Raw genomic sequence first — 111,066 nt, 5'->3', positions numbered from 1 at the left:
CGCGCGGAGGGGGACAGGAAATGACAGGCGTTTTGCCCAGCCAAACCATTGAAATGATGCTGGAACGCGGGGAGATCACCGTCAGCACGCCGCTGGTGGAGGGCCAGGTGCAGCCCGCCAGCCTCGACCTGCGCCTCGGCAGCATCGCCTACCGGGTGCGGGCGTCGTTTCTGGCCGGCCAGGGCCGCAGCGTTTCCGACCGGCTGACCGAATTCGAGATGCACCGGATCGACCTGAGCAATGGCGCAGTGCTGGAGAAGGGCTGCGTCTACGTGGTGCCGCTGATGGAAGGGCTGGCGCTGCCCGGCGATGTATCCGCCGTCGCCAACGCCAAAAGCTCCACCGGGCGGCTGGACCTCCTGACCCGCACCATCACCGACGGCGGCGAGGAGTTTGACCGCATCAAGCCCGGTTACACCGGCCCGCTTTTTGCCGAGATCTGCCCGCGCTCCTTCTCGGTGCTGGTGCGCCCGGGCATGCGGCTCAACCAGATCCGCTTCCGCACCGGCCAGGCGGTTCTGTCGGACGCAGAGCTCAAGATGCTGCACGCCGGCACCCCGCTGGTGAATGGCGAGGCGGTGATCGAGGACGGGCTGGGCTTTTCCGTCGATCTGAAACTGCCCGGCACCGATCTGGTCGGCTACCGCGCCAAACCGCACACCGGCGTCATCGACCTGGACCGGATCGGCGAATACGACCCGCAGGAGTACTGGGAAGAGGTCCGCACCAAGGATGGCCGCATCATCCTGGACCCCGGCGCATTCTATATTCTGGTCAGCCGCGAGGCGGTGCATATCCCGCCCGCCTATGCGGCGGAGATGGCGCCCTATCTGGCGATGGTCGGCGAATTCCGGGTGCATTATGCGGGCTTTTTCGACCCCGGCTTCGGCCATGACGCGGCTGGCGGCACCGGCTCGCGCGGGGTGCTGGAGGTGCGCTGCCACGAGGCGCCCTTTGTGCTGGAGCACGGGCAGGTCGTGGGCCGCCTGGTCTATGAGAAGATGGCCGAGGTGCCGGAACAGCTTTACGGCGCGGGCATTGCCTCCAACTACCAGGGCCAGGGGCTGAAGCTGTCCAAGCATTTCAAGACGCCTGCTTGACCCTTTCGCCCGGCGGCACCGCCGGGCGGCGCCCGTCCGCGCCCTCAACGCTTGATATACAGATCCTCCTCCAGCTCTGCGCTGACGCCAGCCTGCACGGTGCGCTCCAGATGGGTGGAAAGCGTCATATAGGTGCGGGTGCCGCGCACCCCTTCGACGTCATAGATCCGGGCCAGCAGCCCCTCCAGCGCATGCGGCGAGGCCACCCGCACCTTGAGGATCAGGCAGGTGTCGCCGGTGGCGGTGTGGATCTCCTCCACCTCCGGCCAGGCTTCCAGCGACATGAGTTCCGCCGTTTTGCCCCAGCCGACCGTGTCCACATGGATGAAGGCCAGCATCGGCTTGCCCACCGCAGGCCCGTCCAGCTGCGCCACCGTTGCCCGGATCGCACCGGAGGCCCTGAGCCGCTTCACCCGCTCATGCACCGCCGGTGCCGAGAGGCCCGCCACGTGCCCGATGGCAGCATAGGACAGGGTCGCATCGACGCTCAGCGCGCCTAATATTTTTCGGTCCAACGCGTCCGGAACGCGGGCAGGCCCGCCGTTCCTCCGAACCTCATCTGTTTTTCCTCTGACCATATCCGCCCCACCTTCACAGAACTTTTTTCAGCATTTAGCAAATATACCTGAACATTCTTCAAGGTAAACCCATGCGAACCCCGATTCTGATCCTGATGAGCGCCATTGGCGTGATTGGTGCCAACTCCCTGCTGCTGTCGCCGGTGGTGACGGCTGTCAGCGAAACCCTGAATGCCACCACGGCAGAGGTGATGCGGGCCGCCAGTGCTTATGGGCTGGGGGTCGCCGCCGCAGCCTTGCTGCTGGCGCCGCTAGGGGACCGGATCGGCGCCGGGCGGCTGATGCGCGCGGCACTCCTGCTGCTGGGGGCCGGGCTGGGCGCCAGTGCCGCAGCGCCGGATGTCTGGACACTGATGGCCGCGCAGGCGCTCTGCGGGCTGGCGGCCGGAGCCGCCCTGCCCTCGATCTACACGCTGGCAATGGTGATTGCCCCCAAGGGACGCGAAGCGCGGGTGCTGGGCTACGTGCTGGCGGGCTGGACGGTGTCGATGGTGCTGGGTGTCAGCGTCAGCGCCTGGGCCACCGACCTCGCGGGCTGGCGCGTGGTCTATGGCGCGCTGGCGGGCGTGGCGCTGCTGCTGTGGGCCGCTTCCGCTTCGCTGCGCGCCGCGGGCAGCCCCAGCGGCCAGGCGACCTCGCCGCTGACGGCGCTGCGAGTGCCGGGGATTTTCCGCGGCCTGCTCGCAACCGCGCTGCTGATGATGGGGTTTTACAGCAGCTATTTCTTCACCGGCGCCCATATCACCCAAGCGCTTGGCCTCAGCACCACGCAGGCGGGTCTGTTGCCGCTGTTCTACGGTATCGGCTTTGGCCTTGCGGTGCTGCTGGATCCGCTCTTGGACCGCCTGGGGCTGGCCCGCGCCACCGCGCCGGTGCTGCTGGCGGTCGCAGCCAGCTACCTGCTGATGATGACCGTTGCGCCGGAATACCTGCTGTTGCTGGGGGCTGCCCTGATCTGGGGCGTGTTCCAGCATCTTGCCCTCAACCTGCTGGTGGCGCGACTCACGGCGCTGGAACCTGCGCAGCGCGGCGCGATCATGGGCCTTTACAGCACCGTCACTTACCTCTGTGTGTTTGCAGCACCCTTTGCGGGCGGGCTGCTGTTCGCAGCCTGGGGTTTGGCGGGCTGCCTGATGCTGTCCGCGCTGCTGGCGCTCAGCGGCGCGGCTGAGGCGCTTGGCCTCCGGCACAAGCCCGGCGCGCTGGCTGCCGGTTCCGCTACTTGACCTTGGGAATGCGCGACCTTGCATTGCGGAATTTGCGTTGCGGGCTGGGGCCAGGTCCGAATCCAGGCGCCGGCCCCTTGCTCTTGCCCAGGCGCTGCGCACCGTGCTGTGCGGCGCGGCGCAGCCCGGCATTGACCGCACGCCCGATCAGGCGGCGCAGCACCATGCGGATGATCCAGTTCGCATTCATGGCCTCAGTCCTCTGCCTAGCCTTGCGGGCATCTTAGAAAACCAATGCGGCAATTTCCGGGCGTTCCGAAGCGCCGGGGCATCACTCCTCGAACAGTTCGGCCTGTTCTTCCGCCTCGTCGTCCTCGTCGCCGCCCTGACCCAGCGGCAGGCTGCCCGGCGGCGGCCGGTTCTCCAAAAGGCCCGCGGCGCGCAGTTCCTTGAGGCCTGGCAGGTCGCGGGCGCTTTCGAGGCCGAAATGGTCCAGGAAATCCGGGGTCACCACAAATGTCACCGGGCGGCCCGGCGTCATCCGGCGGCGGCCCAGGCGGATCCAGTCCATCTCCATCAACTGGTCGATGGTGCCGCGCGACACTGAAACACCGCGGATTTCCTCGATCTCCGCCCGGGTCACCGGCTGGTGATAGGCAACAATGGCCAGGGTTTCGATGGCGGCGCGGCTCAGCTTGCGCAGCTCGGTGGTTTCCTTCTGCATCAGAAAGCCGAGATCCGGCGCGGTTCGGATCGCCCAGGCATCGCCCAGGCGCACGACACGCACGCCGCGCCCCTCATAGCGCTTGCGCAGATGCTCCAGCGCCTCGCGCGGGTTGCAGCCGGGCGGCATGCGGCCCTCAAGGTCGCGCAGGGTAACAGGCTCGGCGCTGGCGAACAGCACCGCCTCGACCATCCGCTCCTGCTCTGCCATCGGCGGCGCGTCAAACAAGGTGTCGTTTTCGGTCCGGCCAGAGCTGCCGGCCGCGTCCATGATCTGATCTTCCATCAGGTATCCTCGTCGAGGCTGCGCAGCTGAATGGGCGCAAATGTTTCGCTCTGGCGCAGCTCTGCCTTGCCTTCCTTGACCAGCTGCAGCGAGGCGGCAAAGGTCGCCGCGGTCGCTGAACGGCGCTTGACCGGATCGCTGTGCCAGCCGTCCGGCAGATAACTGATCAGGTCGGTCCAGTCGCCGGTAAAGCCCAGCAGATGCCGCATCCGGTCCAGCGCCTCCTCCATGGTGAAGACCGAGTCGCGGTCCATCACGAAGGGGCGGAAGTCCTCCTTGGTGCGGATGCGGGCATAGGCCTGCATCAGGTCCAGAAGGTTGGCGGTATAGGTCACGGTCTTGATGCGGGCGACGCTCTCTTCCTCGCCGCGGGCAAAGAAGTCGCGGCCCAGCCGGTCGCGCCCCATCAGCCGTGCGGCGGCGTCGCGCATCGCCTGGAGGCGTTCCAGCTGGAACGCCAGGTGGGCGGCCAGTTCTTCGCCCGACGGCCCCTCTTCTTCCGGGTCGGGGGGCAGCAGCAGGCGGGACTTCAGAAACGCCAGCCAGGCCGCCATCACCAGATAATCGGCCGCCAGCTCAATGCGCAGTTCCTTGGCCTTCTCGACAAAGGCCAGGTACTGCTTGGCCAGCTCCAGAACGGAGATCTTGCGCAGGTCGACTTTCTGCGTGCGCGACAGCGTCAGCAGCAGGTCGAGCGGGCCTTCGAACCCGTCCACATCCACGATCAGGGCCTCGGCCGCCAGCCGTTCCTCTACGCTCGTGTCCGCTTCTGAAAAAAGTGTCTGCTCAGCCATACACCTGCCCGCCCATGAGGGCGGCAAGTTCTCTTTCAGCGCTCATAATGTCAAGGGCAACAGGTGCGCGGCGGGCCTCCAGCGCGCGCTCTGCGCGGGTCTGTGCCGCTTCACTCATGGTGCCGGCAGCCTCAGCCACTGCCTTCCGTTCCTCCAGCGAGGCATTGCACAGCAGGACAACATCACAGCCCGCCGCCAGCGAGGCGCGGGCGTTGTCTGCCAGCGATCCCTGCAGCGCCTTCATCGAGATATCGTCGGTCATGATCAGCCCGTCAAAGCCGATGCGTTCCCGGATCAGCCGCATCATCACCGGCGAGGTGGTGGCGGGCTGGTCGTCATAGGCGTCATAGACCAAATGCGCGGTCATCCCCAGCGGCAGGTCGTTGAGCGCTGTAAAGGCGGCAAAATCGCTGTCCTCCAGCGTCTCCGGGTGGCTGGCCACATGCGGCAGGTCCAGGTGGCTGTCCGCGGTGGCGCGGCCATGGCCCGGGATATGTTTCAGCACCGGCAGCACGCCGCCGTCCAGATGCGCGGTTGCCACTGCGCGGGCAATCCGCGCCACAGTTGCGGCGCTGGTGCCATAGCAGCGGTTGCGCAGGAACTCATGGGTTTCGGCAAAAGCGATATCAGCAATCGGAGCGCAGTTGCTGTCGATGCCCAGCCCGTGCAGCTCATGCGCGATCAGACGGTAGCGCAGGTACATCGCCCGCACGGCATCCTCGCCGGCCAGCTGCACATGCTCCAGCGGGGGGCGCCAGTTGCGCGCAAGCGGTTTGCGCAGCCGCTGGACCCGTCCGCCCTCCTGATCGATGGTGATCGGGCAGTTGCGGCCCACCGCCTCGCGGAAGTCCCCGCAAAGGGCCTGGATCTGTTCGACATCTTCCAGGTTTCGGGCAAACAGGATGAAGCCGAACGGGTCGGCATCACGGAAGAACGCCTTTTCATCCGCTGTCAGCCGCAGGCCTTCGGCATCAAGGATCGTGGCTCCGTAGGTCATGAGTGCCCCCTGGTGGTCGCGCTCCCCCGGTCAGTGACAAAAAGGGCTGCGCCCGGCCCGGCGGGGAGGGTGCAAAGCGCCCGCCCCGTGGGGGGCGGGACGGGCGCTGCCCGGCCTTTCGGCCGGGCGGAACATAAGTCTGCCTCGGTACTGTTACCGGGTGGTTACCGGAATGCAATCGGCATTGCCCGCCACCAGCGCCGAGCAGAACCGGCGCGCATCCGACAGGCCGTCGAACCCCATCGCCCGCAAGCGGTAGAAGGTCCGCCCGCCGCTTTCGGCGCGCTGGATCACCCGCTGCTTGGTGTCCAGATACTCCGGGAAACGGGCGCTGATGCGGTTCCATTCCGCGCGCGCGACCTCCGGGCTTTCATAGGCGCCCAGTTGCGCCAGGCGGGTGCCGGCGGCCAGGGTTGCCGGGTCCACATCTACGGTTCCGGCACGCGCTGCCGGTGCGGCTGCGGCCGGAGCGGGGCTGAACCGTGCGGGACGGGCCGAGGGCCGCAGCGAGACCTTGACGCCGGGCGCATTCAGCAGTGCCGGAGACGCGGTAGTAGCGGCCAGTGTTGGCTGCAGGGGTTCCGGCTGCACAATCGCCGGGGCTGCTGCCGAGGCGGGAACCGCAGCAGAGACGTCTTCTGCTTCGCGTGCGAGCTCCGCCACCAGCGCATCGATATCGCCATTCTGGAACGAGGCCACCGCTTCATCGCTGACACTGGCTGAGACACCCGGGGCAGCGGGAAGTTCCGGTTCCGCCGGGACAGCAGGCAATTCCGCTGCCGGCGCGGCTTCGGCTGCCAGTTCCGGCAGCGGCTTGTCATCTTCTGTCAGTTCAATGGCGGCGGGCGCCAGGGTGAGCCGGTCCGCGGGCGCCTCGGCGCTGCCGCTGGCCGCCACCGCATTCACCGCCAGCCCCTGATGGTCTGCCTGGCTGCCGCCCGGATTTGCGGGCTGCTCGCGCATCGGGCCTTCAGCGGCGCGCACCACCGGCACCCCGCTCACGTCGCGCATCACCAGCTTGTAGCCCCAGAAACCGACGCCTGCGACCAGCGCAATGGAGGCCACCGCGCCCAGGATGCTCAGGCTCTTGGAGAACCGTGCCCGCAGGCCCGCAGGTGCCGCGGCATAGGCCGCATAGTCATCGGCGCCATAGCCGTGCCCTTCCGGCTGATAGCCATAGGCCGTATCCTCATAGCCATAGGCCGGCTCGGCACCGGGCCCGGTATACTGCTGGCTGCCGTAATGCTGCCCCGCGTAGGGCTGGTCGGAGTACTGCTGCCCGGAGGAGCTGCCAGCTGCGGTGTCCTGCTGCTGGCCACTGCCCTGTGAATAGGCGTGGCCGTGGCCCGCCTGCGCAAAATACGCCATTGTCCGCCTCACTGCCCGGGTGGCGGCGCTGTCTGTGGCACCGCATTCCCAGATCTCTTGAACTGCCTCGTTCCGGCGCAATGCGCGATTTACGTCCGCAGGGGCCTGCGCCCCTTTGGTTATCGCATCTCTTCTGCCGGTTTGACGCCAAGAATACCAAGACCTGCGGAAATGACAACGGAAACGGCCCGCGCCAGCGCCAAATTCGCATGTGTTGCCGATTGGCTGCTCTCGTTAACGAAGCGTAAACCTTCATTCGACTTACCCAGATGGTAGAGGCCGTGCAGCTCGGAGGCGAGGTCGTAGAGATAGAAGGCCACCCGGTGCGGCTCGTGGGTGCGGGCGGCGATTTCCACCTGGCGCGGCCATTCGGCCAGCTTCCTAGCTACCGCCAGCTGCGCCGGGTCGGCGATCAGGGTCAGGTCGGCAGCGTTCAAGGCGGCGTCATCCGCGGCAATCCCCTGTTCCTCTGCCTTGCGCAGGGTCGAGCAGATCCGCGCATTCGCATATTGCACGTAGAACACCGGGTTGTCCTTGGACTGCTCCAGCGCCTTGTCGAGGTCGAAGTCGAAGCCCTGGTCGTTCTTGCGCGTCAGCAGCATGAAGCGGGTGACATCCGCGCCCACCGCATCCACCACATCGCGCAGGGTGACAAAGGTCCCTGCCCGCTTGGACATCTTGAATTCCTGGCCGTCCTTGAACAGCTTCACCAGCTGGCACAGCTTGATGTCCAGCGGCACCCTGCCGTCGGACAGCGCCGAAACCGCCGCTTTCATCCGCTTGACATAGCCGCCGTGGTCAGCGCCGAAAATGTCGATCAGCTCGTCAAAGCCGCGCTCCACCTTGTCGTAGTGATAGGCGATATCCGGCGCGAAATAGGTCCAGGAGCCATCGGATTTCTTCACCGCCCGGTCCACGTCGTCGCCGTGATCGGTGGATTTGAACAGCGTCTGCTCGCGCGGCTCCCAGTCGTCGGGCTTCTTGCCTTTCGGCGGCTCCAGCACGCCCTGATAGATCAGCCCCTTGGCTTCCAGGCTGGCCAGCGCCGCCTCGATCTTGCCGGTGCCATAGAGCGATTTCTCGGAATAGAACTTGTCCATCTTGATGCCGAGCTGGGCCAGGTCCTCGCGGATCAGCCCCATCATCGCATCGGTGGAGAATTCACGCACCTCGGCCAGCCAGACGTCCTCGCCCTTGCCGACATAGGCATCGCCAACCTTGTCTTTCAGCGCCTGCCCGACCGGGACCAGATAGTCGCCCGGATAGGTGCCGTCGGCAAAGGCCACTTCCTGCCCGTGCGCCTCCAGGTAGCGCAGGTAGACAGAGCGCGCCAGCACATCGACCTGGCCGCCGCCGTCGTTGATGTAATACTCGCGGGTGACGTCATAGCCGGCATAGGCCAAGAGCGCCGCCAGCGCATCGCCGAACACCGCACCGCGGGTATGGCCCACGTGCAGGGGACCGGTCGGGTTGGCGGAGACATATTCGACGTTCACGCGCTTGCCTGCGCCCATGTCCGAGCGGCCGAAATCCGTGCCTGCGTCCAGGACCGATTTCAGAACACCCTGCCAGACGCCCGGCGCCAGCCGCAGGTTGAGGAAGCCGGGGCCTGCCACCTCAGCGCTGGTGATCCGCCCGTCCGCGGCCAGCTTGGCTGCCAGCGCCTCGGCAATGTCGCGCGGCTTCATCTTGGCGGGCTTGGCCAGCACCATCGCCGCATTGGTTGCCATGTCGCCATGGGCGGCATCGCGCGGCGGCTCCACCGCCACATTGGCAAAATCGAGCCCCTCGGGCAGCGCGCCTTCGCCGGTCATGGCGGTCAGGCTGTCAATCACAAGCGTGCGGATATCGGTAAAGAGGTTCATGTCTGGCGTCCCAACTGTTCAGCACTGCGGATACCGGGGGCCAGAGGCAGGGTCAACAGCATTGCAAAGGCTGCCCGGACCCTCAGACGGGCGGCACCGGAAAATTCGAATTTTCCGGCCAAATTTCTTCCTCAAGAAATTTGCGCCGCGGGTGCAGCGCCGGTCTCACAATACAGCAGTGCGGTCTTCCAGAATTTTGCCCCAGGTGAAAATCTCGTAGGAGCGGAAGGCGGGCACATAAAACGGGTCGCCATGGATCAGATGCTCCACCTCGATCCGGTCCTCGGCCTCGACGATCCACAAGGCGCCGCAGAAATCGCCATCCGTGTCCGGCTTCAGCCCGCCGCCGATGCGCAGTTCCGGGTGGTCCTCGACATAGGCCACATGGGCATCGCGCCGGGCCTTGTCGGCGCGGATATCCATCATCGCAGGCGCATCGCGAAACAGCACCGCCCAGCGGGTCAATGCGGGTGCGGATTTGCGGGCTTCACTGGCGGCGGTCATGAAAACATCCCCTGGATGGCGGAGGCGGTGCCCCATTCGGTGATTTTATACGTACGCAAGGAGGCCACGTAGTACGGGTCCTGCAGGATCAGCCGCTCCACATCCTGGCGGGTTTCGGCCTCCACGTTCCAGATCGCGCCGGGGAAGTCCTGCATCGGCCGCATCGCCAGCGCACCGCCGATCTGCAGCTCCGGACGCGCGCGCACAAAGGCTATATGCGCCTCGCGCCGCTTCCTGTCGCTGCGCACCCGGTCCATTTCGGGCTTGTCCGTGAATGTGACGGTCCAGCGTGCCATGGCTTTCCCCTCGTTATGCCTCCCCTCGCGGATAACGCCGATGCCCCGCGGCATCATAGGGCCAGATCATAACACGGCTTACGGCCAATTTGCACCGCGGGGCGAGGCCGGGCCAGAGGCTGCCCCCTGACGGCCCCGCCTCATGGGCTAGGCCGGATGCCCCTGCGACTGCTTTGCCCCGTCGCAGATGTCGTACCATCCGGGCTTTTCGCCCACGAACTCGTGAAAGCTGTTGCGCACCTCCAGCGCCCCGTCCAGCGCATTTGCCGCAATCGGGAAGCTCTCCTCCTCCGACAGGATCTCCCCCAGCGAGCTGCCGCAGATCCGGCAGAAGCAGCGGCCGTATTTATAGGGCGGCGCAGGCTGGTACAGCATCACTTCCTCCTTGCCCGCAATCCAGCGCAGATCGTCCTTCTTCACAAAAACGATGGTGCTGGCCCCGGCCTTGCGGCAGCGGGAGCAATGGCACGTGCCCATCAGGCCGGGTTGCGCCAGCAATTCAAACCTGACCGCGCCACAGCAGCAGCTTCCCTCAATCATTCCGGCAATCCTTCTGTTCAATTAAATTTAGCAAGAACATTACAGGAACATTGACCGCCAAACAAGCCGCCGAAAGGCGTTGCGCAAAGCCCCGCCGCAGCGCCCGCCCCGCTTGCGCGGCCTTAACCCGTTTCTGCGACAGTCACTTCCGCTGCAGCACAAGGCGCGGGTCTGGCACCCCGCGCGAACAGGAGACCAGGACCCCCAAGACCACCTCCGCAAAAGGTGCAGGGGCGTCACATGGTTAAAGCTTTTGACCGGACCCGGGGCGCGCTGGCGTTCCGGCCCTACCCTCCGCCCCCGTTGGCGGCGCCGCCATCTTTAACCGGCCCTTCAAAGGCACGCAGACAGGACAGACGCAGACAGAAGAACAGCAAAACGGCAGCAGACAGAGCCCTTACACCTCGACCTTCACCCCGATCAGCCGCTCATGCAGTTGCAGGGCAAAGCGGTCGGTCATACCGGCGATATAATCCGACACGATCCGCGCCAGCGCGGTGCGGTCCAGTGCGGCCGCAATCTCGGCGTGCCAGCGTTCCGGCATGTCCTGCGGATTATCCAGGAAATAGGGAAACAGAGCCTCCACCACCTTGGCAACCTTGGCGCGCTTCTCCATCACCGAGGGCGCCCGGTACATGCGGGTGAACAGGAAGGCGCGGATTTCCTTCAGGTCGCGCCACAGGGGATCAGAGAACTTCACCACCGGATGCCCCAGGCCGCGCACCTCCTCGACGCTCTGCACCCCGGTTTCCGCCAGAAGGTGCTGCGCAGTGGCGATCACATCCTCCACCATGAAGCCGAAGAACCGCCTCAGCGCCTCATGCCGGCGGCGGTTGGGATCAAGGCCGGGGTATTTCCGGTCCACCGCGCCATAGGCCCTGTCCAAGAGCGGCAGCCGCGCCAAGTCATCGTCAGTGAACAACCCGGCCCGCAGCGCGTCGTGCAGGTCGTGGTTATTATAGGCGATGTCATCGGACAGTGCCGCCACCTGCGCCTCGGCGCTGGCGTGGGTGTGCAGTTCCAGGTCGATGGCGGCATTGCATTCCGCCAAAGCCCAGGGCAGCTCCCCCACCACCGGGCCGTTGTGTTTGGCAATGGCTTCAAGGGTTTCCCAAGTCAGGTTCAGTCCGTCGAACTCGGCATAGTGGCGCTCCAGGCAAGTCACGATGCGGATTGCCTGGGCATTGTGGTCAAAGCCGCCGTAGGGCGCCATCAGCGCATGCAGCGCATCCTCGCCGGTGTGCCCGAACGGCGTGTGGCCGAGGTCATGCGCCAGCGCCACCGCCTCGGTCAGCTCCTGGTTCAGCCCCAGCGCGCCGGCAATGGTGCGGCCCACCTGCCCGACCTCGATCGAATGGGTGAGGCGGGTGCGGTAGTTGTCGCCCTCATGCTCCACAAAAACCTGTGTCTTGTGCTTCAGCCGCCGGAACGCGCTGGCATGGATGATCCGGTCGCGGTCGCGCTGGTAGGGGGAACGGAAGGAGCTTTCCTCCTCCGGCACCTGCCGCCCGCGGCTGCGGTCCGGCATCGTGGCATAAGGTGCGTGCAATTCAAATCTTTTAACCAAAGCTGGGGCTCCACATCTTGCCGCGTGAATTGCACCTTTCTATATAAAGCTTTGCGCTGCAACCTACGCCCGTGGAGAAAGCTGATGAACCTGCCCCCCAAAGTCACCGACCGCGCCTTTGCCCGGCTGGCCGAGATCGGCGCCGCGGACCAGGGCCAGGCGCTGCGGGTTGCGGTGGAAGGCGGCGGCTGCTCCGGCTTCCAGTACGAGATTGCGCTGGATGAGGCCAAGGAGGATGATCTGGTGCTTGAGGGCCAGGGCGAGAAAGTCGTGGTCGACAGTGTGTCCCTGCCGTTTCTGGAAAACGCGGTGATTGATTTCACCGAGGAGCTGATCGGCGCACGCTTCACCATCGAAAACCCCAACGCCACCTCCAGCTGCGGCTGCGGCACCTCGTTTTCCATGTAATCCCGCCGTTTTCCGGGCCGGAATTATCGCATAATTCCGGCGCCCCTCGCGGGGCGCAACGGTTTCCCGGTCAGATGTTACGGATCCGTCTGAAGGCGCCCGGCGCGACGCAACCGCGGCATCGCCGGGGCGAACTGGTCCCAGACCAGATAGAGGCCGGAGGCAATCACGATGGCTCCGCCCAAGTAAGTGGAGGCAGGCGGGAACTCCCCGAAGAACACCGCGCCAATCACGGCCATCCAGATGAACTGCAGGTTCATCAACGGCGTCACCGCATAGGACGCCAGCAGGCGCAGCGCCACCACCAGGAGCCAGCGCGCCCCGAACAGCAGGAACGCATAGGCCGCCGCCCAGGCAACATCCGCCAGTGGCATCGGCACCCAGACAAAGGGCAGCGCCAGCAGCATCGCACCGCACAGCGTGAGGTTCGGATAGAACACCTGCGCCAGCGCGTTGCTTTCATACCGGCCGATAAACCGTGCCATTGTCATGGAAAATGTGCCGGACACCACCGCCGCAAAGGCCACCAGATGGCCCGTTGCAGAGTGACTGCCGTCACCGCCGTGGGGCAGCAGAAACAGCACCCCGGCAAAGCCCGCCAGCAGTGCAATCCAGGCCGCCGGGCGCACAGGTTCCTTCAGCACTAGTCCGGACATCGCCCCCGCCAGCAGCGGCATCAGGCCGATGAAAACAAAGACCTCGGCAAAGGGCAGCAGCCGGAAGGCATAGAAAAAACAGACCGCGGCAATCAGGGTCGCCACCGAGCGCAGCGCCATCGCCCGCGGGCAGCGGGTCCGGAAGCCGCCGCGCTGCGCTGGTATCCTGTCGGCCAGCAGGCAGAAGCCCGCGACCATGGCACCGGACAGCGCATAAAGCTGAGCCGCCGCATACTGGCCCGCCAGCAGTTTCGTGATCCCGTCAGCAGAGGCAATCAGCCCGGTATAGGCCACCACCAGCAGGGCCCCGCCCAGGGCCTGGTTGCGGGAACAGGTCATCACGCGGCCCCAGCGCTGCCCGCCCGGGCAAATCCTTCAAAGAAACTTGCAAAGCCTGTGCAGCTGCGCTCTGCAGCGCTCAGCAGCCCGTGCTCTTCTTCATTCAGCATGGCTTCGGTCCGCGCCTTGACCGCGCCCCAGCCCGGCCGGCCGGTTCCGGCCTCAAAAACGGCTTCTGAAAGGCTTCTCAAAATACTTCCTCCCCGCACCGCTGACACATGCACCCCCGTTGCGGGGACTGCCTGCCGGAACGCCGGGCGCCCGGACAGGATCATGAGCCAGTTAACAACAAAATACTCGTGATAAGAATCCTGAAGTCCAGAAAATTCTCTCTCTGATAGAGTAAAGGCGGAAACCTGCCTGTCAAGCCAGCCTTCCCAGGCGGCAGGCGGCTGCTGGCCCGCATAACGCAGCGCAATGCAAATCTCGGCCAGCAGATCGGCGTTCTGGTCCAGGAAGGCCACCAGACCCGCATATTCCAGGCTGGTCAGCGCAGCCGCAGGCAATTGCGGGTCGCGGCGGCCGTATTCCGACAGATAGAAGACAATATGGGTCAGCTCATAGGCGGCTTTCTTGTTGGGAATGGCAAAGGTTTCCGGGCGCGAGATGAAGTCGCGCAGCCGGTCGTCCAGCCCATCGCCGGGCAAGGAGACACCGCGGCGCGCCAGCAGGCGCCGGGCCTCTGCCCGCTGCAGATCGGACAGCTCAGCCTGCGCCAGCCCCTCCCCCTGAACCCACGCGGCCAGCTGCGCGCCGGTTTCGCCCGGCAGGCCCAGATCCTCCAGGTCCAGACAGATCGACAGGATGAAGCGGTAGTACTGGCGGAAGAAACTGATATGCCGCGCCGCACCGTCATAGAACCCCTGCAACGGCACCAGGGCCTCGGCGGCAACGTCGGCCCCGGTGCATTCCAGGATGTTCAGCAGCTCGGCGTTTTCCTTGAGCCAGAACACGTCCTCCTGCGGGCGCCGCTGCGTGGCAAAGCTGCCAATCAGCGCGGCCTGCGCAGCCGCCCGGGACTGGCGGGCGGAAGGAGAGAAGAACGGGATGATCTGGGCCATGAAGACCTCCTGCAAAAGTGTGCGGCGCGGCCAGGGCGGCCCCGCATCCGGAGCCGCCAAAGGTCAGGGGCCGGGAGGCAGGCCGGCCCCCACCGGATCAGCTGCCCGAGGAAAACAGCCGGGTTGCATCGCCATCGCTGGTGCGGGCTTCTGCCGCCGGTGCAGAGCCGGAGGAAAACAGATGCGTCCCCTCACCTGCCCCGCGCTCAGCCGCAGCGGCCGGAGCCGAGCCTGAGGAGAACATTTCCGTCAGGTCACCGGAGGCCGTTTCACTTTCCGCCGCCGGAGCGGAACCGGAAGAAAACATCTCCGTCAAATCACCGCCAGCAACTTCTGATTGTGCGGAAGGTGCAGAGCCGGAAGAAAACATCTGCACCAGGTCGCCAGCACAGGTGTCTGCCCGGGATGCAGGCGCGGAGCCGGAGGAGAACAATTCCACCAGGTCGCCAGCCGCGGCTTCGCTGCAGGCCGACGGCGCCGAACCGCTGGAGAACAGCCCGGTTTCACCGCCTGCCCAGCTCTCCGCCATCTGCGGCATGGAACCCGAGGAGAACAGCGAAACGCCTTCCCCTGCTGACAGATCCGCACTGAGTTCGGGCGCGGAGCCGGAAGAGAACATCTCTGTTGCGCCGCCCTCGAACAGGCTGGCGCCTGCGGCCGGGCGGGTGGCGTGGATGGTCTGGATTTTACGCTGAGCAGTCATGTTGGAACCCCATTCGTTAAGGACAAAAGGCTCCTTGACGCTGGCACGGGCGCCGCGCAGCGCAAACAAAAAATGCAATTTCACATTGTATTTTGTAGTTTCAATTACTTTAACTTCAAGCCGCTATTTTTTGCGCAATTTCAATTATTTCAATTCATCCACAGGATATGCACCGCGTTATTCACACGCATATTATTGCAAAATAACGAAACTCAACCTGAGGGGTATTTTTCACCTGTGCAAAACGCCGCCGCCCGGCGGCGCCAAAGGTGATTCGCGATTCGCGCATCGGACTTGCCCCGGGGCGCTGATTCAGCGATAGATCGGCTCCGAATAAAGATTTCTGTGCCGGAGACAAGCCATGAAAATCGCCACATTTAATATCAATGGCATCAAGGCCCGGGCGCAGGCGCTGCCGGACTGGCTGGACGAAGCGCAGCCCGACGTGGTGGTGCTGCAGGAGATCAAGTCGGTGGATGAGGCCTTCCCGCGCGAGATCTTCGAGGAGCGCGGCTATAATGTCGAAACCCATGGGCAGAAAAGCTTTAACGGGGTGGCGATCCTGTCGAAACTGCCGCTGGAGGATGTGACCCGCGGGCTGCCCGGCGACGACAGCGACGAACAGGCGCGATGGATCGAGGCCACGGTTGTGGGCAAACAGGCGATCCGGATCTGCGGCCTCTATCTGCCCAACGGCAACCCGGTGGAGCTGGAGGCCGACGGCAGCCCGGTGGCGGGCGGCAAATACGCCTACAAGCTGGCCTGGATGGACCGGCTGAAGACCCGCGCTGAGGCGCTGATGGCCGCGGAGATGCCTGCGCTGATGGCCGGGGATTACAACATCATCCCGCAGGCCGAGGACGCCAAGCGCCCGGAGGCCTGGCGCGAGGACGCGCTGCACCGGCCGGAAAGCCGCGCGGCGTTTCAGCGGATCGTCAACCTGGGCTTTACCGAAGCCTTCCGCGCCCGCCACCAGGGGCCGGGGCACTATTCTTTCTGGGACTACCAGGCCGGCGCCTGGAACCGCGACGACGGCATCCGCATCGACCATTTCCTGCTGACACCGCAGGCCGCCGACCTGCTGCGGGACTGCCAGATCGACAAGGATGTGCGCGGCCGCGAGAAACCCTCCGACCACGTTCCGGTCTGGGTCGACCTCGACATCTGAACGCTGCCCGCGCCGCGCAGCCGCGCGGCGCTCCGCCCAACGGGAGCGGTTCATTTTCAATGAAACTGCGACGGGCGGGAGCCGCGCCTGCCCGCCTCAGGCGGTGACGTCGTGGCGGTAGATCCAGTCAAACTGGCTGACCATACGGCCGGGGGCAAAGCGGCCGCCCAGTTTCAGCACCTGATGCGCAGGCCAGCTGAGCGGCGCGCGCAGATGGTATTTCCAGGCGTTGCTGCTGGCCGCCTGCACTACCTTTTCGGCCCGTTCGCGGCGGCGCGCCTGGTACATGGCCAGGCCGGAAGCCATCCCAGCGGCCTCCTGCAAGGAGCGCGCCAGCACCCAGGCATCCTCCAGCGCCAGATTGGCGCCCTGCGCCATGAAGGGCAGGGTCGGATGCGCAGCGTCGCCCAGGATGGCTGTGTTTTCGCCATGCCAGCGGTCCGCCACCGGATGGCGGAACAGCCCCCACAGCAGCACCTCTTCCACCGCATCCAGCAGTGCCGCGGCGCTGCCGCCGAAACCGCGGAAGGCCGCGCGCAGGTTGGCCGGGTCATCCTTGAGGTTCCAGCCCTCCTCGGCCCAGGCGCGGCGCTCCTGCACTGCGACCAGGTTCATCAGGCTGCCATCGCGCAAGGGGTAGGCCACCAGGTGCCGCCCCGGCCCCATGAAGACCTGCGCCTCCGGCGGCAGGTTCAGATGGTTCGGCACCGTGGCGCGCCAGGCGACCTGGCCGGTGAAGAAAGGCTTGCGCTCTCCGTTCAGAGCCACCCGGGTTTTCGAATGCAACCCGTCGGCGCCCACCAGCAGATCACCGCCGCATTGGGCGCCATTGCCGAGGTGCACCACAGGCTGCGGGCCGGGTTCAATGCGCTCCGCCTTTTGCAACAGCCGCACCTGCACGCCCTCGCGGCGGGCGGCACCGGCCAGGATGCCAATGAGGTCGGAACGGTGCACGAAGTAATACGGCAGCCCGGCGGCGTATTCATCCAGGTCCAGCCGCAGCACCTGGTTGCCGCGGCGATGTCCGCGCAGCACCACGGCGCGCGCCCGCTGCGAGCACCAGGCCAGGTCGTCGGCCAGCCCCAGCGCCTTCAGCACCTGCACGCCGTTGGGAGAGATCTGCAGCCCCGCGCCGACCTCTGAGATCTTCTCGGCCTGCTCCAGCACGGTGACGGATGCCCCGAAGCGGCGCAGCGCCAGCGCTGCGGCAAGGCCGCCGATGCCGGCGCCGATGACGGTTGTTTTCAGGCCTTTGAGGTCCATGGGGTTCCCGCAGATTCTCCGCCTGCCCCACATGGAACAAAAAACGCCGGAGCAAAAGGCCCCGGCGTCACTGTTTCCTGCGATTTTGCCGCCAAAATCAGCGGTTAATCGTCGCGGTGGACCTTTTCGCGGCGCTCGTGGCGCTCCTGCGCTTCCAGGCTCATGGTGGCGATCGGACGCGCATCCAGGCGTTTCAGCGAGATCGGGTCGCCAGTCACTTCGCAATAGCCGTATTCGCCCTCGTCGATGCGGCGCAGCGCCGAGTCGATCTTGGCGACCAGCTTGCGCTGACGGTCGCGGGTGCGCAGCTCCAGCGCGCGGTCGGTCTCCTCGCTGGCACGGTCGGCGACATCGGGGATATTGCGGGTGCTGTCCTGCAGCCCCTCAATCGTGTCGCGGGTATCGGCCAGCAGGTCCTGCTTCCATTCCAATAGCTTACGTCGGAAATATTCGGTCTGCCGTTCATTCATGAACGGCTCATCTTCAGCCGGTCGGTAGTCGTCCGGCAGAAACACTTCTTGCTTCATTTCGGCTCCTTCGGTCTGGCCCATCATGCTGGTCATAAACTACACCTCAACACTTTGGATCCCCCTCTGCCGCAGCGTTTATCCCTATCGGACAGGAATGTCACTACACAATAGTGGCGCCGTTTGGTTAAAACCGTGATAACAAGACGGCAACCACGGCTGACACGGGAAAGATATGCGATTTCAGGGCACTAAGGAATATGTTGCAACCGAAGACCTTAAGGTTGCAGTGAATGCGGCGGTGACGCTGGAGCGGCCGCTGCTGGTCAAGGGCGAGCCCGGAACCGGCAAAACCGAGCTGGCCAAGCAGGTTGCAGAGGCGCTGGGGCTGCGGATGATCGAGTGGAACGTGAAATCCACCACCCGCGCCCAGCAGGGGCTTTATGAATACGATGCCGTCAGCCGCCTGCGCGACAGCCAGCTGGGCGAAGAGCGCGTGCACGACGTGAAGAACTACATCCGCAAGGGCAAGCTGTGGGAGGCTTTTGAGGCGGACGAGAAAGTCGTGTTGCTGATCGACGAGATCGACAAGGCCGACATCGAGTTCCCCAACGACCTCCTGCAGGAGCTCGATAAGATGGAATTCCACGTCTACGAGACCGGCGAGACAATCAAGGCGAGACACCGCCCGATCATGATCATTACCTCCAACAACGAAAAAGAGCTGCCGGACGCCTTCCTGCGCCGCTGTTTCTTCCACTACATCCGCTTTCCGGATGCGGAGACGATGAAGAAGATCGTCGCGGTGCATCACCCCGGCATCAAAGAGGCACTGCTGACCGCCGCGCTGACCCAGTTCTACGAGATCCGCGAGACGCAAGGCTTGAAGAAGAAGCCCTCCACCTCGGAGGTGATCGACTGGCTGAAGCTGTTGCTGGCCGAAGATCTGAGCCCGGAGGACATTGCGCGCAACGGCGCCGATGCGCTGCCGAAGCTGCACGGGGCGCTGCTGAAGAACGAGCAGGACGTGCATCTGTTTGAACGCCTGGCCTTCATGGCGCGCGGTCGGCGCTGAGCGCACGGGCCTGCGGCAGAGGCCGCCGGCACCCGGGGCGGGCGCATTTACCGGCGCCTGCCTGTTTCGCTTCAAATCGCTGCCGCATTCCCCTATCAGAGGTAGCAGGGCCAGGCTGCGTTAGCCGGGCCGCTAGGGAGACACTTGAGTGCCCGCGGACGCAGCAATTGAACCGGTCAAGACCCTCCGCCGCGGCGGACCCCGCCTGATGCAGGCCGCTGCCGGCATTCTGGCGGCACTGGCGCTGGCCGCCTGCACTGCCCCAACAGCCCGGGTCGAGGCGCCAACCCGCGCGGCCGCCGAGCCACTGGCGCTGCCGCCGGTCAAGGTCTTTTCCGCGCCGCGCCCGCAAGCCCCGCAGCGCGCCAATGCGGAGATTGCCCGCGACTTCCTGGATCTGCACTTCCAGCTGGAAGGCGGCAGCACCCTGCCCCATTTCACCCGCTTCGAAAACCCGATCACCCTGCGCGTCACCGGCGCACCGCCACCGGGGTTTAACCGCGACCTGTCGGCGCTGCTCAGCCGCTTGCAAGGCGAGGCCGGGATTAGCATCCGCCGGGTCGCATCCGGCGACGCCAGCATTACCATCCAGGCCGTCTCCCGCGCCGAGATCCGCCGCGCCCTTCCCAAGGCAGCCTGTTTCGTGGTGCCCAATGTCTCGTCCCTGGCGGAGTACCGCCGCAACCGGCGCAGCCCGCGCACCAACTGGGCGCTGCTGCGCGAGCGCAGCCGGCTGGCGGTGTTCATTCCCAATGACACCAGCCCGCAGGAGGTGCGCGACTGCCTGCATGAAGAGCTGGCCCAGGCCATCGGCCCGCTGAATGACCTGTACCGGCTGCCGGATTCGATCTTCAACGACGACAACATGCACGCGGTTCTCACCGGGTTCGATATGCTGATCCTGCGCGCCACCTATGCGCCGGAGCTGCAGACCGGCATGACCCGCGCGCAGGTGGCCGCCCGGCTGCCCGCGATCCTGTCCCGGCTGAACCCGCGCGGGAATGGCGTTGCGGCCTGGCCGCTGCCGGCAACGCCGCGGGCCTGGTCTGCCGCCTATGAACAGGCACTGGGGCCGCAGGCCGCCCTGCGGGAGCGGCTGCGCGCCGCCAACAGGGCCGCGGAAATCGCCCGCGACCTGGGCTGGAGCGATCACCGCCGCGCCATGAGCCACTATACGCTGGGACGGATGCTGCATATCCGGGAGCCGGAGCTGGCCCTGCAGCATTTCCTGACCGCTCAGACCTATCTGCAGGCGCAGCGCGGCACTGCCATCCATCAGGCCAAGCTGGCGGTGCAGCTGGCCGCCCATGACGTGGCCACCGGAGATGGCGCGGCAGCCCTGAACCGGCTGAAACCCGCCGCAGCAACGGCGGCGGCGCATGAAAATGCCGCGCTACTGTCCACGCTGCTGATGCTGCAGGCAGAAGCCCTGGACCTGCAGGGCAAGACGGTTGAGGCACGCCGGGTCAGACTGGACAGCCTGGGATGGGCGCGCTACGGCTTTGGCCCGGACTGGGTGGTGGAGGCCCGGCTTGAGGAGGTTGCAGCGCTGCGGCCCGCCGGCTCCTGATAAGGCCTTGAAAAACAGATCCTGAAAGACAACGGACGGAAAGAACCATGATCGTAATCCTCGGCGTTCTGCTGGGCGGCCTGATCGGCGCCCTGAAGGCAAAGAAACGGGGCGGCAACACCCTGGACATGCTGCAATACGGCGCTGTTTATGCCATCATCTTTGGCGTGCTCGGCCTGCTGGCCACCATCCTGACCCACCGGGTGCTGGCCTAGCACCCGCCCTCGCCCGACCGCGCCAGTTCACCCCTGCCGGAGACAGATCCGCGATGTTCCAGCCCTTCTTTGAAAACCTGCGCAAGGCGTCCATTCCTGTCAGCTTGCGCGAGTATCTCACCTTTCTGGAGGGCATGAAGGCAGGGCTGGCCACCTATGACATCGAGGCGTTCTACTTCCTCGCCCGCGCGGCGATGGTGAAGGATGAGCGCAACATCGACAAGTTCGACCGCGCCTTTGCCGCCACATTCGAAGGGCTCGAGACAATCCCGTCCGAGGCGGTGATGGAGGCCGTGGACATTCCCGAGGAGTGGCTGCGCAAGATGGCGGAGAAACATCTGAGCGCGGAGGAAAAGGCAGAGATCGATGCGCTTGGCGGGTTCGACAAGCTGATGGAGACGCTGAAGGAGCGCCTCAAGGAGCAGCAGGGCCGCCACCAGGGCGGCAACAAGTGGATTGGCACCGCCGGAACCTCGCCCTTTGGCGCCTATGGCTATAACCCGGAGGGCGTGCGGATCGGCCAGGACCAGAGCCGGCACCAGCGCGCGGTCAAGGTCTGGGACAAGCGCGAGTTCAAGAACCTGGACGGCGATGTCGAACTGGGCACCCGCAACATCAAGGTGGCCCTCAAGCGCCTGCGCCGCTGGGTCCGCGAAGGCGCGCAGGAAGAGCTGGATCTGGATGGCACAATCCGCTCCACCGCCGAGCACGGCTATCTGGATGTGAAGACCCGGCCGGAGCGGCACAATGCGGTGAAGGTGCTGCTGTTTCTGGACGTCGGCGGCTCGATGGATCCGCATATTCAGGTGGTGGAGGAGCTGTTCTCGGCTGCCCGCGCCGAATTCAAGCACCTGGAATACTACTACTTCCACAATTGCCTGTATGAAGGCGTGTGGCGCGACAACCGGCGGCGCTGGAACGAGAAGACCCCGACGCACGAGGTGCTGCGCACCTACGGGCCGGACTACAAATGCATCTTCGTGGGCGATGCTTCGATGTCGCCCTATGAGATCGCCTATCCCGGCGGCGCCAATGAGCACTGGAACGAGGAAGCAGGCCAGGTCTGGCTGCAGCGGGCGCGCGAGGCCTGGGCTTCGAACCTGTGGATCAACCCGGTGCCGGAGAAATACTGGGACTACACGCATTCGATCGGCATGATCCGCGAGATCTTCGAGAACCGGATGGTGCCGATGACGCTGGACGGGCTGGAACGCGGCATGCGGGAGCTGAGCCGCTAGGCGGCCGTTAACACGGGAAGACGTCATGACAGTGATCCATGTGATCGACGCCTTCACCCGGACGCCTGGTTAGGGCAACCGGGCCGGGGTTGTGCTGGAGGCCGCGGGTCTCAGCAGCAGCGAAATGCAGGCGATTGCGGGTTTTGCCGGGCTTTCCGAGACGGCCTTTGTGCTGCCTGCGCCAGGCCAGGACCACGATTTGCAGGTCCGCTATTTCACCCCCAGCGCCGAGGTGCCCATCTGCGGCCACGCCACCGTTGCCGCTCATTTCCTGCGGGCACGGATGCTGGGGCAGCCGGACTACCGCGTGCGGGTGCTGACGGGGGCCGGGGTGCTGCCGGCAGGGGCGCAGACCTGCAGGTGGAGATGACCCAGGGCGCGGTTGTTGACGAACCCGTTCTGGATGCCGCTGATCGCGGGGAGCTGCTGGCGGCGCTGGGGATCAGTGAGGCGGAACTGGCTCAGGGGCTGCCGGTTCAGGTGGTCTCCACCGGCCACTCCAAGGTGATGGTGCCGCTACAGCCCCGCGAGAGCGTGGACAGGCTGGAACCCGACTTGCCCTGGCTGGCAGCCTTGAGCACGCGGATCGGCTGCAACGGCTATTTTCTATTTGCCGCGGTGCAGATGGAGGGACGCCTGGAAACCCACGACCGCATGTTCGCTCCGGCCATTGGCATCGCAGAGGACCCGGTGACGGGTAACGCCAACGGCCCGGCCGACGCCTATCTGCTGGCCCAAGGGCTGCTGCCGGATGTGCCGCTGCAGACCTACGCCGGGCATCAGGGCCGCGCCATCGGGCGGCCGGGCACAGTCTTTGTGACGCTGGATCAGACCGGCAGCAGCCTAGTGGTCCGGGTTTCCGGCCACGCGGCGGAAGCCGGCACCTTAACGTACCCGGCGGACCGCCCCGACAGCCTCTAACCGCGGTCAAGGGATGGTTTGCCGGTGGCACAGCATCCCTCCCGCGCCTGCAGGTGCAGCGGCTGGCGCCGCCCCCCTTGGCAGCCTTGGGCCTGGCATCCTGCCCGCCGGGCAGGATGCGCGCCGGAGCTCTTGCTCCGGCGCCGGGCCCAACCGGCAGGCTGGCATTTACAATGCTGGCCGGACGGGCGGGAGGGCGCCTTTGCTGTCCTCAGCCGCCCCAAAGACCCCAGGCACCCAAGCCGGCAACCGGCACGAACAGCCAGCCCTGGGGCAGCAGGCGGTAACCTGCCCGGCGCAGCAGCGGCAGCAGCAGGCCCACCAGCGCTGCCACCGCCGCCATGGCCGTCCCCGCCAGCGCCATCCCGGCTGCCCCGCGGGCGCCGAGGAACAGGAACAGGGCCATCAGGCCAAGAAAGCCGGTGACCATGTGCCAGCAGAGCAGCATTGTTTCGCGCGCTGCGTCGGGCAGCTGCCGGTCCTGCGCCAGCGGCCGGGCGCATTCGCGCCCGCCCGCAAATGCATGCACCAGCATCCATAGGGCGGCCAGCACCGCAGCGGCAAGAAGGCTCCATTGCATATCGAAACTCCTTAAAAAATTCAGCCGCCGCGGCCGGACCGAAGGCGGCAGGGAAATCACGCGCGGCCACTCAGACCACGGCGGCCGCGGAAGGGCCACTGGCAATTCTGCCGCAGTCGCGGGCCATGACCCGGCTCAATGCGCCCGGCGGTTGAATGCTGTGCAAGGCGCACCTAGGTGCTGGGACGGTATGAGCAGCAGAACCCGGACAACAGGCCCCGCCGGCGGACCCGCCGTAAACGCAATCACCGGCCCCATCCTGATCCTCGATGATCTGCGTGATGGCCGGATGTTTCTGGCGGCCCTGTTCATTGCCCCGAAAGGCGCCACCCTGCCGCCGCTGCTGCTGGACGATGGCGCGGCGCAGCCCGAGCCGCTGGCGGACTACAGCGCGTGCACGGTGCTCAGGGCGCGGTTCAGCCTGCCTGCCGACCAGCCCTCTGCCTATCAGTGGAACGGCATGCGCTATGCGCTGGCAGGCGGTTTTGGCGGCGGCCTGCGGATCGCCTATGCCTCCTGCAACGGAGAGGAGCATGGCGACCTGGACCGCGACGGTGCCGAACGCAACGCGATGTGGGCGCGGATGGGTGCGGAACACGCGGAACAGCCCTTCTCGCTGCTGCTGCATGGCGGTGATCAGGTCTATGCGGATGAGGTGACACACGGCCACCCCCTGAGCGAAGACTGGCCGGACCGCCTCCCCCGCGATCCTGCACCCGAAGAGCTGGACGATCTGCGCCGCCACCTGCGGGAGGGGTTCCTGCAGCGTTATCTGGCGGTTTATGCCGCGCCGGAATTTGCCTGGATCGCCGCCCGGGTGCCGTCGCTGATGCAATGGGACGACCACGACATCTGCGACGGCTGGGGATCCCTGCGCCGTTCGCGCACCTATTCCCTGGTCGGACAGACACTGTTTGCCGCTGCGCGGGAGGCGGCGCTGCTGTTTCAGCACGGCTGCTGCGATGGGGACCTGCCTGGCCGTTTTGCCGATCCCGCAGGCAGCCACCTGGGCTGGCGCATCGAAGCGCCGGGTCTGCGGCTGCTGGCCCCCGACCTGCGCTCTGAACGCAGCCGGCGCCGGGTGATGGCGCGGGGCGGCTGGCGGATGATGAAGGCAGCGGCAAAACAGAGCTTTGCCGGGCGCAGCCTGATCCTGTCGAGCGTGCCGCTGCTGGGGCCGCGGCTGTCGCTGCTGGAGCTGCTGATGGTGCTGACCCCCCGGATGCAGAAATACGAGGACGACCTGCGCGATCAATGGCAGAGCCGGGCGCACCGGGCCTCCTGGCGGCGGATGCTGCGGCTGGTACGGGACATGGCGGCGCAGGACGGCCAGCAGGTGACAGCCCTTTCCGGCGAGATCCACCTGGCCACGCGCGGCGAGATGACGCTTGGCGGCGGCAAGCTGCTGCACCAGCTGGTGGCCTCGGGCATTTCCCACCGGGCGCCGCCGCGGGCCTGGGCCAGGGTGCTGGGGATGCTGTCGCGGCTGGGCGACGCGCCTCTGCCCGGCCACCCCATCCGCATCCGCAGGATCCCCGGCCAGACCGGGCGCTATGCCGCCGAGCGGAACTATCTGGTTCTGGAGCGCAACGGTGAAAGCTGGTCAGCCGCCTGGGAGCTGGAAACCTCCGGCCGGTCTGCGCCCCTGGCGCTCTAGGCGCCGCGCCACCGCCAGGACGGCAACCGTTTTCTGCGCAACCCCCGGCAGATCATCTGCGGAAATCCGCCACCAGGCACGGCGGCAGGCGCATGTCCGCCGACCCTGACCGGCTGCGGTTGAACGGCCTGCCCGCCTGACGCTACCCAAGAGAAAAAGCCGCGGCAAAACAAGGCCGCCATTTCCGAGCAGGAGCATCGCGTGAGCGTGCCGCATCAAGACATCAAACCGCGTGGCAGAGCGCCTGCCGCAAGCGTGAAGCCGTTCCAGATCCGCGGGCGGTATTTCACCGCTGTCGCCTTGCGCCCCGAAGACGGGCCGCTGGACCAGGCGTTCTATGCCGCGCTGGACGCGCAGCTGCGCTGGAGCCCGCATTTCTTTGACGGCGCGCCGCTGATCCTGGACCTGGCGCAGGCCCCGGGGCTGAGCCGCCCTGCCGAGATCCGGGCGCTGGCCGACAGCCTGCGCAGCCGCGATCTGGCGGTCTTCGGGGTGCAGAACGCCACCCCCGCGCAGGCCGCGGCAGCAGAGGACGCCGGGCTGATCACGCTGGCGAGCGGCAAGGACGCGCCGCTGAACACCGGCCCCGGTACCCGCCGGGAAATCCCCAAGAAATTGCGCCCGCCCCAGAACGTTGTGATCACCCGGCCGGTGCGCTCCGGCCAGACCGTGGTGGCGGAGGGCGGCGACCTGGTGGTGGTCGGGCCTGTCAGCTCCGGCGCGGAGCTGATCGCGCGCGGCAACATCCATGTCTACGGCCTGCTGCGCGGCCGTGCCATGGCCGGCGCCGAGGGCGACGAGAGCGCCCGCATCTTCTGCCAGCGGCTGGATGCGGAGCTGCTGGCGGTGGCGGGCTTATACCGGACAAACGAGAATTTGGAGCCGGAGCTTTTGAACCGCGCAGCACAGGTATTCCTGCGCGACGGCCGGCTGTGTGTGGAGGCACTTTAATGAGCAAGGACCTGACTTTGGAAGAACCGATGGGCCGGGTGATCGTTGTCACCTCGGGCAAGGGCGGCGTGGGCAAGACCACAACTTCGGCGGCGGTGGGCGCTGAGCTGGCGCGGCGCGGGCACAAGACGGTGGTGATCGATTTCGACGTCGGATTGCGCAACCTGGACATGATCATGGGATGCGAGCGCCGGGTGGTCTTTGACTTCATCAACGTGATTCAGGGCGATGCCAAGCTGAAGCAGGCGCTGATCCGCGACCGGCGGCTGGAGAACCTGGCGGTGCTGCCGACCTCGCAGACCCGCGACAAGGACGCACTGACCAAGGCGGGGGTCGAAAAGGTGCTGGATGAACTGCGCAAAGAGTTCGACTACATCATCTGCGACAGCCCGGCAGGGATCGAGCGCGGCGCCCAGATGGCGATGCATTTCGCCGATGAGGCCATCGTGGTCACCAACCCCGAGGTGTCCTCGGTGCGCGACAGCGACCGGGTGCTGGGGCTCTTGAACAGCATCACCGACCGGGCCGGCAAGACCGGCGCAGAGCCGGTGAAGGCGCAGGTGCTGATCACCCGCCATGACAAGGCCCGCGTCGACAGTGGCGAAATGATGACGGTGGAGGACGTGCTGGAGGTGCTGGCGGTGCCGCTCTTGGGGATCATCCCTGAGAGCAAGGCGGTACTGCGCGCCTCCAATCTCGGCGTGCCGGTGGTGCTGGATGACCCGTCCGCAGCTGCTGCCGCCTATGAGGACGCGGTGGGCCGTTTGATCGGTGAGCAGATCGAAATGCGGATTGCCGCCGACCCGCGCCGCGGCTTGCTGCAGCGGCTGTTCCGGCGGGCGGTGTAAGCGATGTTCGGATTTTCCCTCCGCCCCCGCAAGGCCTCGGCCAGCACCGCCAAGGAACGGCTGCAGATCCTGCTGGCGCATGAGCGCAGCGGCAGCGGCGGTGCCCGCCCGGACTGCCTGCCGCAGCTGCAGCGCGAGATCCTGGACGTGATCCGCCGCCACATGCAGATCGGCGACGAGGCGATCGACATCCGCATGGAGCGCGGCGACGAGCTGTCGAGCCTGGAGATCAATATCGAATTCCCAGGCAAGCTGGGTGTGAATTAGGGCCGGGGTGCCCCGGGGCGGCCTGCAGGCGGCCCCCACTGCTGAGCAAGGGGCTGCCATCCGGCGGCCCCGGACATTTTAAGAAAATCCGGCGCAGAGTCCCCACCCCTATCCTGCGCCGGGTAAGGGCAGGTTAATCCTGTCCGTGCTGTCATGGGCCTTCCGCATTTTCCCTGCCGAAGGCCCATGACACATTACGTATCCCCATTCAGTCCCGGTCAGGCCGCGGATGCCGCGCCGCAGGATACCTTGCGCCTTGGCGAGCTGCTGGGTGCGCTCAGCCATGCGCTGGATCTGACCGAAGGCCAGCCCGAAGGCCATTGTGTCCGCTGCTGCTGGATCGGCATGCAGGTGGCAGCCGAACTTGGACTGGCGCCGCAGGCGCGCTCGGACCTCTATTTCACGCTGCTGATGAAAGATCTGGGCTGCAGTTCCAACGCGGCGCGGATCTGCCAGCTGTACATGACCGATGACCTGGCCTTTAAACGCAGCTTCAAGACCGTCAGCGGCCTGCGCCAGGGGCTTGGCTTCCTGTGGCGCAACACCGCCGCCGCGGCTGCACCTTGGACCCGGCTGAAGACGCTGAGGCACGTGCTGGCCAGAAACGGCAAAATCTCCGGTGAGCTGATCGAAACCCGCTGCAACCGCGGTGCGGCGATTGCCCGGCAGATGCGGTTTTCGGACGATGTGGCAGAGGGCATTGCCTGCCTGGATGAGCATTGGGACGGCGGCGGCCAGCCGCTGGGGCTGACGGGCGATGCGATCCCGCTGTTTGCACGCATCGCTCTGATGGCGCAGGTGACGGATGTCTTTGCCACCGACCTGGGCGCTGAGGCCGCGGCGGAGGAGCTGGAGCGGCGCGCAGGAACCTGGTTCGATCCGAATCTGGTGCCGGTCTTCACCGCGGTCATCCGGCGGCCGCGGTTTCTGGCGGATCTGCAGGATCCCGGGCTGGAAGCAGAGGTCTTTGCCACTCCGCAGGCACAGCATATCCATGCCGTCGACGAGGAATATCTGGATGAGATCGCCCGGGCGTTCTCGCTGGTGATCGACGCCAAGAGCCCGTTTACCCACGGCCATTCGCAGCGGGTGGCGCGCTATACCGGGCTGATCTGCGACCAGCTGGGCTACGCCCCCGGGCGCCGCCGCTGGATGGTGCGCGGGGCGCTGTTGCATGACATTGGCAAGCTGGGGATCTCAAACACCATCCTGGACAAGCCCGGCAAGCTGACAGAGGAGGAGTTTGCCCTGATGAAACAGCACCCAATACTGGGCCATGAGGTGCTGAGCCGGATCCACGCCTTCCGGGACCTGGCGGATGTCAGCGCCGCGCATCATGAGCGGCTGGACGGCAAGGGCTATCCCTACGGGATGGATGCCAGCCAGCTGACCCAGGAGATGCGGGTGATGGCGGTGGCGGATATTTTTGACGCGCTGACCGCCGAACGCCCCTACCGCGCGGCGCTGCCGCTGGAGAAGACCTATGCCATCATGGATGATCTGGCTGGTTCCGGCATTGATCCCGCGTGTTATGCCGCGCTGCAGGATGCGGTGACGGCCAGCGGCTGGCCCGCCGCCTCGGACGCGGCCCTGACCGGCGGGGATTGGGACCTGCCCGCCGCAGAACGCAGCGCCTAACTGGCGAGGTTGCGGTTCTTCTGCGCATAAAGCGCCAGCGCCGTCACCTGCCCCGCCACGATGGCCGAGAACATCAAGAGCGCCGACAGGCCGATGCTGGCATCCGCCATCAGGGTCTCGTTGAACAGCGACTGGGTTGCGCTCATCAGCACCCGGCTGCCGGGGACCAGGATCAGAATGCCCTGCACGATATAGATGGCGCCGGTCAGGTTCAGCGTCTTGGCGAGCCAGGTGCCGTAAAGCGTGATGCACATCGCGGTGACCCAGGTGCCGACGATCCAGCCGCCGCCAAAGCCCAGGTACAGCGGCCCCCACATGCCCAGCACGGTGACCGGCAGCGCCCGCAGGATGTCGGCCAGCCGTGCGTTGAAGATCACCCCGATCGAGAACGACAGCGCCGGCAGTGCCAGGTAGGGCATCCACCACAGGACGCCGTTCACATTCTCCACATGCGGCGTTGCCCCCCACAGTGCCGCACCGATGCTGACGCCGATGTAGATTCCGATGAACAGTTTCATCAGCACAAAGATCGACTGGGCAAAAAGGCTGGAGCCGGAAATCACGTCATTGAAGGCAAGGCATTCCAAGGAGTTGGCAATCGACAGTCCCGGCACAAACAGCACGATAGCAGCGATGCAGGTGCCCCAGACCGGCACCTCCACCCCCATGCTGCTGACCAGCGATACAGTCAGCCCCGCGACCAGCGCAGACAGGAATTCGACCAGGATCACCCGGTCGCCGCGGCAGAACAGCTGGCAGAGCCAGACCAGGAAGCCCAGCACTGCCGAGAGCGCAATGGTGGTGAGCGCGCTGCCGATCAGGGTCAGGAAGGCGGGCGGGATGGCGATATTTGCCAGCATGATCAGCCAGCCGGGATAGCGCCCCGGCTCCTCGATCCCCGGATCCTCCACTGCGTTGATGCGGATGATGGTGCGCGCCAGCAGGCTGAGATTGATCTGCGCAGGCTCCAGCCGGCGGATGATGAACTGGTTGTCCTCATCCGGGAACTGGCAGGAGATCGAGGTGGGCGTGGCCTGCACGATCACATTGATGCCCTGCTTGCGGGCATAGAACTGCAGGTATTTCTCGATCTTGTAGGGCGCACAGCCGCTGCGGTGCAGGGTTTCGCCGGTGTCGGCGATGTTGCGGAGCTGTGAAAGCGGTGCCATGAGCCGGAAACCGTTGTTAACTGGAGCCTTTGGGAAGCCCCCCCTTACAGGATGCGATGTGCCGCGGCGAGTGCGGATTTTGCATGGCGGCCTGCGCAGAATGCAAGGCTTCCCGGTTGCGGGCCCTTGCTGCCGCCGGGGTTTCCGCCCATATCTGTGCCATGCTGCGCCTTCTGCCCATTCTGCTGGCCGTTGCCTATGGCCTCGTGATGTACCGGATTTCCGTCTGGCGCACCCACCGCGAGCTGGACCAGCGCTCAACCGAACTGGCGGACCCAAGGCTGAAGCAGCTGACGGACCGGCTGGCGGCAGCGCTGAACGTGGCCCGCATCCCGGTCCATATTTACGAGGTTGACCCGGTCAACGGGCTGGCGGCGCCGGACGGGCGGATCTTCATCACCCGCGGTTTCTACCGCAAGTACCAGAACGGCGAGGTGAGCGCCGAGGAGATGGCCACGGTGATCGCGCATGAGCTGGGCCATGTGGCGCTGGGGCATGCGCGCAAGCGGATGATCGACTTCTCCGGCCAAAACGCGCTGCGCACCGCGCTGATGATAATCCTGGGACGCTACATCCCCTTTGTCGGGCCGTGGATCGCCGGGGTGCTGACATCGCTGCTGGCAGCGCGGCTGTCGCGCGGCGATGAATATGAGGCCGATGAATACGCCGCCGCGCTGCTGACCAAGGCAGGCATCGGCCTGGCACCGCAGAAAAGCCTGTTCACCAAGCTGGAAGCGCTGACCCAGCAGCGGGCGGGCATGGCACCGGCCTGGCTGATGAGCCATCCCAAGACCGAAGAGCGCATCGCCGCACTGGAACGGCTGGAAGACAAATGGGCCAAGGGCTGAGCCAGCAGCAGAGTTGAGGGGCCGGCCCCTCAAACTTCCCGGAGTATTGCTACAAAGAAGACGAGAGAGCCTTGGCCAGCCGCGGCAGCCGGGCTTTCTTGAGCAGCGGGCGGATCTCCCAGCTGCCGCCGGAGAGGCGGTTGGCCTCGGCCAGAACCTCTGCCCCCAGCGCCTCCATGCCAGCATTGTCCTGCAGCCAGATGCCATAGAGCAGCTCATCCGGACCGAGGCGCTCCAGTCCTTCCTCAGCCAGCGTGTGGCGCGGAAAGTCCTTGTTGTTAACGGTGACGATGGCGTCGGCGTGGCCAGCAATGGCGGCGGCCAGCACATGGGTGTCGGCGCTGTCAGGCAGCCAGAGGCGGGATTCGATGCCCGGCGCCGGGGCGATCTCAGCCTTGGGCCAGCCCGCGCGGATCAGGGCAATCTCCGCCTTGGCCTGCGCCGCGCCCGCGGGGCCGAGTTTCACCGCCGCCCGTTCCCATTCGCCCAGGATCCGAGCGGACCAAAGCGGGGTGAAATGGCCAAGGCGCGCCGCGCCCAGCAGCATCTCCCGCATCACCGTCGGGTAGAGGACGCAAGTGTCGAGGAGCAGCTTCACCCCGTCAGCCCAGCCGGAAGAACACGGCCTTCAGATAACCGCTTTCGGCCAGTTGCGGCAGTTGCGGGTGGTCGGGGCCTGCGTATCCGGTATGAATGAGCGCCGCCCGGCGCCCGCCCTTGCCGATGCCGCGGGCCGATGAATTGCGGAAGCGGGTGAGGTCAGCGGCGTGGGAGCAGGAGCAGAGCCCAAGGTAGCCGCCTGGCTTCACCAGCGGGGCTGCCAGTTTTGCCACGCGCTCATAGGCGCGCAGCCCGGCCTCCAGCGCCTGTTTCGAGGGGGCGAATGCGGGCGGGTCGCAGATCACCACGTCGAAGGTCTCGCCCTCCTCCCCCAGCGCAGTCAGCACATCGAAGGCGTCACCCTGGCGGGCGGTGAATTTGTCTTTGAAACCAGCGGCCTCGGCGCCTTGCGCGGCCAGCTCCAGCGCGGCGGCGGAGCCGTCGACGCAAGTGGCCTGCCCTGCCCCGCCTGCCAGCATCGCCAGGCCAAAGCCGCCGACGTGGGAGAACACATCCAGCACCTTGGCACCCGGCGCAGTGAGGCGCGCGGCAAAGGCGTGGTTTTCGCGCTGATCAAAGAACAGCCCGGTTTTCTGGCCGCCGGTGAGGTCGGCCATATAGGTGGCACCGTTCATCTGCACCGGAAGCGGCGCGGCGGGGGCCTCGCCCAGCAGGGTCTGGTTCACGTCATCCAGGCCTTCCAGCCCGCGGGTGCGGCCCGACGCGTTTTTCAGGATCACCTCTGCGCCGGTTACCTCGGCCAGAGCGGCAGACAGCATATCCAGATGCGCCTCGGCCCAGGCGGCGTTGGGCTGCACCACGCAAGCTGCGCCGAAACGGTCGATCACCACGCCGGGCAGCCCGTCGGATTCCGCGTGGACCAGCCGGTAGAACGGCGCATCATACAGGCGCTCGCGCATTTCCAGCGCACGCGACAGGCGGGCCGCGAACCACGCCTGATCAATCACCGCCTCCGGATCGCGGTCCAGCATCCGGGCGATGATTTTGCTTTCGGGATTGACCGAGACCAGCCCCAGCGGGCGCTGCGTCTCATCCTCCAGCACTGCCAGGGTGCCGGGCGTCAGCTTGCGGGTGCGGCGGTCGGTCACCAGTTCATTCGCATAAACCCAGGGAAACCCGTGCCGGATGGCGCGGGCGTTGGACTTGGGCTTCATTTTCACGCGGGGGCGCTGGAGCGCATCAGGGGAGGCTGTCATGAGGCCCTCTTAGCCGCAAGTGCTGCGCAGGGGAAGAGGCAGCCACGCGGCGGCGCGGCTGCCCGGTGCTGTACTGCCAGGGCCGGAACCTTAAGCCGACAGCGGAGCGCGGGTGATCGCGCTCACCTCCTCCATGATGTCGAAGATGTGGTCCGACGCCACCGTTATGCCAATGGACGCCAGGCGTTTCAGGTGCATCTCCCGGTAGGTGTCGAGATCCTCCCGGCTGCGGAACAGATAGGTGGAGCCAAAGCGGGAGGTGCCCTCTTCAATGGTCCAGATTTTCCAGAGGATCCCAGGTTCTCCCGCGATGCTCCGGGCGAGTTCCTTGGTCCCTTCCAGGAACTCTTCGGTAACGGGGCCGTCATAGGTCATATGCAGGTCCCAGATTTTCTGTGTGCTCATGTTCGTTCTCCTGCGGGAAGGCGAGAGGGTTTCAAATGTCTTTGCGAAGTTGCGCAGCGCATAGACCCGCAAGCAGCGCAAAGAAGGCCGGGTCGGACCAGCCAAAGCCGGTAAAGAGGCCCACGATGCAGGCGTACAGCGTGACAGCGGCGCCCAGAACATTTGTCCACAGAAGGCCCGTCAGGATATTACGGGCGGCAGCGCTTCCCGGTTCCGCGGTGCGGAACAGGAAGCTGATGATCCCGATCCCGCCCAGAAAGATCGAATTGTGCTGGGAGAGAAACACCGCATAGCGGTCATTCACTTGCATCCCGTACTGCGGCCAGAGGACCTGCGGCACAAGGAAAAGCGCGAGGGCAAAAAACATGTAGATCGCACCATGGGCGGTAAGGAAGGTCCTGCTGGTCATGTTCGGTCTTTCTGCGACTGGGGCAGCTTCCTGCGAAGCTGGTTGAGTGTTGTGATTGCCTCTCGCTGCTGTTGCGGGCTGATGCCTGCGAACATCTGCTCCAGCGCCAGGTTGTGCACCGGCATGAACTCCGCCACCTTGGCGCGTCCCGCCCGGGTCAGGCGCAGCACCCGCGCCCGCCTGTCCTTGTCATCAATCGTCTTCTCGGCAAATCCGGCCTGGATCAGGTTCTTGACCACCACATCCAGATTGCCCGAAGTCGCCAGTGTGAGCTGCATCAGCTGATTGACCGAAAGCGCACCTTTTGTGCTGAGTGTTTCCAGCACGTCCCATTGCGGCGCAGTCAAGCCTGCCGAGCGGAACACCGGCCCCATCGAGCGCATAAACAGCTGGTGGCTGCGCAGCAGCGCCAGCACAAGTGCCTGGTTTTCCCGGTTGCGGTTTTTCTGTGTCATGCAGCCGTATATATCCCTAACTAGGGGTATTATCAAGATCCCGAACACAATGGATTCTGCGCGCGCCGTCCAGCTGCCGTACAGGGCCGCCACGCGACGCTGGCGACGCAAGGCGGCGAAAGAAGTTAAGCTTGTGGTTTCAGGGATCTAGCGTTCGCGTGAGCGCCAGCCGCCGCGGCGGCGCGGTTTTTCGGCGCCTTGCAGCCCGTCGCGCAGCACCGCCGTCATCGGATGTTCCGGCTGGCCATCGCCATAGATGTCCAGCAGCGCCTGAATGTCGGCGCGGCTGTCGCGCGCGGCGTCCATGCCCAGCGCCCAGTCAAAGAAGATGCTGCGGCACTGGGCATCGGTGATGCCCTCGATCCGGTAGGATTCGTAGATCAGCCCGCGCGGGTCCTGTTCAGTGCTGCCCGTCTTCATCCGCTGCTTCCCTTTCCAAGGTTTCGCCAATCAGCGCAGCACAGCGTCCGTAGCGGTCCTGCAGTTCCTGCTCCAGCATTTCCAGCCGGTCGAACCCGGTGGTGCGGCCGAGGAACTGCGCCCCGCCCTCTCCCATCTTTTCGGCGTCGAGCGCCTTGCCAGAGAGCAGCCGCGCTGCGCATTGCACGGACCAGAATAGACGGTATCCGGCCGTCAGGTATTCCGCATCCGCGTCATTCAGCCATCCGGCAGCGACAGCGCCGCGAAGACCGGAGGCCACATCGCGGGCGGCAGAGGCAGAGGTGAGCGTGCCTGCCTGCGACAGCAGCTCGATGTCCATCATCCGCCCGGGGCCGTTCTTGGCGTCCCAGACGCCTGCCGGTGTCTTGGCGGCAGCGAGGCGTTCCCGCATCTGCGCCACTTCGCGCAGCACCTTGCCGCTGTCACGAGGCTCTGACAGGAAGCCAGTGCGGAAGTCCTCGATTTCGCCGGTCAGGCTGCGGTCGCCCGCGATGGTTCGGGCGCGGGTGAGGGCCAGATGCTCCCACACCCAGGCCTCGTTCTGCTGATACAGGGTGAAACCTGCAAAGCTGACGGCGACGGGACCTTGTGTGCCAGACGGGCGCAGGCGCATGTCGACCTCATACAGCCGGCCCTGCGCCATCGGCGCTGACAAAGCTGTGACAAAGGCCTGGGTCAGGCGCGCGAAATAGGGGCGCGTGGCCAGCGGGCGCTTGCCATCGGACATTTCCACTCCCGCCGGGTCGTAGATCACGATCAGATCGAGGTCGGACTGCGCATTGATCTGCCCTGCCCCCATCGAGCCCATTGCCAGCACCGCGGCGCCGCGGCCCGGCGGGGGTCCGTGTTTTTTCGAAAACTGCGCAACCACTTCCGGCGCGATGCCTGCAATCACCACTTCGGCCAGCTCGGCATACTGGGTGCCCGCCTGATGGCCATCGATCAGCCCGCGCAGGTGATGCACGCCGATCCGGAAATGCCATTCCTTGCACCAGCGCCGGGTGGCGTCGAGGCGGGTTTCATAATCCTCTTCCTGCTCCAGACGCGTTTTCAGCTCCGCCCGCAGCCTGTCCGCCCCCGGCCAGGGGTCGAAGAAAGAGCCCCCGATCACCGCATCGAAAACGGCGGAGTTGCGCGACAGGAAGGCGGCCAGATCGCGTGAGGTGCCCGCGATATCGACCAGCAGGTCGATGAGCTGCGGATTGGCGCCCAGGAGCGAGAACAGCTGCACGCCGGCGGGCAGCCCGGCCAGGAAGCCGTCGAGCGCCAGCAGGGTTTCAGCCGGCTTTGCGGTCTTGGCCACGCGGGCCAGAAGCTCTGGCTTCAACCCTTCAAAGATCCGCGCGCCGCGTGATGAGCGCAGCGCCGGATAGGTGGGCCATCGGGCAATGATGGCGCCGTCCAGTTCCGCCGACTCCGCTGCCAAAGGCGCAGGCGCCGGAGCTGCACCGGGAGAAAAGAACCCCTCGGTCAGCTCATGCACCTCTTCCAGGCGGATCTTGATTTCGGCCTGCAGCTCTGCCGGGTCGCGGTCCATCAGGCAGGCAATGCGGGCAATGCCGTCCTCGGATTTCGGCATCCGGTGGGTCTGGGCGTCATGCACCATCTGGATACGGTGCTCGACCTCGCGGTGGGCACGGTAGTGGGCTGTCAGGGTCTCTGCCACCTCCGGCGGCACCCAGCCCTTGCCGGCCAGCGCTGCCAGCCCCTCCACCGTGCCGCGCAGGCGCAGGGACTCGTCACGCCCGCCGGCGATCAGCTGGCGGGTCTGGGTGAAAAACTCGATTTCGCGGATGCCGCCGCGGCCCAGCTTCATGTCGTGGCCCGGCACGTGGAGTGCGCCGCCGGTGCCCTTGTTCTCTCGGATGCGCAGGCGGATGTCATGGGCGTCCTGGATTGCGGCAAAGTCCAGATGCCGCCGCCAGACGAAGGGGCGCAAGGTGTTCAGGAACCGCTCCCCCGCCGCGATGTCGCCGGCGCAGGGGCGCGCCTTGATATAGGCGGCGCGTTCCCAGGTGCGGCCGAGGCTTTCATAATAGCGCTCCGCCGCTTCCATCGCCAGGCAGACAGGGGTGACGGCCGGGTCCGGGCGCAGCCGCAGGTCGGTGCGGAACACATAGCCGTCGCCGGTGCGGTCGCTGAGTGCCGCGCACATGTTCTTGGTCGCGCGCACCATGCCCTGGCGCGCCTCGTAGAAATCATCCGGGTCAAACCGGGTTTCGTCGAACAGGCAGATCAAGTCGATGTCGGAACTGTAGTTCAGCTCATGCGCGCCCATCTTGCCCATCGCCAGGATAGTGAGGCCGCCCGCGGTTTCCACGTCGTCTTCTGTCAGGCCGGGCAGTTTCTTGCGGCGGATCAGATTGGCGATCTCCGCCTTGATCGCAACGTCTGCACACAGCGCCCCGAAACCGGTGAGCGCCCCGGTCACCTGCTCCAGGCACCAGCCGCCCGAGAGGTCGCAAAGCGCAGTCAGCAGCGCCAGCCGCCGCTTGGCCTGGCGCAGGCCCGGTTTCAGCTGCGCCGCTTCCAGCGCGCGGCAGTCCGCAAAGACCTGCTGTACCGCGGCTTCCGGATCGTGCAGCGCCTGAGGCAGCCAGCCTGCCTCCCGGTCCGTCAGCTCCTTCAGATACGGGCTGGACCCGCAGGCCCCCGCCACCAGGTCTGCCAGACCGCCCGACAGCTCTGGCACCAGTGCCCGCGCCTCTGCGCCGAGATCCGGGTCAAACGGGCGGGGAATGCGGGAAATTGTCAGCTCAGTCGTCATGGAAACGACACTGTTCCGCAGGCAGGATGGCGTCAATGGGTGAATTGCCGCGCTGCCGCATAGGTTTACGCAGAGGTCTGGAATACCCGAATAGGTTAAGATTGAATTTTAAGGTAATGTTAACGTTACGGTTATGCTCCCGTTACGGAGCCTTTTCGAAGTAAAGAGTGTTTTGTTTTCAGGGGGCGCTTGGATCTGTCCGTGATTTCTGACTGGTTCTCGCAGCTGTTTTGCAGTGTTTCCCCGCATCCGGCCTTGTAACCGGAGCATAACCGCGCACCCTCTTCTCCCTGCCTTTCCGCAGCTTCCTGTATGCGTGGTTTTCGCGCCAGACCGCCGTTGCAGCGCTGTTCAGCATCAAAATGTGAAAAAGATTTACATCAGGCCTTGAAAGCCTGCTGGCGGCTTCCGATATGCAGTCATGTGAAAGGGATTTACATTCACCCGCAACCTGGAGGACCCCGATGACGAGTTTCACCCCGACCGCCCCTGCCGCCCCGGTACAGGGCTGGTTTTCCCGCAGCGAAGCCTGGCTGGACAGCAAGGGCAAAGGCGCATGGATCGCCGCCATGGTGCTGGGTTTCGTGTTTTTCTGGCCGGTTGGCCTGGCCCTTCTCTTCTACATGATCTGGAGCAAACGCATGTTCAGCAAATCCTCCTGCCGCCACCGCAAGTCCTGGGCCCGCCATGGCTACTCGGCGATGAAACCCTCGGGCAACAGCGCCTTTGACGCCTACAAGGCCGACACGCTGCACCGTCTGGAACAGGAACAGCATGACTTTGAGGCCTTCCTGCAGCGCCTGCGCGAAGCCAAGGACAAGGCGGAGTTCGATGAGTTCATGGACGAGCGCGCCCGCACCGCGTCCAGCGAAGACCTGGAGGACGACGGCGAAGACCAGGGCGAACCCAAGCGCCACTGATCCTGCCCCTCCGGCTGCCCCGCCCATCCGTCCGGGCGGGGTTTTCCCGTTGCACCTGCTGAAAAGGACATTGTTTCATGACCGCCCTGCCCGATCCCGACTACCAGGCAGAATTCTATGCGTCTGTGCCCGCCAAGCGGCTGATCGCCTGGATCGTCGACAGCATCCTGATCTTTGGACTCAGCGCCGGAGCGGTGGTTCTAACCGCCTTTACCGGCCTGTTCATCTGGCCGCTCCTGTACCTGGCGGTCGGCTTTGCCTACCGGACCGTGACCATCGCCAACGGGTCTGCCACATGGGGCATGCGCTTTGCGGGTATTGAGCTGCGCGACGGCGAAGGCCGCCGGATGGACAGCGGCATGGCTGCGCTGCATACGGCAGGCTACAGCCTGTCGCTGGCGCTGCCGGTTTTGCAGGTGATCTCGGTGATCCTGATGCTCACCTCATCGCGCAGCCAGGGGCTGACGGACCATTTCCTCGGTACCGTGATGCTGAACCGGCGTGTTTGAATGAAACCGGCAAGACAGCGTTAAACCATTTTCCATAACAGCGCTTGGCGCACTGGAACCGCGTTGCTATCATCTTTGGGACCGCAGGCGATCTGTTCCGCCTGTTCCGCGAAACTGCCGACGGGATCCGATGCGCCATACTCTTCCCATTGCGCCGCAATTCTATGTGACGGCTCCGCAGCCCTGCCCCTATCTGGAGGGACGGATGGAGCGCAAGCTGTTCACCGCGCTGCAAGGCGACGGGGTGGACCAGCTGAACAACAGCCTCAGCCAGCAGGGGTTCCGCCGCTCGCAGAATGTGCTGTACCGCCCGTCCTGCTCGGAATGTTCCGCCTGCCTGTCGGCACGGATCGACGTGGCGGCCTTCAGCCCCACCCGCAGCCAGAAGCGCACCCTGAAACGCAACGCGCATCTGGAGCGGCGGGCGACCTCGCCCTGGGCGACGGAGGATCAGTTTTCCCTGTTCCGCAATTACCTGGACAGCCGCCACGCCGATGGCGGCATGGCCGATATGGACGTCTTCGAATACGCCGCAATGATCGAGGAAACCCCGGTGCGCAGCCGGGTGGTGGAATATGCGGCACCGGGCAGCCGCGAACTGACCGCGGTGTCGCTGACCGATGTGCTGGAGGATGGCCTCAGCATGGTTTATTCCTTCTATGCCCCGGACCGGCCTCAGGACTCCCTCGGCACCTTCATGATCCTGGATCACATCAAGATCGCGCAGGAGGCGGGGCTGCCCTATGTCTACCTCGGCTACTGGGTGCCCGGCAGCCAGAAGATGGGATATAAGGCCAAGTTTTCCGGACTGGAAATCTATCACCAAAGCGAATGGAAGAAGATGGCGGATCCGGCCCAGTTCGAGACCGCCAGCCACCCGCTGTCGACCGACCCGATTGCCGAACAGGTCGCCAATATCCAGCTGCCCGAGCAGCCGATTCACCGCGAACGCTGATGCAATTTCTCCATGCCGTTTCGCTGGTAGTGCCGGACTACGACGCTGCGATTGCCTTTTACTGCGGCCATCTGGGCTGGCAGCTGGCGGAGGATATCGATCAGGGCCGCAAGCGCTGGGTGCGGATCCTGCCGCCCGGGGCCGAACAGGGCAGCCTGATCCTGGCCCGCGCCGAAGGACCCGTGCAGGAGGCCGCCATTGGCAACCAGTTCGGCGGCCGCGTCGGGCTGTTCCTGGCCACCGATGATTTTGCCCGCGACCATGCGGCAATGCTGGCCAAGGACGTGGTCTTTGAGGAAGAGCCGCGGCATGAACCCTATGGCACCGTTGCGGTCTGGCGCGACCCCTTTGGCAACCGCTGGGACCTGATCCAGTTCACCTGAGGCCCGCGCCGCCTCCTTTCATCTTTCCGCAAATACTCCGGGGTGAATGCGCCAGCGGCGCAGAGGGGCAGCGCCCCTGCCGGTTCCAGGCATGCAAAGGGGCCCGCATGGGGCCCCTTCTCCGTTTCTTGCCTGCCGCCCAGATCAGTTCGGGATCAGCGCCGGAACGATGGTGACGATCGACGGGAACATCCACAGAATGCCGATGCCGACGACCTGGATCAGCACAAACGGCACGATCCCGCGGTAGATATGGGCCGTCGTGACCTCCTTGGGTGCCACCCCGCGCAGGTAGAACAGCGCAAAGCCGAAGGGCGGGGTGAGGAACGACGTTTGCAGGTTCACCGCCACCATGATGGTCACCCATTTCGGGTCGAACGAGCCGCCATAGATCACCGGGCCGACGATGGGGATCACGATGTAGATGATCTCCAGGAAGTCGAGCACGAAGCCCAGGAAGAACAAGACCAGCATCACGATCAGGAAGACCGTCATCTCGTTGTCAAAGCTCTTGAGGAACTGCTGGATGTAGTGCTCACCGCCAAAGGAGATCACCACGAGATTGAGCAGCTGAGAGCCGATCAGGATGGTGAAGACCATCGAGGTCACCTTGGCGGTTTCCCGCACCACTGGGGTCAGCACGCCGGACTTGAACAGCACCCAGCAGCCATAAAGCAGCCCGAACAGCGCATAGAGGTACATCGCATAGGCCGCAATGAAGGCGATCCAGCTTTCGACGCTGACGCCGCCCTGGTTCACCCGCAGGTCGAAGTTCATGCCGATCAGGATGCAGAGCATGACGGCAAAGGTGGACCAGATGATGATCTTGCCCGATTTGCCCTCATCCTGCAGCTTGCGGTAGGCCGCCAGCATGATGGCACCACCTGCCCCCAGCGCCGCAGCCGGCGTCGGGTTGGTGATGCCGCCCAGGATCGAACCCAGCACCGCGACGATCAGCACCAGCGGCGGGAACACCACCCGGATCAGATCGTTTTTGGCACAGCGGGCAGCCGCCTCGCGGCAGCCATAAAGCGCCAGCAGCAGCGGCAGCGCGATCCACAGCACTGTCACCCCGGCAGAGGTCGTCGGCGCAATTGCCACCAGATCCACCAGCGCAATCAGCAGGATGCCGATAGACCCCAGGATCAGCGGCTTGGCATCGCGCGACGGCGCAACACCGCGGCCAAAGGCCAGCACCAAACCCAGAAGGACCATGATCACAGTGATACCGGTGCCGATGGGTGCAGCGCCGCCGATCTTGGCTTCGCGGGCAGCGGCGATTTCCTCTTCGCTCAGCCGCTCGGCGAGGGTCACACCGCCCGCCTCGTTGATCACCTTCTGCTCTTCCACCGCGGCATCCCAGGCGTCCTGCCCGTGCAGCTCAATCATGGACGCCTTGCATTCCGCGCCGACGCTGGTGCGCAGGGACGCGGTCTCACCAGCATCCGAGAAGGTGGAGACAGTGATGTTCTGGCTGCCGATCACGTTGAAGCTGGAGAGCAGGACCGCACCGCCGATCAGCGCCGCAGGCACGCCCAGGAACCAGATCAGCCCTTCGTTGCGGGTGATCACCTCGCCAGTGCCGCCTTCGATATTGACAGCCGGCGCCTTATGCGGGTTCAGCAGCGCGTAGCCGAAGGCGTAGGTGGCATAGAGGATCGCCAGCATGATACCCGGCAGCAGCGCCGCCTGGAACAACGTGCCGACCGAAACCACCGCCGGCTCCCCCAGATAGGTGAGCGCGTCGGAACAGCCTGCCTCCATCGCGCGGGTTTCCTGCGCGGTGGAGTAGAGGTCGCCCGCCAGCGTGCCAAGAAGAACGATCACGATGGACGGCGGAATGATCTGGCCAAGGGTGCCGGAGGCGGCGATCACGCCGGTCGCCAGCTCCGGCGAGTAGTTGTTGCGCAGCATGGTGGGCAGGGCCAAGAGGCCCATGGTCACCACGGTGGCGCCAACGATGCCGGTGGAGGCTGCGAGGAACGCGCCCACAACCACAATCGACACCGCCAGACCGCCAGGCAGCGGGCCAAAGACGCGCGCCATGGTGGTCAGCAGGTCGTTGGCGATCTTGGAGCGTTCCAGGGTGATACCCATCAGAACGAACATTAGAACCGCCAGCAGGGTTTCAATCGACGCGCCCGCCAGCACCCGCTCGTTCATCCGGTTGACGATGAAGGACACGTTGCGGTCCAGCGCCACTTCCCAGCCCTGAGCAAACACCGGCTCCGCCATGCGCGGCAGGTCCGGGTAGCGGAAGACGGATATCTTGTCGGGCCTGATGCCCGATCCCACCAGATCGCGGTAGGCCTGCGACGAGGTGTCGATGGCCTGGTGGATCAGGATGCCGGCGCTGTCCAGCGCGGCGATGATCCCGAAGGAGATGATCCCGGCGCCGCCGATGGCAAAGGCCACCGGAAAGCCGGAGAGAATGCCCCCGAAGAGGCAGAAGAATACGATGAGCAGGCCGATTTCGACGCCATCAAGTCCAAATAGCATGTTTCCGACGTCCCTTAATGCGTGCCTTCGTAGGCTTCTTCACCCTCTCCAAGGCTGTCCTTGTCGAGGTATTTGTTTTCACTGCCCTGGCCTTCGACGAACTCCAGGAAGGAGCGGTAGAAGAAGGCGATGGCGTGCAGGAACACCAGGCCTGCAAAGGCGATCAGCAGGATTTTGAACAGGAAGTAGGCGTTGAACCCGTTGGGGCTGAAGCCGATGGTCTCCACGTTCCAGCGCAGGGCGCGGGATTTCATCACCAGCCTGTCCAGCGTGTCAGAGGCCGAAGGTTTCGGCACGATCAGGTGGCGCCAGAGGAAGAACCATCCGTACATCCATGTGAGCACCGCGGCGGGCATCATGAACAGCAATGAGCCGAGCATGTCGACGACCTTTTTGGCGCGGAAGCTGATGCCTGAATAGATCAGATCCACCCGCACATGCCCGCCCTGCACGAAGGTGTAGGTCACACAAAGACAGACCACCAAGGCGTTGTAAAACTTCAACTCTTCGGCAAACCAGCTGATGTCCTGGCTGAATGGAATGCCAAAGCCAAAGCTGATGTCAGGCCGTGCGAACACCCGCTGCATGAAGACGATGATGATTTGCTGCAAAACCATCAGTAGGCCCGCCCAGGCAAAGAAGCGGCCCACGGTGTTGGCCATCCCCTCCAGCCCGCGGACCATGCCCCACATGAAGCCGCGGAAGTAAATTCCGATGGCGGTCAGCACCAGGAAGGCGGTGAAGACGACAAAGAAAAACTCGACAGAGCCGCCGTAGTAGACGAAGCGCATGATCGAGGCCTTGTCGGACCAGTCGAGCCAGAGCTGCGGATGGGTGATGGCATAGCCGAAATTGTAAAAGGCGCCGGCGATGTTCTGGACCAGCCAGAGCAATCCGCCCGCTATGGCGCCGAAGAAGGTGAGGCCACTCTCTTCCTGCATGTTTCCCCCGGGGGTCTTTGCTGCGGCGGGTCAGGCGCGCGGCCAGTCGGCCGGCCTTTTGGCCCCGCGTCACGCAACTGGAAAGGGATCCCCCGCGGCGTGCGCGGAGGATCCGGTTGATGCCGGTCAGGCAGATCAGCCGAGGACGCGGTCGCGCTGAACGCGGTAGGCGCCTTCGGATTTGGTGATCCAGCCGGAGGAGGCCTTCATCGACGCTTCGACGCTGCCGCGGATTTTCGCAAACAGCTCGTCGCCCATGAACTCGTCCAAGGTTTCCTTGGTCGCTGCACCGAAGGCATCCCAGACGCTGTCGGGGAATTCCAGGGTTTTCACGCCGCCGGACTGCAGGCGCTGAAGCGCTGCACCGTTGTTGTTCATGAACTGCGCCAGGCTCCACTGGTGGCCGGCAGCCGATGCCATCTCGATGATCTTCTGATGGGCAGGCGACAGGCCTTCGAACACGTCGCGGTTGGTGGCAACCGACAGCGCCGCGCCCGGCTCGTGGAAGCCGGCGGTGTAGTAGGTCTTGGTGATTTCCTGGAAACCCGCCTTTTCGTCCGCCCAGGGGCCGATCCACTCGGTGCCGTCGATGGCGCCGGAGGACAGGGCCTGATACACTTCGGAGCCCGGGATGTTCTGCACGGAGGCGCCAAGCTTGCCAAGCGCCTTGCCGCCCAGGCCCGGCATCCGGAACTTGAGGCCGTTGAAGTCCTCGGGGCCGTTGATTTCCTTGTTGAACCAGCCGCCGGCCTGCGGGCCGGTGTTGCCGCCGATGAAGGACTTCAGGCCGAAGATCTGGCCCAGCTCGTCATGCAGCGCATGGCCGTCGCCGTGGTAGTACCAGTTGACCAGTTCCTGCGGGGTCATGCCGAAGGGCACGGCGGTGAAGTAAGCATAGCCCGGATGCTGGCTGACGAAGTAATAGTCAGCGGCGTGGTACATGTCGGCCTGGCCTGCGGTCACGGCGTCGAACACTTCGAACGCGCCAACCAGCTCGCCTGCGGCTTTGACGTCAACGGTCAGGGTGCCGTCGGACATGGCGGTGATGGTGTCGGCCACAAACTGCGCCGAGTCATGCACGCCTGCCAGACCGCGGCCCCAGGTGGTGACCATGGTCAGGGTGCGGTTGCCCTGGGCATAGGCCGGTGCCGCCAGGGTGCTGGCTGCTGCTGCGGACCCGCCCAGCGCGGATGTTTTCAAGAAAGAACGGCGATCCATTAATTATTCCTCCCATTATCAATTCGGATTGCCCCAGGTCCCCCCAAGGCGGATCGGTTCGAGTGCGGTCAGCCTAGCGGCGATGAATTTTATGTGAATACCTAGTACTGCGTAGAACGGAACGTTTTTGCCGGTAATTGCAGCACATCGCATGCATTTCACACGCGATGAGAAAACCGAAATCTCCCGCATTAAGTGCAAACCGCCCCTGCCCCTTTGATTCCGCTGGGCGGCTGCGCAATGATTCGGTACACGATTCTGACCCATTCCCGCGGAGTGCTCATGCGCCTGTTCCGTTCCCTGCTGCGCCCCGATTACGCGCAGAAACTGTCGCTGCTGATGACCCTGCCGCTGATCGTGGCGGGCACTGCGATTGCGCTGGTGGTGGGCTATCAGTCCCGCGCTCTGGCCGAACGCGAGATCCAGGCGCTGGAAATGCAGCTGCTGGAAGCCAAGAAGGCGGAGCTGCGTAATTACGTGACCCAGGCGCGCAACGGCTTTGCGCATATCTATGGCTTGGCGGCACCCGATGATGCGGCCGCAAAGGAGCGGGTCACCCAAATCCTCAGCGCGATGATCTACGGCAAAGACGGGTTCTTCTTTGTCTACGACTATGACGGCACCAACCTGGTGAGCCCGCGGCAGACCGAGTACATCAACCGCAATTGGGCCGGGCTGCGGGACAGCGCAGGCGTGCCGGTGGTGGATGAGTTCATCCGCCTCGCCCGCGACGGCGCCGGCTGGCACAGTTTCACCTGGGAGAAGCCCTCCACCGGCGAAGAGGCGCAGATGATCGCCTATGTGTTGGGCCTGCAGGACTGGCAATGGGCAATCGGCACCGGCGTCTTCATCGACGATGTGCTGGCCACGGTCGCCGCCTCGCGGGCAGAGGTGGAGGCGCGGGTGCGGCGCACGTTCTTGTACATCGGTGCGATCACGCTGATTTCGCTGGCGCTGGTCTTTGCCTCCGGCATGTTCCTGAACATCCGCGAGCGGAGGCTGGCGGATGCCAAGCTGAAGGAACTGACCCAGCGGGTGTTCGACGCCCAGGAAGAGGAACGCGGACGGGTTGCGCGGGAGCTGCATGACGGCATCAGCCAGCTCTTGGTCGGGGTGCGCTATGCCCTGGACAACACCCGCCGCCGCTTGTCGCGCGGCGATGGAGAGGGCGCGGCGGCGCCGCTGGAGAAAGGCGCAGAAAACCTGCTGACCGCCATCACGGAGGTGCGCCGGATCAGCCGCGACCTGCGCCCAGGCGTGCTGGACGATCTGGGTCTGGGGCCGGCGCTGAAGGCGCTGACAGACGATTTCGCCGCACGCACCGGCATCGAGACAGAGTTTTCCACCGTGGTGTTCCGCAACCGCCTGGACCAGGACTCCAAGATCGCTCTCTACCGCATTGCCCAAGAGGCGCTGACCAATATCGAGCGCCATGCAGAGGCCACCAAGGTCAGCATCGACCTGCGCGGCCACACCCGCGGCGCCACCATGCGGATCTCCGACAACGGCCGCGGGCTGCCGCCGCGCGACGCCCGCACCGGGCCTGGGATCGGCCTGCGCAACATGCAGGAACGGATTGAGCAGCTTGACGGCACCTTGCGCATTCTGTCATCACGGGGCACCCAGAGAGGCACCGTGATCGAGGCAAGCCTGCCCCTGAGCCACCTGCTGCCGCCGGGCGAGGAAGGCACACCAGCGCAATTACCGTAGCCTGGGGAGGATACGGTGCCCTGCGCGGCCTTTGCATAGTTCGACAACTGCCGTTGGGGGGATGATGGCGGATCCGGTGAAAGTTCTGATCGTGGATGACCACCCGATGGTCGCTGAAGGCATCCAGTCGATCCTGGAAAGCTATGATGACATCGAAGTTGTCGGCTCCCTGACAGATGGTCAGGTTGCGGTGGACCAGATGGGCCTTTTGGCGCCTGACGTGGTGCTGATGGACCTTAACATGCCCAAGCTCGGCGGCCTCAGCGCCACCGAGATCATCCTGGAACAGCACCCCGGCACCCGGATCCTGATCCTGTCGATGCATGACAGCGCCGAATATATCTCCACCGCGCTCAGCCACGGGGCCATGGGTTATGTGCTGAAGGATGTGCCGACAGACGAGATCAAACAGGCCATCGATGCGGTGATGCAGGGCAAGACCTATCTCTGCACCGGCGCCGCAGGCTCGCTAAAGCCCAAGGACGGCGATATCCGCGAGGCGCTCACGGGGCGCGAGCAGACAATCCTCTTGGAACTAGCGCAAGGAAAATCCAACAAGGAAGTCGCGCAAACGCTTGATATTTCTGTCAGAACAGTCGAGACCCATCGTAAGAACATCAAGCGCAAACTGGGCATTTCCTCCACCGCTGGCCTCACCCGCTATGCGCTGGAGCATGGGGTGCTGCAGGGAACCGGCGCCGGTTTCTGACCGCTTCCAGATTTTTCTTTGTGATCCGCAGCCCCTGCCCTAGCCTTGCGCGTCAAGGAGCTGCGCCATGACCACAGACAAGCCCGCGATCCCCCCGCAGACCCAGGCCAAATGGCAGCGGGTGGTGGATCTGGTGGCCGAGCTGACCGATGTTCCCGCGGCGCTGATCATGGCAACGGTCGATCTGGACCACCGGGTCAAGGTTTCCAACACTTCAGAGAACAATCCCTATTACCCGGGCCGCAAGTACCATCTGAACGAAAAGCTCTATTGCTTCGGTGTCTTTGAAAACGACGGCGAACTGATGGTCGAGGACGCGCAGTGCGAACCGCGCTGGCAGGACAACGAGGATATGGAGCACGCCATGTCCTTTTATATCGGCTATCCGATCAAATGGCCGGATGGCGAGGTTTACGGCACCATCTGCGTGCTCGACACCCGGCGCAACAAGCGCGCGCTGATGTTCCGCAAGGGACTGCAGGAGTTCTGCCGGGTGGTCGAGGGCGATCTGGCACTGCTGCTGGAGGTGGCCCAGCGCAAGCAGGCGCAAGCGGAACTGCGCGAGACGGTGCGGGCGCGGGAGGACACCATCAAGCGCCGCACCAAGGCGCTGGAAGAGGCCAACACCGCACTGCGGGTGCTGATCGACAACGTGGAGGCATCGCGCCACGAAAGCGAACAGCAGATCGTGCAGCAGATCAAGGGCATGGTGCTGCCCTATGTGGCCAAACTCAGGCATTTGGATGCCGGGCGCGAGCTGCAGAGCGCCTATCTGATGATGATCGAGGACAATCTGAAGAACATCACCTCAGCGCTCTCGTCCAAGCTGGCACAGACGCTGGAGCAGCTGACGCCAGCGGAAACAGAGATCATGCAGCTGATCATGATGGGCCGCACCACCAAAGAGATCGCCGCCACCCTGGGGCGCGAGACCAGCACCATCGATTTCCACCGCAACAACATCCGCCAGAAACTGGGCCTCAGCCGGCGCGAAAACCTGCGCCAGCATCTGATTGCGCTGAGTTCGGCGGAGTAGCCGCTAGTTCAGACTGCTGAGCAGTGCCTGAGACGGGTCGCCGGTTGCCGGCAGGCCGCGGCTCGACTGGTAGGCGCTGATCGCCGCGCGGCTTTTCGGTCCCAGCACCCCGTCGGCGCCGCCGGTGTCAAAGCCGCGCGCGGTCAGGCGTTTCTGCAGCAGAATGCGGTCATCTTTGGTCAGCCCGTATTTGTCCGGCGGAAAGCTGGCGCGCAAAGGGGCGCCGCCGGCGATGCGGTCGGCCAGATGGCCCACGCCGATCGCATAAGCATCTGAATTGTTGTAGCGCTTGATCACGTTGAAGTTGCTGGTGACGGTGAACACCGGCCCGCCCGGCTGCGGCTGCAGGCTGCGCCCCGATGGCGTGCCCGGCGCACCGGCCTCACCGCCCCACTTCAGGCCGCGGGTCCAGCCGTTCCGTTGCAGATACGCGGCAGTGGAGGCAAGCGCGTCGGTCGGGTCCTCCGACCAGATGTCGCGGCGGCCATCGCCGGTGAAATCCACCGCAAAGGCCTGATAAGAGGTCGGGATGAACTGGGTATGCCCCATGGCGCCGGCCCAGCTGCCGGTCATGCGGGCGGGCGTGATGTCGCCGTTCTGCAGGATCTTCAGCGCCGCCAGCAGCTGTTTTTCAAAGAACGCTCCGCGCCGCCCGTCATAGGCCAGCGTCGAGGTGGCGGAAATCACCGGCACGTTGCCGCGGCGCTCGCCAAAGAAGCTCTCCAGCCCCCAGATCGCGCAGATGATCTCCGCATCAACGCCATAGCTGCGCTCCAATGTGCGCAGGGTGGACTGGTGGCGGGCAAAGGCGGCGCGGCCTTTGGTCAGACGCTCGTCCGAGACGGCGATGGAGAGGTAATCCTCCAGCGAGCGCTTGAATTCGGTCTGATTGCGGTCGCGTTTGACCACGCCGGGCAGATACCCTGCCCCGCGGAAGGCGGCGCGCAAGGTGGACTGGGAAATGCCGCGGGCCTCTGCCCGAGTGCGGAAGGCGGCAACCCAAGCGTCATAGCCCGCATTCGGCACGGGCCGCAGGTCTGCTGGCAGGCCGGATGTGCCGCTGGGGCCACTGCCTGCGGGTACCGTGCTGCTGCAGGCGCTCAGCCCCAAGGCTGCAAGGCCAAATCCGAAATGACGCCGTGTGATGTTCATGCTCTCTGCCCGCTCCAAGAGGTGTTTTGCTGCCCGGCTCCGTCCGGATCCTTTCAGAACAGGCTGCCAGAAACCGGGAGGAGCGCCAAGGCCCGGATTTCCTGCACAGCAAGGACCCGCCGCTGGCGCGTGCGTCGCCACTATGGGGATTGCCCCCATATTTCCCCCATAATCTTTCGGGGCACCCCTGGGGGCTGCCGGCGCCTAGCCTGTTTGCATCGCTGCGCCAAGGCGGCGGCTGGACAACAACAGGGAGACGGAACCAATGGATGAGCAAAAGAAGGACCTGAAACCGGCCAGGCTCGACGGCCGCAAGGATGAACTGGCGCCCGGCCTGTCCCGGCGCAGCTTCTTTGCAGCCGCAGGCGCGGCAGGCGTCGGAACAGCCGCCAGCCTGCTGGGCAGCACCAGCGCACAGGCGCAATCAACCGACTGGCTGCAGCCCGGCAACAACAACCATGTGATCGATCTGCAGAACATGTCGGCCTTTGCGGATGGCGAAGTGAAGATCGATTTCTACGGCCATTGCGCCCTCAAGATCACCTCGCCCGGCGGTGCCTCGATCCTTTTTGATCCGTGGCGGGACGATCCCTCCGGCGCCTGGGGCTTGTGGTTCAAGCAGAAATTCCCGGAAACGCTGGTGGATATCACCATGTCCACCCACACCCATTTCGACCATGACGCCATCGACCGCCCGCAATCGACAATGGTGCTGGACCGGATGGTGGGCACGTTCGAGTTCGCGGACTTAAAAATTACTGGTTATGCCGACAAGCACGCCTGCGTCGCGCCGGGCTGGTACCCCTGGACCAACGCCCTGGCCGAGTTCGGGGTCGAGGCCTGCCCGCCCAACAACCCGGGCCACATGGATATGGTGACATATGTGGTGGAGACCGGCGGCATCCGCACTCTGATCTGGGGAGACAACCGGCCCGACCCGGCAGACGGGTTCTGGGACGCCATCGGGCGCATCGACGTGCTGACCCTGCCGGTGGACGGCTCTGAGCACATCCTGTCCTATGAGCAGGCCAACGCGCTGGTGGAACGGATCCAGCCCAAGGTGGTGATCCCCACCCACTACCTGTCGGAAACCACCACCTATACGCTGTCGACACTGCAGCCCGCCGACACCTGGGTGAAGGACCAGAAAAGCTTCAAGATGCTGGATAGGGCCTCCCTGTCGCTGGCGGCGGCGGATGTGCAGGGAATGGACAAGGAGTTCCTCTATTTCGGGCATAACGCGCTGACGGAGTAATCCCCGGCATTGCCGCGACATTGTTGTGCCCGTCCGGGCGCCCTCCCCCCGGGGCGCCAGTTTTTTTCAGTCGCGCAGCGCGTCCGCGCGCAGGCCTTCACGTTCGTAGTGGTGCGGCAGGACGCGGCCATAAAGCTGCCGGGTGCGCTCCACCCCGCCGCACATGCCCTCAGTCTCGACAAAGGAGAAGATACCGACATACCGCCTGCTCGGGCCTTCGACCGGGGCTACCCTGTGCAATGAATAGCGGCCGCGGAAGATCTGCAGATCGCCCGGCTGCAGCACCAGCCTGCGCACCAGGGGCGAGCCGCCCGCCAGCACCCGCGCAACGCCGTCGTAGTTTTCATCCGTGGGCGTGCGCAGCATCGGAGCGTATTCGAAATCGCCGCCTGCCTCGCCGTTCTGGATCGCCAGCGTCACCGTGTAGTTGTTGGTATCAAAATGCCAGGGGAAGCCGTCGCCCTCCTCAACCATGTTGATGATCACATCCGCCAAAGGGTCATCATAACGGAAGAAACGGTTCTCCGGCTCTCCCAGCGCCTCGCGGATGAAGGGCATGAAGCCGCGAAATTCGTAGATTGTCCGCAGCGGGCTGGCGGCGCTGAAATTGTCGGCGGGAATAAAGGCGTTGGAACGGTCATAGAACTGGCGCACCGGGTGGTCTTCCGGCAGCGACGGATCGTCCTTGGAGAAGTATGCGTTGGTGCGGCTGAACGACTTGTGCCCCTGATCCGCAACGGTATCAGCTTCGGCTGCCAGCCTTGCGATGCCGTCCGGATGCACAAAGCCCGGCAGCACTGCGCAGCCGTCAGCTTCCAGTTCGCTTTGCACGTCCGCCATCATCCGCGCATAGGCGGGCGAGCCAGGCCTGTCGATCGGATAGCGCCCCAGGTCCACCAGTTCCGCAAGTTCAGCCATGTTTATGTCCTTCCCTGTCGCCTCTCTAAGGGTGAGCTTGCCCGCTGCGGATTGGCTGATCTGGCACAAACGGGACATGAGAGTGCCGGTTTTGAACGAATCCGCACCGGCACACCCCGTCATTTTCGCGGAAATTTCGCCGCACCCCAGGGTGTGAGCAAGAAAATGTCCCTGAACAGGTGTTTTTTGACAGCTTTCGCGGTTGACGCCCCTGCCCGGCAGACATAATGTCGCCCGCAACGCAAAGAGGAGCCTGTGGCAGTGACCACCCTAGTCGTAATCGTAGGAACCAAGCGCATGGGCCGGTAACGGTAGACCATAATCGAACCCATGCGCCTCCGATCAGAAATCGGGGGCTTTTTTTATGCGTAACGGACGATGCCGCCAATTGGAGCAAAAAGCAGATGACACGTGAAATGACCGGCGCAAAGATGGTTGTCCAAGCCCTGAAGGACCAGGGTGTGGACGTAGTCTTCGGATACCCAGGCGGCGCCGTGCTGCCGATCTATGACGAGATCTTTCTGCAGAATGATATCCGTCACGTGCTGGTCCGCCATGAGCAAGGCGCGGTGCACGCCGCTGAGGGCTATGCCCGCTCCACCGGCAAGCCCGGTGTCGTGCTGGTGACCTCCGGTCCCGGTGCCACCAATGCGGTGACCGGCCTCACAGATGCGCTCTTGGACTCGATCCCGATCGTGGTTCTGACCGGACAGGTTCCGACCTTCATGATCGGCTCCGACGCCTTCCAGGAGGCCGATACCGTCGGCATCACCCGCCCCTGCACCAAGCACAACTGGCTGGTCAAGGATACTGATGCTTTGGCCGGTACTCTGCACGAGGCGTTCCACGTCGCCAAGTCCGGCCGTCCCGGCCCGGTTCTCGTCGACATTCCCAAGGACGTGCAGTTCGCCAACGGCAAGTATCAGGGGCCGAAACCATCGGCCTCGCATTACCAGCCGCAAGTCAAAGGTGATATGGAGGAGATCACCGAGCTGGTCGAGGCCATCGAGAAGGCCAAGCGCCCGGTGTTCTATACCGGCGGCGGCGTCATCAACTCCGGCACCGCAGCCAGCCAGCTGCTGCGCGAACTGGTGGATGCCACCGGCATTCCGGTCACCTCGACCCTGATGGGGCTTGGCGCCTATCCGGCCTCCGGCAATAACTGGCTGGGGATGCTGGGGATGCACGGGCTTTACGAGGCCAACATGGCGATGCACGGCTGCGACCTGATGATCAACATCGGCGCCCGCTTCGATGACCGGATCACCGGCCGTATCGACGCCTTCAGCCCGAAATCGAAGAAGGCCCACATCGACATCGACCCCTCCTCGATCAACAAGGTGATCCGGGTCGATATCCCGATTGTCGGTGACGTCGCCCATGTGCTGGAGGACCTGCTGAAGATCTGGAAATCGCGCGGCCGCAAGGTGAACCGAGAGGCGCTGGACAAGTGGCACAAGCAGATCAACGAATGGCGTGCCGTGAACTGCCTGTCCTTCAAGAACTCGGAAAAGACCATCAAGCCGCAGTATGCGCTGCAGCGTCTGGAGGCGCTGACCAAGGGCCGCGACCGCTATGTCACCACCGAGGTCGGCCAGCACCAGATGTGGGCGGCGCAGTACCTGGGTTTTGAGGATCCGAACCGCTGGATGACCTCTGGCGGCCTCGGCACCATGGGCTATGGTTTCCCGGCCTCGATCGGTGCCCAGATGGCGCACCCGGACGCGCTGGTGATCAACGTCGCGGGCGAAGCATCCTGGCTGATGAACATGCAGGAAATGGGAACTGCGGTGCAGTTCCGCCTGCCGGTAAAGCAATTCATCCTCAACAATGAGCGCCTGGGCATGGTGCGCCAGTGGCAGGAGCTGCTGCACGGCGAGCGTTACAGCCACAGCTGGTCCGAGGCGCTGCCCGATTTTGTGAAACTTGCCGAGGCCTTCGGCTGCAAGGGCATCTGCGTCAGCGATCCCAAGGACCTGGATGATGCGATCATGGAGATGATCGAATATGACGGTCCGGTGATCTTCGACTGCTTGGTCGAGAAGCACGAGAACTGCTTCCCGATGATCCCGTCGGGCAAGGCGCATAACGAGATGCTGCTGGGCGAGGCGGAGACGCAGGGCGTTATCCAGGCCGGCGGCGCAGTGCTGGTGTAACCGCGGCCGCGCCGCAAAATTCTTGTGAAGAATTTTGCCAAAAGTTTTCTGAAAACTTTTGGCAGCGACAAACGAAAGGACGGCGACTGATGTCTGCCCTGCATATCAAAAAAGGCTCCAACCGCCATTCTGCCTACAACCTGCGCCCGACGTTTTCGGACGTGCAGGAACGCCATACCATTGCGGTTCTGGTGGAAAACGAACCCGGCGTTCTAGCCCGGGTGATCGGCCTGTTTTCGGGCCGCGGCTACAACATCGAAAGCCTTACCGTGGCGGAGGTGGACCATACCGGCCATCTGTCGCGCATCACCATCGTCACCACCGGCACCCCGCAGGTGATCGAGCAGATCAAGGCACAGCTGGGCCGGATCGTGTCAGTCCGTGACGTGCATGACCTGACGGTTGAAGGCGCCGCGGTGGAGCGGGAACTGGCAATCCTGAAGGTGGCCGGCGAAGGCGACAAGCGCGTCGAAGCGCTGCGGCTGGCGGATATCTTCCGCGCCAATGTGGTTGACAGCACCCTGAACAGCTTTGTGTTTGAAATCACTGGCGCACCGGACAAGATCGATGCCTTTGCCGATCTGATGCGCCCGCTGGGTCTGGCTGAGATTGCCCGCACCGGTGTCGCCGCCCTGCTGCGCGGCAACTGACCCTGGCCCGGCCCTGAGCGGGCCGTGCTATCGCTGAACGGTTTGAAGCGGTGCGGCAACGCGCCGCTTTTCTGCTGCCTGCAGCGGGAAAGGAATAACCTTCTGCTCCTGGCTGCCGGCATCCGCCGCCTTGCACTCCGCCGTTGCACTCAGCCGGTCCGCGAGATCCGGGCTGCCCTGCTCCAGAACAATCGCGAGATTTTCGGCAACCCTGACATTGCCACTCAGGGTTACATCAAACTCAACCCAGTCCCCCGGATTAAGTTCAGCACACTCCGCCCCATGCTTATTTGTGTAAAAAGCAAGGTCCCCCTGGTCATCGCACCAGATCACGGCTTTGGTCAGGGGAGCGTCACTCCATAAAATGACTCCAATCATACCAGTCCTCATATTGCCGCCCATCAATTCTGAAGCAATTGAGCTGACGCCAACATGACAAAAAACGAGTCCTGCTATTGCATTTTGTGTCAGTTCGGCTAGCCTCCTGACGTGAAGTAGAGACACCCCTGACGCCAATTGGTCTCACAGGCTGACGTGCCGATGCCCACTACTGGCATAACCTACCGGCAAAAAGGGAAAATTCTACGTAAATGCCGAACCGTCAGGACCCCGAATGAACAGCCAGAACCGCTCTCCAGCTGACCTGAGGAACATGTTTGGCGCGAACTTGCGTCAATTGGCGCGGCAGTACCGGTCGATTTCAGAGCTGTCGCGCCAGCTGGGCATCAACCGCACGCAATTCAACCGCTACCTCTCCGGCGAGAGCTTTCCGCGCCCGGATATTCTGGACCGTATTTGCCGTTTCTTTGACGTGGATGCGCGTATCCTGCTGGACCCGGTTGAGACGCTTTCAAAGGCGGGTCAGGTTGTAAACGGCGCATTTCTGGCTGATTTCCTTGGCCATGGCGTTCAACAGCTGACCGAGGAGTTTTTCCCTTCTGGGTTTTACCGGTTCACACGCCGCAGTTTTATCAATGAAGATAAATTCGTAATTGGCCTTGTCTATGTGTTCCGCGAGGCTGGCGTCACCTATATCAAGGGGTTCGAGGCCAAAGAGGCGATGCTGAGCCAAGGCCTCCCATCCAGCCCGGACGTCCGGGAGTTCCGCGGCTATATCAGTGGCCACGAGGACGGCGTGGCCTTTGTTATCGCCCGGCGCAAGGCGATGACCTACTCGTTCAACTACCTGGCGCGGGTGGCATCCCTGCAGAACAACTTCTGGTCGGGATATGTCGCCCGCACCGTCCGGGAAAGCGGTACCGGGGAGCGGGTTACACGAATGGTCTATGAACATCTTGGCCGCGACACGTCCCAGGTTCTGGCGGCCGCCCGAAGCGCGGGCTTTGCCGACGAGGACGCCCTGTTGCCCTTCCACCGGCGTCTTTTGGACACGGCCCAGCCCTTCCACTGACGCTAACTCGCGTCAGCCAGCCTGTAGATGTGCCAAGTGGCGTGGCCCAAGAGGGGCAGCACCAGGAACAGCCCCAGGAACCATGGCAGCAGCGCCGCAAAGGTCAGGACCGCAATCATTCCGGCCCAGATCATCATCACCACGAAGTTTTGCTGCACATACTGGAAGCTGGTGATCATGGCGGTGACAAAGTCCACCTCCCGGTCCAGGAGCAGCGGCAAGGCAATCACCGTGATCATGTAGAGAAGCAAGGCAAACAGTGCCCCCGCCACGGTGCCGACTGCCAGCATGGTCAGCCCGTTTGCGGTCAGGAACACCTCTGCCGAGGTGGAAATATTGGTCATCGTCGCATGCCCTAGGAAGAGGGCAAAGATCATGTGGCCGAGGAAGAACCAGAACAGGAACACCACCACGATGATGGCGCAGATCGACGGCAGCTGTCGGCGGCTTTGCTGCAGAACCACGCCCAGGATCCGTCCGACCGCAATCCCCCTGCCCTGTTCCAGCCGGTGCGACACCTCATAAAGGCCAACCGCGGCAAAGGGACCGATCAGCGGGAAACCGATGGCCGCCAGCACCAGCCAGTAGGTGGTGCCGGTGCGCACGGTGATCCAGGCCATCACCCAGCCTGCCAGCACATAGACGGCAGCAAAGAACAGCCCGTAAAGCGGCATCCTGCGGTAATCCGCCCAGCCCCGGCGCAGTGCCTCGAACAGCATCTGCGTCGTGACCGGCTGCAGCGGCGGCACGCCAAAGGGCTTTTCAGGTGTCATGACGCTACTCCTCCCCTCAGGCAGGCCCTGTCTTCTGTCCTGTTGCGGATGGCCTGCGTCTTTTTGAATGAAGCATCAGAAATGCTTCATTTGAACCTAGCCGCGAAACCCGCAGAATAAAATGCTTTGCGGATGCATGATTCATGCTGCGGTCCCGGCCCTGGCAGGCCAGCCCAAAAAACAAAGGGGCAGCCCGCGCAGGCCGCCCCCCTTCCGGTTCTGAAAGACACCCAAAGCGGCGTCAAAAATAGATCAGCCCTCAGCCTGCGCGTCAGCGCGGCTCTTGCCGGACACGTTCAGCGCAAGAGTTGCGGCCATGAAGCCATCCAGATCTCCGTCCAGCACGCCTTTGGTGTCAGAGGTCTCATGCTGGGTGCGCAGGTCCTTCACCATCTGGTAGGGCTGCAGAACATAAGAGCGGATCTGGTTGCCCCAGCCGGCATCGCCCTTGGCCTCATGCGCCTCGTTGATGGCGGCGTTGCGGCGGTCCAGTTCCTGCTGGTAGAGTCGCGATTTCAGCGCCTTCATGGCGATGTCGCGGTTCTGGTGCTGGGATTTCTCCGACGAGGTCACCACGATGCCGGTCGGGATGTGGGTGATCCGCACCGCCGAGTCGGTGGTGTTCACGTGCTGGCCGCCCGCGCCCGAGGAACGGTAGGTGTCAACGCGGATATCGGAAGGGTTCACCTCGATCTCGATATTGTCGTCCACCACCGGATAGACCCAGACGGAGCTGAACGAGGTGTGCCGCTTTGCCGCCGAGTCATAGGGCGAAATGCGCACCAGCCGGTGCACGCCGCTTTCGGATTTCAGCCAGCCATAGGCGTTGTGTCCGGAAATCTTGTAGGCGGCGGATTTAATACCCGCTTCATCGCCCGCGCTTTCGGACTGCAGCTCGACCTTGTAGCCCTTCTTTTCAGCCCAGCGCACATACATCCGCGCCAGCATCGAGGCCCAGTCGCAGCTCTCGGTGCCGCCGGCACCTGCGTTGATTTCCAGAAAGGTGTCATTGGCATCCGCCTCGCCATCCAGCAGCGCCTCCAGCTCTTTTTCGGCCGCCTTCTCCTTGAGCGCCGCCAGCGCCGCCTCGGCGTCCTTGACCACCTCGGCGTCGTCTTCCATTTCACCCAGCTCTATCAGTTCGATGTTATCCGACAGATCCTGCTTGATGCCCTTGTAGGTATCAATGGAATCCACCAGCGCCTGGCGCTCGCGCATCAGTTTTTGTGCCGCCTCCGGATCGTCCCAAAGATTGGGGTCTTCGACGCGCGCGTTAAACTCTTCCAGCCGGTATTCGGCGGTTTCCCAGTTCAACCGCTGGGCCAGCAGTTCCAGCGATTTCTCGATGTCTGCGACGATATTCTGGGTTTCCGCACGCATGGGAGGTCCTTGCAATCTGAGATCAGGCCTGCGTGATAAACCACCCTTGCGCCGCGGGCAAGCGGCCAGCATTGCCCGGCGGGCGCCGGGTGATACAGAAAATGCACCTTAAATGCTGTGCGCTATCTGATCCGGGAAATACGCGGAATTAACGCGGCCTGCCAAAACCTGACAACTGAAACGCGCGGGCAGCCTGCGCTGCCGTGTATTTGGGGAATTGGGACTATGCCCAGCGGATATCTTGTCCAGCTTGGAGACGGATCGCTTGATCACGGCGATACGATCACGTCTACCTATTCCTCCTTTACCACCGACCAGAACCTGGGCGCGGGCAACTGGAGCTGGACCGGCTCGCACGGCGGCACCCCATACACCAACGAGGTGGAACCGGGCGTCTACTATCTGGCCACCGACGGCAACGTCTACTTTGTGCCGGATTTTGGGCCGCCCGACACTTTCAGTTCAGCAACCGCCGACAGCCCGCCAGCCTATACAGACAGTGACGGTCCGGTGGAGGGCACCAGCGGCGCCGACAACATCGACAGCAGCTATACCGACGCCGACGGCGACCAGATCGACAACGGCAGCGGCGGCGGCGCGTCCGGCAACCAGGACACGGTGGAGGCCGGTGCAGGCGACGACACGGTCAACGCGGGCGCCGACAACGACATGGTGTTCGGCGGCAGCGGCGGCGACAGCCTGGCAGGCGGCAGCGGCGATGACACGATCTATGGCGACAGCAGCAGCGAAGCGGGCCTGACGGACTCCGATCAAAGCATCACAAACGCCAACGTCACCGACACCAGCAGCGGCTTCACCGTCACCGCCCGGGATTTGTCGGGCACCGCAAGCGCCGCCAATATCGACTATTACGACGGCGGCTTTGGTGTCGCCGGCGCGATCTCCGATTCCGACAGTTCGGTGGATGCGCAGGTCGGCTACGACAAGGCTTCGGGAATATCCGAAGAGATCATCGTCGACTTCGATCAGGACACTGACGATGTCAGTTTTTCCTTCAAGCACCTCTATACCGATTCCTTCGGCGAAGAGGGCCACTGGGCCATCTACAAGGACGGCGTCCTGATTGCCGAGGGGGATTTTACGGAGGACGTCGCCGGTTCCGGCACCGGAACAATCAACATCAGCGGCTACGGCGATTTCGACCAGCTGGTGCTGTCCGCCAATCTTCAGACCGATGGCACCGACGGTTCCGACTACATGGTCACCGACATCACCTTCACGGTGCCGGCGGAGGTACCCGCGGACGGTAATGACAGCATCGACGGCGGAACCGGGAACGACCTCATCTACGGCCAGGGCGGCAATGACACCATCTCCGGTCAAAGCGGCAATGACACGCTTTATGGCGGCACCGGCGATGATACGCTGTGGGCTGGAACCGGCGACGATCTGGTCTACGGCGGCGACGGGGATGACCTTTATGATACCGATGAAGGCAATGACACCTTCTATGGCGAAGGCGGCGACGATTGGGTTGCGGTCTGGTCCAACCCCGACGGCGAAACGCTGGTCGGCGGCGAAACCGATGAAACACTGGGGGACATGCTGGAGCTTTACGGCGACGGCTCCAGCATCAACATCACCTTCACCAGCGACGAAGCCGGCACCTTTACGGTCGGTGCCGATACCGTCACCTTTTCGGAGTTTGAACGCTATTACTTGCATTCCGGCGATGACACGCTGGATGCGTCCATCGGCACCTCGGACATCTGGGTCCAGGGCTTGGGCGGCAACAATGTCTTCACCGGCGGCAGCGGCAATGACACGCTGCTCGGAGGGGGAGGCAGCGATACCCTGCGCGGCAATGCCGGGGCGGACTCGCTGGACGGCGGGTCCGGTGATGACAGCCTGATCATCGGCGAAGGCGATACCGCCACGGGCGGCGATGGCGACGACTACTTCACGGTGGAAGACACTGGAGATACCGGCAGCAACGACATTTATGTGACCGGCGGCGATACAGGTCAAACCACCGGTGACACGCTGGATTTCAACGGCCAGCTCGTGCTGGGATCGGTCAACATCACCGACAACACCGGCGGCAGCCTGACAGGGACAGCCACCTTGCTGGACGGCAGCACGGTCCATTTCTCCGGCATCGAAAACATCATCTGCTTTACTGCAGGCACCCGCATCGCCACTTCCGCGGGCCTGCGCTGCATCGAAACCCTGCGCACGGGCGATCTGGTGATGACCCGCGACAACGGCCTGCAGCCGGTGCGCTGGATCAGCCAGTCAACGGTCCCGGCGACGGGCAACCTGGCCCCGATCCGCATCAAGGCGGGCCAGTTCGGGGCGGAACGCGACCTCTTGGTCTCACCGCAGCACCGGATGCTGTTCTCCGGCTCCCAGGCAAGCCTGCTGTTTGGCGAAAGCGAGGTGCTGGTCTCCGCCGTCCATATGCTGAACGACCGCTCCATCCGGCGCGAACCGGGCGGCAGCGTCACATATGTGCATGTGCTGTTTGGCCAGCATGAGATCATCTATGCCGAAGGCGCCGCCTCCGAGAGCTTCCACCCGGGGGTTCAAGCGGTCTCAGCGCTGGAGGAGCCGGTGCGCGAAGAGCTGTTCCGCATCATGCCGGACCTGCGATGGCACAACGGCGAAGGCGGGCGCACCGCCCGCCTCTGCGCCTCGCGCCACGAGGCCGCGCTGCTGCTGCCGCGCCCCTCGCAGGATCAGTAAAGCCCGCCGGAACTGACGGTGCCAAAGGTCGCCTTTGGCCCCAGCACAGCCGTGCCGCCGCTGGAGGTGGTCACCTGACGGCCGGACTGCTGCACTTCCTCGATCAGCGGCAGGTTCGACCCCATCGCAAAACCGCCGTCATAGGTCAGGCCGAAGATCGGCTCAGCGCCGTCGCGGAAATACTCCGCCACCACATAAGCGCCCGACGCACCATCCGGCAGCCGCGCGCCGGTGTAGCGGTCGATCTTGATGAAATGGCCGCCTTCCGGCACTTCGAACGGACCGCCGCCGAACTTCTCGGTCGCCTTCTTCATGAACTGCTGGAACACCGGGCCACACATGGTGCCGCCATAGGCGCCGCGGCCCATCGGGCGAGGCTGGTCAAAGCCCATATAGCAGCCGGCCACGATGTTGGAGGTGAACCCTACAAACCAGACATCGCGGGAATCGTTGGTGGTGCCGGTCTTGCCCGCGGTGGGCACCGGCAGGTTGATCACGCTTGACGCGGTGCCGCGGTCAACCACGCCCTTCATCATCGAGGTCAGCTGATAGGCGGTGATCGGGTCCATCACCTGTTCGCGGTCGGTGACAATGCGCGGCGCCTGACCGGGTGCCAGCGTGGGATCGGAGCAGTCGACGCAGTCACGGTCATCGTGACGGTAGATAGTCTTGCCGAAACGGTCCTGCACCCGGTCCACCAGCGTCGGCTGCACCCGCTCGCCGCCGTTGGCGAACATCGCATAGGCCGCCACCATCTTATAAAGCGTGGTTTCCTCTGCCCCCAGCGAGTTGGCAAGGAACGGGCCCATGTTGTCGTAGACGCCGAATCGTTCAGCGTAGCCCGCGACCACCGGCATCCCGACCTCCTGCGCCAGGCGGATGGTCATCAGGTTCCGGCTCATCTCGATGCCGGTGCGCAAGGGCGTCGGACCGTAGAACTTGTTGGTGGAGTTCTTGGGCCGCCACAGGCCCTGCGGCGTATTGATCTCGATCGGGGCGTCAACCACGATGGTCGCCGGGCTGTAGCCGCTGTCCAGCGCAGCCGCATAGACAAAGGGTTTGAAGCTGGAACCCGGCTGCCGCATCGCCTGGGTCGCGCGGTTGAACACCGAATGCTGGTAGGAGAATCCGCCCTGCATCGCCAGAACCCGGCCCGAGTTCACGTCCATCGCAACAAAGCCGCCCTGCACCTCCGGCACCTGCCGCAGCGACCAGTGGCTGAAGGCATCGTCCTTCTTCTCGGCCCGGACCAGCACCACGTCGCCGCGTGCAAAGTTGTCGGCAAAGCTGCCCTTCATCCACTTGATGTCAGAACGCGGCACGGTCCCGGTGCCCTCGCTCTGCTCCACCCCGATGGTCAGGCGCTCGCCGCCAACCTCCAGCACCACCGCCGGATACCAGCGGCCGCCGAGCACGATGTCGCGCGACACTTCGGTGTTTTCCAGCGCCGCACGCCAGGTGGCCTCGTCCTTCAGCTGTTCCTCTTCCAGCTTGATGCCGGTGCCGCGCCAGATCCCGCGGGAGCGGTCGTATTTTTCCAGCCCGCCGCGCATCGCCAGCGCCGCCTCGGCCTGCATGTCGTGGTCAATGGTCGCGCGCACCGTAAAGCCGCCGGTGAAGAACTCGCCCTCGCCAAAATCCTCTGTCAGCTGGCGGCGGATTTCATCGGTAAAGTAGTCGCGCGGCGGCAGCGTGGTGCGGAAGCCCTCGAAATCGCCATTCTGTACCGAGCGCAGCGGCTGCGCCACTTCCACGTCAAAGACATCCTTGGAGATATAGCCGTTCTCGCGCATCTCGCGCAGCACATAGTTGCGCCGCGCCAGCAGGCGCTCCTTCTGGCGGACGGGGTGATAATCCGACGGTGCCTTGGGCATCGAGGCCAAGGTCGCCGCCTCATGCGGTTCCAGCTCGCCCAGGGTCTTGTTGAAATAGGTCTGCGCGGCGGCGGTCACGCCATAGGAGTTCTGGCCGAGGAAGATCTCGTTCAGGTACAGTTCCAGAATGCGTTCCTTGTCGAGCGTTTCCTCCAGCCGTGTGGCGAGGATGATCTCCTTGATCTTACGCTCCGCCCGGCGGTCGCCGGACAAGAGGAAGTTCTTCATCACCTGCTGGGTGATGGTGGAGGCGCCGCGCACGTTCTGCCCGCGCGAGCGCACCGCCTCAACCGCTGCCGCGGCAATGCCGCGGGCGTCATAGCCTGCGTGGCTGTAGAAATTCTTGTCTTCGGCCGAGATGAAGGCCTGTTTCACCAGATCCGGGATTTCCGCCGACGGCGTGAACAGCCGGCGCTCCTTGGCGAATTCGTCGATCAGATGCCCCTCGCCCGAATAGATCCGGCTGATCGTCGGCGGCTGGTACTGTGCCAGCGATTCATGGCTCGGCAGGTCGCGCCCGTAGATCCAGAACACCGCCCCGATGGTCAGCGCCACCATTGCCACGCCAAGGGTAATGGTGCTGAAGATGGAGCCGAAGAAAGAAAATATGAACCTGAGCACGGATGTTAGCCTTTCACGCGGGGTGCCGCCTATATAGGCGCGGCGGCTGCCGGGGTCAAAGCATGCAACGGCGAATTAGCGCTGCCTTCAATCCCGCGGTCCGAAGAATTGGTTTTGAGCCGCCTGTGATGTATCCTGTCCGGGCAATACTAACAGCGGCTGCCCCAAACTCCCAATGCTTGCCGCGGTTTTGGGCGCATGCGGCAGGCAGGCTGAAGGCGTGTGCACGCCTTCGCCGTCCTGACCTGCCTCCCGCCCCCGCCTGCCGGCCGCGGCGCATGCCCGAAACATGTTTCACCCGGCAGTCCGAACGGTGGAGGAGACTGCTATGGCCAAACTCGGAGCCCCGGTAGGCGGCGGAAAAACAGCCGTGAACGACCCCAAGGACGTGTTTCTAGTCCAGAAGCTGCTCAACGAACACGCGAACACCGTCGGCTACAAGCGGGTGCCGACCAACGGCAAGGTGGGCCAGCCGACAATACTGGCCATTGGCCAGTTCCAGCAGCAGGTGGTGAAGACCAAGGTGACCAGCCTGGTCGAACCCGGCTCCAAGACCTTCAAGATGCTGGACAGCTCCCCGGTCAAGGTCGCCGGGAAATTCGCCAAGGCGCAGGGCGGCAGGCCGCTGCCTGCCAAAGGCAAAGTCTATGAGGTGAAATGGCGGGGCAAAACCCACTGGTTCACCGAGGACGACATGAGCACCGCCATGGAAGCGATCCAAAGCCGCCTGCATGTCGAGACCATGGCTTTCATGAGCACGCAGAACAATTACCGCAGCCAATACCGTGAGATGCAAAAGGGGTTCTGGACCTTTTTCGTGAAGATGGTGACCCCCGATGCCGACATCGAGCGTCCGGCAAGATCGCTGAAAAAAGCCGACGCCGCGGTGAGCAGGCTGGTGAACATGACCTATGGCAAAAACAAGAAGAGCCTGCTGGCCTCCTTCAAGCAGATGAAACAGACCAAGATCCTGCTCGACGCGGTGGCGATGGATCTGAACACGCTGTCCAAGGAACTGGGGCAAAGCGCCAGAATCTGCGAGGAGATCTCAGTGGACCTGCGCGACGCTTCGGCCGACATCGTGCAGCTGATCCTGGTCACCAACGGAGTGAACCCGGCCGCCGCTGGTGCTGTGGTCGCCGCAAGCAAGAACGCCGTTCAGGAAATCGCCAACGGCTGGATTCTCAGAGGTCAATGGGTCAAGGAAGGCGGCGTGGCCGGCTCCTTCAAACGGGTCGCCTTTGCCGGGATAGCGGGCGGATTTTCCGGCTGGATCGGTGCTAAGGCCGGCCAGTTCATCATGAAAGGGGTCGGTGAAAGACTTGCCACCCGCATGGTCACCAACCGCTGGATCGGCAAGCACCTGTGGAGCACGGCAGCGCGCTGGGGCGGTAAAGAGATCGGGGCGATAATCGGGCGCTACCCGGGTCTGACGCGCAAGGCGGGCGGGGAAATCGCCATCCAGACTGTGGTGCGGATGGCGCATAAATTCTTCACCGGGCGCGCCCTTTCCAAAGCTTTGACCAATCGTATGAACGCTTTGGAGAAAATCGTCAGCTCCTGCATGGAGAAGAGCAAGGCCGAAGAGCAGCTCATGGACTGCATCGCTGCCAAAGTGGAAAAGCAGGGGCTGATGGCAAAGATCGCCGATGACATACTGGTGCCAAACAAGCAGGCGCTCGAACGCGGGATCGACAGGGCGCTGGCCAAGGCAGAGGCAAAGGCCGGATAGCCGGGACCCCAAAAGGAGCCCTGCCCCGAAAGGCGCCGCAGGGTGCTACTGCCGCACCAGTGACCGGCGGGCGTCATCTTCGATGCGCCAGGCGATCAGCCCGTTCAGAATGCCGCGCGCCGCCTTGGCCCGCCACTGGGCGTCCACCAGATTCTTAAGGTCGCGCTTGCTGGAGAGAAAGCCGATCTCCACCAGCACCGAGGGTATATCGGCCGACTTCAGCACCGAAAACCCGGCTGAGCGCAGCGGCCGGTTGTTGATCGGCTGCCCCTGCGCCCGAAGCCCGTCAATCAGCGCCGCCGCAAGCGCGTCACTGCGCGGCTGGGTTTCCTGGCGGGCCAGATCCAGCATCACAGCCGTCACGCCGTCGTCTGCCTGGCTGAGGTCGGTGCCGGACAAAAGATCACCGCGCAGATGACGTTCCGCCAGCTTGGCAGAGGCCGCGTCCGAGGCTTCCCTGGACAGGGTATAAACCGTTGAGCCATGCGCGCGGCCCTCGGAGATCGTGTCCGCATGCAGCGAAATGAACACATCCGCCCCTGCTTGATGCGCCAGCGCGATACGGCGCTCCAGCGAGACAAAATAGTCATCGTCGCGGGTCAACTGCACGGTGAACTGGCCGGACCGCACCAGCGCCTCGCCCAGCTCGCGGGCGAATTGCAGCATCAGGTGCTTTTCGATGACGATCTCGGTCTCGGCACCCGGATCAATGCCGCCATGGCCCGGGTCCAGCATCACCAAGAGCGGCGCGTTCTCATCCCGCGCAGCCTTGGCCTCCATGGCTTCCGGTGCGGGCAAGTCCCAGCGCGGGTCTGTCGGAGCGCCGACCTTGGCAGCAAACTCTTCCGCCGAAACCGGTTTCAGCAACACATGCAGCCGAGTCGCCGCAGTAAATTGATCAATGCGCATTGCCGCAGTGTCCACTGCCATTGGTTCTCGCAGCTCCAGCACCAGCCGCGACCAGCCAGGGACATAGGTGCCAAATTGCACGTTGGTGAACTGCCCATCCTCCAGAAACGCGTCAGGTTTCAGGCCGGTCCAGTCAACCTCCTGGAAATCAAGGACCAGCCTAGGCGGATTGTCCAAGGTAAACAGCCGGTACGGCACCCCCTGGCTAAGGCTCAGCGTGACCCCGCCCCCTGAGCGGGTGTCCACGGCACCGCTGGTCTCCGGGTGAATACGAGCCAGGCCGCTGAACCCCTGCGCCCAGGCGCCCGCGGCCAGCATCCAGATCAATGCAGTAAGTTTGAACAGTCTGCCCATGCCACGCCTCTTGGTCTTTTGGCGGGCAGACTAGGCAATTCCGCTGGGATTGAAAATCCGCCTTTTGCGCTCAGCCGCGACCCGCCATGAACAGTGCCAGCCGCGCCAGGCCTTCCTCGATATCCTGGGTGGAGCGCGCATAGGAAAAGCGCAGCGTGGTGGCGCCGCGCACCGGATCGAAGTCCAGGCCCGGGGTCACCGCAACACCAGCGTTATCAAGGATTTCAGCGGCAAAGCTGCGGCTGTCATCCGTCAGGTCCGATACATCGGCATAAACATAGAACGCCCCGTCCGGCGGTGCGATTTTGGTAAACCCGGCCTTGGGCAGCCCGTCCAGCATCAACTGGCGGTTCTTGGCGTAAACAGCCAGATTCTCCCGCATCTCGTCTTCGCAGTCTAGCGCCGCCAGCGCCGCGACTTGGCTGGCGTGCGGCGCGCAGATGAACATGTTCTGGGCGATGCGTTCGACCACACGCACATGATCCTCCGGCACCACCATCCAGCCGACCCGCCAGCCGGTCATCGAGAAGAACTTGGAGAAGGAGTTGATGACGTAGCATTCGTCGGTCAGCTCCAGCGCCGTGACGGCCTTCGCCTCGTATTCCAGCCCGTGATAGATCTCGTCAGAAATGAAGCTGGCGCCTTCACCCTTTGCTGCATCAATCAGCGCGCCCATTGCCGCGCGGTCCAGCATGGTGCCGGTCGGGTTGGCGGGCGACGCCACCATCAGCCCGGCCAAATCCTGCCCTTTGAGGTCCGCCGCGACCGGCTGCAGCCGGTTTTCCGGCGCGGTCTGAATGTCCACCGGCACCAGCCCCAGCGCCTTCAGGATCTGCCGGTAGGAGGGATAGCCCGGCGCGCCGATGCCGACCCGGTCGCCGCTGTCGAACAATGCGGTGAAGCTGAGCAGAAAGGCGCCGGAGGAGCCCGGCGTCACAATCACCCGCTCCGGGTTCAGATCGACGTTGTACCACTCCCCATAGAGCTGCGCGATCCGCTTGCGCAGGGCTGGCAGCCCCAGGGCAACCGTATAACCCAAGGCATTGTTTTCCAGCGCATTCCCCAGCGCCTTCAGCGCACCGGCCGGCGCCCCGGTCGAGGGCTGGCCAACCTCCATGTGGATGATGTGGCGGCCTGCCTCCTCAGCCTTGCGGGCAGCCTCCATCACATCCATCACAATGAAGGGATCGACCTCGGACCGGGTTGAGTTTCGCATGCTAATCTCCCAATGTGCGCGCATGAGTTTTGACCGTTTCTTCCGGCTGGCGTCAATCCCGGCTCTTCTGGTTTGCGCGCTTGTTCAATTTGCAGCAGCGGCGCAGGCTGCGTCGATCTCGCTGTTGCGCGACCCGGATGTCGAACACGGGCTGAACAAGCTGGCGGCGCCGGTGCTGCGCGCGGCAGGATTGAATGCGAACCGGGTTCGCATCCTCCTGGTCAACGACAGTTCCTTCAACGCTTTCGTTCTGGATTCCCGAACGATTTTCGTGAATTACGGACTGATCCTTAAGGTCACCTCGCCGGAGATGCTGCAGGCCGTGCTGGCCCATGAAGCCGCCCATATAACCAATGGGCACCTGTCCCGGCGGATGCAGAACCTGCGCTCTGCCAACAGTGCTGCCGGGCTTGGCCTGGCCTTAGCTGCCTTGGCGGCGGCAGCTGGCGGCGGGGATGCCGCGGCCGGCATTGCCATAGGCACGCAAAGCTCGGCCTTCCGCAGCTTCCTGGCCCATACAAGGGCCGAGGAAAGCAGCGCCGACCGCTCTGCCGCCGAATATCTGAACCGGGCAGGCATCAGCCCGCAGGGTCTGGTTGATCTTCATCGCGCCTTTGCCGGCCAGGAAGTTCTCAGCGCCGGCACCCAGGACCCTTATACCCGCTCGCATCCCTTGAGCCGCGACCGTATCCGCGCCGCGCAGGCCTATCTGGCGGCTTATGGCGACAAGGGGCAGAGCAACGCAGAGGCGCAATACTGGTTTGCCCGCGTCCGCGGCAAGCTGTCTGCCTTCACCCGCGCCCCGAAATGGACCCTGCGCCGGGTGCGCGAGGAGCAGTACAAGGACGTCCGCCTGATGCGCGAAGCCGCGGCCTATCACCGGCAGAACAGCCTGCAGAAGGCGCTGAAGGCGGTGAACGGCGCGCTGGCGGCCCGGCCCTCCGACCCGTTCTATCATGAGCTGAAGGGGCAGATCCTGATCGAGAACCGCCAGTGGTCAGCCGCGCTTGCCGCCTATGGCAAGGCCGTCAGCCTTGCCCCCAAGGATCCGCTGATCCTGACCGGATACGGCCGCGCCCAGCTGGCCGCTGGCCAGCCCAAGGCGGCGCTCAAATCCATGGAGCGCGCCCGTGCCATCGACTTCCGCAATACCGTGCTGCTGCGCGACATGTCGCTGGCTTATGCCAAGACCGGACAAAACGGCATGGCCGCCTTGGTCACCGCCGAACGCTATGCGTTGCAAGGGCGTCTGAATGACGCCGGCATTCACGCCAAACGGGCCGTGGCCCAGCTGCCAGCAGGATCCCCCGCCGCCCGGCGGGCAACCGATGTGCTGGTGGCCTATGAACAAGCTCAGAAGAGAAAGAGACGGAAATGACCCTTTTCACCCGCACCGCCACTGCCGCGGCCACTGCCTTCGCCCTGCTGGGTGCCCCGGCGCAGGCTTTTGATATCAGCGCGATGTCGGAGGCTGAGCGCGAGGCCTTTGGCAAGGAAGTGCGCAGCTACATCCTGGCAAACCCGGAACTGATCCTGGAGGCAGTTGACCTTCTGGAGCAGCGCCAGCAGCAGGCCGAAGCTGTACGCGATGACGCGCTTGTTTCTGACAATCTGGAGGAACTGGTCAACGACGGCTATTCCTGGGTCGGCGGCAATCCCGAAGGCGACATCACCCTTGTTGAGTTCATGGACTACCGCTGCGGCTACTGCCGGCGCGCGGCGCCCGAGGTGGCCAAGCTCCTGGAAAGCGACGGTAATATCCGCCTGGTGATCAAGGAATTCCCGATCCTGGGCGACGCCTCTGTGCTGTCGGCGCGCTTTGCTGTCGCCACCAAGCAGGTGGCCGGCGATGACGCCTACAAGGATGTGCATGACGCCCTGATCGAGTTTGGCGGCGAGCCGAACGAGGTCGCCCTGCGCCGACTGGCCGAAGGGCTGTCGCTGGATGCAGAGGCGATTTTCGCAAAGATGGACAGCGAGGACGTGACCGCAGAGCTGCGCCAGACCCGGGCGCTGGCACAGCGGATGGCGATTTCGGGCACCCCGACGTTTGTTCTGGGCACCGAACTCCTGCGCGGCTACCTGCCCGCCGATCAGATGGAGCTGATGGTGGCTGAAATCCGCGAGCAGCAGAGCTGAGCTGCAATCTCACCCGGTGAAACCGGGGCTCTGCCCGCCGCCATTGGGCTTGAACCAATGGCGCACCAACGGCAGCCCCGGAGTATTTCTGGAAAGATGAAACGGCTGGAGGATTACTCCGCCGCCTCCTGGGCCGCCTCGATTTGGGCGGCCTTTTTTTCGACCTCCTCGACGATGTGGTCAACCATCTGTTCGTTGGACATCTTGTGGCTGGCCTTGCCCGCCAGGTAGACCATGCCGGAGCCCGCACCGCCGCCGGTAAAGCCCACATCCGTCATAAGTGCCTCGCCGGGGCCATTCACCACGCAACCAATGATCGACAGGCTCATCGGCGTGTGGATATGGGCCAGCCGCTCCTCCAGCGTCTCCACCGTCTTGATGACGTCAAACCCCTGCCGCGCGCAGCTGGGGCAGGAGATGATGTTGACGCCGCGGTGGCGCAGGCCAAGGGATTTGAGGATCTCGAAGCCTACCTTCACCTCCTCCACCGGATCGGCAGACAAGCTGACGCGCAGGGTGTCGCCAATGCCCATCCACAGCAGCTGGCCCAGGCCAATCGCCGATTTGATGGTGCCGGAGACAAAACCGCCTGCTTCTGTCACGCCAAGATGAATGGGTGCGTCGGTCGCCTCCGCCAGCTGCTGATAGGCGGCGGCGGTCATGAAGACATCGGAGGCTTTCACAGAGATCTTGAATTCGTGGAAGTCATGATCCTGCAGGATGCGGATATGGTCGAGACCGCTCTCCACCATCGCCTCCGGGCAGGGTTCGCCGTATTTGTCCAAGAGATGCTTTTCCAGACTGCCGGCGTTAACCCCGATGCGGATTGAGCAATTGTGGTCGCGCGCCGCGCGGATCACCTCAGCCACGCGCTTTTCGTCGCCGATATTGCCCGGGTTGATGCGCAGGCAGGCGGCGCCGGCCTCGGCGGCCTCGATGCCGCGCTTGTAGTGGAAATGGATGTCGGCAACGATCGGCACCGGGCTTTCACGCACGATCTCCTTCAGCGCCTTGGAGGAGGCCTCATCCGGGACCGAGATCCGCACCAGATCCGCGCCCGCCTCAGCCGCGGCCTGAACCTGCGCGACCGTGGCAGCCACATCGGTGGTCAGCGTGTTGGTCATGGTCTGCACGGCAATCGGGGCATCGCCGCCGACAGGCACGCTGCCTACATGGATCTGGCGGCTTTTGCGGCGTTCGATATGGCGCCACGGGCGGATGTGATTGATCGACATTACGGCTGGTGTCCCGGCTGGATCCTGTTGGGGATTAGATACGTGCAGACGCCCGGCGCTGCAATGGCAGCACCGGGCGTCCGCTAAGAATTCCTGTTCCGGGATTACTCGGAAGGCTGCTGCACGCCTGTCTGCAGTTGAGCGACCAGCGTCGCCAGCGCCTTGTTGCTGCCGTCCTGCAGATCCGCCAGTTCAAACCGGCCAGTGATCGCATCCATCGACAGCTCGACATTCTTGGTGACCTGACCGCGTTCGCCGACCGGGCCGAAATGCTGGCCGTTGACGGCAAAATAAATTGCGCTGCTTTCGCCGGTGCGCAATTTCGGCGCATCCTCAGTCGCCGGCACCTGGAAGCGCTGGCCCGCGTCCATGATGGTTTCCAGGATCACGCTGCCATCCGCCGCGGTGACCTGCACCCAGGAGGGGCGAACCGCAACCATTTCGACACCTGGCGTAACCGCGGCCAGGACCTGAGGCACTTGCGGCCCCTGTTCCCCCTGCTGCAGCGGCCCGGCGCCGTCAAACGGCAGGCTGGCTTCGGCCAGGCTGATCGTCGGCACATCCGGCGCGGCAAAATTTCCCAGCGCCGAGGGGTCAAGAGTGGAGATCGGCGCGTCACGCGCCACCAGCACAGGCACATCCAGCGCCTGCGGACGGTAAAGGCGGTCCAGTGCTTCCGCGGCGGGATCCTGGGCACCCTCTGCAACGGCCAGCACCGCGCCATTCAGCGGGTCAAGATCCGCCAGCACTGCCGGGGTCTGATCCACCGGCGCGAACTGCACCTGCTGCACCTCTTTCAGGACAGCCCAGCCGCCATAGGTGATGCCGCCGATCAGGCCGGCCAGCACCATCAGCGAGCCAACGGCACGCAGTTCGATCCGGCTCAGGATGCTGCTGGGCGCAGGAACGAACGGGGTATTGGGAGAGGCAAAGGCATCACCGCCGAGACCCTTGGATGAAACAACCGGCGCATTGCCGGACTTGTTGCGGCTGGAGGCCTCTGCCGACATGCCGTGGGCCACGGAGAAGCCGCTTTCCTTGCAGAAGTCCTGAAACGCCTGTTCGGCATCCATGTTCAGATAGCGCGCATAAGACCGCACGTAACCGGCGATGAAGCCGGGCGTGTCAAAGGCGGAAGGATCAGAGTTTTCGATGGCAGCGATATAAGAGGCCTTGATCCGCAGCTCGCGCTGGACGTCGAGCAGCGATTTGCCCATCGTCGCCCGCTCGCCGCGCATCACGTCGCCAAGCTTCAGCTCGAAATCGTCAAAACCCTTCGGCTCTGACGTTCCGCCATGCTCATCTTGCTTGCGCTGGGTGAAGCGCCCGATCATGCCTGCCGTCCCATACTATGCCTGCCGCCATCGTTTCTAAACGGTGAAAGAATCACATCTGCGACTCAGATCCGTTGATTGATTAGCAACAGCGTAACACACTCAGTGTTAATTTACACTGATCAGTAAGTTACCCGGCAAGTTCGGCACGATTCAGCGCACAATGCGACCACAATGCGTCCATTGCATGGACCAGCGCGTCGATCTCCTTGGGCCCGTGCACCGGCGAGGGCGTGAACCGCAGGCGCTCGGTGCCGCGCGGCACAGTGGGGAAATTGATCGGCTGCACGTAGATGCCATAGTCCTCCAGCAGGTGGTCGGACAGTACCTTGGTATGGACCGGATTGCCAACGATCACCGGCACGATATGGCTGCCGTGATCGATGATCGGCAGGCCCAGCCCTTTCAGCCGCAGCTTCAGCACCTTGGCCTGGTCCTGATGCTTGTCGCGCAGGTCCTGAGCGCCTTTCAGATAGGCAACCGAGGCCGCCGCCCCTGCCGCCACTGTTGGCGCCAGCGAGGTGGTAAAGATAAAGCCCGGCGCATAGGAGCGGATGGCGTCGCACATCTTGGCCGAAGCGGCGATATAGCCGCCCATCACACCATAGGCCTTGGCCAGGGTGCCGTTGATGATGTCAATGCGGTGCGCCAGGCGGTCGCGCTCCGTGACGCCGCCGCCGCGGGGGCCGTACATGCCAACCGCGTGCACCTCGTCGATATAGGTCAATGCGCCGAATTCATCCGCAAGGTCGCAGATTTCCGCAATCGGGCCGAAGTCGCCGTCCATCGAATAAACCGATTCGAAGGCAATCAGCTTGGGCGCCTTGGGATCGTCGGCTTCCAGAAGCTCGCGCAGGTGGGCCACATCGTTGTGGCGGAAGATGCGCTTGGCACCGCCATTGCGGCGCACGCCCTCGATCATCGAGGCGTGGTTCAGCGCGTCGGAATAAATGATCAGCCCCGGGAACAGCCTGGGCAGAGTGCTCAGCGTCGCGTCATTTGCGATATAGGCCGAGGTGAACAGAAGCGAGGCTTCCTTGCCGTGCAGGTCGGCCAGTTCAGCCTCCAGCTGCTTGTGATAGATCGTGGTGCCAGAGATGTTGCGGGTGCCGCCGGAGCCTGCGCCAGTAGCGTCGATGGCGTCATGCATCGCATCCAGCACCACCGGGTTCTGGCCCATGCCCAGATAATCGTTGCCGCACCAGACGGTGATGTCCTGCTTGCTGCCATCAGGCCGGTTCCACACCGCGTGCGGGAAATGGCCTTTCTTGCGCTCGATGTCGATGAAGGTCCGGTAGCGGCCCTCTTCGTGAAGGCTGGCAATCGCTGCGTCCAGTTTCGCGGTATAGTCCACCGGCATCTCCATAGCTAATTGTGCTCCTGCAGAGCACGCGGGCTTTGTAAAGGGCTCGGGTCTTCTGACGATTAGGCCACAATCACGTTCACGACTGGTTACCTGAGGCAGTCCCTTCGATCAACTGAATACGCGCCGCCAAGGGTGCGCAACATTGATGCAGGTCAAATAAAACTTAAACAGGGGCCGGGCAAGGACAGCTGCGGCCAACCTTTGGCCGTTTGCGTCGTATCTGTTTCCCGGAATTCCGAATAATGCGCAGGATCGGAAACACCAGCAGCGGAAAATGCCAGGGATCTCCGGCGCTGTGGCCTCTGGCCCCTCCTCAAACGCGCTGCTAGGGTCCGCGGCAAATTGGCCCTTTCCCGGGGCTTCCCCCGAAAACAGGAGAGCATGAGATGGCACTGAATGATGTTCTGGACCGGATCGACGCAGAGCTGGACGCCGCAACCGAACGGCTGATGGAGCTGCTGCGGATTCAGTCGGTTTCCACCGACCCGGCCTACAAGGCGGAATGCGACAAGGCCGCCGACTGGCTGGTCGCCGACCTGAACTCCATCGGTATCAAGGCGGAAAAGCGGGTGACCCCTGGCCACCCGATGGTGGTCGGACACGTCGGCGAGGAAAACACGGATGCGCCGCATGTGCTGTTTTATGGCCATTATGATGTGCAGCCGGTCGACCCTCTGAACCTGTGGCAAACGCCGCCGTTTGAACCGCAACTGGAGGAAACCCCGAACGGCACCGTGATCCGCGGCCGCGGCTCTTCGGACGACAAGGGCCAGCTGATGACCTTTGTTGAGGCGTGCCGCGCCTGGAAGGCCGTCAACGGCTCCCTGCCCTGCCGCATCACCTTCTTCTTCGAAGGCGAAGAGGAAAGCGGCTCCCCCTCGCTTATCCCCTTCATGGAGGCCAACGCCGAAGAGCTGAAAGCCGACATCGCCCTGATCTGCGACACCTCCATGGTGTCGCGCGGGGTGCCGTCGATCTCCTCGCAGCTGCGGGGCATGCTGAAGGATGAGTTCACCCTCATCGGCCCCCGCATCGACCTGCATTCCGGCCACTACGGCGGCCCCGGCCTCAATCCCCTGCGCGAGCTCAGCCGCATCGTCGCCTCCTTCTATGACGAAGAGACCGGCAAGGTTGCTGTCGACGGCTTCTATGAAGGCGTGCATGAGGTGCCCGGGGACCAGCTGCGCCAGTGGGAAGGCTGCGGTTTCGACGAGAAGGACTACCTCGACAATGCCGGCTACACTCAGGCGCATGGCGAGAAGGACCGCTCGGTGCTGGAACAGCAATGGGCCCGCCCGACGCTGGAAGTGAACGGCCTCTGGGGCGGCTACAACGGCGCCGGCTCCAAGACCGTGATCCCGTCAGAGGCACACTGCAAGATCACCTGCCGCCTGGTCGGCGACATGGACCCGGACGCGCTGCGGGTGAAGATCCGCAACCATGTGGCGGCGCAGCTGAAACCCGACTGCAAGGTGGTCTGGGACAATGATCTCGAAGGTTCCAGGGCCTCTGTCATGGACATCACCCGCCCCGAATTCACTGCCGCCCGCGCCGCACTCTCGGACGAATGGCAGCGCGAAGCGGTGTTCTGCGGCATGGGCGGCTCGATCCCGATCGCGGGTTTCTTCAAGTCGATCCTGGGCATGGAATCGATGCTGGCAGGCTTTGCCAACGATGATGACGCCATTCACTCCCCGAACGAAAAGTATGACCTGAAGAGCTTCCACAAGGGCATCCGGTCCTGGGCCCGCATTCTGGATGCGCTGACGCAGAAGTAAGCAACAGCGGGGCGGTCAAAACATCCGCCCCGCTTCTGCAGAAAGGGGCGAACTCCCGCCCGTCACCGGTGCTCTGACGAACCCCACTTCCCGTTGGGCCTGGCGCCGCCGCAGGCGGCGCGCGCCGTGCCCCGCACGGCGCCGGGCCCAAGGCTTGCTGCGCGGCATCTTTGATGCCGCCCCAAGCCGCGGGAGCACTCCCCCTTACCGAAACGCAGCGGCAGGCTTGCTTCGGACCGCGGCTCTGGCTCCAATACGCGCGCGTCCGTCAGCCAAGGGAGACACATATGCCAGCTGCCATTGAGACCGGCATTCATCAGGTGAACGGCCAGCAGATCGCCTATACCCGCCGCGGCAATGGCCCGCCGCTTCTGCTGCTGCACGGGTTTCCCCAAACCAAAGAGATGTGGGAAGACACCGCCCCGCTTCTTGCCCGTCATTTCACCGTAGTGACAGCCGATCTGCGCGGCTATGGCGCCAGCTCCAAACCGGAAGGCGTGGAGGCCATGAGCTTTCGCAACATGGCTGCCGACCAGCTGTCACTGATGCAGGCGCTGGGATATCCGCGTTGTCACCTCGCGGGCCATGACCGCGGCGGCCGCACCGCGCACCGGCTGGCGCTGGACGCCCCCGAAGCCGTCGCCAGCCTCACCGTGATGGACATCATCCCGACCCACCTTCTGCTGGATCAGCTGACACAGCAGGTCGCCCGCGCCTATTACCACTGGTTCTTCCTGGCCCAGCCCGCGCCGCTGCCGGAGCGGATGATCAGCGCCGGTCCGCAAGCCTATTTCGAAAGCTGCCTGCTGGGCTGGGGCGGCGCGGCGCTGTCCGATTTCCCGCCTGATGCGCTGGCCGCCTACCGGCGCGCCTGGGCGGACCCGGCCTGCGTGCACGCCATGTGCAACGACTACCGGGCGGCAATAGAAGTGGACTTCCACGACGACGCCCGCGACTTGGACCGTCAGCTGCACTGCCCGGCCCTCGTGCTATACGGCGCCGATGGCGCCATGGCCCGGGCCTATGATGTGGCCGGCGCCTGGACGCCCCGCCTGCAGCACCTGACAGCGCGCAGCGTGCCCGGCGGTCATTTCTTCATCGACAGCGCGCCGCATGAGACCGCTGCAGCCCTGCTGGATTTCCTTGTGCCGCTGCCGCCGCCCTGAGCCGCAGACGCGCAGGATGAATGAGCCCAGCTTTTATGTTCGCTTTACGCACTCCGGTTAAGACTTGCTTATCGCTCTTGCCTTACCCTTGGCACCACGCGCAAGCCCACTGAAGACGGAGATCAAAATGACGCAAAGCAGGTTCAACCGCCCGCCAGGATTCGAGGGCAACCAGACAGACCCGGAGGAAAGCTACCGTGCCGGCTATCAGCACGGCACAAGGGTGCTGCTGCGTTATCTGGAATCCACCCCCAACCCCGACCTGGACCGGCTCAAGAAATGGGTGGATGCGGAACTGACCGGCTGGCGCCACGACACGGAGGCTGCCCCGGCCCCGCCTGCCCTCTGACGTCCGCTGCGGCATACCGGCCGCTTGCCTGACCCGCCTGCGGCAGTCAGGCTGGCGTCATGATACGATCGATTCTGACAGACGGCCCGCGACTGGACGAAATCCTCTCCCTGGAGACCAGCGTCTGGCAGGCCATGGCCCTCGGCGACCGGCACTCAGACGAGAAAGTGCTCTGTGACAGTTTTCTGGGCGTGTATCCCAGCGGCTTTGCAGGCAAGGCCGATCATTGCGGGCAGCTCCAAGACGGGCCAGTAGTCGCCGAGTACAGGCTGAGCAGTGCCCGTCTGCGCTGCATCGGCAACGCCGCTGCGCTGCTCTCCTACCGCGCCACCTTCCGGTCATCCGGCTCAGCGGACTGGAAAACAATGCTGATCTCGTCACTCTGGGAAAAGGAAGACGGGAAGTGGCTGAACACCTTCAGCCAGGACACCCCGGAAACCGGGCGCGGAATGCACGAATGACACCTGACTCTGGAGGGGTGTGACATCACTGTCCAAGAGAAAGTGGCGCGGTTGACGGGGCTCGAACCCGCGACCCCCGGCGTGACAGGCCGGTACTCTAACCAACTGAGCTACAACCGCGCATGGGCCTTTCGGCTAGCCGTTTCCGGCCTTTGATCCCCTCCGGGGCGGTCCCTGAAACGCCAGGGAAACGGGCGAAAGTGGCGCGGTTGACGGGGCTCGAACCCGCGACCCCCGGCGTGACAGGCCGGTACTCTAACCAACTGAGCTACAACCGCATTTTCGCCTTGCGGCGGACCGTCTCCGGCCCTGTTCCCCTCCGGGGCGGTCCCTGTTAAGCCCTGGGAAAGGGCGCAGCAGTGGCGCGGTTGACGGGGCTCGAACCCGCGACCCCCGGCGTGACAGGCCGGTACTCTAACCAACTGAGCTACAACCGCCCGCTGCACATTCAGGCATCGCTGCCGAATGTTGGGCTGTAATATTCTCCACCCCTTGACCCGTCAAGCGGTGTTTTGCCTTTTTCAGAACTTTCCCCGAAAAAAATGCGCAGGCCCGGACAACGCGCTGAAACGTAAAGAAAAACGCCGCTACCACAAAGACTTGTGCGGGCAAACATCGCGGATTGAACAAGAAGGGATGGTGGGTCGTGAGAGGCTCGAACTCCCGACATCTTCGGTGTAAACGAAGCGCTCTACCAACTGAGCTAACGACCCGATGAGCGGGGATTTAGACAATGCCGCCGGGCAGCGCAAGAGGGCTTTGCAGTTTTTTTGCCCATCCAGGCCGCTTATTCCAAAACCGTTTCTGCTCCGTTTTCCAGCACATAAACACAGCCCTGCCCGTTTGGCAGCGCCGCCATCCGCTCGCGGCTCAGCCCGCAGACGATACCGCGCATCACCTGCCCCAAGAGCCCATGCGCCACCACCACCGACGGGCCGGTCAGCGACTGCATGAAGTCGAGGATGCGGGCATGGAAACTGCCGTATCCCTCGCCGCCCGGCGCTTCGCAGAACAGGTCCAGATTGTGCGGATTGGCGCCGTGGATATCCGGGTACTCCGCCGCGACCTCGTCCATTGTCATCCCCTGAAATGCCCCGGCATAAGCCTCTGCCAGCCGCGCATCGGTCACAAACGGCGCACCGCCCAGTGCAATATCCGCGGTCTGCTGCGCCCGTCCGAGGGGCGATGCATAACAGGCCGGGCCCTGCATCAGGACCGGTACCATAAGTGCAGCCTGGCGCCTGGCGTGTTCCACCCCCAGCGCGCTCAGCGGCGATTCCAGCTGCCCCTGAATGCGGCGCTCGGCGTTCCATTCGGTTTGCCCGTGCCGCAGCAGCCAGATTTTTGGGAACTGCATGTCAACCTCCTGCTCTGCCTGCTGAATTGGTAGCTGATGAACAGGTGAACCGGAAGCCCGAACCAGCGCTTTTCCCGGCAGCGCTGCAGGGGAGCAAAACAATAAATTCCGAAATTCTCCAGGCAGCAGCCAAGCACGATGCCCCAGCCATACTTCTGCCCGATTCAGCGCGCATCAGCGGTCCCGCATTGCAATCTAAAAGAGATTTATCATGTCTGCCTCAACCGAATACGACACCAACGGAGTGCTGGTCTCACGCGTCACTGAATTCGACAATGGCGTCGTCCAGACCGAGTGGTTTGAAAACGGCAACCTCATCCGGCTTCTGAAAGAGGACCTGGACGATGCCCTGAACTGGGAGGAAATCGAAGCCCGCTATGACCGGAACAGCGAACTGGCCGGACGCGTCACCTTCTATGACAACGGCATCATCAAGGAAGAACAGTTCGAGTACGGTGTCCGCTCAGCAACGATCCAGAACGACACGGAAAACGCGGCAGACTGGGACGGTATTGCAACTTTTTTCGGCCCCACTGGCGAATTGGCCGAGCGTGTTACCTTCTACGACAACGGCATCATAAAAGAAGAGCAGTTCCAGCATGGCACCCGCTTGGCAACAACCCAGTACGACGCGTGGAATGCAGCAAGCTGGGAAAGCATTGACACGGCTTACGGCCTCAACGGCGAACTGGACGAACGCGTCACCTTCTATGACAACGGCATTGTTAAAACAGAACAGTTTGAGGACGGCATCAGAACCCGCCTCCGTCAGAACGACGGCAACAACGCTGAGAACTGGGACCTGATTGAAGCCTTCTACAACCGTTACGGCGATTTGAACACGCGCTTCACACATTATGACAACGGCATAGTCAAAACCGAGGGGTTCGAAGAAGGCACCAGAACCCGCCTTCGTCAGAACGACTGCGACAACGCTGTAGACTGGGATGAAATCGATACCTACTTTGACCAGAATGGCCAATTGGAGATGCGTTTCACCCGCTACGACAACGGCGTTGTCATGACTGAAAGCTTCGAGGACGGCGTCAGGGCCAGCCTCAGCAAGGAAGACGGTGACAACGCTGCAATCTGGGACGAAATCCACATCTTCTATGATCACACCGGTGAGATGGCCAAGCGTTTCACCCATTTTGACAACGGCATCGTAAAGGGTGAACTGTTCGAGGATGGCACCAGCACCTCTGTCCACCTTTATGACCTCGGGAACGTCAAAGACTGGCACAGTATCATCACGACCGTTGATGAGAATGGCAATCCGGCCGAACGCGTCACCACCAATGACAATGGCACCGTCACCACGGCGTCTTACGACAACGGTGTTCTGTCCGCAGTCCTGCATGAGGATAACGCAGATGCCTTTGAATGGACGATAAGGGGGTCCGTTTTCGAGGACGGTGAACTCCTCGCCCGTCAAACCACTTATGACAATGGTGATGAATTGATCATCCTGTTTCAAAACCAGGAACAGCACGCGAGAATCGAAGTGGACGGAGACGGCAGCGACCCCTGGAACGTGAGAATCACGGAATTCTCCCCGGACGGAAACACAACGACAGAGTACGACTCGTTCCTGGACGTTCCCGAGCCCTACCAGGATTACTTCGGCCTCACACCAACAGTCTGATACGCGCCAGAAATCCGCGCCGACACCAAAGGAAAGATTCCAAATCAGATGGTTGCAAGAACTTCAGTCTCGCAGCCATCTGCCGCCTTTCAGCGGCGGCCGCTCAAAACTCCTGTCTTGCAGGCAACAGCTCACACGGACAAACAGACAAAAATGGGCGCTCAACCAAACCTGGGAGCGCCCTTATCCGTGCAAACACGAACTGAATAATGGTGGGTGATAAGAGATTTGAACTCCTGACATCTTCGATGTGAACGAAGCGCTCTACCACTGAGCTAATCACCCGTGAGGCTGGCTTTTAACTGTCCGGTGCGGGCTCCGCAAGAGGGTCCTTGGCAGATTTTTGCGCTTCCCGCGCATTTTCTTCCGCGGCGCTGTCTTTGGCATTCGCAGAGGGCCAGCGCGGCTGCTGCCTTTAGCTGGACAGCCTGCCGATGCCACGCTGGCGGCTGCGGCTGAAAGGCGGTTGGCCGCGGGGCCTCAGGTTCAGCCCGCGCCGCTCCCGCCGCCATGAACCGCTCAGCAGGACGGCAGCGCGTCGCGTTGTATCATTGTCCGCAGGGTGAAGCTGGACCTTGTGTTGCGGATCCCGGGCACCCGCATCAGCCGGTCCTCCAGGAAACGGTCGAAATCCGGCAGGTCCTCCGCCACCACCCGCAAGAGGATGTCCCGCGTGCCGGTCATCAGGTAGCATTCCATCACCTGGTCGAACTTGCGTACCGCAGTCTCGAAAGCCAGCAGCGCATCGGTGGATTGCCGCTCCAGCTCCACCGCCACAAAAATCGTGACCGGCAGACCCAGCTTGGCCTGGTCCACCCGCGCCGAATAACCCGCGATCACACCGCTGGCTTCCAGATTTGCAACCCTGCGGGCACAGGGTGTCGGGGACAGGCCGATCATCTCCGACAATTCGGAAATCTTCAGCCGCCCGTTGCGCTGAAGCGCGGCGACAATCTTGCGGTCAATCGAATCCATGGAGGTTTCCTCTAGTAATCCCACCAATTATGGCGTGTACCGCCAAAAGTTACAGGCAAAAGAGGCCCTTTTGGTGAAAACCGGCGTTTGCGCGCTGGTATCATCGGGAAAAGTTTTGCAGGAGCCATCCAGATGACAGTGACCGCCGTTGCGTCCAGCACCCACGAAGAGATTTACCGCGTCGAGGAGCCTTCTGTTGGCCTCCTCGGCTTTATTGCCGTGCATTCCACCCATCTGGGACCAGCGGCCGGCGGCTTGCGCATGCGCCCCTATGCCAGCGAAGACGAAGCGCTGACCGACGTCAAACGCCTGAGCGAAGGCATGACCTACAAGAACGCGGCGGCGGGCCTGACCCTGGGCGGCGGCAAGGCGGTGATCATCGGCGATCCGGCCAAGGACAAGTCGCCGGAACTGCTGCGCGCCTTTGCCCGCGCCATTGAGGGCCTGGACGGCCGCTACATCACTGCCGAGGACATGGGCATGAGCCCCGCCGACATGGGCATCCTGGCGGAGGAAACCCGGTTCGCGGCCGGCCTTGCTGATGGCGAGTTTGCCAGCGGCGACCCCTCCCCGATCACCGCACGCGGCATTTTCAACGCGATTCGCACCACCCGCGCCCACAAGCACGGCAGCCGCGATCTGGACGGCGTCACCGTATCGGTGCAGGGCCTGGGCCACGTCGGCTGGTACCTCTGCCAGTTCCTCCACGAGGCCGGCGCCAAGCTGGTTGTCACCGACATCGACGAGGACCGTGTCGAGAAAGCCATTGAGGCCTTCGGTGCCAAGGCGGTGCCGCTGGCAGAGATCTACAGCGCCGAGGCCGACGTGTTTGCCCCCTGCGCCATCGGCGGCATCCTGAATGCCCAGACCATCCCGCAGCTGAAGGCGGATATCGTTGCAGGCGGCGCCAACAACCAGCTGGCCACGGGTGAAGACGGCGCGGCGCTGCACGCCCGCGGCATTCTTTATGCGCCCGATTTCGTGGCCAACGGCGGCGGCATCATTAACGTTGCAACCGAGATTCAGAAGATCAAGGACCGCGAAGGCTTTGTCGCGGAGAAGCTGCAGGCGCTGGATGAGACCATGGCGGCAATCCTGACCCAGGCCAAGGCGGCCGACGTCAGCCCGGCAGAAATGGCAATTGCCACCGTCCAGGCCAAGATGGAACAGGCCAGCAAGGCCGCCTGACCCCTCTCGTCCGCGGCGCGGCGGATGCACTCCCGCACCCGCAAAGTGTCCGGCCTGGAGCCAGACACCATGCGGATATTGGGCCCGGCGGCCTGCCCTTCCAGGGCAGGCCGCGCGCCGCACCGCAGGTGCGGCGCCATGCCCAACCGGCGCGGCGGCGCTGAAAGCGCTGCCATCAGCGGGCGGGAGCACCTGTGCCCGCACTCACAGCCACACAGGACCATACGCCCCGGAAAGAAGGGCCGGAACGGAAGAGAAAACTGAAAAGGGCGGCCCCCTCGGACCGCCCTTTCCTTTTACCTGCTTGCGTGAACCGCGGATCAGTGCGCTGTTGCGCCTGCCCCCTCGCCAGAGCCCTTCAGAGCCGCCTTGGCAGCTGCAGCTTCCTCCGCCTCCTCGTCCCATTCAATGGGTTCGGGTTTGGAGACCAGCGCGTGCTCCAGAACCTCGGACACGTGGCTGACCGGAATGATCTCCAGCCCCTCTTTCACGTTGTCCGGGATTTCCGGCAGGTCCTTTTCGTTCTCCTGCGGGATCAGCACCGTCTTGATGCCGCCGCGCAGAGCCGCCAGCAGCTTCTCCTTGAGGCCGCCAATGGCGCTGGCATTGCCGCGCAGAGTGACTTCGCCGGTCATCGCAATGTCCTTGCGCACCGGGATGCCGGTCAGCACCGACACGATGGCGGTCACCATCGCCAGGCCGGCGCTGGGGCCATCCTTCGGCGTTGCGCCGTCCGGCACGTGCACGTGGATATCCAGCCGGTCGAACTGCGGCGGCTTGATGCCGATCTGCGGGCTGACCGAGCGCACATAGCTCGACGCTGCCTCGATCGATTCCTTCATCACGTCGCCCAGCTTGCCGGTGGTTTTCATCCGGCCCTTGCCCGGCAGCCGCAGCGCCTCGATCGACAGCAGCTCACCGCCGACCGACGTGTAGGCAAGACCGGTCACGACACCCACCTGGTCCTCCAGCTCGGCCAGGCCATAGCGGTACTTCTTGACGCCCAGGAAATCATCCAGATTGTCCGCCGTCACGGTCACGCTTTCGGCTTCCTTCTTGACGATCCTGGTCAGCGACTTCCGCGCCACCTTGGCGATCTCGCGCTCCAGGTTTCGCACACCGGCCTCGCGGGTGTAGGTGCGGATCATCTCGGTCACCGCGTCATCGGTCAGCTCGAACTCCTTGGCCTTCAGACCGTGGTTCTTCACCTGCTTGGAGATCAGGTGCTGCTTGGCGATCTCGCGCTTTTCGTCCTCGGTGTAACCCGACAGCGGAATGATCTCCATCCGGTCCAGCAGCGGCCCGGGCATGTTGTAGCTGTTCGAGGTGGTCAGGAACATCACGTTCGACAGGTCGTATTCCACCTCCAGGTAGTGATCCATGAAGGTGTTGTTCTGTTCCGGATCCAGCACTTCCAGCATCGCCGAGGCCGGGTCGCCGCGGAAATCCTGACCCATCTTGTCGATTTCATCGAGCAGGATCAGCGGGTTGGTGGTCTTGGCCTTCTTCAGCGCCTGGATGATCTTGCCGGGCATCGAGCCGATGTAGGTGCGGCGGTGGCCGCGGATCTCGGACTCGTCGCGCACGCCGCCCAAGCTGATGCGGATGAACTCGCGCCCGGTGGCTTTGGCCACGGATTTGCCCAGGCTGGTCTTACCCACGCCCGGAGGGCCGACGAGGCAGAGGATCGGCCCCTTCAGCTTGGCCGAGCGCTGCTGCACCGCCAGATACTCGACGATCCGCTCCTTGACCTTCTCCAGGCCATAGTGATCCGCATCCAGGATCTCCTGCGCCTTGTTCAGGTCTTTCTTGACGCGGGACTTGTTGCCCCACGGAATCGACAGCATCCAGTCGAGATAGTTGCGCACCACGGTCGCTTCCGCCGACATCGGCGACATGTTCTTGAGCTTCTTCAGCTCCGCATCCGCCTTCTCGCGTGCCTCTTTCGACAGTTTGGTGGCGGCGATCTTCTCTTCCAGCTCGGCGATTTCGCCTGCGCCTTCCTCGCCGTCGCCCAGCTCCTTCTGAATGGCCTTCATCTGCTCATTCAGATAGTACTCGCGCTGGGTCTTCTCCATCTGGGATTTGACGCGGGTCTTGATCTTCTTCTCGACCTGCAGCACCGACATTTCGCCCTGCATCAGGCCATAGACCTTCTCCAGCCGCTCGCTGACGGAAAGCGTCTCCAAGAGTTCCTGCTTGCGGTCCACCTCTATGCCCAGATGGCCGGCAACCAGATCGGCCAGCTTTGCCGGCTCCGCGGTCTCGCCCACCGCAGACAGCGCCTCTTCGGGAATGTTCTTGCGGACCTTGGCGTAACGCTCAAACTCATCGCCGACGGTGCGCACCAGCGCCTCGGTGGTGGTGACGTCGCCGGGCATTTCCGCCAGTTCTTCGGCCTTGGCCTCGAAGAAGTTGTCGTTTTCCAGGAATTCGGTGATCTTCACACGGCTCTGCCCCTCGACCAGCACCTTGACGGTGCCATCGGGCAGTTTCAGCAGCTGCAGCACATTGGCCAGCACGCCAACGGTGTAGATGCTATCGGTTTCGGGATCGTCCTCGGAAGGGTCGATCTGGCTCGACAGCAGGATCTGCTTGTCGTCGGCCATCACCTCTTCCAGGGCGCGCACCGATTTTTCCCGGCCCACGAACAGCGGCACGATCATGTGGGGAAACACCACGATGTCGCGCAGCGGCAGGACTGGGTAGGAGGAATTGAGTGGCTCTTGCATACTCGGTCCTTTGGTTAGGCAAGACGGCCCGGCCCCGGTATTGGCAGCTTTGGCCCGTCTCCTCATTGGATGTCTTTACTTGGTGGGGCGGCGAAGAGTTTTCAACCGCGCATCCTCAAGGCTGGGGCTCACCTTGCCCGCTGCGCGCCGGGACCACAAGGGCGCAAATGCAGGAAGGGTGAGCAAATGATGAAGGCCCCGCAAGAGGCGCTTGTGAATAACTGAACACGCTGCGCCATTGGGGCCATCAGCGCCGCAAGAGCGTGATCAGCCCGCGCTCCAGCCGCCCGCCTGGTCCGGTTTCGCGGTAGGTGCCGCTCATCCGGCCCTGGTCGACCAGAAACAGGCGGATATCCTGCCGCAGCACCTCTCCGGTGCCGCTGTCGCGCTCTGCGAGCAGGTTCAGCCGCAGCAGCTGATCCGCGCCGCAGGGCAGCGCGCCCAGCGCCAGCTCATCCAGGAAAACCTCCGTCCCTTCCGCCAGATCGCCGCGGCCCGCACTGTCGGCTCTCAGTCCCGTGCCGGGCTTCAGCGGCGCCCTGTCCTCGACCCCGACGGGCAGGAACCCCAAGGCAGCGGAATCCGCCACCAGCCGCCCGCCCCGGAACCCCAGCCGCAACACGTCGCCGGTGCGTTGCGGCAGCGGCACCATTTCGATGCGCCCGCCTGTGTTCAATGATATCTCGCCCGGGCCCTTCTGCACGATCCATTGCCCGCGCAAAGCCTGCGAACCGCCCTTGATCAAATCGTCAATGGAAATCCGGCAGCCATCCAGCGGCGGCGCCTTGAAAAAACTTGAGGCTTCGGCAAGGGAACCCGGCGCTGTGTTGCCTTGTGCAGTCTGCGCCTCGGCTGCAGGAGAGCCGCCCAGCAGGGCGGCCAGAGCCAGCGCACGCAAAAATGTCATCGCCATCCTCCGCAATTTGGCGGCAGGATAGCGGATCAGGTCTTCATAACAGGTGAACGCGGGCGCACGGCCCGCTATCTGCGGCCGGGCGTGTGCTGCCCGGCTGCAAACCCCCAATCCGAAAGACCGCTGGCTACTCGGCCGCCACCTGCTCCAGCACCGGGTAATCGGTATAGCCGTCGTCTCCGCCGCCATAGTAGGTTTCCGGATTGCCTTCGTTCAGCGGCGCGTCCGCTGCCAGCCGCTCAGCCAGATCCGGGTTGGCGATGAAGGGGCGCCCGAAGGCCACGAGGTCGGCCTGGCCAGATGCGGTCCGCGCCAGCGCAGTTTCACGGTCATAGCCATTGTTGGCCATGTAGGTGCCGGTGTAAAGCTGGCGCAGGGCGTCGAAATCGCCGTCCCGTGCACCGCCGGTTTCCCCTTCGACCATGTGCAAATAGGCCAGGCCATAGCTGTTCAGACGCTGGATCAGCGGCGTGTACAGGCCCACGGGATCGCTGTCGGACACGTCGTTGAAGGTGGCAAAGGGCGACAGACGCAACCCAATGCGGCCAGCCTCCCAAACCGTCAGCAGCCCGTCAAGAACCTCGAAAACGATCCGGGCGCGGTTCTCCGGCGACCCGCCATAGGCATCGGTTCGGGTGTTCACCCCGTCCTTCAGAAACTGCTCCAGCAGATAGCCGTTGGCCGCATGCAGCTCGACACCGTCGAACCCTGCGTCCTTGGCGTATTTTGCAGCCTGCACGTAATCGGCGACCACCCGCTGGATGCCTTCAGCGCTCAGCGCCTGCGGCGTGGCGGTCGGCACGAAACCTTCATGGGTAAAGGTCTGGGCCTCTGCAGCGGCATCCGTGGAAGACACAGCATGGGTGCCTCCGGGCAGCAGCGAGTCATGCGTAATCCGCCCGACATGCCACAGCTGAATGACGATCTTGCCACCCTTCGCGTGGACCGCATCCGTGACCTTGCGCCAGGCTGCGGCCTGCGCCGCCGTGTGGATGCCCGGGGTCTGGATATAGCCTTTGCCCTCGGGGCTGATCTGGCTGCCCTCGGTGATGATCAGTCCGGCGCCCGCCCGCTGGGCATAATATTCCGCATGCCGGTCCAGAACCTCGCCGGTCTGGTCGTCAGCCCGGTTGCGGGTCAGCGGTGCCATGACGATGCGGTTTTTCAGCTCAATTGCACCAGCAGTGCTGGCAGAAAACAATTCTTGGCTCACGGGGAATTCCCTCCGGTCAAAGTTTCCAGCAACAGGAACGTTGCCGGAAAGACCTGAGCATTCCGCTCCGCGCGTTCAAGCGGGGGCCGGCCTGAACTGCTGCTCATCTGCGCACAGCAAACTGTTCAATTGCGCGGCTTTACAGACGCTCGATATCGCCCTGTGCCCGGGTGTCATGGAAATCCTTCTGCCAGGCCTCAAAGGTTCCGGCAGCGATTGCCCCTCTCATGCCGGCCATGATCTCCTGAAAGTAATGCAGGTTGTGCCAGGTCAGCAGCATCCCCGAAATCATCTCGTTGGAGCGGAACACATGGTGCAGGTAGGCGCGGGAATAGTTCGAGCACGCCGGGCAGCTGCACTGCTCATCCAAGGGCCGCGGGTCGTCCTGGTGGCGGGCGTTCTTGATGTTCACCACGCCATAGCGGGTGAAGGCCTGCCCGGTGCGGCCCGACCGCGACGGCAGCACACAATCCATCATGTCGATACCGCGGGCGACAGCGCCGACGATATCATCGGGCTTGCCCACGCCCATCAGGTAGCGCGGCTTGTCCTCGGGCAGGAAACCGGGGGCGTAGTCCAGGCACTCGAACATCGCCTCCTGCCCCTCGCCCACTGCCAGGCCGCCAACCGCATAGCCCTCGAACCCGATCTTCTTCAGCGCCTCGGCGCTTTCCTCGCGCAGTTCCTGCTCCAGCCCGCCCTGCATGATCCCGAACAGCGCGTGGCCGGGACGGTCGCCGAACGCCTCGCGGCTCCGCTCTGCCCAGCGCATCGACAGGCGCATCGACTCGGCGATCCGGTCGCGGTCCGCAGGCAGCGCCGGGCATTCGTCGAAACACATCACGATGTCGGAGCCCAGGAGCCGCTGGATCTCCATCGAGCGTTCCGGCGTCAGTTCATGCTTGGAGCCGTCGACATGGCTCTTGAAGGTCACGCCCTTCTCGGTGAGCTTCCTGAGCCCCGCCAGCGACATCACCTGGAACCCGCCGCTGTCGGTCAGGATCGGGCGCTCCCAGTTCATGAACTTGTGCAAGCCCCCCAAGCGGTCAATGCGCTCTGCGGTCGGGCGCAGCATCAGGTGGTAGGTATTGCCCAAGAGGATATCGGCCCCGGTCGCGCGCACGCTTTCCGGCATCATCGCCTTGACCGTTGCGGCGGTGCCAACCGGCATGAAGGCAGGGGTGCGGATTTCGCCGCGCGGGGTGTGGATGACACCGGTGCGCGCTTTCCCGTCGGTCGCTTTCATTTCGAAGTTGAAAAGGGTAGCCATATCGTATTCCTGCGCTTCTCTGCCGCATAGCTGCCGCGGCGATTCCCCCTAATGCCAAGGAGCCCCGCGTATGTCCACAGCCGACCCTGCACCGCAATTGAAACTCGGCTGGGAAGAATGGGTCAGCCTTCCGGATCTTGGCCTGCCCGCGCTGCGGGTCAAGGTCGACACCGGCGCCCGCACCTCGTCGCTGCACGCGACCGGGATTGAAACTTTCGGGCCCGCCAGCGCCCCCAAAGTGCGCTTTATGGTGCACCCCATTCCCGGCCAGTACGATCTGGAAATCCCCTGCTCTGCCCTGATCAAGGACCGGCGCGAGGTGACATCGTCAAACGGCGAAAGCGAGATGCGCTTTGTGATCGAAACCCCGCTGGAGATCGGCGGCCAGTCCTGGCCGGTGGAGCTGACGCTGACCGACCGGCGCGGCATGGCCAAGCATATGCTGCTCGGCCGCCAGGCGCTGACCGAGAACGTGACCGTGGTGCCCGGCGAACGCATGTGCCAGCCGGCGCTGGACTATTCCGTCTACGCCTCTGCCAACATCCGCAAATCCGCCCCCAAGCGCGCCTTGCGCATCGCCGTTCTCAGCCGCGAGGACAATTATTCCACCCGCCGCCTGGTGGAAGAAGGCGAAAACCGCGGCCATACGGTCGAGGTGATCAACACCACCCGCTGCTACATGGCGCTGAACGCGCTGGCGCCGGAAATCCACTATGACGGCAAGCGCCTGCCCCGCTATGACGCGGTGATCCCGCGCATCGGCGCCTCTGTCACCCAGTACGGCACCGCGCTCTTGCGCCAGTTCGAAACGCTCGGCACCTTCTGCGTCAACGGCTCCGAAGGCATCACCGCCAGCCGCGACAAGCTGCACGCGCACCAGATCCTCGCGCGCCACAAGATCGGCATGCCCGCCACCGCCTTTGCCGCCTCGCCCAAGGACACCGGCAGCCTGATCCAGATCGTCGGCGGCGCGCCCCTGATCGTGAAGCTGCTGGAAAGCACCCAGGGCAAGGGCGTGGTGCTGGCGGAAACCAAGAAGGCCGCCGAAAGTGTGATCACCGCCTTCCGCGGGCTCAAGGCAAACTTCCTGGTGCAGCAGTTCGTCAAGGAGGCCGCGGGCGTGGACATCCGCTGCTTCGTCGTCGGCTCCAAGGTGGTGGCCTCGATGAAACGTTCGGGGGCGGAGGGCGACTTCCGCTCCAACCTGCACCTGGGCGGCAGCGCCGAGACGGTCCGCATCAGCAAGGAGGAGCGGGCCACCGCTGTGCGCGCGGCCCGCGCGTTTGGCCTCAATGTGGCGGGCGTCGACCTGCTGCGCTCGGAAACCGGCCCCAAGGTGCTGGAGGTGAACTCCTCCCCCGGCCTGGAAGGGATCGAGAAGACCTCCGCCAAGAATATCGCGGGCCTGATTTATGCCGAGATCGAGCACCGGGTCCGCCCGGCCCCGCTGCGGCGGCTGAAACCCTCCAGCAACTGACCTGTGCCGGCAGGCCTGTCCGGGCTTGCCAGCCTGCGCTGCGAGGCGTCATATACGCCCGCAACCTCTTGAAACTGCCGCGGCAAACACTCACTTGCATACCATTGCACACAAAGAGGCCTGTCATTGAACAAGGCCAAGACACCGGGCGCAGAGCCCCTGCCCGGCGCGCCGGCGGAACCGGCTGCGCTTGCAGCTCCTGCGGCCCCCGCTGATCCATCAAAGGAATTTTACATGAACGAAGACCTCATCCTCGACCTCCTGTCCGGCAACCTGCTGTATCTGCTGGGCGCGGTGCTGCTGATCATCATTGTCCTTAAGGGCATCAAGATCGTGCCGCAGTCGGAGAAATACGTGGTCGAACGCTTTGGCCGCCTGCATTCGGTGCTGGGCCCGGGTATCAACTTTATCGTGCCCTTCCTGGATGTGGCCCGCCACAAGATCTCGATCCTGGAACGCCAGCTGCCCAACGCCACCCAGGACGCGATCACCAAGGACAACGTGCTGGTGCAGATCGACACGTCGGTGTTCTACCGCATTCTGGAACCGGAAAAGACCGTCTACCGGATCCGCGACGTGGATGGCGCCATTGCCACCACCGTGGCCGGCATCGTGCGTGCCGAGATCGGCAAGATGGACCTGGACGAGGTGCAGTCGAACCGCGCCCAGCTGATCGCCCGCATCCAGGAAAGCGTCGAGAGCGCAGTGGATGACTGGGGCATCGAAGTGACCCGCGCCGAGATCCTGGACGTGAATCTGGACCAGGCCACCCGCGACGCCATGCTGCAGCAGCTGAACGCCGAGCGCGCCCGCCGCGCCGAAGTCACCAAGGCCGAAGGCCAGAAACGCGCAGTGGAGCTCAATGCCGATGCGGAGCTTTATGCCGCCGAGCAGACCGCCAAGGCCCGCCGCATCCAGGCCGAGGCAGAGGCCTATGCCACCGAAGTGGTCGCCAAGGCGATCCGCGAAAACGGCATCGAGGCGGCCCAGTACCAGGTCGCCCTGAAACAGGTGGAATCGCTGACCGCGCTCGGCAAGGGCGAAGGCAAGCAGACCATCCTGGTCCCGGCCCACGCGCTGGAAGCCTTCGGCAATGCCTTCAACCTGCTGAAAGGGGGCAAGTGATGGACACCCCCTTCTGGGCCCTGTGGTGGGTCTGGGGCGCGGGCGCGCTGGTGCTGGCGATCCTCGAGGTGCTGGCGCCGGGCTTTGTCTTCCTGGGCTTTGCCATTGGCGCCGCGGTGGTGGCGCTGCTGCTGCTGGCCGGCGCCGGCATCACCCTGCCGCCGCTGCTCCTGAGCTTCGCCGCCCTGTCGCTGGCGGCCTGGCTGGTGATGCGCAAGCTCTTCGCCCTGCCCAAGGGCCAGGTGAAGACCTTCAACCACGATATCAACGACTGATCCTTTGGCCGGAGCCCGCTTGGGCTCCGGTTCTGGTGTGGCACTTACCTCCAGCCGGCGCGGCCTCTCGGCACGCAGCCTCCCGCTGCACCTTTTAACACGAGCCAGGCACCGGCGCATTTCCCCTCAATAACCAGCAAGTCCGGCGGCACCATGACCTTGCGAGCCGCACGGGCTGTGCAGCAAGCACCGCCCTCTCTTGCCAACCGCGGTGTCAGGTCGCCGACCTACAACACCCGTCTCATTGCGCTGAAGTTCTCTTTTGAGACCACCTGCGGGCGGGGCGAGATGAAGCGGCACATGCAGTTCCGCACCCAGCCGCGCAAGCTCCCCGTGGTGTTCAGCGCCGAGGAAGTAGCGGCGCTGCTGCGGGTCGTACCAGGACCGGGGCTGAAGAACCGGGCGGCGCTCAGAATTTTCTATGGGGCCGCGCTCAGTGCATCTGAAGCCTGCAATCTCAAGGTCAGCGATATCGACAGCGACCGGATGCTGATCCATGTCGAACAGGGCAAGTGGCGGAAGGACCGGAGTTTCATGCTGTCGCCGGGATTGCTGAACCTGCTGCGCGATTACTGGCGCGAGGCGCGGCCCGAGGGCTGATTGTTTCCGGGCAAGCCCAAGATCAACCCCCTCTCGTCGCGCCAGCTCCACCGCACCTTCAGCTCGGCAAAGCTCATCGCGGGGATCAAGAAGCCAGGCAGCACGCTGCACACGCTGCGGCATAGCTTCGCGACACATCTTCTGGAGGCTGGGACAGATCTGCGGGTGATCCAGGTGCTGCTCGGGCATTCCATACTCGAGACAACGGAGCGCTACACACATGTCGCCACGAAGCTGATCCGTGACACGGCAGCCCCTACGAGACGCTGGCCAAGCTGCAGGATCGAAGGCGGGATAAGCGGACCGGGGCGGTGCCCCGCCCGAGGCTTGAAATCGCTGACATCTTTCGCGCCCATGGTCCCGCATGGCGGCGGGCCAATGCCGGGCATGTCAGCCACACCCAGCTCAGGGTAATGTCCACTGCCCGGCAGTGCATTGCTAAGCAATGTCACGAGAGGGGGCGATCGAAGCCTGCCGGACCGAGGCGCTCGGCGGGCATGTGCCCCCTGAAACTGGTCCGGAGTGAATGCGAATTTTTGGGAACATTTCTGGCAAGAGAGGGAGTGTACCGATGCCGAAGAAACGATTGAGCGACGAACAGATTGCCTTTGCTTTAAGGCAAGCGGAAGCCGGGACGGCGGTTGGAGAGATTTGCCGCAAGATGGGGGTCGCGGAAGCGACGTTCTATCGCGGTAAGAAGGTCTATGCGGGGATGGGTGTGTCGGAGATCCGGCGGCTGAAACAGCTCGAAGACGAGAACAGCAAGCTGAAGCGCCTGGTCGCTGATCTGACGCTGGACAAAACGATGTTGCAGGACGCGCTGAGAAAAAAGTGGTGAAGCCTGTCCGCCGCCGCGAGGTCGTCCGGCACTATCAGGGTGTGTTTGAGGTGTCGGAGCGCCGTGCTTGTAATGCCATGGGCTTCGGACGGGCTTCCCGCAGATATCAATCCAGGCGCGATCCGGCGGTTGAATTGCGGATGCGCCTGAAGGAGTTGGCCGAAAGCCGTGTGCGGTATGGATATCGTCGCCTGCACATACTGCTGCAAAGGGAGGGGTGGCATGTGAACCACAAGCGCCTGTACCGCCTGTACTGCGAAGAGGGCCTGTCGATCCGGACCCGCAGCCCGAAGCGGCGCCGGGCCTGCCGGTATCGATCCGGCCGATCCGAGGCTGACGGCATGAATGAGATCTGGGCAATCCCTGCCCGGCAGGCGATGCCGTGCATCGCCGGGAGGGGACTTCATGTCGGACCGGCCGTTCGACGAAAAACCGTTTCGTATTGCGACCATTGCCGACTGCTTTACGAGAGAGGCTCTCGCGACTGCTGCGAGGACAAACTTCCGAGCCTGCCAGGTCAGTGATGAATTGGATCGGTTAGCCCGGATCCGAGGCAAGCCACGAAGCATTCGAGCCGACAAGGGGCCTGAGTTCGCCGGCCGGTTACTTGACCAGCGGGCCTACCTGAACAAGGTCGAGTTGGACTTCTCGAGGCCCGGAAAACCGAAAGATAACGCATACATCGAAGCGTTCAACAGCCGCCTTAGACAGGAATGCTTGAACGCCTCATGGTTCCTGTCGATGGACGACGCCCGAAAGCGGATCAGCGAATGGAGAGCCGATTACAATGAAGCCAGGCCGCATTCCTCGCCGGGGAACTTGACGCCGAGCGAATGTGCGGCCCAACTGAACGAAACCCGAAAGGTCGCATGAAGCCCGGGCCAAAAATGGGGTGAGCTCCAGACCCACGATGCACTAACAATTAAACCGGACCACCCGATGGGGGCACGCCACATACAGGCGCAGGGCAAAGGCAAGCTCACTTTTCGGCCCTCAAAACCGGAACCCGACTCCGGCCAGCAGGCTGTGCGTCACCGCGTCATGGCGGAAGAAACTGCCGGTGCCGCGGGTGCCTTCCTCATACTCCACCCCCAGCCCGCGGTAGAGCACATAGATGGACGCATTTTTCCAGCGGTGATGCACCAGGCCGCCCATCACCGACCAGCTCTCCTCCGACCCGGCGCCGAAACCGCCGATGTCCCCTTCCAGGGTCACGCTGAAGCTGTCCGACAGCCGCCGTTCCCAGCGCATGCCAACCACGGGATCGGTCCAGTCCGCCCCGCGCCGCAGGGCCGCCCCCGGCAAGGAGGCGGTCACATCCACGTCCCAGTGGCGCAGGCCCCCGAAAACTTCGAACTGGTCGAGCCCGCGGCCGAACCGGTAGGTCACCAGCGCCTCGGCCAGGTTCTGGTCATAGCGCACCCCGCCCGGCCCCACTGACGACAGCGCATTGGAATCGGCATCCAGCACCGCATAGCGCAGCCGGAAACCGAAGTTGCTGTAGTGGGTGCCCTCGAACTGCAGCATCCCGCCCGCCTGCAACTGGTCGAACACATCGCCGGCGTCAATGGAAACATCGCCGCCGCTCCAGCCCAGCTCGGTCGTGCTGTCGATGGAAGGCGCCACCATGAAGGGCGTCAGCTGCCACTGCCAGCTTTCCCCGGCTGTGGCGGCAACTGCGCCCGTCAGGCCCGCGGCGGCCGTCAGACAGACCTGCGCGGCAGCGCGTAGGGGTGCAATCGGATCACGCATCGCTCCTCCCGGCGCACCAGCCCGCCCGGCCCGGACGGCAAACAGCATCCGGTCCGCTGCAATCTGGCAGCCTTTACAAAAACATCGCGGGGGACTCACAACGTAGAGCGGGTGCCGCCCCAAATCAAATTTTCACATCAGCGTGAGGCATATTTCCCTGATCCCGCCATGCCCGCCGCCTCTGGACGCCGGGGCGCTTATTCCCTATATAAACCGTCGGATAATAGAACCGGGATCCTCATGACCAACCCTGCCGAACCGCTCGAAGGCGCCCCGCTGATCGCGCCCTCCTCCGTCAGCCACCCGCTGTACGAGGCCATCGTCGACGCCTGCCGCACCGTTTATGACCCGGAAATCCCGGTGAACATCTACGAACTGGGCCTGATCTACACCGTTGATATCAGCGACGAGAACGACGTGAAGATCATCATGACCCTGACCGCGCCGGGCTGCCCGGTGGCAGGCGAGATGCCGGGCTGGCTGATCGATGCCGTCTCTCCGGTCGACGGCGTCAAAAGCGTCGATGTCGAACTGACCTGGGAGCCGCCCTGGGGCATGGAGATGATGTCCGACGAGGCACGCCTCGAACTGGGCTTCATGTAAGGGTCCAGGCCTGCGCGCCGCGCTGGTTGTCATGGGAATTTGATGCGCCCGTCATGCGGGCGCAATCCGGGTGTTACATACAGGCGCCACTCTTGGCGCAAATTTTGACCAACCGGAGAATTTTCAATGCGCTTTGCCCTGACGCCGGCAACCGCCCTGCTTGTGTCCACCGCCCTCTTTGCCGGCAATCCCCCGGTTGCGGCGGATACCGGCCTCAGCTACGGCCCCCGCCCTGCCTATCTGATCTCCAAGCTGCCGGAGGGCGCGCTGAAGGACAAGCTGCAGTCCTGCCTGCGCCAGGTGCCGCAGCGCTCTGATTTCTCCATCGGCCACCGCGGCGCGCCGCTGATGTTCCCCGAACACACCGCCGAATCCAACATTGCCGCCGCCCAGATGGGCGCAGGCATCCTGGAATGCGACGTCACCTTCACCAAGGACCTGGAGCTGGTCTGCCGCCACGCCCAGAATGACCTGCACACCACCACCAACATCCTGACCTCTGAGCTGGCGGACACCTGCGTCACCCCCTTCACCCCGGCGGACGGTGAAACGCCTGCAACGGCCGAGTGCCGCACGTCTGAGATCACCCTGGCAGAGTTCCGCAGCCTGCAGCCCAAGATGGACAGCGCCGACAAGACGGCCTTGACTGCCGAGGCCTACCAGGGCGGCACCGCCAGCTGGCGCTCCACCCTGTTTGCCGGTGATGCGACCAGCATGACCCACGCGGAGTCGATTGCCCTGTTCAAATCGCTTGGCGCCAAATTCACCCCGGAGCTGAAAGGCCCGGCGGTGGAGATGCCCTTCAACGGCTTCTCCCAGGCAGATTACGCCCAGAAACTGATCGACGAATACAAATCCGCCGGCATCCCCGCCTCAGACGTCTGGGCGCAAAGCTTCAACCTGGATGACGTGCTCTACTGGATTGAAAACGAACCGGAATTCGGCAAACAGGCGGTGTTCCTCGACGCCAGCTACGAGCACCAGGGCTTCGACCACAACAACCCGGAAACTTTCCCGCATGACTTTGCCGCGCTGCACGCCAAAGGCGTCAACTACATCGCGCCGCCGATGTGGATGCTGGTTACCGCTGAGGACGGCCAGATCGTTCCGTCGGCCTATGCCAAGGCCGCCAAGGCCGCCGGCCTCAAGCTGATCACCTGGACGCTGGAACGCTCCGGCCCGCTGGCCTCGGGCGGCGGCTGGTACTTCCAGTCAGTTGCGGACCTCACCACGGACGACAGCATGTATTACCAGCTGCTGGATGTGCTGGCCCGGGATGTGGGGGTCGCGGGCGTGTTCTCCGACTGGCCCGCCACCACCACCTATTACGCGAACTGCATGGGGCTCTGACCGCCGTCCCCCCTTTGACGGACCCCATCACCGGCCGCCTCCCTGCCCAGGAGGCGGCCCCTTTTATTTCTGCATATCGGGTATATGTTATTGCTTCCCCGTCGCATCCGGGGTTGAGCCGCCCCCGCACCCATCCTAGATAACAGGGGAAGCGCAAGGAGAAAGACATGTTCGGCATTCCCGGCAAACAGGCGGTGACCATGACGCCCAAGGCTGCGGCCCAGATCGCCAAACTGATGGCCAAGGACGGCCATGCCGGCCTGCGCATCGGCGTCAAGAAAGGCGGCTGCGCGGGCATGGAATACACCATGGAATACGTCGACGCGCCCGACGCCAATGACGAGGTCGTGGAACAGGACGGCGCCCGCATCCTGATCGCGCCGATGGCGCAGATGTTCCTGTTCGGCACCGAAATCGACTATGAGGTGACGCTGCTGGAAAGCGGCTTCAAGTTCAACAACCCGAACGTCTCCGAGGCCTGCGGCTGCGGCGAGTCGATCTCGTTCAAGGAAATACCCGGCGCCTGACACCGGTCAGGGCAGCAAAGGTAACAGGGCGGGTCTTTCCCGCCCTTTTTGCTACGCTGAACCGGGCGCAAGCGAATTGCACGAACCTGCCGCCGGTGCTACCAGTCACGCCCAAACAGCACAATCGGAGGCACCCATGCGGCGCAAACTGGCAGCAGGCAACTGGAAAATGAACGGCACCGGCGCAGGCCTCGCCGAACTGGCGGCTCTGGCGGAAAGCCACGGCAGCCCCTCTGCCGACATCCTGATCTGCCCGCCCGCAACCCTGCTGTCGCGTGCCGCAGACACCGCCCGGGGCAGCGCCGTTGCCATCGGCGGCCAGGACTGCCACGCAAACGCCTCTGGCGCCCACACCGGCGATCTGTCGGCTGCGATGCTCAAGGACGCAGGCGCCTCCGCCGTGATCCTCGGCCACTCCGAACGCCGCGCCGACCATGCAGAGACCGACGCCCAGGTCTGCGCCAAGGCCGAAGCCGCCATCGGCGAGGGCCTCATTGCGGTGATCTGCATCGGCGAGACCCTGGCAGAGCGCGAGGCCGGCGACACCCTCAAGGTGGCAGGCACCCAGCTTGCAGGCTCCGTTCCGGCCTCCAGCACTGGCGCCAATACCGTGATCGCTTATGAGCCGGTCTGGGCCATCGGTACCGGCAAGGTACCCACCCTGGAACAGATCGCCGAAGTGCACGATTTCCTGCGCGCAGAACTCACCGCCCGCTTCGGGGCGGAAACCGCAAACAGCATCCGCCTGCTCTACGGCGGCTCGGTCAAACCGTCGAACGCTTCGGAAATCTTTGCTGTCTCCAACGTCGACGGCGCGCTGGTGGGCGGCGCCAGCCTCAAGGCCGCGGATTTCTCCCCGATCATCAGCGCTTTGGAAAACAGCTGACATTCCGCTGCGGCGCTGACCCCGGGATTGAGTATTTCCAGAAAGATGAAACTCCGGCAGCTTTCATCTTTCCTCAAATACTCCGGGGTGAATTGGCCCGAAGGGACAAGAGGGGCAGCGCCCCTGCCCTGAAACGAAAACGCCCCGGCTCTCCGGGGCGTTTCTTTTTGGCTTAAAGCTACTTTGTTATGATTTCCGGCCCCATCACCGCATTTGGCAGCACCGTCGACAGCCACGGCACATAGGTGATCAGGATCAGGAACACGAACAAGACCGCCAGGAACGGCAGCGCCGCGCGCACCACCCCCATCATCGGCATCCCCGCCACACCAGAGGTCACGAACAGGTTCAGGCCAACCGGCGGGGTGATCATGCCGATCTCCATGTTGACCACCATGATGATGCCCAGGTGGATCGGGTCGATGCCCAGCTCGATGGCAATCGGGAACACCAAGGGCGCCACGATCACCAGCAGGCCCGAAGGCTCCATGAACTGGCCGCCAATCAGCAGGATCACGTTGACGACGATCAGGAACATCACCGGGCCAAAGCCCGCGGACAGCATCGCATTGGCAATATGCTGCGGCACTTGTTCGTCCGTCAGCACATGCTTCAGGATCAGCGCATTGGCGATCACGAACAGCAGTGTCACAGTCAGCTTTCCCGCCTCGAACAGCGTGTGCCTGGTGTCGCTGTGGAAGAACGCCGTCACCAGCGCATAAGGCTTCTGGATCAGCGGCGTCTTGGCCTCACCCTCGCCGTTCGACAGCGGCCCCATGTCCTTGTAGACAAACGAGGCGATCAGGAAGGCATAGACCGCCGCCACCGCTGCGGCCTCAGTCGGCGTGAAGATGCCGCCATAGATGCCGCCCAGGATGATCACGATCAGGAACAGCCCCCAGCCGGCCTCGCGGCCCGAGGTGATGATCTCGCCCCAGCCCTTCCACTCGCCCTTGGGCAGGTTCTTGACCTTGGCCATCACATAGATCGTGACCATCAGGAACAGACCAGCCAGCAGGCCCGGAATGACACCGGCCAGGAACATCCGTCCAACGGAGACCTCAACCGCCGCCGCATAGACCACCATCACGATTGACGGCGGGATCAGGATACCGAGCGTCCCTGCGTTGCAGATAACGCCGGCCGCGAACTCCTTGGTGTAGCCCACCTGCCGCATGCCCGCGATCACGATGGAGCCGATCGCCACCACGGTCGCGGGCGACGACCCGGACAGCGCGGCAAACAGCATACAGGCAAAGACACCCGCAATCGCCAAACCGCCCGGCAGATGGCCGACGCAAGCGATGGAGAAACGGATGATCCGCCGCGCCACGCCGCCCGTTGTCATGAAGCTGGACGCCAGGATGAAGAACGGGATCGCCAGCAGGGTGAAATGCCCCTCGAAGGCTTCAAACAGCGTGCCCGCAACAGACGCCAGCGAGCTGTCGGAATAGATCAGCAGAAAGATGGTCGAGCTGAGGCCCAGGGACACCGCAATCGGCACCCCGATCAGCAGCAGGCCGATCACCATCGCAAAGAGGATTACCACTTCCATCAGTCATGCTCCCCGCGCCGCGCCTGCACTTCTGCAATTTCATCTTCGACCTCATGGCTGGCGACCAGCCGGTCGGCCTCGCCGCGGGCAATCTGGAACGCCGCCTGGATGAAGCGGAACACCAGAAGCAGCATCGACACCGGCAGCACCACATATGGCACCACCTTCGGCAGTTTTTCGTAGGAGTCGCCGTAATTGATCAGGTCCTCCAGGAACTTGAACACCGCGACCATCGGCACGTCCTGCACCTCATAGAAGCTCTGGCTGCGCGCCTTCATGTCCAGCCCGGTCGGAAACCAGCGGCCCGAAGTGGGCGGCAGGTCGGCAAACACCGCCCAGTAGTCATAGGCGCCCTTCAGCAAGAGCAGCGAAAACACGATGCAGCAGGCAGCCGCAAACAGCCCGACGGCGCGGCGCGCGCCAGGGGCCAGCATGTTGACGATGGCATCAACGCCCAGATGCGCATGGGTCTTCACTGCATAAGACGCCCCCAGCAGCACCAGCCAGGCAAACAGGAACACGGTCAGTTCCAGTGCCCATAGAATGTTGGAATTGAACACGAAGCGCGCGATCACATTGGCGAAGGTAATCGCCGTCATCAGCCCCAGCAGAAGCGCGATCAGGGTTTCTTCGAGTGAATTGATAAGCCCGCTCGGGCCGGTTCTGGACCCCGCCATGGCTGCCTCCCAAGTTTTGCGGAAAGAAGGGGTGCAGGCGGCGGATCCCCGCGCCGCCTGCGGTCACGGGGCGCCCGCGCAGGGCACCCCGGAGGTGGCCTTTAGAGGCCTGCGTTGATGGCTTGCGCCGCGTCAATCTTCTCCTGGCCGACGTCGCCTGCGAATTTCTCCCATACGGGTTTCATCGCCTCGACCCAGGCCGCGCGCTGCTCGGGCGTCAGTTCGCGCACCACGCCGCCGGCGTCGATGATCGCCTGGCGTGCTTCGCCGTTCACCTTGGTCGACTCGGCGTTGCGGGTGGCAGTCACCTCGTTCAGGATGGTCAGGAACTGGTCGCGCACTGCCGGATCCAGGCTGTCCAGCCAGTCAACGGAGGTCACCACCAGGTAATCCAGCGCGCCATGGTTGGTCTCGGTGATGCCGTCCTGCACCTCAAAGAACTTCTTGCCGTAGATGTTGGACCAGGTGTTTTCCTGCCCGTCGACAACACCCTGCTGCAGCGCGCCGTACACTTCGGAAAACGCCATTTTCTGCGGGCTGCCGCCGATTGCTTCCATCTGCGCCACCAGCACGTCAGAGGACTGCACGCGGAACTTCAGCCCGTTGGCATCCGACGGCTCGACCAGCGGCTTGTTGGCGGACATCTGCTTCATGCCGTTGTGCCAGTAGCCCAGCCCCTGCAGGCCGCGGCGCTGCATCGAGTTCAGCATCTCCTGGCCGGTCTCGGACGCCTGGAAGGCATCCACGGCTTCGATGTTCTTGAACATGAACGGCAGGTCGAACAGGCGGAACTGCTTGGTGAACTTCTCGAACTTCGAGAGCGACGGTGCTGCCAGCTGCACGTCGCCCTGCAGCATCGCTTCCAGCACCTTGTTGTCATTGTACAGCGTGGAGTTCGGATAGACCTCCATGCACATGGTGCCGTTCATTTCCTCGTTCACGCGCTTTTCCAGCAGCGCTGCGGCGATGCCCTTGGGATGCTTGTCGGTGTTGGTGACGTGGCTGAACTTCACCACGATCTCGCCGTCGTCACAGGCAGCGCTTGCGGCGCCTGCGGAAACGGCCAGAGCCAATGCGGTGGCGGCAGTTGTCAGGAATTTCATGGTTTTTCCTCCCAGAAAAATCGTCTGTAAATCCGATGGTGCACTCAGCGCAGGGCTGAGGCCTGGCAAGAGCATCCCAAGTTGCGGAAAACCGCTCAACAATTGATTCGAGAATCATCATTCCACGAGATTCTCCGCGTCTTTGCATGAGCTTACGGGGCACATCAAAGACGCGTCAGCAGCGCCTGCCAAAAGCTGTGCGAAATCCCGCACAGGGCAATTCCAGCTTTGTGCGGAATTCCGCACAAATGTTAGCGCCAGACAAGTGCTCCGGGAATCGCAACCCGCTTCATCTTTCCCCAAATACTCCAGTCCCATTGCCCGTCAGGCGGCTATGCCGCCGGGAGGGGAGGCTCCCGGCCTCTCCCATAACGCCCCGGCCCGGGGTGTTGCGCACCCGCCGTACGCACCGCTTGCCGCTCCTTAACCCGGGCTTGCGATACTCATTCCCGTCGCGACACCGGTGCGGACTGACACCCCGCACCACCAGGAGATCACAGGGCCCCCGAGACCATCTCTTCATCGGGTTCAGGGGCGTCCCGCACCGAAGGCTTCAGCGGACACGGGGGCTTGCGACCCCCGGCCTCCCTCCGCCCATGGCCCCACCCGGGGCTTCCCGGCGGCGCCGCCTCCTTAACGTCCCCCGGCCCAAACGCCGGACCGGACAAACCGCAAGGCTCCAGCCCAGCGCCCTCAGCGGCGGTAATCCTCGGGCCGGATGCCATAGCGGGCCAGCTTATCGTAGAACGTCTTGCGCGGCAGCTTCAGGGCTTCGGCGGCCGCAGCCGCGCGCCCGTTGGCGCGGCCCAGCGCCGCGATCAGCAGCGAGCGTTCCACCTGCGCCATCTGCTCTGCCAGCCCCAGCCCTGCCGCCGCGGCAGCCTCTTCCGGCATTCCCAGCACAAACCGCATCGCCGCCGACATCAATGATCTCGCATTGCCCGGCCAGTCCTGCGCCATCAGCGCCGCCAGATGGTCCTGCGAAATCTCCGGCGGATCGATCCCCGCCTGCTCTGCCGCCTGCGCCACGTAATGGCGGAACAGCACTGGAATGTCGCCCGGCCGCTCCGCCAGCGAGGGGATCCGCACCCGCATCACGTCCAGCCTGTAAAACAGGTCGGCACTGAACCCGCCCGCTTCCGCCCTGCCCGCCAGATCAGCGCTGGACCCCGCGATGATCCGCACACCGCCGCCCTGCTCCAGCTGCGCCAGCAGCGCGTATTGCGCCGCCTCCGGCAGCGCCTGCACTTCATCCAGAAACAGCGAGCCGCCCGCTGCTTCCCGACACAGCTCCGCAACAGTTTCCGCCTCCAGCCCGGCGGCAGTGCGTTTCACAAACGGCCCCTGGCCCGCGGGCGACATCAGGTGGATGACCTCCGCCACCTTGGAAATGCCGCTGCCCGGCGCCCCGGTGACCAGCACCTCCGCGCCGGTCGGCGCAACCGCCCGCACCCGCTGGCGCATTTCCTTGGCCTGCGGCGAGGTTCCGAACAGCAGACGCGCAGCCGGGTCGCCGGTTTCCAGCTGGTGCTTCAGCCGCCGGTTCTCCAGCACCAGCGCCCGGGTCTTAAGCGCACGCTCCAGCACCGGCAGGAAATCGGCGGGCGCGCAGGGTTTCTCCAGGAAATCAAAGGCGCCCTGCGACATCGCCTTCACCGCCATCGGAATGTCGCCTTCGCCGGTCAGCAGCACCACGGGCAGTTCCTCATCCATGCCGCGGGCATAGTCCAGCAGGTGAAACCCGTCCCGCCCCGGCATCCGGATGTCCGACACGATGATGCCGCCGAACGCCGGGGTAATGTGATCCTTGGCCGCCACAAACGACCCGCAGACCACCACCTCAAGATCGTTCAGCTCCAGCGTCTGCGCCAGCGCTTCGCGCACCGCCGCGTCGTCATCCACCAAGAGCACCTTGCGGATCATGCAGCGTCTCCCTTCTTCTCGTCATCCTCGCGCCACGGTTCCAGCTCCACCGTGAACACCGCGCCCCCGCCAGTATTGGCGCCGCGGATATTGCCGCCAAAGCTCTGCACCAGACCGTAAGAGATCGACAGCCCCAGCCCCATGCCCTCTGAGCTGCCCACGGCCTTGGTGGAATAGAACGGATCGAACATCTTTTCCGGCTCCTGGATGCCGGGACCGCTGTCCTGCACCCGCACCTGCAGCCGCGGCCCGGTGCCGACAGAGATCGAGATCACCTTCTCCACCTGCCCCTGCATCGCATCGGCGGCATTGTTGATCAGGTTCACAAAGACCTGCGTCAGCCGCACCTCGCCGCCCCACGCATGGACTGGTCCGCCGCAGTCTGCCGCATTCCAGCGCAAGTCAATCTGGTCCGCCTTCAGCCGCGGTGCGGTCAGCTCCACCGCGGTGCCGATCACCTGCACCAGATCCACCCGCCCCATCGGCTCGCTCTCGTTGCGGGCAAAGGCGCGCAGATTCTTGATGATCCGCGCCATCCGCGCCGCCATATCGGCAATCCGGCCCAGGTTCTCGCCGGTCCGCTCCGCCTTGCCGCGCTCCAGGAAGGCAGCGCCGTTCTCGGCATATTGCTGGATTGCCATCAGAGGCTGGTTCAGCTCGTGGCTGATGCCCGCCGACATCTGGCCCAGCGCCGACAGCTTGCCCGCCTGCACCAGCTCCTGCTGCGCCCGCTTCAGGGCCGCTTCGGCCTCCTCGCGCTCGCGCACTTCGCGGCGCAATTGCGTGTTGGCCGCCGACAGGTCGCGGGTGCGCTGCGCGACCCGGGTTTCCAGCACCGCGTTGGCCTCAGCCAGGGTGCGCCGCCGCTCCATCACGATGAACAGCATCGCCCCGAACGCCAGGCACACCGCCGCCAGCGCTGCCGCCTGCAGCAGCGCGATCCGCCGGGCCGGCGCCACATCCACCAGAATCTCCCCGGTCATCCCAATGAGCGGCAGATCCACCGACAGATGCAGCGCCTGCGCAGGCAGATAGGGGCTGCCCTGCACGGTCCAGATCTCATGCCCGGCGTGGAAATCCCGGTCTGTCACACTTGGGCTCTGTCCCTCCGCGCCGCGCCGCCAGAACAGCAGCTCCGCCCGGTTGGAAATGAACACCTCACCGCTTTGACTGCTGAAGTACACGGCAGGCAGCGAACCGCGCCAGGTCTGTTCCACGTCATTCACATCCGCCGCCACAACCAGCGCCCCGCGCACACCGCCGGGCTGGAACACCGGCGCGGCATAGAAATACGCCCGCCGCCCGTCCTGCCGCAAAACCGCGTGGCCGGTGCCCATGGCCCCCTGCATGGCGCGGATGAAATAGGCCTGGTCCGCCACCTGCGGCCCGGAAATCCCCTCGGCCGCCGCCAGCACCCGCCCGTCCGCGGCAGCAAAGAACACATCCAGCGCCGCGGTCTTGTCGGCGACCGCGCGCAGCAAGTCTGCCGCCGCCGCCCGCGCCGCGGGCGAGGACAAATCCGCCAGTGCCGGATGCTCCGCCGTCAGCACCGCCAGCTCCTGATAAACCTGCAGCTGGGTGCTGACCCGGTCCGAGGCCAGCGCCAGATCCGCCGCGCTGCGCTCTGCCAGGCTGTTCAGCGCCTGGCGGTAGCCATAGGACCAGACCGCAAGCGCCAGGGCCGCCACGGCCAGAAGGAACCCGGCAGGCAGGCTCCAGCGAAGATAATGCTGTGTTTTCATTGCGGCACGTTATCAAAGCGCCCCTTGCATTGACCAGACGCAACGGCAACAACCGGTGTATGAAGACTTTAAGCCAATCCCCCACCGATCCCGCCTTTGTGCAGGACCCCTACGCCTTTTATGCGGCGGCCCGGGACCAGGGCCAGCTGCACCATTGGCAGGACTACGGCATGGTGGCCGCCTTTGGCCATGCCGCCGTGCATATGCTGCTGCGCGACCGCCGCTTCGGCCGCGAAGTTCCGGAAGAGCTGCGCAGGCCCGGCCCTGCCCATCTCGCCCCCTTCCTGGCGGTCGAGGCGCATTCCATGCTGGATGCCGAGCCGCCCCGCCACACCCGCCTGCGCAAGCTGGTGCTGCGCGCCTTCACCTCGCGCGGGATTGCAGAGCTGGAACCTGGTATCGAGGCGCTGTGCCACCAGCTGATCGACGCCTTTCCGGATCAGCCCTTTGACCTGCTAGGGGCCTATTGCACCCAGGTTCCGGTGGTGACCATCTGCCGCCTGCTGGGGGTGCCGGAAGAGATGGGCGCCAACCTGGTGGACTGGTCGCACAAGATCGTGGCGATGTATCAGGCGGCGCGCACGGAAGAGACTGAACACGCCGCGGCGCAGGCATCGCAGGAGTTCACGGATTTCCTGCGCGGCTACATTGACAGCCGCCGCAACGACCCGCGGGACGACCTGATCACCCGGCTGATCGCAGCCGAGGAAGAAGGCGACACGCTTTCAACGGATGAGCTGATCGGCACCTGTGTCCTGCTGCTGAACGCCGGCCATGAGGCCACCGTGCATTCGCTGGGCAACGGTGTGAAGACCATGCTGCAGCAGGGCTGGCAGCCGGACTGGCTGGCACCGGAGGGGATCGAGGGGCTGGTCGAGGAAATCCTGCGCTTTGATCCGCCGCTGCATATGTTCACACGCTACGCCTACGAGGAAGCGGAGGTCTTCGGCCACACCTTCCAGCGCGGCGACCAGGTGGCGCTGCTGCTGGGCGCCGCCAACCGGGACGCATCGGTGCTGGACGATGCGGACGTGTTCGACCCAACCCGTCCGCCAAAGGTGAACAAGAGTTTCGGCGGCGGCCTGCATTTCTGCGTCGGCGCGCCGCTGGCGCGGCTGGAAATGCAGATCGCCCTGCCCATTCTGTTCGACCGCTGCCCCGGCCTGAAACTGGCGGCAGAGCCGGAATACTCAAACACCTACCACTTCCACGGGCTCACCCGGCTGATGGTCACCCGCACCTGACGCAACAGGGCGCTCCCGCCCGCGCAGCGGGGATCACAGATCCCCTTGCCCGGTTGGGCCAGGCGCCGCTGACGCGGCGCGCGCCCTTTTTCACCTTTGGCAAAATACTCCGGGGGTGAGGCGCCCCGGCGCCGAGGGGGCAGCGCCCCCTCCCCCCTTCCGCGTCTTGCCGGGATGTTACTCCGGCAAGACCGGCAGGGCCGCCATGCCGGGACTGTTCAGCAGCCACTCCCGGAACGCGGCCACCTTGGGGTCATACCATTTCTGCCGGTCGCCGATCAGCGCATAGGACCCTTGCGGGGTGGCGCAGGCCATATCCGGGAAGGGCAGCACCAGATCGCCCCGTTCCAGTTCATCGCGGCACAGGACCAGGTCGGCCATCACCACGCCGGTCCCGATCACCGCCGCGCGGGTGGCCATGTCGAGGTTCGGGAAGACCTCGCCGCTGGCCGGGTCCACCCCGTCCACTCCGAAGTGCTGCAGCCACGTTGCCCAATCCTGGCGGCGCGGAGTTTCGTGCAACAGCCTGAGACCCGCCAGTGCCGAAGGACCGTCCGCAAGCGCAGGCAGCAGCGATGGCGCGCAGGCCGGTGAGAGGATCATGCCGAACAGCGGCATGACCTCGATATCCGCAGGCCGTCCCGGGATGTTTTCCAGCGATATGCCAAGATCGTATTCCGACCGTTCAAATCCTTTACTGCCATAAAAGTCGGTGGCCAGCCGCAGCGTGATCTCCGGATGCGTGGCGCGGAACAGCTCCAATTGCGGCAGCAGCCAGCGCAACGACAGGGTCGGCGGGCAGATCACCCGCAGCTCCGAGGCATCCGCCGCGATCCGCTCCACCTCCTGCAGCATCTTCGCAAAGGCCTCTGTCAGCACCGGATAGAGCCGCCGCCCCGCCTCCGTCAGCGCCACCCCGCGGGCCCCCCTGTGAAACAGCTGCACGCCGATGTGGTCCTCCAGGATCTTCACCTGGCGGCTGATCGCGCCGCGGGTCACGAACAGCTCCTCCGCGGCAGCAATGAAGCCCTCGTGGCGGGCGGCAGCTTCAAAGGCGCGCAAGGCATTGAGGGGCGGCAGGCGCATCAGTTCACCATGGGTCAGTTTTCCTGATCCAGGGTGGAGATTAACTGGTTTGCGCGCAAGCCCCCTCCGCCCCTATCTCTCAAATGCCAGAACGGAGGAACAGCCATGACTTCAAATTGCGAAACGGCCGGCATCCGGCCCCGCCGGACCCTGGCCCGCAACGTGTTTGGCTGGATAGCAGGCCTGACGGGGCTGAGAAAAACTGAGCCTTTTACAAACGCGCCCCGGAAAACGGTCCGCGTGCCGCGCCGCGACATGGAGCGGCTGTCGGAGATTTCTCCGCACCTGCTGGCCGATATCGGGGTCGTGCCCGCAGGCACGGCTGAGGACACATCGCCCTGGCGGCTGCAAGACGGGCGCCACCTGCTGCTGCGCCCGCCTCTGTGACATTCAGGTGCGGCCTGCCGGCCGCCGCCGCGCGTGCCCTCAGCTGCCCAGCGGCAGCATGGTTGTCGACTTGATCTCCTCCATCGACAAAAGCGCGGTCACATTGTGCACCTTCACCTCTGAGATCAGCGCCTGGTAGAACACATCATAGGCGCGCGCGTTCTGCACCCGCACCTTGAGGATATAATCGATGTCCCCCGCCAGCCGGTGCGCCTCCTGCACCTCCGGGCGTTCCTGCAGTGCCTTCAGGAACTTGGCCTGCCATTCCGCCTCATGCTCCGAGGTGCGGATGAGGACAAAGAAACAGGCCTCAAACCCCAGCGCCTCCGGATCCAGCAGCACTGTCTGCTGGCCGATCACCCCGGCCTCCTTCAGCTTGCGGATGCGATTCCACACCGGGGTCTTGGAAGACCCCACCCGGCGGGCTATTTCATCCAGCGACTGGCTGGCGTCGCGCTGCAGCTCAGCCAGAATTTTCCGGTCCGTGCCGTCGATCCGCACCGTCATTCCTGTTTTCTCCTTTTGTGAGGACCAACCGGCCCGATGTCCCGCCGCGGCAAAACCAATGTTCTTATTTCCCCGCCCATATAGCGCAATACCGGGAATATTTCCTATATCTACCCTCAAGTCAAACACGCACAGAGGGTACAGGAATGTCCGCACCATCGACACATGCTGCCAACGCCGCCACTCAGACCCGTGGCAGCATGGACTGTATGGTTGCGGGTCAGGTGTGCTTTGCGGGCTCCGGCCCCGGCGATGCAGAGCTGCTGACCCTGAAAGCCCTGCGCGCGCTGCAAGCCGCCGACGTGATTCTGCACGACCGTCTGGTGAGCGATGAAATTCTCGCGCTGGCGGGCCCTCAGGCGGTGCTGGAAGACGCAGGCAAGGAAGGTTTTGGTGCTCAGGTTTCTCAGGCGGACATCAACACCCGTCTGGTGGAGCTGGCCAAGCAGGGCAAGAAGGTGCTGCGGCTGAAAGGCGGCGATCCGGCGATCTTTGCCCGTCTGGATGAGGAGCTGACCGCCTGCGAGGAAGCGGGCATCATCTACAGCATCATCCCCGGCATCACCGCCGCCTCTGCCGCCGTGGCCGCCATCGGCCAGAGCCTGACCCAGCGCGGCCGCAATACCTCGGTCCGCTTCCTGACCGGCCATGCGATGACCGGCTTTGCCGATCACGACTGGGCTGCGCTGGCGCGCCCGGGCGAGGTGGCCGCCGTCTACATGGGCAAGAAATCCGCCCGCTTTGTGCAGGGCCGCCTGATTATGCATGGCGCCGACCGCGCAACGCCGGTGACCATTGTCGAAAACGCCTCGCGCCCCGGTCAGCGGGTGCTGGAAACCACACTGGACCGCCTGCCCGCCGACCTGGATGCGGCTGGTTTCGGCGGCCCTGCCCTCACATTCCTGGGTCTTGCCCCGCGCCAGGCGGCGGCAGCCCTGAACGATCTCAAAACGGAGCTTGCATAATGGCCCGCGCCTTTACGCCCAAAGTCATCACCGCCAACGACCTGCTCGAGGGCGACGTGATCTATTTCACCGCCGACGACACCTGGACCCGCGAGCTGTCGGAGGCTGAGCTGATCACCGACGAGGCAGACGCCCAGCTGCGCCTTCTGGAAGCGGAGAAGCAGAACATCCGGATCGTCGGCGCCTATCTGGCCGACGCCAAGGCCGGCCCGAACGGGCCCGAGCCGACCCACTTCCGCGAGGAATTCCGCCGCACCGGACCCTCGAACTACTTCCACGGCAAACAGGAGGCTGAAGCCAATGTATAAGTACAATGAATTCGACGAAGCCTTCCTGGCCGAACGCAACGCCCAGTTCCGCGCCCAGGTCGAGCGCCGCATCGACGGCTCGCTTACCGAGGACGAGTTCAAGCCGCTGCGCCTGATGAACGGCGTCTACCTGCAGCTGCATGCCTATATGCTGCGGGTCGCGATCCCCTATGGCACCCTGAACCCGAACCAGATGCGCACCCTGGCGCTGCTGGGTGAGAAGTGGGACAAGGGCTACGGCCATTTCACCACCCGCCAGAACATCCAGTACAACTGGCCCAAGCTGCGCGACCTGCCGGACATGCTGGACGCACTGGGTGAGGTCGGGCTGCACGCCATCCAGACCTCGGGCAACACCATCCGCAACACCACCGCCGACCATTTCGCCGGTGCCGCCGCGGATGAGCTGACCGACCCCCGCCCCTATGCTGAGCTGATCCGCCAGTGGTCCACCGACCACCCGGAATTCCAGTTCCTGGGCCGCAAGTTCAAGATTGCCATCACCGGCAGCAGCGCCGACCGCGCTGTGATCAAGGCGCATGACGTGGGCCTGCAGGTGGTGGAGCAGGACGGCAAGATCGGCTTCAAGGTCATCGTCGGCGGCGGCCTGGGCCGGACCCCGATGATCGGCCAGGTGCTGCGCGAGTTCCTGCCGCAGGCGGATCTGCTGCCCTATCTGGAGTCGGTTCTGACCGTCTACAACGTGCTGGGCCGCCGTGACAACAAGTACAAGGCGCGCATCAAGATCACCGTCTCCGAGAACGGCATCGACACCTACCGCGCGATGACCGAGGAAGCCTTTATGGCGATCCGCGGCCAGTACGACGGCACCGACCAAGAGCTGCTGGAAGAGATCAAGACGCATTTCCAGGCGCCGGAGTTCCGCGCCGCCCCGACCGATGCGTTCGACGCGGCCTATGAAAACGACCCGGTGTTCCGCGCCTGGGCCGACACCAACCTGCACGCGCACCGCGCCGAAGGCCACGCCATCGCCACCATCTCGATTAAGGCGCATGGGGCAACCCCGGGCGACGCAACGGCGGAGCAGATGCGGGTGATGGCCGATCTGGCCGAGCAGTACGGCTATGGCGAGCTGCGCATCAGCCACCAGCAGAACGTGATCCTGCCGCATGTCCACAAGAATGATCTGCCGGCAATCCACGCCAAGCTGAAAGAGCATGGCCTGGCCACTGCCAACATCGGCCTGATCTCGGACATCATCGCCTGCCCGGGCATGGACTACTGCGCGCTGGCGACCGCCCGCTCGATCCCGGTCGCGCAGGAGATTGCAACCCGCTTTGACGAACTGAAGATGGAGCACGATATCGGCCATCTGCAGATCAAGATCTCGGGCTGCATCAACGCCTGCGGCCACCACCATGTTGCCCATATCGGCATCCTGGGCCTGGACCGCGCCGGTGTCGAAAACTACCAGATCACCCTGGGCGGCGACGCCACCGAAACGGCTGCCATCGGCACCCGCACCGGCCCCGGCTTTGCCTATGACGAAATCGTTCCCGCCGTGGAGCGCATCGTCGAGGTCTACATGGCCCAGCGTGAGAGCGCCGAGGAGACCTTCCTCGAAACCTACCGCCGGATCGGTATGGAGCCGTTCAAGGCAGCACTGTACCCCGAGGCTCAGAAAAAGGTCGCCTGATCTGATGTTCCATACAGCCGGAAACAAGCCCGCCGGAGAAGCCGAACTTCTCCGGGACCGGGAGCTGGCCGCCAAGGCGGAAGCGCTCAATGCGCGCTACCGCCACCATTCGGCCACCTCGGTGATGGAGGGCGCTTTGCGGGACGCAGGGCACATCGCCCTGGTCTCCTCTTTCGGCGCGGAATCCGTGGTGCTCCTGCATATGGCCGCGATCATCGACCCGATGACGCCGGTTGTGTTCGTGGACACCG

At 63.9% G+C, this 111,066-nt stretch carries 104 protein-coding genes, 5 tRNA genes and 3 pseudogenes (1 of these 112 only partly in view); 54 read left to right on the top strand and 58 right to left on the bottom strand.

Translation table 11 applies throughout. The annotated features are described in order from the left end of the window. Positions 1-20 precede the first annotated feature (20 nt). Positions 21-1,100, top strand: coding sequence for a 2'-deoxycytidine 5'-triphosphate deaminase (locus K3725_RS06775; RefSeq protein ID WP_260018047.1), 1,080 nt, complete (start codon positions 21-23; stop codon positions 1,098-1,100). 44 nt (positions 1,101-1,144) lie between these two features. Here the strand turns inward: K3725_RS06775 and K3725_RS06770 are convergent, their stop codons facing one another. Then, entirely contained in the window at positions 1,145-1,615 is a 471-nt protein-coding gene (locus K3725_RS06770) for an Lrp/AsnC family transcriptional regulator (RefSeq protein ID WP_260018046.1), read from the bottom strand. A gap of 134 nt (positions 1,616-1,749) precedes the next feature. Between K3725_RS06770 and K3725_RS06765 the strand changes: the two genes are divergently transcribed. Further along, positions 1,750-2,904, top strand: a complete 1,155-nt coding sequence (locus K3725_RS06765) for an MFS transporter (protein ID WP_260018045.1) — start codon at positions 1,750-1,752, stop codon at positions 2,902-2,904. Here K3725_RS06765 and K3725_RS06760 read toward each other — a convergent pair. The 9 genes from K3725_RS06760 to K3725_RS06720 form a co-directional block, all read right to left on the bottom strand. Continuing rightward, positions 2,897-3,094 (bottom strand): hypothetical protein, encoded by a 198-nt coding sequence (locus K3725_RS06760; RefSeq protein WP_260018044.1) that lies wholly within the window; start codon positions 3,092-3,094, stop codon positions 2,897-2,899. The genes K3725_RS06765 and K3725_RS06760 overlap by 8 nt on opposite strands. A gap of 81 nt (positions 3,095-3,175) precedes the next feature. Then, a complete protein-coding gene (gene scpB, locus K3725_RS06755; RefSeq protein ID WP_260018043.1) occupies positions 3,176-3,853 on the bottom strand; it encodes an SMC-Scp complex subunit ScpB in 678 nt (225 codons plus the stop codon). Beyond that, positions 3,853-4,647, bottom strand: coding sequence for a ScpA family protein (locus K3725_RS06750; protein ID WP_039190157.1), 795 nt, complete (start codon positions 4,645-4,647; stop codon positions 3,853-3,855). Before K3725_RS06750 ends, scpB begins: the two co-directional genes overlap by 1 nt. Further along, on the bottom strand, positions 4,640-5,644 hold the full coding sequence (gene nagZ / locus K3725_RS06745; protein WP_260018042.1) for a beta-N-acetylhexosaminidase: 1,005 nt from the start codon (positions 5,642-5,644) through the stop codon (positions 4,640-4,642). The genes K3725_RS06750 and nagZ overlap by 8 nt, the downstream gene beginning before the upstream one ends. Positions 5,645-5,797: 153 nt before the next feature. Further along, the gene (locus K3725_RS06740) at positions 5,798-7,012 is read right to left on the bottom strand and encodes an SPOR domain-containing protein (RefSeq protein ID WP_260018041.1); all 1,215 of its coding nucleotides are present in this window, start codon (positions 7,010-7,012) and stop codon (positions 5,798-5,800) included. A gap of 119 nt (positions 7,013-7,131) precedes the next feature. Continuing rightward, positions 7,132-8,877 (bottom strand): arginine--tRNA ligase, encoded by a 1,746-nt coding sequence (argS, locus tag K3725_RS06735; RefSeq protein WP_260018040.1) that lies wholly within the window; start codon positions 8,875-8,877, stop codon positions 7,132-7,134. 165 nt (positions 8,878-9,042) lie between these two features. After that, positions 9,043-9,381, bottom strand: coding sequence for a YciI family protein (locus tag K3725_RS06730; protein WP_260018039.1), 339 nt, complete (start codon positions 9,379-9,381; stop codon positions 9,043-9,045). Next, positions 9,378-9,677 (bottom strand): YciI family protein, encoded by a 300-nt coding sequence (locus K3725_RS06725; protein WP_260018038.1) that lies wholly within the window; start codon positions 9,675-9,677, stop codon positions 9,378-9,380. The genes K3725_RS06730 and K3725_RS06725 overlap by 4 nt, the downstream gene beginning before the upstream one ends. A gap of 147 nt (positions 9,678-9,824) precedes the next feature. After that, a complete protein-coding gene (locus K3725_RS06720) occupies positions 9,825-10,154 on the bottom strand; it encodes a GFA family protein (protein WP_260018037.1) in 330 nt (109 codons plus the stop codon). On the opposite strand from K3725_RS06720, the gene K3725_RS06715 reads away from it, so the two are divergent. Further along, the gene (locus K3725_RS06715) at positions 10,140-10,271 is read left to right on the top strand and encodes a hypothetical protein (protein ID WP_260018036.1); all 132 of its coding nucleotides are present in this window, start codon (positions 10,140-10,142) and stop codon (positions 10,269-10,271) included. The genes K3725_RS06720 and K3725_RS06715 overlap by 15 nt on opposite strands. 343 nt (positions 10,272-10,614) lie before the next feature. Here K3725_RS06715 and K3725_RS06710 read toward each other — a convergent pair whose 3' ends face one another. Continuing rightward, complete coding sequence (locus K3725_RS06710; protein WP_260018580.1) at positions 10,615-11,766, bottom strand: deoxyguanosinetriphosphate triphosphohydrolase; 1,152 nt, start codon at positions 11,764-11,766, stop codon at positions 10,615-10,617. A gap of 102 nt (positions 11,767-11,868) precedes the next feature. On the opposite strand from K3725_RS06710, the gene K3725_RS06705 reads away from it, so the two are divergent. Further along, complete coding sequence (locus K3725_RS06705; RefSeq protein WP_039178633.1) at positions 11,869-12,192, top strand: iron-sulfur cluster assembly accessory protein; 324 nt, start codon at positions 11,869-11,871, stop codon at positions 12,190-12,192. Positions 12,193-12,269: 77 nt separating this feature from the next. Here K3725_RS06705 and K3725_RS06700 read toward each other — a convergent pair whose 3' ends face one another. The 3 genes from K3725_RS06700 to K3725_RS06690 all read right to left on the bottom strand — a co-directional run bounded on the left by K3725_RS06700 (position 12,270) and on the right by K3725_RS06690 (position 15,035). After that, the gene (locus K3725_RS06700; protein WP_260018035.1) at positions 12,270-13,187 is read right to left on the bottom strand and encodes a DMT family transporter; all 918 of its coding nucleotides are present in this window, start codon (positions 13,185-13,187) and stop codon (positions 12,270-12,272) included. Next, on the bottom strand, positions 13,187-14,248 hold the full coding sequence (locus tag K3725_RS06695; RefSeq protein WP_260018034.1) for a DUF6902 family protein: 1,062 nt from the start codon (positions 14,246-14,248) through the stop codon (positions 13,187-13,189). Before K3725_RS06695 ends, K3725_RS06700 begins: the two co-directional genes overlap by 1 nt. A 97-nt stretch (positions 14,249-14,345) precedes the next feature. Then, positions 14,346-15,035: a DUF6749 family protein gene (locus K3725_RS06690; protein WP_260018033.1), complete on the bottom strand. Its 690-nt coding sequence runs from the start codon at positions 15,033-15,035 to the stop codon at positions 14,346-14,348. A gap of 277 nt (positions 15,036-15,312) precedes the next feature. Between K3725_RS06690 and xth the strand changes: the two genes are divergently transcribed. Then, on the top strand, positions 15,313-16,119 hold the full coding sequence (gene xth / locus K3725_RS06685) for an exodeoxyribonuclease III (protein ID WP_260018032.1): 807 nt from the start codon (positions 15,313-15,315) through the stop codon (positions 16,117-16,119). Between the two features lie 96 nt (positions 16,120-16,215). Here xth and K3725_RS06680 read toward each other — a convergent pair whose 3' ends face one another. Both K3725_RS06680 and dksA read right to left on the bottom strand, forming a co-directional pair. After that, positions 16,216-17,382: an FAD-dependent monooxygenase gene (locus K3725_RS06680; protein ID WP_260018031.1), complete on the bottom strand. Its 1,167-nt coding sequence runs from the start codon at positions 17,380-17,382 to the stop codon at positions 16,216-16,218. Positions 17,383-17,486: 104 nt separating this feature from the next. After that, positions 17,487-17,909, bottom strand: a complete 423-nt coding sequence (gene dksA, locus K3725_RS06675) for an RNA polymerase-binding protein DksA (RefSeq protein ID WP_039146440.1) — start codon at positions 17,907-17,909, stop codon at positions 17,487-17,489. 175 nt (positions 17,910-18,084) lie between these two features. Between dksA and K3725_RS06670 the strand changes: the two genes are divergently transcribed. The 6 genes from K3725_RS06670 (at position 18,085) to K3725_RS06645 (ending at position 22,868) form a co-directional block, all read left to right on the top strand. Next, positions 18,085-18,924 carry a MoxR family ATPase gene (locus K3725_RS06670; protein ID WP_260018030.1) on the top strand — a complete coding sequence of 280 codons (840 nt, stop codon included), beginning with the start codon at positions 18,085-18,087 and terminating at the stop codon, positions 18,922-18,924. Positions 18,925-19,132: 208 nt separating this feature from the next. Next, complete coding sequence (locus K3725_RS06665; protein ID WP_260018579.1) at positions 19,133-20,494, top strand: DUF2927 domain-containing protein; 1,362 nt, start codon at positions 19,133-19,135, stop codon at positions 20,492-20,494. Between the two features lie 47 nt (positions 20,495-20,541). Next, positions 20,542-20,709, top strand: a complete 168-nt coding sequence (locus tag K3725_RS06660) for a hypothetical protein (protein ID WP_039178657.1) — start codon at positions 20,542-20,544, stop codon at positions 20,707-20,709. Positions 20,710-20,762: 53 nt separating this feature from the next. Continuing rightward, on the top strand, positions 20,763-21,947 hold the full coding sequence (locus K3725_RS06655) for a VWA domain-containing protein (RefSeq protein ID WP_260018029.1): 1,185 nt from the start codon (positions 20,763-20,765) through the stop codon (positions 21,945-21,947). Positions 21,948-22,038: 91 nt separating this feature from the next. After that, the gene (locus tag K3725_RS06650; protein WP_260018028.1) at positions 22,039-22,317 is read left to right on the top strand and encodes a PhzF family phenazine biosynthesis isomerase; all 279 of its coding nucleotides are present in this window, start codon (positions 22,039-22,041) and stop codon (positions 22,315-22,317) included. Beyond that, positions 22,314-22,868, top strand: coding sequence for a PhzF family phenazine biosynthesis isomerase (locus K3725_RS06645; RefSeq protein ID WP_260018027.1), 555 nt, complete (start codon positions 22,314-22,316; stop codon positions 22,866-22,868). Before K3725_RS06650 ends, K3725_RS06645 begins: the two co-directional genes overlap by 4 nt. A 211-nt stretch (positions 22,869-23,079) precedes the next feature. Here K3725_RS06645 and K3725_RS06640 read toward each other — a convergent pair whose 3' ends face one another. Continuing rightward, positions 23,080-23,448, bottom strand: a complete 369-nt coding sequence (locus tag K3725_RS06640; RefSeq protein ID WP_260018026.1) for a hypothetical protein — start codon at positions 23,446-23,448, stop codon at positions 23,080-23,082. Positions 23,449-23,638: 190 nt separating this feature from the next. Here K3725_RS06640 and K3725_RS06635 point away from each other — a divergent pair, with 190 nt between their 5' ends. From K3725_RS06635 to K3725_RS06615, 5 genes are all read left to right on the top strand, one after another. After that, entirely contained in the window at positions 23,639-25,105 is a 1,467-nt protein-coding gene (locus tag K3725_RS06635; RefSeq protein ID WP_260018025.1) for an alkaline phosphatase D family protein, read from the top strand. A gap of 201 nt (positions 25,106-25,306) precedes the next feature. Further along, positions 25,307-26,056 (top strand): septum site-determining protein MinC, encoded by a 750-nt coding sequence (gene minC / locus K3725_RS06630; protein ID WP_260018024.1) that lies wholly within the window; start codon positions 25,307-25,309, stop codon positions 26,054-26,056. 29 nt (positions 26,057-26,085) lie between these two features. Next, entirely contained in the window at positions 26,086-26,904 is an 819-nt protein-coding gene (minD, locus tag K3725_RS06625) for a septum site-determining protein MinD (protein WP_409201596.1), read from the top strand. A 3-nt stretch (positions 26,905-26,907) separates the two neighbouring features. After that, a complete protein-coding gene (minE, locus tag K3725_RS06620; RefSeq protein ID WP_019296751.1) occupies positions 26,908-27,171 on the top strand; it encodes a cell division topological specificity factor MinE in 264 nt (87 codons plus the stop codon). A 186-nt stretch (positions 27,172-27,357) separates the two neighbouring features. Next, on the top strand, positions 27,358-28,809 hold the full coding sequence (locus tag K3725_RS06615; protein WP_260018022.1) for an HD-GYP domain-containing protein: 1,452 nt from the start codon (positions 27,358-27,360) through the stop codon (positions 28,807-28,809). On the opposite strand, the gene K3725_RS06610 is transcribed toward K3725_RS06615, so the two are convergent. Next, entirely contained in the window at positions 28,806-29,978 is a 1,173-nt protein-coding gene (locus tag K3725_RS06610; RefSeq protein ID WP_260018021.1) for a threonine/serine exporter ThrE family protein, read from the bottom strand. The genes K3725_RS06615 and K3725_RS06610 overlap by 4 nt on opposite strands. Positions 29,979-30,139: 161 nt before the next feature. On the opposite strand from K3725_RS06610, the gene K3725_RS06605 reads away from it, so the two are divergent. Further along, positions 30,140-30,826: a M48 family metallopeptidase gene (locus tag K3725_RS06605; RefSeq protein ID WP_260018020.1), complete on the top strand. Its 687-nt coding sequence runs from the start codon at positions 30,140-30,142 to the stop codon at positions 30,824-30,826. A 49-nt stretch (positions 30,827-30,875) separates the two neighbouring features. On the opposite strand, the gene K3725_RS06600 is transcribed toward K3725_RS06605, so the two are convergent. From K3725_RS06600 to K3725_RS06570, 7 genes are all read right to left on the bottom strand, one after another. Then, positions 30,876-31,424 (bottom strand): RSP_2648 family PIN domain-containing protein, encoded by a 549-nt coding sequence (locus tag K3725_RS06600; protein ID WP_260018019.1) that lies wholly within the window; start codon positions 31,422-31,424, stop codon positions 30,876-30,878. A 4-nt stretch (positions 31,425-31,428) separates the two neighbouring features. Further along, the gene (locus K3725_RS06595) at positions 31,429-32,643 is read right to left on the bottom strand and encodes an RSP_2647 family RNA methyltransferase (protein ID WP_260018018.1); all 1,215 of its coding nucleotides are present in this window, start codon (positions 32,641-32,643) and stop codon (positions 31,429-31,431) included. Positions 32,644-32,733: 90 nt separating this feature from the next. Further along, complete coding sequence (locus K3725_RS06590; RefSeq protein ID WP_058288029.1) at positions 32,734-33,048, bottom strand: monooxygenase; 315 nt, start codon at positions 33,046-33,048, stop codon at positions 32,734-32,736. A gap of 31 nt (positions 33,049-33,079) precedes the next feature. Beyond that, positions 33,080-33,457 carry a hypothetical protein gene (locus tag K3725_RS06585; protein ID WP_260018017.1) on the bottom strand — a complete coding sequence of 126 codons (378 nt, stop codon included), beginning with the start codon at positions 33,455-33,457 and terminating at the stop codon, positions 33,080-33,082. Beyond that, on the bottom strand, positions 33,454-33,912 hold the full coding sequence (locus tag K3725_RS06580) for a MarR family winged helix-turn-helix transcriptional regulator (RefSeq protein ID WP_260018016.1): 459 nt from the start codon (positions 33,910-33,912) through the stop codon (positions 33,454-33,456). Before K3725_RS06580 ends, K3725_RS06585 begins: the two co-directional genes overlap by 4 nt. 147 nt (positions 33,913-34,059) lie before the next feature. Next, entirely contained in the window at positions 34,060-34,332 is a 273-nt protein-coding gene (locus tag K3725_RS06575) for a hypothetical protein (protein WP_260018015.1), read from the bottom strand. Next, complete coding sequence (locus K3725_RS06570) at positions 34,313-37,120, bottom strand: glutamine-synthetase adenylyltransferase (protein WP_260018014.1); 2,808 nt, start codon at positions 37,118-37,120, stop codon at positions 34,313-34,315. Before K3725_RS06570 ends, K3725_RS06575 begins: the two co-directional genes overlap by 20 nt. Before the next feature lie 464 nt (positions 37,121-37,584). Here K3725_RS06570 and K3725_RS06565 point away from each other — a divergent pair, with 464 nt between their 5' ends. The 4 genes from K3725_RS06565 (at position 37,585) to K3725_RS06550 (ending at position 39,887) form a co-directional block, all read left to right on the top strand. Next, a complete protein-coding gene (locus K3725_RS06565) occupies positions 37,585-38,040 on the top strand; it encodes a DUF2852 domain-containing protein (protein WP_260018013.1) in 456 nt (151 codons plus the stop codon). A gap of 77 nt (positions 38,041-38,117) precedes the next feature. Next, positions 38,118-38,549: an RDD family protein gene (locus K3725_RS06560; RefSeq protein WP_260018012.1), complete on the top strand. Its 432-nt coding sequence runs from the start codon at positions 38,118-38,120 to the stop codon at positions 38,547-38,549. 130 nt (positions 38,550-38,679) lie between these two features. Next, entirely contained in the window at positions 38,680-39,504 is an 825-nt protein-coding gene (locus tag K3725_RS06555) for an arginyltransferase (RefSeq protein ID WP_260018011.1), read from the top strand. After that, a complete protein-coding gene (locus tag K3725_RS06550) occupies positions 39,504-39,887 on the top strand; it encodes a VOC family protein (protein WP_260018010.1) in 384 nt (127 codons plus the stop codon). Before K3725_RS06555 ends, K3725_RS06550 begins: the two co-directional genes overlap by 1 nt. 144 nt (positions 39,888-40,031) lie before the next feature. On the opposite strand, the gene K3725_RS06545 is transcribed toward K3725_RS06550, so the two are convergent. The 3 genes from K3725_RS06545 to K3725_RS06535 all read right to left on the bottom strand — a co-directional run bounded on the left by K3725_RS06545 (position 40,032) and on the right by K3725_RS06535 (position 44,545). Continuing rightward, entirely contained in the window at positions 40,032-42,386 is a 2,355-nt protein-coding gene (locus K3725_RS06545; protein WP_260018009.1) for a TRAP transporter large permease subunit, read from the bottom strand. A 14-nt stretch (positions 42,387-42,400) separates the two neighbouring features. Next, entirely contained in the window at positions 42,401-43,327 is a 927-nt protein-coding gene (locus K3725_RS06540; RefSeq protein WP_260018008.1) for a TRAP transporter small permease subunit, read from the bottom strand. A 135-nt stretch (positions 43,328-43,462) separates the two neighbouring features. Further along, a complete protein-coding gene (locus K3725_RS06535; RefSeq protein WP_039178705.1) occupies positions 43,463-44,545 on the bottom strand; it encodes a TRAP transporter substrate-binding protein in 1,083 nt (360 codons plus the stop codon). Between the two features lie 282 nt (positions 44,546-44,827). On the opposite strand from K3725_RS06535, the gene K3725_RS06530 reads away from it, so the two are divergent. From K3725_RS06530 to K3725_RS06520, 3 genes are all read left to right on the top strand, one after another. After that, a complete protein-coding gene (locus tag K3725_RS06530; RefSeq protein WP_260018007.1) occupies positions 44,828-46,255 on the top strand; it encodes a cache domain-containing protein in 1,428 nt (475 codons plus the stop codon). Between the two features lie 64 nt (positions 46,256-46,319). Continuing rightward, a complete protein-coding gene (locus tag K3725_RS06525) occupies positions 46,320-46,964 on the top strand; it encodes a response regulator transcription factor (protein ID WP_260018578.1) in 645 nt (214 codons plus the stop codon). Between the two features lie 67 nt (positions 46,965-47,031). Next, positions 47,032-48,000 (top strand): LuxR C-terminal-related transcriptional regulator, encoded by a 969-nt coding sequence (locus tag K3725_RS06520; protein WP_260018006.1) that lies wholly within the window; start codon positions 47,032-47,034, stop codon positions 47,998-48,000. 3 nt (positions 48,001-48,003) lie between these two features. Here the strand turns inward: K3725_RS06520 and K3725_RS06515 are convergent, their stop codons facing one another. Continuing rightward, positions 48,004-49,152: a lytic murein transglycosylase gene (locus K3725_RS06515; RefSeq protein ID WP_260018005.1), complete on the bottom strand. Its 1,149-nt coding sequence runs from the start codon at positions 49,150-49,152 to the stop codon at positions 48,004-48,006. A 265-nt stretch (positions 49,153-49,417) separates the two neighbouring features. On the opposite strand from K3725_RS06515, the gene K3725_RS06510 reads away from it, so the two are divergent. After that, positions 49,418-50,407: an MBL fold metallo-hydrolase gene (locus K3725_RS06510; protein WP_260018004.1), complete on the top strand. Its 990-nt coding sequence runs from the start codon at positions 49,418-49,420 to the stop codon at positions 50,405-50,407. A 66-nt stretch (positions 50,408-50,473) separates the two neighbouring features. Here the strand turns inward: K3725_RS06510 and K3725_RS06505 are convergent, their stop codons facing one another. Next, positions 50,474-51,325, bottom strand: a complete 852-nt coding sequence (locus K3725_RS06505) for a hypothetical protein (RefSeq protein ID WP_260018003.1) — start codon at positions 51,323-51,325, stop codon at positions 50,474-50,476. Between the two features lie 404 nt (positions 51,326-51,729). Here K3725_RS06505 and K3725_RS06500 point away from each other — a divergent pair, with 404 nt between their 5' ends. Both K3725_RS06500 and ilvN read left to right on the top strand, forming a co-directional pair. Beyond that, positions 51,730-53,481, top strand: a complete 1,752-nt coding sequence (locus K3725_RS06500) for an acetolactate synthase 3 large subunit (protein WP_260018002.1) — start codon at positions 51,730-51,732, stop codon at positions 53,479-53,481. Positions 53,482-53,570: 89 nt separating this feature from the next. After that, positions 53,571-54,131, top strand: coding sequence for an acetolactate synthase small subunit (gene ilvN / locus K3725_RS06495; protein ID WP_260018001.1), 561 nt, complete (start codon positions 53,571-53,573; stop codon positions 54,129-54,131). A gap of 27 nt (positions 54,132-54,158) precedes the next feature. Here ilvN and K3725_RS06490 read toward each other — a convergent pair whose 3' ends face one another. Then, positions 54,159-54,509, bottom strand: coding sequence for a hypothetical protein (locus K3725_RS06490; protein ID WP_260018000.1), 351 nt, complete (start codon positions 54,507-54,509; stop codon positions 54,159-54,161). A 235-nt stretch (positions 54,510-54,744) separates the two neighbouring features. Here K3725_RS06490 and K3725_RS06485 point away from each other — a divergent pair, with 235 nt between their 5' ends. Further along, entirely contained in the window at positions 54,745-55,542 is a 798-nt protein-coding gene (locus K3725_RS06485) for a helix-turn-helix domain-containing protein (RefSeq protein WP_260017999.1), read from the top strand. 2 nt (positions 55,543-55,544) lie between these two features. Here K3725_RS06485 and K3725_RS06480 read toward each other — a convergent pair whose 3' ends face one another. Together K3725_RS06480 and prfB are read right to left on the bottom strand one after the other, a co-directional pair. Beyond that, positions 55,545-56,315, bottom strand: a complete 771-nt coding sequence (locus K3725_RS06480; RefSeq protein ID WP_260017998.1) for a DUF2189 domain-containing protein — start codon at positions 56,313-56,315, stop codon at positions 55,545-55,547. Positions 56,316-56,567: 252 nt separating this feature from the next. Then, positions 56,568-57,695: a peptide chain release factor 2 gene (gene prfB, locus K3725_RS06475; protein ID WP_260017997.1), complete on the bottom strand. Its 1,128-nt coding sequence runs from the start codon at positions 57,693-57,695 to the stop codon at positions 56,568-56,570. Between the two features lie 225 nt (positions 57,696-57,920). Here prfB and K3725_RS06470 point away from each other — a divergent pair, with 225 nt between their 5' ends. After that, positions 57,921-60,401 (top strand): Hint domain-containing protein, encoded by a 2,481-nt coding sequence (locus tag K3725_RS06470; protein ID WP_260017996.1) that lies wholly within the window; start codon positions 57,921-57,923, stop codon positions 60,399-60,401. On the opposite strand, the gene K3725_RS06465 is transcribed toward K3725_RS06470, so the two are convergent. After that, on the bottom strand, positions 60,395-62,896 hold the full coding sequence (locus tag K3725_RS06465) for a penicillin-binding protein 1A (RefSeq protein ID WP_260017995.1): 2,502 nt from the start codon (positions 62,894-62,896) through the stop codon (positions 60,395-60,397). The genes K3725_RS06470 and K3725_RS06465 overlap by 7 nt on opposite strands. A 328-nt stretch (positions 62,897-63,224) precedes the next feature. Between K3725_RS06465 and K3725_RS06460 the strand changes: the two genes are divergently transcribed. Next, positions 63,225-64,628, top strand: coding sequence for a hypothetical protein (locus K3725_RS06460; RefSeq protein WP_260017994.1), 1,404 nt, complete (start codon positions 63,225-63,227; stop codon positions 64,626-64,628). A 45-nt stretch (positions 64,629-64,673) separates the two neighbouring features. On the opposite strand, the gene K3725_RS06455 is transcribed toward K3725_RS06460, so the two are convergent. Together K3725_RS06455 and K3725_RS06450 are read right to left on the bottom strand one after the other, a co-directional pair. Next, positions 64,674-65,891 carry an N-acetylmuramoyl-L-alanine amidase gene (locus K3725_RS06455; protein WP_260017993.1) on the bottom strand — a complete coding sequence of 406 codons (1,218 nt, stop codon included), beginning with the start codon at positions 65,889-65,891 and terminating at the stop codon, positions 64,674-64,676. 70 nt (positions 65,892-65,961) lie between these two features. Beyond that, complete coding sequence (locus K3725_RS06450) at positions 65,962-67,107, bottom strand: pyridoxal phosphate-dependent aminotransferase (RefSeq protein ID WP_260017992.1); 1,146 nt, start codon at positions 67,105-67,107, stop codon at positions 65,962-65,964. On the opposite strand from K3725_RS06450, the gene K3725_RS06445 reads away from it, so the two are divergent. Beyond that, positions 67,106-68,485, top strand: coding sequence for a M48 family metalloprotease (locus tag K3725_RS06445; protein WP_260017991.1), 1,380 nt, complete (start codon positions 67,106-67,108; stop codon positions 68,483-68,485). The genes K3725_RS06450 and K3725_RS06445 overlap by 2 nt on opposite strands. Beyond that, the gene (locus K3725_RS06440) at positions 68,482-69,246 is read left to right on the top strand and encodes a DsbA family protein (RefSeq protein ID WP_260017990.1); all 765 of its coding nucleotides are present in this window, start codon (positions 68,482-68,484) and stop codon (positions 69,244-69,246) included. Before K3725_RS06445 ends, K3725_RS06440 begins: the two co-directional genes overlap by 4 nt. Positions 69,247-69,359: 113 nt before the next feature. Here K3725_RS06440 and ispG read toward each other — a convergent pair whose 3' ends face one another. The 3 genes from ispG to hemA all read right to left on the bottom strand — a co-directional run bounded on the left by ispG (position 69,360) and on the right by hemA (position 73,181). Then, entirely contained in the window at positions 69,360-70,481 is a 1,122-nt protein-coding gene (ispG, locus tag K3725_RS06435; RefSeq protein ID WP_260017989.1) for a flavodoxin-dependent (E)-4-hydroxy-3-methylbut-2-enyl-diphosphate synthase, read from the bottom strand. 104 nt (positions 70,482-70,585) lie between these two features. Further along, positions 70,586-71,815, bottom strand: a complete 1,230-nt coding sequence (locus K3725_RS06430) for a helix-turn-helix domain-containing protein (protein ID WP_260017988.1) — start codon at positions 71,813-71,815, stop codon at positions 70,586-70,588. A gap of 130 nt (positions 71,816-71,945) precedes the next feature. Continuing rightward, positions 71,946-73,181: a 5-aminolevulinate synthase gene (hemA, locus tag K3725_RS06425; protein WP_260017987.1), complete on the bottom strand. Its 1,236-nt coding sequence runs from the start codon at positions 73,179-73,181 to the stop codon at positions 71,946-71,948. A 386-nt stretch (positions 73,182-73,567) separates the two neighbouring features. Between hemA and K3725_RS06420 the strand changes: the two genes are divergently transcribed. The 4 genes from K3725_RS06420 (at position 73,568) to K3725_RS06405 (ending at position 76,935) form a co-directional block, all read left to right on the top strand. Then, a complete protein-coding gene (locus K3725_RS06420; RefSeq protein WP_260017986.1) occupies positions 73,568-74,959 on the top strand; it encodes a M20/M25/M40 family metallo-hydrolase in 1,392 nt (463 codons plus the stop codon). A 287-nt stretch (positions 74,960-75,246) separates the two neighbouring features. Further along, positions 75,247-76,125 (top strand): alpha/beta fold hydrolase, encoded by an 879-nt coding sequence (locus K3725_RS06415; RefSeq protein WP_260017985.1) that lies wholly within the window; start codon positions 75,247-75,249, stop codon positions 76,123-76,125. A gap of 127 nt (positions 76,126-76,252) precedes the next feature. Further along, a complete protein-coding gene (locus K3725_RS06410) occupies positions 76,253-76,474 on the top strand; it encodes a hypothetical protein (RefSeq protein ID WP_260017984.1) in 222 nt (73 codons plus the stop codon). 59 nt (positions 76,475-76,533) lie between these two features. Then, positions 76,534-76,935: a nuclear transport factor 2 family protein gene (locus tag K3725_RS06405; RefSeq protein ID WP_260017983.1), complete on the top strand. Its 402-nt coding sequence runs from the start codon at positions 76,534-76,536 to the stop codon at positions 76,933-76,935. A gap of 43 nt (positions 76,936-76,978) precedes the next feature. On the opposite strand, the gene K3725_RS06400 is transcribed toward K3725_RS06405, so the two are convergent. From K3725_RS06400 to K3725_RS06380, 5 genes are all read right to left on the bottom strand, one after another. Beyond that, positions 76,979-77,055 (bottom strand) — tRNA-Asp (locus tag K3725_RS06400). An 81-nt stretch (positions 77,056-77,136) separates the two neighbouring features. Further along, positions 77,137-77,213 (bottom strand) — tRNA-Asp (locus K3725_RS06395). Between the two features lie 82 nt (positions 77,214-77,295). After that, positions 77,296-77,372: transfer RNA gene (locus K3725_RS06390), tRNA-Asp, on the bottom strand. 200 nt (positions 77,373-77,572) lie between these two features. Beyond that, positions 77,573-77,648: transfer RNA gene (locus K3725_RS06385), tRNA-Val, on the bottom strand. A 74-nt stretch (positions 77,649-77,722) separates the two neighbouring features. Then, positions 77,723-78,292, bottom strand: coding sequence for a histidine phosphatase family protein (locus K3725_RS06380; protein WP_260017982.1), 570 nt, complete (start codon positions 78,290-78,292; stop codon positions 77,723-77,725). Positions 78,293-78,503: 211 nt separating this feature from the next. Here K3725_RS06380 and K3725_RS06375 point away from each other — a divergent pair, with 211 nt between their 5' ends. Beyond that, positions 78,504-79,937 carry a hypothetical protein gene (locus tag K3725_RS06375; RefSeq protein WP_260017981.1) on the top strand — a complete coding sequence of 478 codons (1,434 nt, stop codon included), beginning with the start codon at positions 78,504-78,506 and terminating at the stop codon, positions 79,935-79,937. A 210-nt stretch (positions 79,938-80,147) separates the two neighbouring features. On the opposite strand, the gene K3725_RS06370 is transcribed toward K3725_RS06375, so the two are convergent. Both K3725_RS06370 and K3725_RS06365 read right to left on the bottom strand, forming a co-directional pair. After that, positions 80,148-80,222 (bottom strand) — tRNA-Val (locus tag K3725_RS06370). Positions 80,223-80,456: 234 nt separating this feature from the next. Then, positions 80,457-80,912: an Lrp/AsnC family transcriptional regulator gene (locus K3725_RS06365; protein ID WP_260017980.1), complete on the bottom strand. Its 456-nt coding sequence runs from the start codon at positions 80,910-80,912 to the stop codon at positions 80,457-80,459. 132 nt (positions 80,913-81,044) lie between these two features. Here K3725_RS06365 and K3725_RS06360 point away from each other — a divergent pair, with 132 nt between their 5' ends. Beyond that, positions 81,045-82,100: a Glu/Leu/Phe/Val dehydrogenase gene (locus K3725_RS06360; RefSeq protein ID WP_260017979.1), complete on the top strand. Its 1,056-nt coding sequence runs from the start codon at positions 81,045-81,047 to the stop codon at positions 82,098-82,100. A 320-nt stretch (positions 82,101-82,420) separates the two neighbouring features. Here the strand turns inward: K3725_RS06360 and lon are convergent, their stop codons facing one another. The 4 genes from lon to tgt all read right to left on the bottom strand — a co-directional run bounded on the left by lon (position 82,421) and on the right by tgt (position 88,228). Then, positions 82,421-84,832 (bottom strand): endopeptidase La, encoded by a 2,412-nt coding sequence (gene lon, locus K3725_RS06355; protein WP_260017978.1) that lies wholly within the window; start codon positions 84,830-84,832, stop codon positions 82,421-82,423. A gap of 247 nt (positions 84,833-85,079) precedes the next feature. Next, positions 85,080-85,739, bottom strand: a complete 660-nt coding sequence (locus K3725_RS06350; RefSeq protein ID WP_260017977.1) for a hypothetical protein — start codon at positions 85,737-85,739, stop codon at positions 85,080-85,082. A gap of 133 nt (positions 85,740-85,872) precedes the next feature. Beyond that, the gene (locus tag K3725_RS06345) at positions 85,873-86,958 is read right to left on the bottom strand and encodes an alkene reductase (RefSeq protein WP_260017976.1); all 1,086 of its coding nucleotides are present in this window, start codon (positions 86,956-86,958) and stop codon (positions 85,873-85,875) included. Between the two features lie 139 nt (positions 86,959-87,097). After that, entirely contained in the window at positions 87,098-88,228 is a 1,131-nt protein-coding gene (gene tgt / locus K3725_RS06340) for a tRNA guanosine(34) transglycosylase Tgt (protein WP_260017975.1), read from the bottom strand. 70 nt (positions 88,229-88,298) lie between these two features. Between tgt and rimK the strand changes: the two genes are divergently transcribed. The 6 genes and pseudogenes from rimK to K3725_RS06315 all read left to right on the top strand — a co-directional run bounded on the left by rimK (position 88,299) and on the right by K3725_RS06315 (position 93,416). After that, a complete protein-coding gene (gene rimK / locus K3725_RS06335) occupies positions 88,299-89,705 on the top strand; it encodes a 30S ribosomal protein S6--L-glutamate ligase (RefSeq protein ID WP_260017974.1) in 1,407 nt (468 codons plus the stop codon). A gap of 234 nt (positions 89,706-89,939) precedes the next feature. Next, entirely contained in the window at positions 89,940-90,830 is an 891-nt protein-coding gene (locus K3725_RS06330) for an SPFH domain-containing protein (RefSeq protein ID WP_260017973.1), read from the top strand. After that, positions 90,830-91,105 carry an NfeD family protein gene (locus tag K3725_RS06325; RefSeq protein WP_260017972.1) on the top strand — a complete coding sequence of 92 codons (276 nt, stop codon included), beginning with the start codon at positions 90,830-90,832 and terminating at the stop codon, positions 91,103-91,105. Before K3725_RS06330 ends, K3725_RS06325 begins: the two co-directional genes overlap by 1 nt. Before the next feature lie 222 nt (positions 91,106-91,327). Further along, positions 91,328-91,992 (top strand): annotated as a pseudogene (locus tag K3725_RS06320) (tyrosine-type recombinase/integrase); the annotation flags it as partial. 24 nt (positions 91,993-92,016) lie between these two features. Beyond that, a pseudogene (locus K3725_RS22620) lies at positions 92,017-92,207 on the top strand (hypothetical protein); the annotation flags it as partial. A 69-nt stretch (positions 92,208-92,276) separates the two neighbouring features. After that, a pseudogene (locus tag K3725_RS06315) lies at positions 92,277-93,416 on the top strand (IS3 family transposase). 120 nt (positions 93,417-93,536) lie between these two features. Here K3725_RS06315 and K3725_RS06310 read toward each other — a convergent pair. After that, positions 93,537-94,295: a hypothetical protein gene (locus K3725_RS06310; protein WP_260017971.1), complete on the bottom strand. Its 759-nt coding sequence runs from the start codon at positions 94,293-94,295 to the stop codon at positions 93,537-93,539. 240 nt (positions 94,296-94,535) lie between these two features. Here K3725_RS06310 and K3725_RS06305 point away from each other — a divergent pair, with 240 nt between their 5' ends. The 4 genes from K3725_RS06305 to tpiA all read left to right on the top strand — a co-directional run bounded on the left by K3725_RS06305 (position 94,536) and on the right by tpiA (position 97,661). Continuing rightward, positions 94,536-94,898, top strand: coding sequence for an SUF system Fe-S cluster assembly protein (locus K3725_RS06305; protein ID WP_260017970.1), 363 nt, complete (start codon positions 94,536-94,538; stop codon positions 94,896-94,898). Between the two features lie 126 nt (positions 94,899-95,024). Continuing rightward, positions 95,025-96,248, top strand: a complete 1,224-nt coding sequence (locus tag K3725_RS06300; RefSeq protein ID WP_260017969.1) for a glycerophosphodiester phosphodiesterase family protein — start codon at positions 95,025-95,027, stop codon at positions 96,246-96,248. Between the two features lie 167 nt (positions 96,249-96,415). Beyond that, positions 96,416-96,775 (top strand): iron-sulfur cluster assembly accessory protein, encoded by a 360-nt coding sequence (locus K3725_RS06295; RefSeq protein ID WP_260017968.1) that lies wholly within the window; start codon positions 96,416-96,418, stop codon positions 96,773-96,775. A gap of 136 nt (positions 96,776-96,911) precedes the next feature. Then, entirely contained in the window at positions 96,912-97,661 is a 750-nt protein-coding gene (gene tpiA / locus K3725_RS06290) for a triose-phosphate isomerase (RefSeq protein ID WP_260017967.1), read from the top strand. Between the two features lie 178 nt (positions 97,662-97,839). On the opposite strand, the gene K3725_RS06285 is transcribed toward tpiA, so the two are convergent. The 5 genes from K3725_RS06285 to K3725_RS06265 all read right to left on the bottom strand — a co-directional run bounded on the left by K3725_RS06285 (position 97,840) and on the right by K3725_RS06265 (position 104,661). Then, positions 97,840-99,216, bottom strand: a complete 1,377-nt coding sequence (locus K3725_RS06285; protein WP_260017966.1) for a TRAP transporter large permease — start codon at positions 99,214-99,216, stop codon at positions 97,840-97,842. Further along, positions 99,216-99,893, bottom strand: a complete 678-nt coding sequence (locus tag K3725_RS06280) for a TRAP transporter small permease (protein ID WP_260017965.1) — start codon at positions 99,891-99,893, stop codon at positions 99,216-99,218. Before K3725_RS06280 ends, K3725_RS06285 begins: the two co-directional genes overlap by 1 nt. 101 nt (positions 99,894-99,994) lie before the next feature. Then, the gene (locus tag K3725_RS06275; RefSeq protein ID WP_260017964.1) at positions 99,995-100,996 is read right to left on the bottom strand and encodes a DctP family TRAP transporter solute-binding subunit; all 1,002 of its coding nucleotides are present in this window, start codon (positions 100,994-100,996) and stop codon (positions 99,995-99,997) included. 693 nt (positions 100,997-101,689) lie between these two features. After that, positions 101,690-102,919 carry a sigma-54 dependent transcriptional regulator gene (locus tag K3725_RS06270; RefSeq protein ID WP_260017963.1) on the bottom strand — a complete coding sequence of 410 codons (1,230 nt, stop codon included), beginning with the start codon at positions 102,917-102,919 and terminating at the stop codon, positions 101,690-101,692. Continuing rightward, positions 102,916-104,661 carry an ATP-binding protein gene (locus K3725_RS06265; protein WP_260017962.1) on the bottom strand — a complete coding sequence of 582 codons (1,746 nt, stop codon included), beginning with the start codon at positions 104,659-104,661 and terminating at the stop codon, positions 102,916-102,918. Before K3725_RS06265 ends, K3725_RS06270 begins: the two co-directional genes overlap by 4 nt. A 59-nt stretch (positions 104,662-104,720) precedes the next feature. Here K3725_RS06265 and K3725_RS06260 point away from each other — a divergent pair, with 59 nt between their 5' ends. Beyond that, positions 104,721-105,905 (top strand): cytochrome P450, encoded by a 1,185-nt coding sequence (locus K3725_RS06260; protein WP_260017961.1) that lies wholly within the window; start codon positions 104,721-104,723, stop codon positions 105,903-105,905. 177 nt (positions 105,906-106,082) lie between these two features. Here the strand turns inward: K3725_RS06260 and K3725_RS06255 are convergent, their stop codons facing one another. Continuing rightward, complete coding sequence (locus K3725_RS06255; protein ID WP_260017960.1) at positions 106,083-106,991, bottom strand: LysR substrate-binding domain-containing protein; 909 nt, start codon at positions 106,989-106,991, stop codon at positions 106,083-106,085. A 105-nt stretch (positions 106,992-107,096) separates the two neighbouring features. Between K3725_RS06255 and K3725_RS06250 the strand changes: the two genes are divergently transcribed. Next, entirely contained in the window at positions 107,097-107,378 is a 282-nt protein-coding gene (locus K3725_RS06250) for a hypothetical protein (RefSeq protein ID WP_260017959.1), read from the top strand. Between the two features lie 39 nt (positions 107,379-107,417). Here K3725_RS06250 and K3725_RS06245 read toward each other — a convergent pair whose 3' ends face one another. After that, complete coding sequence (locus tag K3725_RS06245; RefSeq protein ID WP_174144948.1) at positions 107,418-107,885, bottom strand: Lrp/AsnC family transcriptional regulator; 468 nt, start codon at positions 107,883-107,885, stop codon at positions 107,418-107,420. Positions 107,886-108,094: 209 nt separating this feature from the next. Here K3725_RS06245 and cobA point away from each other — a divergent pair, with 209 nt between their 5' ends. The 4 genes in view from cobA to K3725_RS06225 are tightly spaced (at most 4 nt apart) and all read left to right on the top strand, a layout consistent with a single transcriptional unit that may run on beyond the window. Beyond that, complete coding sequence (gene cobA / locus K3725_RS06240; protein ID WP_260018577.1) at positions 108,095-108,850, top strand: uroporphyrinogen-III C-methyltransferase; 756 nt, start codon at positions 108,095-108,097, stop codon at positions 108,848-108,850. Further along, on the top strand, positions 108,850-109,158 hold the full coding sequence (locus K3725_RS06235; protein WP_260017958.1) for a DUF2849 domain-containing protein: 309 nt from the start codon (positions 108,850-108,852) through the stop codon (positions 109,156-109,158). Before cobA ends, K3725_RS06235 begins: the two co-directional genes overlap by 1 nt. Next, entirely contained in the window at positions 109,151-110,815 is a 1,665-nt protein-coding gene (locus K3725_RS06230) for a nitrite/sulfite reductase (protein WP_260017957.1), read from the top strand. The genes K3725_RS06235 and K3725_RS06230 overlap by 8 nt, the downstream gene beginning before the upstream one ends. Before the next feature lie 4 nt (positions 110,816-110,819). After that, positions 110,820-111,066 carry the start of a phosphoadenylyl-sulfate reductase gene (locus K3725_RS06225; protein WP_260017956.1) on the top strand. It continues 515 nt past the right edge of the window, so the window shows 247 of its 762 coding nt (coding positions 1-247); its start codon is at positions 110,820-110,822; its stop codon lies off the right edge, out of view.

The organism is Leisingera sp. S132 (assembly GCF_025144465.1).
Classification (GTDB): domain Bacteria; phylum Pseudomonadota; class Alphaproteobacteria; order Rhodobacterales; family Rhodobacteraceae; genus Leisingera.
Note: the sequence above shows the minus strand (reverse complement) of the source record. Positions and strands in the feature narration are given on the sequence as shown.

What these genes read in the sequence shown, in the direction of transcription:
- K3725_RS06775 (WP_260018047.1), top strand. Translation starts at nt 21, where the DNA reads ATGACAGGCGTTTTGCCCAGCCAAACCATTGAAATGATGCTGGAACGC.
- K3725_RS06765 (WP_260018045.1), top strand. Translation starts at nt 1,750, where the DNA reads ATGCGAACCCCGATTCTGATCCTGATGAGCGCCATTGGCGTGATTGGT.
- K3725_RS06760 (WP_260018044.1), bottom strand. Translation starts at nt 3,094, where the DNA reads ATGAATGCGAACTGGATCATCCGCATGGTGCTGCGCCGCCTGATCGGG.
- scpB (WP_260018043.1), bottom strand. Translation starts at nt 3,853, where the DNA reads ATGGAAGATCAGATCATGGACGCGGCCGGCAGCTCTGGCCGGACCGAA.
- K3725_RS06750 (WP_039190157.1), bottom strand. Translation starts at nt 4,647, where the DNA reads ATGGCTGAGCAGACACTTTTTTCAGAAGCGGACACGAGCGTAGAGGAA.
- nagZ (WP_260018042.1), bottom strand. Translation starts at nt 5,644, where the DNA reads ATGACCTACGGAGCCACGATCCTTGATGCCGAAGGCCTGCGGCTGACA.
- K3725_RS06740 (WP_260018041.1), bottom strand. Translation starts at nt 7,012, where the DNA reads ATGGCGTATTTTGCGCAGGCGGGCCACGGCCACGCCTATTCACAGGGC.
- argS (WP_260018040.1), bottom strand. Translation starts at nt 8,877, where the DNA reads ATGAACCTCTTTACCGATATCCGCACGCTTGTGATTGACAGCCTGACC.
- K3725_RS06730 (WP_260018039.1), bottom strand. Translation starts at nt 9,381, where the DNA reads ATGACCGCCGCCAGTGAAGCCCGCAAATCCGCACCCGCATTGACCCGC.
- K3725_RS06725 (WP_260018038.1), bottom strand. Translation starts at nt 9,677, where the DNA reads ATGGCACGCTGGACCGTCACATTCACGGACAAGCCCGAAATGGACCGG.
- K3725_RS06715 (WP_260018036.1), top strand. Translation starts at nt 10,140, where the DNA reads ATGGCACGTGCCCATCAGGCCGGGTTGCGCCAGCAATTCAAACCTGAC.
- K3725_RS06720 (WP_260018037.1), bottom strand. Translation starts at nt 10,154, where the DNA reads ATGGGCACGTGCCATTGCTCCCGCTGCCGCAAGGCCGGGGCCAGCACC.
- K3725_RS06705 (WP_039178633.1), top strand. Translation starts at nt 11,869, where the DNA reads ATGAACCTGCCCCCCAAAGTCACCGACCGCGCCTTTGCCCGGCTGGCC.
- K3725_RS06700 (WP_260018035.1), bottom strand. Translation starts at nt 13,187, where the DNA reads ATGACCTGTTCCCGCAACCAGGCCCTGGGCGGGGCCCTGCTGGTGGTG.
- K3725_RS06695 (WP_260018034.1), bottom strand. Translation starts at nt 14,248, where the DNA reads ATGGCCCAGATCATCCCGTTCTTCTCTCCTTCCGCCCGCCAGTCCCGG.
- xth (WP_260018032.1), top strand. Translation starts at nt 15,313, where the DNA reads ATGAAAATCGCCACATTTAATATCAATGGCATCAAGGCCCGGGCGCAG.
- K3725_RS06680 (WP_260018031.1), bottom strand. Translation starts at nt 17,382, where the DNA reads ATGGACCTCAAAGGCCTGAAAACAACCGTCATCGGCGCCGGCATCGGC.
- dksA (WP_039146440.1), bottom strand. Translation starts at nt 17,909, where the DNA reads ATGAAGCAAGAAGTGTTTCTGCCGGACGACTACCGACCGGCTGAAGAT.
- K3725_RS06670 (WP_260018030.1), top strand. Translation starts at nt 18,085, where the DNA reads ATGCGATTTCAGGGCACTAAGGAATATGTTGCAACCGAAGACCTTAAG.
- K3725_RS06665 (WP_260018579.1), top strand. Translation starts at nt 19,133, where the DNA reads ATGCAGGCCGCTGCCGGCATTCTGGCGGCACTGGCGCTGGCCGCCTGC.
- K3725_RS06660 (WP_039178657.1), top strand. Translation starts at nt 20,542, where the DNA reads ATGATCGTAATCCTCGGCGTTCTGCTGGGCGGCCTGATCGGCGCCCTG.
- K3725_RS06655 (WP_260018029.1), top strand. Translation starts at nt 20,763, where the DNA reads ATGTTCCAGCCCTTCTTTGAAAACCTGCGCAAGGCGTCCATTCCTGTC.
- K3725_RS06645 (WP_260018027.1), top strand. Translation starts at nt 22,314, where the DNA reads ATGACCCAGGGCGCGGTTGTTGACGAACCCGTTCTGGATGCCGCTGAT.
- K3725_RS06640 (WP_260018026.1), bottom strand. Translation starts at nt 23,448, where the DNA reads ATGCAATGGAGCCTTCTTGCCGCTGCGGTGCTGGCCGCCCTATGGATG.
- K3725_RS06635 (WP_260018025.1), top strand. Translation starts at nt 23,639, where the DNA reads ATGAGCAGCAGAACCCGGACAACAGGCCCCGCCGGCGGACCCGCCGTA.
- minD (WP_409201596.1), top strand. Translation starts at nt 26,086, where the DNA reads ATGGGCCGGGTGATCGTTGTCACCTCGGGCAAGGGCGGCGTGGGCAAG.
- minE (WP_019296751.1), top strand. Translation starts at nt 26,908, where the DNA reads ATGTTCGGATTTTCCCTCCGCCCCCGCAAGGCCTCGGCCAGCACCGCC.
- K3725_RS06615 (WP_260018022.1), top strand. Translation starts at nt 27,358, where the DNA reads ATGACACATTACGTATCCCCATTCAGTCCCGGTCAGGCCGCGGATGCC.
- K3725_RS06610 (WP_260018021.1), bottom strand. Translation starts at nt 29,978, where the DNA reads ATGGCACCGCTTTCACAGCTCCGCAACATCGCCGACACCGGCGAAACC.
- K3725_RS06605 (WP_260018020.1), top strand. Translation starts at nt 30,140, where the DNA reads ATGCTGCGCCTTCTGCCCATTCTGCTGGCCGTTGCCTATGGCCTCGTG.
- K3725_RS06595 (WP_260018018.1), bottom strand. Translation starts at nt 32,643, where the DNA reads ATGACAGCCTCCCCTGATGCGCTCCAGCGCCCCCGCGTGAAAATGAAG.
- K3725_RS06590 (WP_058288029.1), bottom strand. Translation starts at nt 33,048, where the DNA reads ATGAGCACACAGAAAATCTGGGACCTGCATATGACCTATGACGGCCCC.
- K3725_RS06585 (WP_260018017.1), bottom strand. Translation starts at nt 33,457, where the DNA reads ATGACCAGCAGGACCTTCCTTACCGCCCATGGTGCGATCTACATGTTT.
- K3725_RS06580 (WP_260018016.1), bottom strand. Translation starts at nt 33,912, where the DNA reads ATGACACAGAAAAACCGCAACCGGGAAAACCAGGCACTTGTGCTGGCG.
- K3725_RS06575 (WP_260018015.1), bottom strand. Translation starts at nt 34,332, where the DNA reads ATGAAGACGGGCAGCACTGAACAGGACCCGCGCGGGCTGATCTACGAA.
- K3725_RS06570 (WP_260018014.1), bottom strand. Translation starts at nt 37,120, where the DNA reads ATGACGACTGAGCTGACAATTTCCCGCATTCCCCGCCCGTTTGACCCG.
- K3725_RS06565 (WP_260018013.1), top strand. Translation starts at nt 37,585, where the DNA reads ATGACGAGTTTCACCCCGACCGCCCCTGCCGCCCCGGTACAGGGCTGG.
- K3725_RS06560 (WP_260018012.1), top strand. Translation starts at nt 38,118, where the DNA reads ATGACCGCCCTGCCCGATCCCGACTACCAGGCAGAATTCTATGCGTCT.
- K3725_RS06555 (WP_260018011.1), top strand. Translation starts at nt 38,680, where the DNA reads ATGCGCCATACTCTTCCCATTGCGCCGCAATTCTATGTGACGGCTCCG.
- K3725_RS06550 (WP_260018010.1), top strand. Translation starts at nt 39,504, where the DNA reads ATGCAATTTCTCCATGCCGTTTCGCTGGTAGTGCCGGACTACGACGCT.
- K3725_RS06545 (WP_260018009.1), bottom strand. Translation starts at nt 42,386, where the DNA reads ATGCTATTTGGACTTGATGGCGTCGAAATCGGCCTGCTCATCGTATTC.
- K3725_RS06540 (WP_260018008.1), bottom strand. Translation starts at nt 43,327, where the DNA reads ATGCAGGAAGAGAGTGGCCTCACCTTCTTCGGCGCCATAGCGGGCGGA.
- K3725_RS06535 (WP_039178705.1), bottom strand. Translation starts at nt 44,545, where the DNA reads ATGGATCGCCGTTCTTTCTTGAAAACATCCGCGCTGGGCGGGTCCGCA.
- K3725_RS06530 (WP_260018007.1), top strand. Translation starts at nt 44,828, where the DNA reads ATGCGCCTGTTCCGTTCCCTGCTGCGCCCCGATTACGCGCAGAAACTG.
- K3725_RS06525 (WP_260018578.1), top strand. Translation starts at nt 46,320, where the DNA reads ATGGCGGATCCGGTGAAAGTTCTGATCGTGGATGACCACCCGATGGTC.
- K3725_RS06520 (WP_260018006.1), top strand. Translation starts at nt 47,032, where the DNA reads ATGACCACAGACAAGCCCGCGATCCCCCCGCAGACCCAGGCCAAATGG.
- K3725_RS06515 (WP_260018005.1), bottom strand. Translation starts at nt 49,152, where the DNA reads ATGAACATCACACGGCGTCATTTCGGATTTGGCCTTGCAGCCTTGGGG.
- K3725_RS06510 (WP_260018004.1), top strand. Translation starts at nt 49,418, where the DNA reads ATGGATGAGCAAAAGAAGGACCTGAAACCGGCCAGGCTCGACGGCCGC.
- K3725_RS06505 (WP_260018003.1), bottom strand. Translation starts at nt 51,325, where the DNA reads ATGGCTGAACTTGCGGAACTGGTGGACCTGGGGCGCTATCCGATCGAC.
- K3725_RS06500 (WP_260018002.1), top strand. Translation starts at nt 51,730, where the DNA reads ATGACACGTGAAATGACCGGCGCAAAGATGGTTGTCCAAGCCCTGAAG.
- ilvN (WP_260018001.1), top strand. Translation starts at nt 53,571, where the DNA reads ATGTCTGCCCTGCATATCAAAAAAGGCTCCAACCGCCATTCTGCCTAC.
- K3725_RS06490 (WP_260018000.1), bottom strand. Translation starts at nt 54,509, where the DNA reads ATGATTGGAGTCATTTTATGGAGTGACGCTCCCCTGACCAAAGCCGTG.
- K3725_RS06485 (WP_260017999.1), top strand. Translation starts at nt 54,745, where the DNA reads ATGAACAGCCAGAACCGCTCTCCAGCTGACCTGAGGAACATGTTTGGC.
- K3725_RS06480 (WP_260017998.1), bottom strand. Translation starts at nt 56,315, where the DNA reads ATGACACCTGAAAAGCCCTTTGGCGTGCCGCCGCTGCAGCCGGTCACG.
- prfB (WP_260017997.1), bottom strand. Translation starts at nt 57,695, where the DNA reads ATGCGTGCGGAAACCCAGAATATCGTCGCAGACATCGAGAAATCGCTG.
- K3725_RS06470 (WP_260017996.1), top strand. Translation starts at nt 57,921, where the DNA reads ATGCCCAGCGGATATCTTGTCCAGCTTGGAGACGGATCGCTTGATCAC.
- K3725_RS06460 (WP_260017994.1), top strand. Translation starts at nt 63,225, where the DNA reads ATGGCCAAACTCGGAGCCCCGGTAGGCGGCGGAAAAACAGCCGTGAAC.
- K3725_RS06455 (WP_260017993.1), bottom strand. Translation starts at nt 65,891, where the DNA reads ATGGGCAGACTGTTCAAACTTACTGCATTGATCTGGATGCTGGCCGCG.
- K3725_RS06445 (WP_260017991.1), top strand. Translation starts at nt 67,106, where the DNA reads ATGCTAATCTCCCAATGTGCGCGCATGAGTTTTGACCGTTTCTTCCGG.
- K3725_RS06450 (WP_260017992.1), bottom strand. Translation starts at nt 67,107, where the DNA reads ATGCGAAACTCAACCCGGTCCGAGGTCGATCCCTTCATTGTGATGGAT.
- K3725_RS06440 (WP_260017990.1), top strand. Translation starts at nt 68,482, where the DNA reads ATGACCCTTTTCACCCGCACCGCCACTGCCGCGGCCACTGCCTTCGCC.
- ispG (WP_260017989.1), bottom strand. Translation starts at nt 70,481, where the DNA reads ATGTCGATCAATCACATCCGCCCGTGGCGCCATATCGAACGCCGCAAA.
- K3725_RS06430 (WP_260017988.1), bottom strand. Translation starts at nt 71,815, where the DNA reads ATGATCGGGCGCTTCACCCAGCGCAAGCAAGATGAGCATGGCGGAACG.
- hemA (WP_260017987.1), bottom strand. Translation starts at nt 73,181, where the DNA reads ATGGAGATGCCGGTGGACTATACCGCGAAACTGGACGCAGCGATTGCC.
- K3725_RS06420 (WP_260017986.1), top strand. Translation starts at nt 73,568, where the DNA reads ATGGCACTGAATGATGTTCTGGACCGGATCGACGCAGAGCTGGACGCC.
- K3725_RS06415 (WP_260017985.1), top strand. Translation starts at nt 75,247, where the DNA reads ATGCCAGCTGCCATTGAGACCGGCATTCATCAGGTGAACGGCCAGCAG.
- K3725_RS06410 (WP_260017984.1), top strand. Translation starts at nt 76,253, where the DNA reads ATGACGCAAAGCAGGTTCAACCGCCCGCCAGGATTCGAGGGCAACCAG.
- K3725_RS06405 (WP_260017983.1), top strand. Translation starts at nt 76,534, where the DNA reads ATGATACGATCGATTCTGACAGACGGCCCGCGACTGGACGAAATCCTC.
- K3725_RS06380 (WP_260017982.1), bottom strand. Translation starts at nt 78,292, where the DNA reads ATGCAGTTCCCAAAAATCTGGCTGCTGCGGCACGGGCAAACCGAATGG.
- K3725_RS06375 (WP_260017981.1), top strand. Translation starts at nt 78,504, where the DNA reads ATGTCTGCCTCAACCGAATACGACACCAACGGAGTGCTGGTCTCACGC.
- K3725_RS06365 (WP_260017980.1), bottom strand. Translation starts at nt 80,912, where the DNA reads ATGGATTCGATTGACCGCAAGATTGTCGCCGCGCTTCAGCGCAACGGG.
- K3725_RS06360 (WP_260017979.1), top strand. Translation starts at nt 81,045, where the DNA reads ATGACAGTGACCGCCGTTGCGTCCAGCACCCACGAAGAGATTTACCGC.
- lon (WP_260017978.1), bottom strand. Translation starts at nt 84,832, where the DNA reads ATGCAAGAGCCACTCAATTCCTCCTACCCAGTCCTGCCGCTGCGCGAC.
- K3725_RS06350 (WP_260017977.1), bottom strand. Translation starts at nt 85,739, where the DNA reads ATGACATTTTTGCGTGCGCTGGCTCTGGCCGCCCTGCTGGGCGGCTCT.
- tgt (WP_260017975.1), bottom strand. Translation starts at nt 88,228, where the DNA reads ATGGCTACCCTTTTCAACTTCGAAATGAAAGCGACCGACGGGAAAGCG.
- rimK (WP_260017974.1), top strand. Translation starts at nt 88,299, where the DNA reads ATGTCCACAGCCGACCCTGCACCGCAATTGAAACTCGGCTGGGAAGAA.
- K3725_RS06330 (WP_260017973.1), top strand. Translation starts at nt 89,940, where the DNA reads ATGAACGAAGACCTCATCCTCGACCTCCTGTCCGGCAACCTGCTGTAT.
- K3725_RS06325 (WP_260017972.1), top strand. Translation starts at nt 90,830, where the DNA reads ATGGACACCCCCTTCTGGGCCCTGTGGTGGGTCTGGGGCGCGGGCGCG.
- K3725_RS06310 (WP_260017971.1), bottom strand. Translation starts at nt 94,295, where the DNA reads ATGCGTGATCCGATTGCACCCCTACGCGCTGCCGCGCAGGTCTGTCTG.
- K3725_RS06305 (WP_260017970.1), top strand. Translation starts at nt 94,536, where the DNA reads ATGACCAACCCTGCCGAACCGCTCGAAGGCGCCCCGCTGATCGCGCCC.
- K3725_RS06300 (WP_260017969.1), top strand. Translation starts at nt 95,025, where the DNA reads ATGCGCTTTGCCCTGACGCCGGCAACCGCCCTGCTTGTGTCCACCGCC.
- K3725_RS06295 (WP_260017968.1), top strand. Translation starts at nt 96,416, where the DNA reads ATGTTCGGCATTCCCGGCAAACAGGCGGTGACCATGACGCCCAAGGCT.
- tpiA (WP_260017967.1), top strand. Translation starts at nt 96,912, where the DNA reads ATGCGGCGCAAACTGGCAGCAGGCAACTGGAAAATGAACGGCACCGGC.
- K3725_RS06285 (WP_260017966.1), bottom strand. Translation starts at nt 99,216, where the DNA reads ATGGAAGTGGTAATCCTCTTTGCGATGGTGATCGGCCTGCTGCTGATC.
- K3725_RS06280 (WP_260017965.1), bottom strand. Translation starts at nt 99,893, where the DNA reads ATGGCGGGGTCCAGAACCGGCCCGAGCGGGCTTATCAATTCACTCGAA.
- K3725_RS06275 (WP_260017964.1), bottom strand. Translation starts at nt 100,996, where the DNA reads ATGAAATTCCTGACAACTGCCGCCACCGCATTGGCTCTGGCCGTTTCC.
- K3725_RS06270 (WP_260017963.1), bottom strand. Translation starts at nt 102,919, where the DNA reads ATGATCCGCAAGGTGCTCTTGGTGGATGACGACGCGGCGGTGCGCGAA.
- K3725_RS06265 (WP_260017962.1), bottom strand. Translation starts at nt 104,661, where the DNA reads ATGAAAACACAGCATTATCTTCGCTGGAGCCTGCCTGCCGGGTTCCTT.
- K3725_RS06260 (WP_260017961.1), top strand. Translation starts at nt 104,721, where the DNA reads ATGAAGACTTTAAGCCAATCCCCCACCGATCCCGCCTTTGTGCAGGAC.
- K3725_RS06255 (WP_260017960.1), bottom strand. Translation starts at nt 106,991, where the DNA reads ATGCGCCTGCCGCCCCTCAATGCCTTGCGCGCCTTTGAAGCTGCCGCC.
- K3725_RS06250 (WP_260017959.1), top strand. Translation starts at nt 107,097, where the DNA reads ATGACTTCAAATTGCGAAACGGCCGGCATCCGGCCCCGCCGGACCCTG.
- K3725_RS06245 (WP_174144948.1), bottom strand. Translation starts at nt 107,885, where the DNA reads ATGACGGTGCGGATCGACGGCACGGACCGGAAAATTCTGGCTGAGCTG.
- cobA (WP_260018577.1), top strand. Translation starts at nt 108,095, where the DNA reads ATGGTTGCGGGTCAGGTGTGCTTTGCGGGCTCCGGCCCCGGCGATGCA.
- K3725_RS06235 (WP_260017958.1), top strand. Translation starts at nt 108,850, where the DNA reads ATGGCCCGCGCCTTTACGCCCAAAGTCATCACCGCCAACGACCTGCTC.
- K3725_RS06230 (WP_260017957.1), top strand. Translation starts at nt 109,151, where the DNA reads ATGTATAAGTACAATGAATTCGACGAAGCCTTCCTGGCCGAACGCAAC.